The 98,691-nt window shown below is 63.4% G+C and carries 99 protein-coding genes (1 of these 99 only partly in view); 75 read left to right on the forward strand and 24 right to left on the reverse strand.

Annotated elements, in window-relative coordinates:
• Positions 1-1,976, forward strand: partial view of a hypothetical protein gene (locus tag RYM47_RS11970; RefSeq protein ID WP_315388144.1) — the 3' portion only. It extends 325 nt beyond the left edge of the window; 1,976 of the gene's 2,301 nt are visible here — the last part of the coding sequence; its start codon lies beyond the left edge, outside the window; its stop codon occupies positions 1,974-1,976.
• 19 nt (positions 1,977-1,995) lie between these two features.
• Here RYM47_RS11970 and ccsA read toward each other — a convergent pair whose 3' ends face one another.
• Entirely contained in the window at positions 1,996-2,790 is a 795-nt protein-coding gene (gene ccsA / locus RYM47_RS11975) for a cytochrome c biogenesis protein CcsA (RefSeq protein WP_315388146.1), read from the reverse strand.
• A 122-nt stretch (positions 2,791-2,912) separates the two neighbouring features.
• Between ccsA and ffh the strand changes: the two genes are divergently transcribed.
• From ffh to rplS, 7 genes are all read left to right on the forward strand, one after another.
• Positions 2,913-4,292 carry a signal recognition particle protein gene (gene ffh, locus RYM47_RS11980; protein WP_315388148.1) on the forward strand — a complete coding sequence of 460 codons (1,380 nt, stop codon included), beginning with the start codon at positions 2,913-2,915 and terminating at the stop codon, positions 4,290-4,292.
• Positions 4,293-4,342: 50 nt separating this feature from the next.
• A complete protein-coding gene (locus RYM47_RS11985) occupies positions 4,343-5,419 on the forward strand; it encodes a nitronate monooxygenase (RefSeq protein WP_315388150.1) in 1,077 nt (358 codons plus the stop codon).
• Positions 5,416-6,198 (forward strand): aminotransferase class IV, encoded by a 783-nt coding sequence (locus RYM47_RS11990; protein WP_315388152.1) that lies wholly within the window; start codon positions 5,416-5,418, stop codon positions 6,196-6,198. Before RYM47_RS11985 ends, RYM47_RS11990 begins: the two co-directional genes overlap by 4 nt.
• A 137-nt stretch (positions 6,199-6,335) precedes the next feature.
• Positions 6,336-6,596 (forward strand): 30S ribosomal protein S16, encoded by a 261-nt coding sequence (rpsP, locus tag RYM47_RS11995; protein ID WP_315388154.1) that lies wholly within the window; start codon positions 6,336-6,338, stop codon positions 6,594-6,596.
• 42 nt (positions 6,597-6,638) lie between these two features.
• Positions 6,639-7,151, forward strand: coding sequence for a ribosome maturation factor RimM (rimM, locus tag RYM47_RS12000; RefSeq protein WP_315388156.1), 513 nt, complete (start codon positions 6,639-6,641; stop codon positions 7,149-7,151).
• Positions 7,152-7,154: 3 nt separating this feature from the next.
• Complete coding sequence (trmD, locus tag RYM47_RS12005; RefSeq protein ID WP_315388158.1) at positions 7,155-7,904, forward strand: tRNA (guanosine(37)-N1)-methyltransferase TrmD; 750 nt, start codon at positions 7,155-7,157, stop codon at positions 7,902-7,904.
• Positions 7,905-8,062: 158 nt separating this feature from the next.
• Positions 8,063-8,467, forward strand: coding sequence for a 50S ribosomal protein L19 (gene rplS / locus RYM47_RS12010; protein WP_315388160.1), 405 nt, complete (start codon positions 8,063-8,065; stop codon positions 8,465-8,467).
• A 65-nt stretch (positions 8,468-8,532) separates the two neighbouring features.
• Here the strand turns inward: rplS and RYM47_RS12015 are convergent, their stop codons facing one another.
• A complete protein-coding gene (locus RYM47_RS12015; protein ID WP_315388162.1) occupies positions 8,533-9,978 on the reverse strand; it encodes an MATE family efflux transporter in 1,446 nt (481 codons plus the stop codon).
• A gap of 124 nt (positions 9,979-10,102) precedes the next feature.
• Between RYM47_RS12015 and RYM47_RS12020 the strand changes: the two genes are divergently transcribed.
• Positions 10,103-10,321: a hypothetical protein gene (locus RYM47_RS12020; protein WP_315388284.1), complete on the forward strand. Its 219-nt coding sequence runs from the start codon at positions 10,103-10,105 to the stop codon at positions 10,319-10,321.
• A gap of 10 nt (positions 10,322-10,331) precedes the next feature.
• Positions 10,332-10,739 carry a S4 domain-containing protein gene (locus RYM47_RS12025; protein WP_315388164.1) on the forward strand — a complete coding sequence of 136 codons (408 nt, stop codon included), beginning with the start codon at positions 10,332-10,334 and terminating at the stop codon, positions 10,737-10,739.
• 68 nt (positions 10,740-10,807) lie between these two features.
• Here RYM47_RS12025 and katG read toward each other — a convergent pair whose 3' ends face one another.
• From katG to mutS, 3 genes are all read right to left on the reverse strand, one after another.
• A complete protein-coding gene (gene katG / locus RYM47_RS12030; RefSeq protein ID WP_315388166.1) occupies positions 10,808-13,045 on the reverse strand; it encodes a catalase/peroxidase HPI in 2,238 nt (745 codons plus the stop codon).
• Between the two features lie 170 nt (positions 13,046-13,215).
• Positions 13,216-13,854 (reverse strand): DUF937 domain-containing protein, encoded by a 639-nt coding sequence (locus RYM47_RS12035; RefSeq protein WP_315388286.1) that lies wholly within the window; start codon positions 13,852-13,854, stop codon positions 13,216-13,218.
• A 94-nt stretch (positions 13,855-13,948) separates the two neighbouring features.
• On the reverse strand, positions 13,949-16,504 hold the full coding sequence (mutS, locus tag RYM47_RS12040) for a DNA mismatch repair protein MutS (protein ID WP_315388167.1): 2,556 nt from the start codon (positions 16,502-16,504) through the stop codon (positions 13,949-13,951).
• Between the two features lie 317 nt (positions 16,505-16,821).
• Here mutS and RYM47_RS12045 point away from each other — a divergent pair, with 317 nt between their 5' ends.
• The 24 genes from RYM47_RS12045 to RYM47_RS12160 all read left to right on the forward strand — a co-directional run bounded on the left by RYM47_RS12045 (position 16,822) and on the right by RYM47_RS12160 (position 38,382).
• Complete coding sequence (locus tag RYM47_RS12045) at positions 16,822-18,651, forward strand: integrase (RefSeq protein ID WP_229298516.1); 1,830 nt, start codon at positions 16,822-16,824, stop codon at positions 18,649-18,651.
• On the forward strand, positions 18,638-19,408 hold the full coding sequence (locus tag RYM47_RS12050) for a nucleotide-binding protein (protein ID WP_008266608.1): 771 nt from the start codon (positions 18,638-18,640) through the stop codon (positions 19,406-19,408). Before RYM47_RS12045 ends, RYM47_RS12050 begins: the two co-directional genes overlap by 14 nt.
• 168 nt (positions 19,409-19,576) lie before the next feature.
• Positions 19,577-20,122: a hypothetical protein gene (locus RYM47_RS12055; RefSeq protein ID WP_049446852.1), complete on the forward strand. Its 546-nt coding sequence runs from the start codon at positions 19,577-19,579 to the stop codon at positions 20,120-20,122.
• 383 nt (positions 20,123-20,505) lie between these two features.
• The gene (locus RYM47_RS12060) at positions 20,506-20,859 is read left to right on the forward strand and encodes a hypothetical protein (protein ID WP_040008476.1); all 354 of its coding nucleotides are present in this window, start codon (positions 20,506-20,508) and stop codon (positions 20,857-20,859) included.
• 59 nt (positions 20,860-20,918) lie between these two features.
• Positions 20,919-21,347 (forward strand): hypothetical protein, encoded by a 429-nt coding sequence (locus RYM47_RS12065; RefSeq protein WP_146256386.1) that lies wholly within the window; start codon positions 20,919-20,921, stop codon positions 21,345-21,347.
• A gap of 162 nt (positions 21,348-21,509) precedes the next feature.
• Positions 21,510-22,076: a hypothetical protein gene (locus RYM47_RS12070; RefSeq protein WP_008267292.1), complete on the forward strand. Its 567-nt coding sequence runs from the start codon at positions 21,510-21,512 to the stop codon at positions 22,074-22,076.
• Positions 22,077-22,162: 86 nt separating this feature from the next.
• On the forward strand, positions 22,163-22,852 hold the full coding sequence (locus RYM47_RS12075; protein WP_229298517.1) for a phage N-6-adenine-methyltransferase: 690 nt from the start codon (positions 22,163-22,165) through the stop codon (positions 22,850-22,852).
• The gene (locus RYM47_RS12080; protein WP_146256385.1) at positions 22,845-23,633 is read left to right on the forward strand and encodes a hypothetical protein; all 789 of its coding nucleotides are present in this window, start codon (positions 22,845-22,847) and stop codon (positions 23,631-23,633) included. The genes RYM47_RS12075 and RYM47_RS12080 overlap by 8 nt, the downstream gene beginning before the upstream one ends.
• Positions 23,626-24,288, forward strand: a complete 663-nt coding sequence (locus RYM47_RS12085; RefSeq protein WP_049451765.1) for an N-6 DNA methylase — start codon at positions 23,626-23,628, stop codon at positions 24,286-24,288. The genes RYM47_RS12080 and RYM47_RS12085 overlap by 8 nt, the downstream gene beginning before the upstream one ends.
• A gap of 499 nt (positions 24,289-24,787) precedes the next feature.
• Positions 24,788-24,958 (forward strand): ribbon-helix-helix protein, CopG family, encoded by a 171-nt coding sequence (locus tag RYM47_RS12090; RefSeq protein ID WP_140222693.1) that lies wholly within the window; start codon positions 24,788-24,790, stop codon positions 24,956-24,958.
• Positions 24,959-25,004: 46 nt separating this feature from the next.
• Positions 25,005-26,654 carry a phage/plasmid primase, P4 family gene (locus tag RYM47_RS12095; protein ID WP_008265409.1) on the forward strand — a complete coding sequence of 550 codons (1,650 nt, stop codon included), beginning with the start codon at positions 25,005-25,007 and terminating at the stop codon, positions 26,652-26,654.
• Positions 26,655-26,716: 62 nt separating this feature from the next.
• Positions 26,717-26,962: a hypothetical protein gene (locus tag RYM47_RS12100; protein ID WP_040008462.1), complete on the forward strand. Its 246-nt coding sequence runs from the start codon at positions 26,717-26,719 to the stop codon at positions 26,960-26,962.
• A gap of 66 nt (positions 26,963-27,028) precedes the next feature.
• Complete coding sequence (locus tag RYM47_RS12105) at positions 27,029-28,042, forward strand: zincin-like metallopeptidase domain-containing protein (RefSeq protein WP_008264731.1); 1,014 nt, start codon at positions 27,029-27,031, stop codon at positions 28,040-28,042.
• 361 nt (positions 28,043-28,403) lie between these two features.
• Positions 28,404-30,164, forward strand: a complete 1,761-nt coding sequence (locus RYM47_RS12110) for an ankyrin repeat domain-containing protein (RefSeq protein ID WP_315388181.1) — start codon at positions 28,404-28,406, stop codon at positions 30,162-30,164.
• 106 nt (positions 30,165-30,270) lie between these two features.
• A complete protein-coding gene (locus RYM47_RS12115; RefSeq protein ID WP_024957517.1) occupies positions 30,271-30,855 on the forward strand; it encodes a hypothetical protein in 585 nt (194 codons plus the stop codon).
• Entirely contained in the window at positions 30,855-31,064 is a 210-nt protein-coding gene (locus RYM47_RS12120) for a hypothetical protein (protein WP_008266166.1), read from the forward strand. Before RYM47_RS12115 ends, RYM47_RS12120 begins: the two co-directional genes overlap by 1 nt.
• Positions 31,065-31,254: 190 nt before the next feature.
• Positions 31,255-31,572, forward strand: a complete 318-nt coding sequence (locus tag RYM47_RS12125) for a hypothetical protein (protein ID WP_315388185.1) — start codon at positions 31,255-31,257, stop codon at positions 31,570-31,572.
• On the forward strand, positions 31,569-31,883 hold the full coding sequence (locus RYM47_RS12130) for a hypothetical protein (RefSeq protein WP_100437272.1): 315 nt from the start codon (positions 31,569-31,571) through the stop codon (positions 31,881-31,883). The genes RYM47_RS12125 and RYM47_RS12130 overlap by 4 nt, the downstream gene beginning before the upstream one ends.
• The gene (locus RYM47_RS12135; RefSeq protein ID WP_040008451.1) at positions 31,880-32,263 is read left to right on the forward strand and encodes a hypothetical protein; all 384 of its coding nucleotides are present in this window, start codon (positions 31,880-31,882) and stop codon (positions 32,261-32,263) included. The genes RYM47_RS12130 and RYM47_RS12135 overlap by 4 nt, the downstream gene beginning before the upstream one ends.
• 824 nt (positions 32,264-33,087) lie before the next feature.
• On the forward strand, positions 33,088-34,470 hold the full coding sequence (locus tag RYM47_RS12140) for an Eco57I restriction-modification methylase domain-containing protein (protein ID WP_315388189.1): 1,383 nt from the start codon (positions 33,088-33,090) through the stop codon (positions 34,468-34,470).
• Positions 34,467-35,408: a BsuBI/PstI family type II restriction endonuclease gene (locus RYM47_RS12145; protein WP_049429336.1), complete on the forward strand. Its 942-nt coding sequence runs from the start codon at positions 34,467-34,469 to the stop codon at positions 35,406-35,408. The genes RYM47_RS12140 and RYM47_RS12145 overlap by 4 nt, the downstream gene beginning before the upstream one ends.
• 69 nt (positions 35,409-35,477) lie before the next feature.
• On the forward strand, positions 35,478-36,563 hold the full coding sequence (locus tag RYM47_RS12150) for a DUF697 domain-containing protein (protein WP_049429335.1): 1,086 nt from the start codon (positions 35,478-35,480) through the stop codon (positions 36,561-36,563).
• Positions 36,564-36,837: 274 nt separating this feature from the next.
• Complete coding sequence (locus tag RYM47_RS12155) at positions 36,838-37,758, forward strand: PDZ domain-containing protein (protein WP_229298519.1); 921 nt, start codon at positions 36,838-36,840, stop codon at positions 37,756-37,758.
• 120 nt (positions 37,759-37,878) lie between these two features.
• A complete protein-coding gene (locus tag RYM47_RS12160; RefSeq protein WP_049429334.1) occupies positions 37,879-38,382 on the forward strand; it encodes an H-NS family nucleoid-associated regulatory protein in 504 nt (167 codons plus the stop codon).
• A gap of 538 nt (positions 38,383-38,920) precedes the next feature.
• On the opposite strand, the gene RYM47_RS12165 is transcribed toward RYM47_RS12160, so the two are convergent.
• Positions 38,921-39,742: a GIY-YIG nuclease family protein gene (locus RYM47_RS12165; RefSeq protein WP_049429332.1), complete on the reverse strand. Its 822-nt coding sequence runs from the start codon at positions 39,740-39,742 to the stop codon at positions 38,921-38,923.
• A 611-nt stretch (positions 39,743-40,353) separates the two neighbouring features.
• Between RYM47_RS12165 and RYM47_RS12170 the strand changes: the two genes are divergently transcribed.
• The 3 genes from RYM47_RS12170 to RYM47_RS12180 all read left to right on the forward strand — a co-directional run bounded on the left by RYM47_RS12170 (position 40,354) and on the right by RYM47_RS12180 (position 43,835).
• Positions 40,354-40,851, forward strand: a complete 498-nt coding sequence (locus RYM47_RS12170) for a spore coat U domain-containing protein (protein ID WP_008266871.1) — start codon at positions 40,354-40,356, stop codon at positions 40,849-40,851.
• A gap of 116 nt (positions 40,852-40,967) precedes the next feature.
• Entirely contained in the window at positions 40,968-41,624 is a 657-nt protein-coding gene (locus RYM47_RS12175; protein WP_315388199.1) for a fimbria/pilus periplasmic chaperone, read from the forward strand.
• Positions 41,625-41,651: 27 nt separating this feature from the next.
• A complete protein-coding gene (locus tag RYM47_RS12180) occupies positions 41,652-43,835 on the forward strand; it encodes a fimbria/pilus outer membrane usher protein (RefSeq protein WP_315388201.1) in 2,184 nt (727 codons plus the stop codon).
• 295 nt (positions 43,836-44,130) lie between these two features.
• Here RYM47_RS12180 and RYM47_RS12185 read toward each other — a convergent pair whose 3' ends face one another.
• The gene (locus RYM47_RS12185; protein WP_315388204.1) at positions 44,131-44,274 is read right to left on the reverse strand and encodes a hypothetical protein; all 144 of its coding nucleotides are present in this window, start codon (positions 44,272-44,274) and stop codon (positions 44,131-44,133) included.
• Positions 44,275-44,503: 229 nt separating this feature from the next.
• Positions 44,504-46,192: a PAS domain S-box protein gene (locus tag RYM47_RS12190; RefSeq protein WP_315388206.1), complete on the reverse strand. Its 1,689-nt coding sequence runs from the start codon at positions 46,190-46,192 to the stop codon at positions 44,504-44,506.
• 531 nt (positions 46,193-46,723) lie between these two features.
• Between RYM47_RS12190 and RYM47_RS12195 the strand changes: the two genes are divergently transcribed.
• From RYM47_RS12195 to RYM47_RS12230, 8 genes are all read left to right on the forward strand, one after another.
• On the forward strand, positions 46,724-47,623 hold the full coding sequence (locus RYM47_RS12195; RefSeq protein ID WP_315388208.1) for a hypothetical protein: 900 nt from the start codon (positions 46,724-46,726) through the stop codon (positions 47,621-47,623).
• Positions 47,624-47,984: 361 nt separating this feature from the next.
• Positions 47,985-48,371, forward strand: a complete 387-nt coding sequence (locus RYM47_RS12200; RefSeq protein WP_057502459.1) for an H-NS family nucleoid-associated regulatory protein — start codon at positions 47,985-47,987, stop codon at positions 48,369-48,371.
• A 383-nt stretch (positions 48,372-48,754) separates the two neighbouring features.
• On the forward strand, positions 48,755-48,940 hold the full coding sequence (locus RYM47_RS12205; protein ID WP_049451917.1) for a hypothetical protein: 186 nt from the start codon (positions 48,755-48,757) through the stop codon (positions 48,938-48,940).
• Positions 48,927-49,145: a hypothetical protein gene (locus RYM47_RS12210; RefSeq protein ID WP_315388213.1), complete on the forward strand. Its 219-nt coding sequence runs from the start codon at positions 48,927-48,929 to the stop codon at positions 49,143-49,145. The genes RYM47_RS12205 and RYM47_RS12210 overlap by 14 nt, the downstream gene beginning before the upstream one ends.
• 40 nt (positions 49,146-49,185) lie before the next feature.
• Entirely contained in the window at positions 49,186-49,425 is a 240-nt protein-coding gene (locus RYM47_RS12215) for a hypothetical protein (RefSeq protein WP_040008402.1), read from the forward strand.
• A complete protein-coding gene (locus RYM47_RS12220) occupies positions 49,422-49,796 on the forward strand; it encodes a hypothetical protein (protein WP_049419324.1) in 375 nt (124 codons plus the stop codon). Before RYM47_RS12215 ends, RYM47_RS12220 begins: the two co-directional genes overlap by 4 nt.
• A gap of 471 nt (positions 49,797-50,267) precedes the next feature.
• Positions 50,268-50,519, forward strand: a complete 252-nt coding sequence (locus tag RYM47_RS12225; protein ID WP_049419319.1) for a hypothetical protein — start codon at positions 50,268-50,270, stop codon at positions 50,517-50,519.
• Positions 50,520-50,555: 36 nt separating this feature from the next.
• Positions 50,556-50,741, forward strand: coding sequence for a hypothetical protein (locus tag RYM47_RS12230; protein ID WP_008268538.1), 186 nt, complete (start codon positions 50,556-50,558; stop codon positions 50,739-50,741).
• Positions 50,742-50,957: 216 nt separating this feature from the next.
• Here RYM47_RS12230 and RYM47_RS12235 read toward each other — a convergent pair whose 3' ends face one another.
• Positions 50,958-51,269 (reverse strand): hypothetical protein, encoded by a 312-nt coding sequence (locus tag RYM47_RS12235; protein ID WP_140222682.1) that lies wholly within the window; start codon positions 51,267-51,269, stop codon positions 50,958-50,960.
• Positions 51,270-51,296: 27 nt separating this feature from the next.
• Complete coding sequence (locus tag RYM47_RS12240) at positions 51,297-51,653, reverse strand: helix-turn-helix transcriptional regulator (RefSeq protein ID WP_049419313.1); 357 nt, start codon at positions 51,651-51,653, stop codon at positions 51,297-51,299.
• Between the two features lie 106 nt (positions 51,654-51,759).
• Here RYM47_RS12240 and RYM47_RS12245 point away from each other — a divergent pair, with 106 nt between their 5' ends.
• The 4 genes from RYM47_RS12245 to RYM47_RS12260 all read left to right on the forward strand — a co-directional run bounded on the left by RYM47_RS12245 (position 51,760) and on the right by RYM47_RS12260 (position 54,320).
• Entirely contained in the window at positions 51,760-52,578 is an 819-nt protein-coding gene (locus RYM47_RS12245; RefSeq protein WP_315388227.1) for a hypothetical protein, read from the forward strand.
• Position 52,579: 1 nt separating this feature from the next.
• A complete protein-coding gene (locus RYM47_RS12250; protein WP_266192618.1) occupies positions 52,580-52,963 on the forward strand; it encodes a hypothetical protein in 384 nt (127 codons plus the stop codon).
• A gap of 74 nt (positions 52,964-53,037) precedes the next feature.
• Positions 53,038-53,532, forward strand: a complete 495-nt coding sequence (locus RYM47_RS12255; RefSeq protein WP_224119381.1) for a hypothetical protein — start codon at positions 53,038-53,040, stop codon at positions 53,530-53,532.
• A gap of 170 nt (positions 53,533-53,702) precedes the next feature.
• Positions 53,703-54,320, forward strand: coding sequence for a hypothetical protein (locus RYM47_RS12260; protein WP_140222680.1), 618 nt, complete (start codon positions 53,703-53,705; stop codon positions 54,318-54,320).
• Between the two features lie 35 nt (positions 54,321-54,355).
• Here the strand turns inward: RYM47_RS12260 and RYM47_RS12265 are convergent, their stop codons facing one another.
• Complete coding sequence (locus RYM47_RS12265) at positions 54,356-56,269, reverse strand: type 4 pilus major pilin (RefSeq protein WP_315388233.1); 1,914 nt, start codon at positions 56,267-56,269, stop codon at positions 54,356-54,358.
• A 133-nt stretch (positions 56,270-56,402) separates the two neighbouring features.
• Here RYM47_RS12265 and RYM47_RS12270 point away from each other — a divergent pair, with 133 nt between their 5' ends.
• The 8 genes from RYM47_RS12270 (at position 56,403) to RYM47_RS12305 (ending at position 60,127) form a co-directional block, all read left to right on the forward strand.
• Complete coding sequence (locus RYM47_RS12270; protein WP_130519086.1) at positions 56,403-56,630, forward strand: hypothetical protein; 228 nt, start codon at positions 56,403-56,405, stop codon at positions 56,628-56,630.
• Positions 56,627-56,872, forward strand: a complete 246-nt coding sequence (locus RYM47_RS12275) for a hypothetical protein (RefSeq protein WP_046433511.1) — start codon at positions 56,627-56,629, stop codon at positions 56,870-56,872. The genes RYM47_RS12270 and RYM47_RS12275 overlap by 4 nt, the downstream gene beginning before the upstream one ends.
• Complete coding sequence (locus RYM47_RS12280; RefSeq protein ID WP_046433514.1) at positions 56,869-57,342, forward strand: hypothetical protein; 474 nt, start codon at positions 56,869-56,871, stop codon at positions 57,340-57,342. Before RYM47_RS12275 ends, RYM47_RS12280 begins: the two co-directional genes overlap by 4 nt.
• Before the next feature lie 197 nt (positions 57,343-57,539).
• Entirely contained in the window at positions 57,540-58,127 is a 588-nt protein-coding gene (locus RYM47_RS12285; protein WP_315388235.1) for a ParA family protein, read from the forward strand.
• Positions 58,128-58,138: 11 nt separating this feature from the next.
• Entirely contained in the window at positions 58,139-58,693 is a 555-nt protein-coding gene (locus RYM47_RS12290) for a hypothetical protein (RefSeq protein ID WP_024957700.1), read from the forward strand.
• 306 nt (positions 58,694-58,999) lie between these two features.
• On the forward strand, positions 59,000-59,224 hold the full coding sequence (locus RYM47_RS12295; RefSeq protein WP_046433416.1) for a hypothetical protein: 225 nt from the start codon (positions 59,000-59,002) through the stop codon (positions 59,222-59,224).
• A gap of 323 nt (positions 59,225-59,547) precedes the next feature.
• Positions 59,548-59,778, forward strand: coding sequence for a hypothetical protein (locus RYM47_RS12300; RefSeq protein WP_040234203.1), 231 nt, complete (start codon positions 59,548-59,550; stop codon positions 59,776-59,778).
• Positions 59,771-60,127 (forward strand): hypothetical protein, encoded by a 357-nt coding sequence (locus RYM47_RS12305; protein ID WP_242881221.1) that lies wholly within the window; start codon positions 59,771-59,773, stop codon positions 60,125-60,127. The genes RYM47_RS12300 and RYM47_RS12305 overlap by 8 nt, the downstream gene beginning before the upstream one ends.
• 33 nt (positions 60,128-60,160) lie before the next feature.
• Here the strand turns inward: RYM47_RS12305 and RYM47_RS12310 are convergent, their stop codons facing one another.
• Both RYM47_RS12310 and RYM47_RS12315 read right to left on the reverse strand, forming a co-directional pair.
• Positions 60,161-61,714 carry an AAA family ATPase gene (locus RYM47_RS12310; RefSeq protein ID WP_315388241.1) on the reverse strand — a complete coding sequence of 518 codons (1,554 nt, stop codon included), beginning with the start codon at positions 61,712-61,714 and terminating at the stop codon, positions 60,161-60,163.
• Between the two features lie 88 nt (positions 61,715-61,802).
• On the reverse strand, positions 61,803-62,840 hold the full coding sequence (locus RYM47_RS12315) for a hypothetical protein (protein WP_024957694.1): 1,038 nt from the start codon (positions 62,838-62,840) through the stop codon (positions 61,803-61,805).
• 1,085 nt (positions 62,841-63,925) lie between these two features.
• Here RYM47_RS12315 and RYM47_RS12320 point away from each other — a divergent pair.
• From RYM47_RS12320 to mobF, 10 genes are all read left to right on the forward strand, one after another.
• On the forward strand, positions 63,926-64,258 hold the full coding sequence (locus RYM47_RS12320; RefSeq protein WP_130519073.1) for a hypothetical protein: 333 nt from the start codon (positions 63,926-63,928) through the stop codon (positions 64,256-64,258).
• Positions 64,259-64,292: 34 nt separating this feature from the next.
• Positions 64,293-64,901 (forward strand): hypothetical protein, encoded by a 609-nt coding sequence (locus tag RYM47_RS12325; protein ID WP_049419283.1) that lies wholly within the window; start codon positions 64,293-64,295, stop codon positions 64,899-64,901.
• 66 nt (positions 64,902-64,967) lie between these two features.
• Complete coding sequence (locus tag RYM47_RS12330; protein ID WP_197570725.1) at positions 64,968-66,095, forward strand: hypothetical protein; 1,128 nt, start codon at positions 64,968-64,970, stop codon at positions 66,093-66,095.
• Between the two features lie 52 nt (positions 66,096-66,147).
• Positions 66,148-66,654, forward strand: a complete 507-nt coding sequence (locus RYM47_RS12335) for a hypothetical protein (protein ID WP_315388246.1) — start codon at positions 66,148-66,150, stop codon at positions 66,652-66,654.
• A gap of 2 nt (positions 66,655-66,656) precedes the next feature.
• On the forward strand, positions 66,657-69,671 hold the full coding sequence (locus tag RYM47_RS12340; protein WP_315388248.1) for a TraM recognition domain-containing protein: 3,015 nt from the start codon (positions 66,657-66,659) through the stop codon (positions 69,669-69,671).
• Between the two features lie 85 nt (positions 69,672-69,756).
• Positions 69,757-70,287 carry a hypothetical protein gene (locus RYM47_RS12345; RefSeq protein WP_315388249.1) on the forward strand — a complete coding sequence of 177 codons (531 nt, stop codon included), beginning with the start codon at positions 69,757-69,759 and terminating at the stop codon, positions 70,285-70,287.
• 260 nt (positions 70,288-70,547) lie between these two features.
• On the forward strand, positions 70,548-70,670 hold the full coding sequence (locus RYM47_RS12350) for a hypothetical protein (protein WP_255211731.1): 123 nt from the start codon (positions 70,548-70,550) through the stop codon (positions 70,668-70,670).
• A gap of 195 nt (positions 70,671-70,865) precedes the next feature.
• Positions 70,866-71,891 (forward strand): ankyrin repeat domain-containing protein, encoded by a 1,026-nt coding sequence (locus RYM47_RS12355; protein ID WP_315388251.1) that lies wholly within the window; start codon positions 70,866-70,868, stop codon positions 71,889-71,891.
• Entirely contained in the window at positions 71,869-73,770 is a 1,902-nt protein-coding gene (locus tag RYM47_RS12360; protein ID WP_315388253.1) for a type IV secretion system DNA-binding domain-containing protein, read from the forward strand. Before RYM47_RS12355 ends, RYM47_RS12360 begins: the two co-directional genes overlap by 23 nt.
• A gap of 62 nt (positions 73,771-73,832) precedes the next feature.
• The gene (gene mobF / locus RYM47_RS12365) at positions 73,833-76,760 is read left to right on the forward strand and encodes a MobF family relaxase (protein WP_315388255.1); all 2,928 of its coding nucleotides are present in this window, start codon (positions 73,833-73,835) and stop codon (positions 76,758-76,760) included.
• A 178-nt stretch (positions 76,761-76,938) separates the two neighbouring features.
• Here the strand turns inward: mobF and RYM47_RS12370 are convergent, their stop codons facing one another.
• The 5 genes from RYM47_RS12370 to RYM47_RS12390 all read right to left on the reverse strand — a co-directional run bounded on the left by RYM47_RS12370 (position 76,939) and on the right by RYM47_RS12390 (position 81,898).
• Entirely contained in the window at positions 76,939-77,418 is a 480-nt protein-coding gene (locus RYM47_RS12370) for a GIY-YIG nuclease family protein (protein ID WP_315388257.1), read from the reverse strand.
• A gap of 131 nt (positions 77,419-77,549) precedes the next feature.
• The gene (locus tag RYM47_RS12375) at positions 77,550-79,241 is read right to left on the reverse strand and encodes a YadA-like family protein (protein WP_315388258.1); all 1,692 of its coding nucleotides are present in this window, start codon (positions 79,239-79,241) and stop codon (positions 77,550-77,552) included.
• Positions 79,242-79,306: 65 nt separating this feature from the next.
• Positions 79,307-80,062, reverse strand: coding sequence for a M15 family metallopeptidase (locus RYM47_RS12380; RefSeq protein WP_053091888.1), 756 nt, complete (start codon positions 80,060-80,062; stop codon positions 79,307-79,309).
• Positions 80,063-80,607: 545 nt separating this feature from the next.
• Entirely contained in the window at positions 80,608-81,012 is a 405-nt protein-coding gene (locus RYM47_RS12385) for a barstar family protein (protein WP_315388260.1), read from the reverse strand.
• A 292-nt stretch (positions 81,013-81,304) separates the two neighbouring features.
• Positions 81,305-81,898: a DUF6338 family protein gene (locus RYM47_RS12390; RefSeq protein WP_315388261.1), complete on the reverse strand. Its 594-nt coding sequence runs from the start codon at positions 81,896-81,898 to the stop codon at positions 81,305-81,307.
• 313 nt (positions 81,899-82,211) lie between these two features.
• Here RYM47_RS12390 and RYM47_RS12395 point away from each other — a divergent pair, with 313 nt between their 5' ends.
• From RYM47_RS12395 to RYM47_RS12410, 4 genes are all read left to right on the forward strand, one after another.
• On the forward strand, positions 82,212-83,405 hold the full coding sequence (locus tag RYM47_RS12395; RefSeq protein ID WP_315388263.1) for an OsmC family protein: 1,194 nt from the start codon (positions 82,212-82,214) through the stop codon (positions 83,403-83,405).
• Complete coding sequence (locus RYM47_RS12400; RefSeq protein WP_315388264.1) at positions 83,386-86,400, forward strand: TonB-dependent receptor; 3,015 nt, start codon at positions 83,386-83,388, stop codon at positions 86,398-86,400. Before RYM47_RS12395 ends, RYM47_RS12400 begins: the two co-directional genes overlap by 20 nt.
• Positions 86,401-86,405: 5 nt before the next feature.
• Positions 86,406-87,374 (forward strand): DUF1684 domain-containing protein, encoded by a 969-nt coding sequence (locus RYM47_RS12405; RefSeq protein ID WP_315388266.1) that lies wholly within the window; start codon positions 86,406-86,408, stop codon positions 87,372-87,374.
• Positions 87,375-87,552: 178 nt separating this feature from the next.
• Positions 87,553-87,870, forward strand: a complete 318-nt coding sequence (locus RYM47_RS12410) for a glycine zipper 2TM domain-containing protein (protein ID WP_313343771.1) — start codon at positions 87,553-87,555, stop codon at positions 87,868-87,870.
• Between the two features lie 63 nt (positions 87,871-87,933).
• Here the strand turns inward: RYM47_RS12410 and fabR are convergent, their stop codons facing one another.
• Positions 87,934-88,599, reverse strand: a complete 666-nt coding sequence (gene fabR / locus RYM47_RS12415; protein WP_315388268.1) for an HTH-type transcriptional repressor FabR — start codon at positions 88,597-88,599, stop codon at positions 87,934-87,936.
• A 94-nt stretch (positions 88,600-88,693) separates the two neighbouring features.
• Between fabR and RYM47_RS12420 the strand changes: the two genes are divergently transcribed.
• Together RYM47_RS12420 and RYM47_RS12425 are read left to right on the forward strand one after the other, a co-directional pair.
• Positions 88,694-89,767: a ferredoxin reductase gene (locus tag RYM47_RS12420; protein ID WP_315388270.1), complete on the forward strand. Its 1,074-nt coding sequence runs from the start codon at positions 88,694-88,696 to the stop codon at positions 89,765-89,767.
• 2 nt (positions 89,768-89,769) lie between these two features.
• Positions 89,770-90,891, forward strand: a complete 1,122-nt coding sequence (locus RYM47_RS12425; RefSeq protein ID WP_315388271.1) for an acyl-CoA desaturase — start codon at positions 89,770-89,772, stop codon at positions 90,889-90,891.
• Between the two features lie 9 nt (positions 90,892-90,900).
• Here RYM47_RS12425 and RYM47_RS12430 read toward each other — a convergent pair whose 3' ends face one another.
• The 5 genes from RYM47_RS12430 to RYM47_RS12450 all read right to left on the reverse strand — a co-directional run bounded on the left by RYM47_RS12430 (position 90,901) and on the right by RYM47_RS12450 (position 96,617).
• Positions 90,901-91,971, reverse strand: a complete 1,071-nt coding sequence (locus RYM47_RS12430; protein ID WP_315388292.1) for a metallophosphoesterase — start codon at positions 91,969-91,971, stop codon at positions 90,901-90,903.
• 167 nt (positions 91,972-92,138) lie between these two features.
• Positions 92,139-94,376, reverse strand: a complete 2,238-nt coding sequence (locus RYM47_RS12435; RefSeq protein ID WP_315388272.1) for a TonB-dependent siderophore receptor — start codon at positions 94,374-94,376, stop codon at positions 92,139-92,141.
• A gap of 23 nt (positions 94,377-94,399) precedes the next feature.
• The gene (locus tag RYM47_RS12440; RefSeq protein ID WP_315388273.1) at positions 94,400-94,705 is read right to left on the reverse strand and encodes a DUF3325 domain-containing protein; all 306 of its coding nucleotides are present in this window, start codon (positions 94,703-94,705) and stop codon (positions 94,400-94,402) included.
• Entirely contained in the window at positions 94,702-96,279 is a 1,578-nt protein-coding gene (locus RYM47_RS12445; RefSeq protein ID WP_315388275.1) for a PepSY-associated TM helix domain-containing protein, read from the reverse strand. The genes RYM47_RS12440 and RYM47_RS12445 overlap by 4 nt, the downstream gene beginning before the upstream one ends.
• On the reverse strand, positions 96,276-96,617 hold the full coding sequence (locus RYM47_RS12450; RefSeq protein ID WP_315388277.1) for a DUF3649 domain-containing protein: 342 nt from the start codon (positions 96,615-96,617) through the stop codon (positions 96,276-96,278). Before RYM47_RS12450 ends, RYM47_RS12445 begins: the two co-directional genes overlap by 4 nt.
• Before the next feature lie 216 nt (positions 96,618-96,833).
• On the opposite strand from RYM47_RS12450, the gene RYM47_RS12455 reads away from it, so the two are divergent.
• Together RYM47_RS12455 and gpmA are read left to right on the forward strand one after the other, a co-directional pair.
• Positions 96,834-97,817 (forward strand): cation diffusion facilitator family transporter, encoded by a 984-nt coding sequence (locus RYM47_RS12455; protein ID WP_315388278.1) that lies wholly within the window; start codon positions 96,834-96,836, stop codon positions 97,815-97,817.
• 58 nt (positions 97,818-97,875) lie between these two features.
• Positions 97,876-98,625: a 2,3-diphosphoglycerate-dependent phosphoglycerate mutase gene (gene gpmA, locus RYM47_RS12460; protein ID WP_315388280.1), complete on the forward strand. Its 750-nt coding sequence runs from the start codon at positions 97,876-97,878 to the stop codon at positions 98,623-98,625.
• Positions 98,626-98,691 lie beyond the last annotated feature (66 nt).

Genomic DNA, 98,691 nt, shown 5'->3' on the forward strand with positions numbered 1-98,691 from the left:
AGGACCTGGCGGCCTGTTACGGCAACATCGACGGTCCGGGGTGGGTGTCTGAACGCATCGAAGTGTGCGATGAAACACTGGCGCGGATCGACCCGGGCTGGGCCTGTTACCAGTGCCTCAGCTGCGAGCGGGCGGATGCGATGATGGACGATGGCAACAGCCAGGCGGCCCTGGACTACCTGGATATGCAGGCCAGCGCGGTGCTTGCGCATGGCGGCACGGTCGACGACAGCTTTCCCGAGATGCGCGTCAAGATCCTGCTCGGAAGTGGTCGCGCCGCCGAAGCGCTGGCGTTGATCGACCAGCGCCAGGGCGAGGTGGACGCAGGCGACTACGACGAACCGGCGAACTGCAGCGTGCCACGCCGACAGTCGCGCGCGTGGGCGCTGGCGCAGCTGGGCCGCGACGACGAAGCAATGCAGGCGATGGTGCCCTGGGCGCAGCTGTCGCCCAACTACCGTCGCATGTGGGTGCACACGGTGGCGCTGCTGGTCCGCAACGCACCCGAGCGCAACAGCTGGGACCTGGGGCGCCGGCTCAGCGTGACCCTGGCGCATTTCGCGCAGGTCGGCGCGCACCGCATGGTGGTCGAAACAGCCGGTCTTTGCGTGGAGATGGCGCTGCAGCGTGGCGCGCTGTGGAGTGCACGACGCCATCTGGCGCTGGCCCGTGAGCACGTGACCCGGTTGCGACAGGATCGAGGTGCTGCGCAGGCGGTGGCAGCCATGGCGGCGGACATCGACGCCGCCCCGGCCGCAGCCCCCACGCCGGTGCCCGCCGAGCTGCTTCTGGAGTGGTTGGCAGGGCAGGACGAAAGCAACCGGGACCCGGAACGCGAGGTACAATGGCTTCTGCAGGCCATCCATGAACGGCCGGAGGATGCTGCGCTGCTGGACATGGCGGCCTCGGCGCTCGCTGCCTGTGGTGCCGGGGAGGAAGCACTCGCACTGCTCTGGGCGTTTGTCGACCGCCATCCCCACGAGGACGTCGCCCCGGCACATTCCCTGCTGCGAATGCTGGTGGAGAGGGGCGACCAGGTCGGGCTCGACCGGCTGGTGCGGCACTACCAGCCGCAGGTGCCGGTATTCGCGCTGTGGTGTCATGCACAGATGGCGCACAAGCTGTCTGACTGGCCGGCAGTGGAGCAGGCCTGCTCGGCGCTGCTTGCGCTGTCGCCCGACTCGCAGGAGGCGCGCAACCTGCTGGCCGGGGTGTTGATGTCGATGGGGCGTTTCCAGGACGCCGCTGCCCAATACCGCCTTCTGACAGAGGCGATGGATGCGCCGCGCAGTACTTACTGGGACCACATGACAGCCGCCAGTGCTGCCCGCGATTGGGACGCCGTACGCGCGTCGGCCGCTGCCATTGGCCTGGCGCTGGAGAGCACCGAAGGCGCGGTCGAGGAGGCCTGGGGTACCGTGATCATCCGCTCCATGGACGCGGACGACCCGATCGAATATTACGCACGGCGCACCGGCCCGGTCACGGCGCGGATTGTGGAAAACGCGCCGTCCAACCGCCGCCAGCGCGTCGACGATTGGGTCGTATTCGACGCAGCACTGGTGTACCCGGCGCCGGAAGATGAGGACGAGCGCAGGCATTTCATGCCGACCTATCCTGAAGTCCACCTGCTGGAGGAGGGGAACCACGCCACCAGCTGGCTGGTGGATGGCGTGCACCCCGGCCAAGAGGCGTGGGACGCATTCTCCGAGGCCGTCGCGGGCCAGGGCTGGAAGCTGTGGACCCATAACCGGGACGATTACGAGGTGGTCGACACGAATACCGACGACGTGACGCTGCCGGGCGTCCTGTTCACCGTCGCCCAGCAGCGCGGGGAACAACCGCTTGCGCTGCACTCTTTCCTGCTCGAAGCCACCGCAGGCTGGCCTCACCGCATGTGCTGGCTGCGCTTGGCGGAGTCGTGCGACCAGGACGAACAGCCGCACCTGGACGTCATTGAGCGTTACGGCCTGTAGGCCCGATGGGCGCAACCGGCTATCGGGAGTGCCCGAACACCAGCTCGATCGCAAACTGGCTGCCAAAGAACGCCAGCAACAGCAGCGCCATCGCCGTCAGCGTCCAGTGCACGGCTTTGGCGCCGCGCCACCCGTAACGGCGGCGGCCGATCAGCAGCACGCCGAACACGATCCACGACAGCACGCTCAGCACGGTCTTGTGCACCAGCTTCTGTGCCAGCAGGTCGTCGACGAACAGCACACCTGTGACCAGGGTCAGGGTCAGCAGCGCGAAGCCGACGGTGATGACCCGGAACAACAGCGATTCCAGGTCGGCCAGCGGCGGCAGCGCCCGCAGCCACGGGCGGAACTCGCGGCGGCGCAGTGCGCGCTCCTGCAGCCACAGCATGATCGCCAGCAGCGCGGCGATGCTCAGCGTGGCGTAGGCCAGCAGCGCCAGCCAGGCGTGGCTGGCCAGGCGCCAGCCCAGCACCTTGCTCGGTTCGTGGCCGTAGCCGTGGTAGGCCAGCAGCAGTACCGCGGCCAGCGGGAACACCACCACGCCCAGTGCCGACATCCGCCCGCGCGCGCCGACCAGCGAGGTCAGCCAGGCCATGCCCAGGCCGACCAGCGACAGCGCGGCGAAGAAGTGCATGTCCGGCCCACCGTTGGTACGCATCGCCACCATCACGTGGTAGCCGCCATGCAGCAGCATCGCCGGCAGGGCGGGCCACAGCCAGGTGGGGGAGCCGGTGCTTTCATCGCGGCCAAGCGCGCGCACCAGCAGGGCACTGGCTGCCAGGTAGAGCAGGACCGCGATGAGAACGATTGTCATCGTTGCAGTTTCGCATACCCCTGCGGCGGTGGCGACGGCCCCGTGGTCGCAGCCCGGGGAGACAGCCGGACCCGTTATACTCTCTGCCTTATTGTCCCCCGCTTTCAGACAGGTTGCGTCGCATGTTCGAGTCCCTGACCCAGCGCCTTTCCGGCACCATCGAGCGCCTGCGTGGCCGCGGTCGCCTGACCGAGGAGAACATCCGCGAGGCGACCCGCGAGGTCCGCATCGCGCTGCTTGAAGCTGACGTCGCATTGCCGGTGGTGCAGGCCCTGATCGAGCGCATCAAGGTGCGTGCGGTCGGCCAGGAAGTGCTGAAGTCGCTGACCCCGGGCCAGGCGCTGATCAAGGTCGTGCGCGACGAGCTGACCGCGGTGATGGGTGCTGAAGCCAGCGACCTGAACCTGAATGTTCCGGCCCCGGCCATCATCCTGATGGCGGGCCTGCAGGGCGCCGGCAAGACCACCACGGTGGGCAAGCTGGCCAAGCACCTGAAGGAAAAACGCAAGAAGAAGGTGATGGTGGTCTCGGCCGACGTCTACCGTCCGGCCGCGATTGAGCAGCTGAAGACCCTGGCCGAGCAGGTGGGCGTGCTGTTTTTCCCGTCCAGCGCCGACCAGAAGCCGGAAGCCATCGTGCGCGCCGCCATCGACGATGCACGCAAGTCGTTCGTCGACGTGCTGCTGGTCGATACCGCCGGCCGCCTGGCCATCGACGAAGCGATGATGGCCGAGATCAAGGCCCTGCACGCGGCGGTGAACCCGGCCGAGACCCTGTTCGTGGTCGACGCCATGACCGGCCAGGACGCGGCCAACACCGCCAAGGCCTTCGGCGACGCCCTGCCGCTGACCGGCGTGGTGCTGACCAAGACCGACGGCGACGCCCGCGGCGGTGCCGCGCTGAGCGTGCGCTACATCACCGGCAAGCCGATCAAGTTCGTCGGTGTCAGCGAAAAGCCGGAAGGCCTGGACGTGTTCCACCCGGACCGCATTGCCAGCCGCATCCTCGACATGGGCGACGTGCTGTCGCTGGTCGAGCAGGTCGAGCAGCAGGTCGACAAGGACAAGGCCGCCAAGCTGGCCGAGAAGGTCGCCAAGGGCAAGAAGTTCGACCTGAACGACATGCGTGACCAGCTGGAGCAGATGCAGAACATGGGCGGCATCGGCGGCCTGATGGACAAGCTGCCGGGCCTGGGCCAGATCCCGGAGCACCTCAAGCAGCAGGTCAGCCAGGGCAAGGAAGTGCCGCGCATGATCGCCATCATCAATTCGATGACCAAGAAGGAACGCCGCAACCCGGGCCTGCTCAACGGCTCGCGTCGCGCCCGCATCGCACGCGGTTCCGGCCTGACCCCGGCCGACGTCAACAAGCTGATGAAGCAGTATCAGCAGATGGAAAAGATGATGAGCAAGATGGCCGGCGGCGGCATGAAGGGCATGATGCGCAGCATGAAGGGCATGATGGGTGCCATGGGCGGCCGCGGCGGTTTGCCGTTCCGCTGATTGTCATCGGGCGTATGCTGTGGGGCCGTGACCCCACAGGTGCGCCGAGCGTGAGCAACCCGCGAATCCTCGAACGCGCCGACAGTTTCTGTCGGCGTTTTTCATTGCAGGCCCCGATCCTGCTGGCCCCGATGGCGGGCGCCTGCCCAGTCGCGCTTTCGGCCACGCTCGCCAATCACGGCAGCATGGGCGCGATGGGCGCGGTGCTCTCGCAGCCGCAGGACATCGTGGCCTGGATGGATGCCTTCCGTGCGCAATCCAGCGGCCCGGCCCAGGTCAATGTGTGGATTCCCGACGACGCGCCGCTGCGTGATGCCGCTGCCGAAGCGGCCAGCCGCGCGTTTCTCGCGCAGTGGGGGCCGGCGGTGCCGGCCGAGGCCGCCGACGCCGGCCCCGCCGATTTCGATGCGCAGTTCGACGCGCTGATCGCGGCGCGCCCGGCGGTGGCGTCGACCATCATGGGGGTGTTTTGCGATGCCCAGGTACAGCGCCTGAAGGACGCCGACATTGCCTGGTTCGCCTGCGCCACCACCCTGGCCGAAGCGCTGGCCGCGGAAGCGGCCGGTGCCGATGCGGTGGTCGCGCAAGGCTTCGAGGCCGGTGGCCATCGTGGCGCATTCGATCCGGCAGCGGCCGAGCGCCAGCTCGTCGGGCTGTTCGCACTGGTGCCGCGCCTGGCCGACCGTCTGCAGGTGCCGGTGATCGCCGCCGGTGGCATCGCCGATGGGCGCGGGGTGGCGTCGGCCTTGATGCTGGGGGCCAGCGCAGTCCAGGTGGGTACGGCGTTCCTGCGCACTCCCGAATGCGCGATCGACCCTGCCTGGTCGCAGGCGTTGGCCGCGGCCGAACCGGAAGACACCTGGCCGACGCGCGCCTTCAGTGGTCGGCTCGGGCGTGGCCTGGCCACCGCCTACGTGCGCGCAGCGGCCGATCCCGCCGCGCCACCGCCGCGTCCGTATCCTGTGCAGCGCGGGTTGACCGCGCCGATGCGCGCGCAGGCCAATCGTGAGCACCGCATCGATGCGATGCAGGCGTGGGCAGGGCAGTCGGCATGGTTGGCGCCGGAACGTCCGGCCGCCGAGGTGCTGCAGGCGATGTGGGCCGACGCGCGCGGGCTGCTCGGATGAGTGTGTACTGCAACGGGCAACGTGCCACGGCCGATGACCTTGCTGCGGCGCTGGTCAACTACGGCCACTTCACCTCGTTGCAGGTGCGCGGAGCTGCAGTGCAGGGGCTGGACCTGCATCTACGCCGGCTGAGGCAAGGGACCGAAGAACTGTTCGGTACCGCGCTGGATGGCACCCAGGTGCAGGCGTGGATCGCGGCGGCATTGCAGGCAGAAGGTGTATCCGATGCCTCGGTGCGGGTCACCGTGTTCTCGCGTGCGTTCGATTTCCGCCAGCCGTTGAAGGTGGTACCGGTGGATGTGCTGGTGTCGGTGGCCGCGCCCGCTTCCATGCCGGGTACGCCGAAGCGCGTGCGCAGCGTGGTGTTCCAGCGGGAGCTGCCGCACCTGAAACACGTGGGGACCTTCGCGCTGTTCCAGCACCGTCGGCAGGCGATGCAAAACGGTTTCGATGACGCCGTGTTCGTCGACGCGCAGGGTCGGATCAGCGAGGGCAGCACCTGGAACGCGGCGTTTGCGCGCGGGGGCGAGCTGGTGTGGCCGCAGGCGCCGGCGCTGCGGGGCACCCACGAACGGCTGCTGCAGGCGGGGTGGGGCGGGGAACCGCAACTGGCACCGGTGGGGTTGGCCGACCTGGGCGGATTCGATGCGGCGATAGGCCTCAACGCGACCGGCGTATGGCCGATCGCGAGCATCGACGGGTATCAGTTCCCCGAATCAGCGGCGCTGTCGCAGCGGGCGGCGGAAATCCTTGACGCTGAAGCGTGGGTAGCCCTGTAGAGACACGCCACGCGTGTCCCGCACGACCCCCATTCAGGTTCGCCATCCTCCCCGGGCTTGGAATGCCCCGCCCCCGCCGCTATAATCGCCGGCTTACCGCGCCATCCTGGCGACTGGGCAATAGAGGAATTACCACCATGGTCAAGATTCGACTGACCCGCGGCGGCGCCAAGAAGCGTCCGTTCTACCACATCATCGTGACCGACTCGCGCAGCGCGCGCGACGGCCGCAACATCGAGCGCGTTGGCTACTACAACCCGGTTGCCCAGGGTGCAGAGTCGCGCATCGTGCTGGACCTGGCGAAGGTCGACGCATGGGTCGCCAACGGCGCCCAGATGACCGACAAGGTCCGCAACCTGTACAAGGAAGCGACCAAGGCCCAGGCCGTCGCGGCCTGATCCTGAAGGGCCGCGCCTGGCGCGGCCCGTCGGCATACGCAGATGAAAGATACCGAGCGCCGCATCCTGCTGGGCAGGATTGTCGGCGCTTTTGGTGTGCGAGGCGAGATAAAGCTCGAGTCCTGGACCGAGCCGCGTACCGCCATCTTCAACTATCAGCCCTGGATCCTGCGTACACCCGCCGGCCAGGAGAGCACCCTCAAGGGCGCGCGTGGACGTCAGTCCGGCAAGCATCTTGTGGCGGTGTTTCCCGATGTCACCGACCGCGACGTGGTCGAGTCGATGTACGGAACCGAAGTTTATGTGGCACGCAGCGCGCTGCCGCCTCCGAAGGCCGACGAGTATTACTGGGTCGACCTCGAGGGCTTGCAGGTGCGTACCGTTGAAGGCGTCGAACTGGGCCGGGTCTCGCACCTGTTCTCGACCGGCTCCAACGACGTGCTGGTGGTGCAGGGAGACCGTGAGCGGATGATTCCGTTCGTGCAGCCGGACTTCGTGGTGTCGGTGGATTTCGAGGCCAACCTGGTCGTCGTCGATTGGGACCCGGAGTTCTGATCGATGCGCATCGACGTCATCACTCTGTTCCCGGAATTCATGGCGCAGTCGGCCGCGCTGGGCGTGGTCGGCCGTGCGGCCGAGCGCGGCCTGCTCGACCTGCATGGCTGGAATCCGCGTGACTACGCCGAGGGCAACTATCGCCGGGTGGACGACCGTCCGTTCGGCGGTGGCCCGGGCATGGTGATGCTGATCGAACCGCTTCGCGCCTGTCTGGCTGCGGCCAAGGCGGCCGACCCGGCGCCGGCCCCGGTGATCTACCTGAGCCCGCAGGGCAAGCCGCTCACCCAGGCCAAGGTCCGCGAACTGGCCGCGTTGCCGCGCATGATCCTGCTGTGCGGTCGCTATGAAGGCGTGGACGAGCGGTTCCTGGCGGCTGAAGTGACCGAGGAAATCTCGATCGGCGATTACGTACTGTCCGGCGGCGAGCTGGGCGCGGCGGTGATCGTGGACGCGGTGACCCGGCTGCAGGAAGGCGCCCTGAACGACGCCGAATCGGCCGCCCAGGACAGTTTCGAAGGCCCGCAGGGGCTGCTGGACTGCCCGCATTTCAGCCAGCCGGCACAACATGAATGGGGCAATGTCCCGGACGTGCTGCGCTCGGGCAACCATGCCGCCATCGCCAGCTGGCGCCGCCAGCAGTCGCTGCTGCGGACCTGGCTGCGCCGCCCGGACCTGCTGGACGAGTCCACCCTGTCCAAGGCCGACCGCAAGCTGCTGGAACAGGCCAAGGCCGAGCACGGGTCCCCGTAGCGCGGGGCTCCCAAATACGCTAGAATCGCGGATTCCCATCAGGCCTCAACCGGCCCGATGCCGGAAACCCAACAAAAAACGTGCAGCACAGTCCGGTGACTGCATGAGCCCACGTTGTCGAAACGACACGACCACCCGAACACACTATCGGTGCACCCATGAGCAAGCTGAACAAGACCATCCTTTCGGATTTCGAATCCGCCCAGATCACGCGCGAGCTGCCGAAGTTCAGCCAGGGTGACACCGTCGTCGTCAACGTGAAGGTGAAGGAAGGCAACCGCGAGCGCGTCCAGGCGTACGAAGGCGTTGTCATCGGCACCAAGAATGCCGGCCTGAACTCCGCGTTCACCGTCCGCAAGATCTCGCACGGCTACGGCGTCGAGCGCGTCTTCCAGACCCACAGCGCCATCATCGACTCGGTCGAAGTGAAGCGTCGCGGTAAGGTCCGCTCGGGCAAGCTGTACTACCTGCGCGCGCTGGAAGGCAAGGCTGCCCGCATCAAGGAAGATCTGGCTGCCGCTGCGCAGGCCAAGGCTGCCCGCCTTGCCGCCAAGGCCCAGTAATTCCGACCGACAACCTTGGTTGTCGCGTCAACGAAACGGCCACCGCAAGGTGGCCGTTTTCGTTTCTACCGCGGATCCGGATCCGCAACAGGCGACGGCGGCGCTGCCGGAATCTCCGCCGGCGCGGCCATCTCCTCCCGATGCGTCGGCAACATCGTCGCCTTGCGCCATCCGCCCCAGCGGTAATACGCCAGCGACATCAGCATCGCGCAGAACGAACTGATCGGGAAACTCCACCACACCGCATCGGCACCCCAGCGGTCCTGCAGCAGCTCGGCAAACGGCACGCGGATGCCCCACAGCGACGCGGCCAGGATCAGCAGGGGCGGAATCACCGCACCGGTGGAGCGCACCACGCCGGAAATCACGAAGTTCACGCCGAAGAACAGGAACGACCACACCGCGATGTGGTTGAGATGGCGCGCCACGTCCAGCGCCTCGCTGCCGCTGGGCAGGAACAGCGCCAACGTGTAACGGTCGAGCAGGATCAGCGGCAGGATCAGCACGCCGGTCAGCAGGAAGTTGTACATCACCCCGCTGCGCGCGGTACCACGCACGCGCGACCAGTTGCCCGCGCCCACGTTCTGCGCCGCCATCGACGAGCACGCCGCGCCGATCGCCATCGCCGGCATCTGCACGTAGGTCCACAGCTGCAGCGAAGCGCCATACGCCGCCGCAGTATCGGTGCCGTAGCTGTTGACCATGGTCATCATCATGATCATCGACAGCGAGATCAGCACCATCTGCAGTCCCATCGGCACGCCCTTGACCACCAGCGCGCGCAGGATTTCGGTATCGATCTTGAACAGGGCGATGTCCTTGCGCCCCAGCCACAGCACGTGGCGCTTGTTGCGCATGTACCAGAGCAGGCCAATCAGCGACAGCGTCTGCGCGATCAGCGTCGCCCACGCCGCACCGGCAATCCCGAGCTGCGGGAACGGGCCGATGCCGAAGATCAGCAGCGGGTTGAAGCCGATGTCCAGCACCACCGACAGCAGCAGGAAGCGGAACGGCGTGCGCGAATCGCCCACGCCACGCAGTGCCGAACTGAGGAAGGCGAAGGCATACAGCGTGGGCATGGCCAGGAAGATGATGCGCAGGTACGCCTCGGCCAGCGGCAGCGACGCTGCCGGCGTGCCCATCGCTGCCAGCAACGGGTGCGACAGCCACCAGCCCGCGATGGCGATCACCACCGACAGGCCAATGAAGAACGTCGCACTGGTGCCCATCACCCGACGCGCCTGGCCGATGTCGCGTGCGCCCATTGCCTGGCCGATCAGGATGGTGGCGGCCATGCCGATGCCGAACACCGAGCCGATCAGGAAGAACATGATGTTGTTGGCGTTCGCGGTCGCGGTCAGCGCCGCCTCGCCGAGGAAGCGGCCCACCCAGACCGCATTCACCGAGCCGTTCAGCGACTGGGCGATGTTGCCGGCCAGGATAGGCAGGGCGAACAGGAACAGGTTGCGCCCTATCGGGCCGGTGGTCAGGTCAAGCGGCGCTTTGGCCATGTGCTATGGAGATCAGGTCCGGACAGCGGCACACTAGCACCAAGCCCGTCAGTGGGACATCGCGATGTACAAGAGCCCGGTAGTGCCGGCCGCCGGCCGGCTCCTCGCAAAACCTGACCGATTCATGGCAGCGTCCCTTCTGCTCTTGATAGCCGCGGCGCTGCCCGCATGTTCCAGTACAGACCGCATGCGGGATACCCAGGTCCGGCCCACCGACCGGCCCGAATGCAACGTTGGCAGCCAGCGCCGTGACCTCAGCGCCGGGGTGCCCACCCTGATCGGTGGAACCGGCTGCCGCGCCGACCCGTCCCAGCCCACGCCCCTGAACATACGACCGGAGTAACGATTCACCGATGACCGACGTTTTCGTGCCCGAACCGAGTGTCCGCCTGGATGTGTGGCTGTGGGCGGCACGTTTCTTCAAGACCCGCAGCCTGGCCAAGCAGGCGGTGGAAACCGGCAAGGTCGACGTGGCCGGGCAACGCCCGAAATCCTCGCGTGCGGTGCGCGTAGGCGAGCAGCTGCAGATCAGCCGCGGCGATGAAGTCTATGAAGTGCAGGTACGCGGCCTGAGCGACCTGCGCGGTCCGGCGCCGGTGGCGCAGCAGTTGTATGCGGAAAGCGAAGCGTCGCTGGCACGCCGTGCCGAGCTGCGCGCCCAGCGTGCAGCTGCGCGGAATGGCTACCAGCCGCCGGAACATCGGCCGGATAAGCGCGCACGGCGATTGATCCGTGCGCTGGGCGATCTGGACGCGTTGTAGGCATCGCAAACGCGGGCTCACCGCAATCTTCCGGAGAGGCCCGCACCCTGCGGGCCCCTCCCGGTGCCTCACCGGTGCAGGTCGTACCGGTCCAGCTCCATCACCCGTGCCCAGGCGGCCACGAAGTCCTGCACGAACTTCTTCTCGCCATCCGCACTGGCATACACCTCGGCCACCGCGCGCAGCACCGAGTTGGAACCGAACACAAGATCAGCACGGCTGCCGGTCCAGCGCTTCGTGCCGCTGCTGCGCGTGCTGCCGACGTAACCATCGCCACTGGCCTTCCACTCGGTACCCATGTCCAGCAGGTTGACGAAGAAGTCATTGCTCAAGGTACCCGGGCGTTCGGTCAGCACGCCGTCGGTGTTGCCGTCGACGTTCGCACCCAGCACGCGCAGGCCACCCACCAGTGCGGTCAGCTCCGGCCCGGTCAGGGTCAGCAGCTGCGCACGATCGATCAACAGCGCCTCGGCAGGCACCGCGTAATGCCCCTTGGTGTAGTTGCGGAAGCCATCGGCGTACGGTTCCAGCACCGCGAACGATTCCACATCGGTCTGCTCCTGGCTCGCATCGGTGCGGCCCGGCGTGAACGGCACGCTGACCGTGTGGCCACCGGCCTTGGCCGCCTGCTCGACGCCCACCGCACCGGCCAGCACGATCAGGTCGGCCAGCGACACCTGCGCGCCACCGTCGCCCTTGAAGCCGCCCTGGATCTTCTCCAGCGCGGCCAGCACCTTGGCCAGCTGCTTCGGCTGGTTCACCGCCCAGTCCTTCTGCGGGGCAAGGCGGATACGCGCACCGTTGGCACCACCGCGCTTGTCCGAGCCACGGAAGGTGGAGGCCGACGCCCACGCGGTGGACACCAGCTCGGCCACGCTCAATCCCGCTGCCGCGATCTGCTGCTTCAACGCGGTCACGTCGGCGGCGCTGATCTGCGCCTTCGGCGCTTCCGGCACCGGGTCCTGCCAGATGAAGGTTTCGGCCGGCACTTCCGGGCCGAGGTAGCGCGCACGCGGTCCCATGTCGCGGTGGGTCAGCTTGAACCACGCGCGGGCGAAGGCGTCGGCAAACGCCTGCGGGTTTTCCAGGAAGTTGCGCGAGATCTTCTCGTACGCCGGATCCAGGCGCAGCGACAGGTCGGTGGTAAGCATGGTCGGGCGGTGCTTCTTCGACGGGTCATGCGCATCGGGAATCACCGCCTCGGCATTCTTCGCCACCCACTGGTGCGCACCGGCCGGGCTCTTGGTCAGTTCCCACTCGTTGCCGAACAGGATCTCGAAGAAGTCGTGGCTCCACTGCGCCGGGGTGCGCGTCCAGGTCACTTCCAGACCGCTGGTGATGGTGTCGCCGCCCTTGCCGCTGCGGAATTTGTTGCTCCAGCCCAGGCCCTGGTGTTCCAGCCCGGCTGCTTCCGGCTCCACGTCCACGTTATCGGCCGGGCCGGCGCCGTGGGTCTTGCCGAAGCTGTGCCCGCCGGCGATCAGCGCGACGGTTTCCTCGTCGTCCATCGCCATGCGGCCGAAGGTGTCGCGGATGTCGATGGCGGCCTTGATCGGGTCGGGGTTGCCGTCCGGGCCTTCCGGATTCACGTAGATCAGGCCCATCTGCACGGCGGCCAGCGGGTTTTCCAGATTGCGCGAATGGATGTCGCCGTCAGCGTCGTCATCGGAAACCAGCACGCCGTGGTCTTCGACCACGCCTTCGGAGCCATGCGCGTAGCGCACGTCGCCGCCCAGCCAGGTGGTTTCGCGACCCCAGTACACGTCCTGGTCCGGCTCCCAGGTATCCGGGCGGCCGCCGGCAAAGCCGAGCGTCTTGAAGCCCATCGATTCCAGTGCGACGTTGCCGGTGAGGATCAGCAGGTCGGACCAGGAAATGGCCTGGCCGTACTTCTGCTTGATCGGCCACAGCAGGCGGCGCGCCTTGTCCAGGCTGACGTTGTCCGGCCAGCTGTTGAGCGGGGCGAAGCGCTGCTGGCCACGGCCGCCGCCGCCGCGCCCGTCACCGATGCGGTAGGTACCGGCGCTGTGCCAGGCCATGCGCACGAACAGGCCGCCGTAATGGCCGAAGTCGGCCGGCCACCAGTCCTGCGAATCGGTCATCAGCGCGGTCAGGTCGGCCTTGAGCGCGGCGTAGTCGAGCTTGGCGAAGGCCTTGGCGTAGTCGAAGTCCGCATCCAGCGGATGCGAACGGGAGGAATGCTGGTTGAGCAGGTCAACGCGCAGCTGGTTGGGCCACCAGTCGCGGTTGGTGGTGGCGTCGCCGACGAGGGCATGGTTGAACGGGCACTTCGCTTCGCTTTTCATGGGTCGTTTTACCTGTGGACTGGCGAATGTGGGAGGGGCCCCGCGATGCGTGCAAGGGCAGCCCATCCACCCTATGCGCGGCGTTGCCATTGGTAAATTTGAATGAAACTAAGGAATCGATAGTCGTGATCTATCAAAAAGGGCGCCGGCCAAGGGAACCGGCGACCGGGTCAGCGCTTGGTGAGGATGCCGAGGACGTCGGTGACGCCGAATTTGCCATCGCCATCCTGGTCGAAGGCGTTGAGCAGCCCGCCGATGCCGCCACTGGCTGAAGCAGGTGTTTCGGCGCCAAGGGCCTGGCTGAGTTCCCCGGCGTTGCCCTGCTGGGCGAATCGCTGGGCCAGGAACGACATAACGATGGGTGCCAGCACGGCCAGCAGTTGGGTGGAGCGTCCGCTGTCCAGGCCGGTCTTCTGGCCAAGCAGTTGGGCCGCCTGGGAGGTCTGCCCGCCGAACATGTGACCCAGGATGCCGGCCCCGTTGGTGGCGCCGCTACCGCCGCCGCCCAGCACGGCGCTGAGGATGCCGCCTACATCCAGGCCGCCCCCACCTCCGCCGCTATGGTCCTTCTGCAGGGCGTTGAGCAGGGATTGGGCGCCCTGTGGCTGGCTGGCATTGGTGCCCAGCGCACCCAACAACAGTGGTACGGCGGCGCCGATGGCCGAAGAGGCCTGCTGCGGGTCCAGGCCCAGCTGCTGGGAAACCTGCTGCAAGCCTTGGCCTTGCTGCAATTGCGAGAAAAGAGCTTGAGTTAGCGAATTCGCATTCACGACCGACTCCTTTGCCCCGGAATGGGACGGCCGGAGCATAACGCCGCGTGCACGAAGGGCATGCGAAGGCTTCACGCCGAGGGGGCAGGGACCGCCTGGGCCGGGCATAGCCCGGCGCTACGGGGGGGCGCCGTCAGATCAGCGCCTTCAACCGGTACAGCGCTTCCAGCGCCTGCTTCGGGCTCAGCTCGTCCGGGTCGATCGCGGCCAGCGCCTCCTGGGCCTTGCTGGACGGGGCCGTGAACAACCCGAACTGCTGCGGCGCATCCAGCGCCTGCGGCGTCACGCTCGCGGTAATGGTCTCGCCGCCACGTTGTTCCAGCTCGGCCAGCCGGCGCCGGGCCTGGGCCACCGTGGCCCGGGGCAGGCCGGCGAGCGCCGCCACCTGCAGGCCGAAGCTGCGATTGGCCGGGCCGTCCTTCACCGCGTGCATGAACACCAGCGCCTCGCCGTGCTCGACCGCGTCCAGATGCACGTTGGCAATGCCGCTGGTGCCGCCCTGGTGCTGCTCGTCGGCCAGCGCGGTCAGCTCGAAATAGTGGGTGGCAAACAGCGTGTAGCAGCCGTTTTCGAAGGCCAGGTGGCGGGCCACCGCGTCGGCCAGGGCCAAGCCGTCATAGGTGGAGGTGCCGCGGCCGATCTCGTCCATCAGCACCAGCGACTGCGCGGTGGCGTGGTGCAGGATGTAGCTGGTCTCGCTCATTTCCACCATGAAGGTCGACTGCCCGCGCGCGAGGTCGTCGCCGGCGCCGATGCGGGTGAGGATGCGGTCGATCGGGCCGATCACCGCGCGGCTGGCCGGTACGAAGCTGCCGATATGGGCCAGCAGCACGATCAGCGCGTTCTGGCGCATGTAGGTCGATTTACCGCCCATGTTCGGGCCGGTGATGACCAGCATGCGGCGGTCCGGGTGCAGGTCCAGGTCGTTGGGCTCGAACGGCTGCTCGCGCACCGCTTCCACCACCGGGTGGCGGCCGCGCTCGATGCGCAGGCATGGCGCGCTGTCCAGTTCGGGGCGGGCCCAGTCCAGCGCCTGCGCGCGTTCGGCGAAACCGGCCAGCACGTCCAGCTCGCTGAGCGCGGCCGCGCATTGCTTGAGCGGCTCCAGTTCGCTGCCCAGCGTGTCCAGCAGCTGTTCGTACAGCAGTTTTTCGCGCGACAGCGAACGTTCGCGCGCCGAGAGCACCTTGTCTTCGAACGACTTCAGTTCTTCGGTGATGTAGCGCTCGGCATTGGTGAGGGTCTGGCGGCGGGTGTAGTGCACCGGCGCCTTGTCGCTCTGGCCTTTGCTGATTTCAATGTAGTAGCCATGCACGCGGTTGTAGCCGACCTTCAGCGTGGCGATGCCGCTACTGGCGCGCTCGCGCTGTTCCAGATCGATCAGGAACTGATCGGCATGGGTGGACAGACGACGCAGTTCGTCCAGCTCCGCGTCGTAACCTTCGGCAATCACACCGCCGTCGCTCAGTTTCATCGGCGGGGTAGGGGCAATGGCCGAGGCGAGCAGGTGTGCGCATTCGTCATGCGAGCCCAATGACTCGCGCAGCGCAATTAGGCGCGGCGAATCCAGCGGTGCCAGCACCGCGCGTACGTCCGGCAGCAGGCCCAGGCCGTCGCGCAGGGTGGAGAAATCACGCGGGCGTGCCGAGCGCAGTGCCACGCGGGTCAGGATGCGCTCCAGGTCGCCCAGGGCACGGAAAGCGTCGCGCACATCGGTGTCGGCACCGCGGTCGATCAGCGTCGCTACCGCATCGTGGCGCTGCTGCAGCACCTCGCGCAGGCGCAGCGGGCGGTGAAGCCAGCGTCGCAGCAGGCGCCCGCCCATCGGCGTCACCGTGGTGTCGAGCACGCCGAGCAGGGTGTTGCGGGTATCGCCATCAACGCGCGTATCCAGCTCCAGATGGCGGCGCGTGGCCGCGTTCATCGCGATGGCTTCGCTGGCCGATTCGGTGGCAATCGCGGTCAGGTGCGGCAGCCGCTGCTTCTGGGTTTCTTCCACGTAACCGAGCAGCGCACCGGCGGCCGCAGTGGCGCGCGGCTTGTCGTCGATACCGAACCCGCTCAGGTCGTGCAGTTTGAAGAAGGCCAGCAGCTGGCGGCGGCCACTGTCGGCGTCGAACAGCCACGGCGCACGGCGGCGGATGCCGCTGCGCTGTTTCAGGAACTCCGGCCAGTTCTCTTCGTCCGGCACCAGCAGTTCGGCCGGTTCCAGCCGGGCGAGTTCCGCCTCCAGTGCGTCGTCGGAATCGACCTCGTTGACCAGGAAGCGGCCGCCGGCCAGGTCGGCCCATGCCAGCCCGTAGCCATTCTTGCCACGCGACAGCGCCATCAGCAGGGTGTCGCGACGCTCGTCCAGCAGCGCCTCGTCGGTCACGGTGCCGGGGGTGACGATGCGCACCACCTTGCGCTCGACCAGCCCCTTGGCCAGCGCCGGGTCGCCAATCTGCTCGCAGATCGCCACCGACTCGCCCAGCGCCACCAGCCGCGCCAGGTAGCCCTCATACGCATGCACCGGCACGCCGGCCATCGGAATGGGCGCGCCGCCGGAGCTGCCGCGCTGGGTCAGGGTGATGTCCAGCAGCCGCGCCGCCTTGCGCGCGTCGTCGTAGAACAGCTCGTAGAAGTCGCCCATCCGGAAGAACAGCAGCAGGTCCGGATAATCGGACTTGGCGGCAAAGAACTGCTTCATCAGGGGGGTGTGCTCTTGACTCCCCTTGGATTCGTTCCGTTTTGTTTTTGAATCAGTGGCTTGCAATGGAGTCCGTCTCGGTGAGTGAAGGCGGGTTGCCGTCAGAAACGGCAAGTAACGGGGTTTTTTGTTGCGATGGTGTTGCGACGGCCGGTTGCTTGGGCAAAGATCGTGTTGCGACGCCAATCGGGACACGGACGATCATGCCAAAAAATGTTGCGACGGACCGCGCCACCCGGCGCCAGGCCACCAAGTTTAGTCTGACCCACCAACAGGTGATGGAGCTTTCAGTTCGGCGCATCCCTGCGTCGGGAGGCTTGGGCAAGCGCGCCAAGCTGGTGGAGCGGCCGGCGGAGCAGGGCGATAAGGCCTATCGCGTGCTGGATGGAAACCAAGGGGCGCCGGTAGGGTTTGGCTTCTACGTGGGCAAGACCCGGACGACCTATGAAGTGGTTCGGCGCGGAACGCAGGGGGTCCGCCGCTTTGCGTTGGGCAACGTCACGGACATGGGGCTGGAAGAGGCCTACTCCGTGGCCCGGGAGCTGATTCAGGAGCTCAAGGCGTCAGGCGAGAACCCGAAGACTCGGGCAGCGCGGGCTAGCCAGCAGCAGCAAGAGGACGGTCGACTGGCTCGGCTCACCGTGGCCGACTGTTTCGACGTCTACATCGCCGACATGAAGGACCGGGTGACCAAGCGACTGGTGAAGCAGTCCAGCCTGACGGCGTTGGAGGACAGCCTTGCTCGATTGTCACGTCCGGAAGTGGGGTTCGCTCAGCGGGCCGTGGCCGATGTGACCGACGACGACGTGGAAGCCGCGTTCGACGCGTTGCGCAAGAGCGCGATGGTCCGATCCAACCGCATTCCGACCCCGATGCGAGAAGCTTTGGCGGGCTACGAGGACTGGGCGGAGCTGGATACGCGGACACTGGAAAGCCTGGGGATCACGGGAAAGTATGTCCAGCGCGTCCGGGCCAGTGGCCTGGCCGCCACCGAACACAGCTTCACGGATGCCCATCGCGCGGTGGCCATGGTGCTGAAACGTGAGAGCGTCCTGGCGGGACGGGAAGGGCGAGAGTCTAGGCTGAGGCACAACCCCCTGCAGGCCATCTTTGATAGGCACTTGCTGAGAGGCGCCCGGAACCTCCGCAAGCATTATGAGAAGGCGGCGGTCCGCAATCCGCTGACCGACAACACGCTCCCAAAGGTGTTGCAGTCGATTGTGGGGCGCCGGGATGAGCAGGGTGGCCACAACGCCGGCGCGTCCGATTATCTGCTGCTGACCTTGCTTTGGGGCACGCGTCGAAGCGAAGCCGCGCAACTGCGCTGGATGGATCGCTGTTCCCACAGCGAGTTGATCCAAGAAGAAGTGTCATGGGTCTGGCTGGGCCAGCCCGGGGAGATCAACCGCTATACGAAGCGGGAGGGCCCGCAGGTCTTCATGTTCGACACCAAATCGGGCGAAGAGCGCTTCCTGCCGATCAGCTACTTCGCGGAGAGGGTGCTGCGACTGCGCTTTGAAACCCGGCTGGACGACGACGGTGCCCTGCGCGAACTGGCTGCAGCAGAGTCGTTGCTGAAGTCAGCCAAGGCCAAGGGGGCGGCACGAACGGTCCTTGCTGCACTGGAGGCAGGCGTCCAGGAAGCGTTGCGCAAGGTGGACCGGACACGCTTCGTGTTCCCCGCCCGCTCTAGCCGCAGCAAGTCGGGCCATTACCTCGATAGCAAATCGATCCTCGCCAATGTGCGTCGCGACGCGGGCTTGGTTGGGCAGCAGGGAGATACGGGGGACATTCGGGATGACGTCGACCAGGGCCTGACCACGCATGATTTGCGGCGGACCCTTGGGCGTTATGCGGCCCTGAAGTTTGGCGAGAGCCGCATTGTCTCGCAGATGCTCCACCACCACGTCCGCACGGCCGGTGGCGATGGCATGTCTCCGGTCTCCGAACGCTACACGCAGCAGGAGTGGGCACGCCTTCGCGAGGCATTTGGTGAGGTTGAGGAGATGATGGTGGCCCGCAGTCCCCGGGTCTGGAACCGGCTCAAGGGGCTGGACAAGCCCCGCCTCGACGAGGCCGGCGAGGAGCCGGTTAAACTGTTCGCTCCAAGGAACAGGAAGTTGGCGCTGAGCCATGCAGACGATTGAAACGGTTCGCAGTGACGAGGACTACCGCGCCAAGCTTCAACGCGCGCTGGACCAAGAGCTGTCGCGCGCTGCAGCCGGCCTGACGCCCACCGTTTCAACCAAGGCCGCAGCCCAGTTTCTCGGGGTGCATTTCGACACGCTGGGCGAGTGGCGCCGCCGGTCGCCCCCGCTGGGGCCGCCCTTTCAAAAAGGCGCGGGCAGCCTTCACGGCGGGGCCAATCAGCACGTCCGCTATCTGTACGAGGATCTCGTCGAGTGGCAGCGCGCTCGATTGGGTCGCTCAGCCAAGGAGCGCCGGCTGGTGGCAGAGGAAGACGCTCTGCGCCAGCAGATCCGCGAGCTCGAGCGGGAGCTCGCGGTAAAGACGGGCCGGACGGAGTTGGAGAAGCTCAAGAAGGCGGTCGGCAAGGGCGTGTCCTTCCTGTCGTTGCGAGACTGCGTGTCGATCAGCCATGGGTGGGTAATGAGCGACGGCTGTATCGCCGGTCACGTTCTCTCGGTCTCGGAAGATCTGCTGGACCGGGCCCTGGACGAAGGCAACGTGTGGGATGCATCGCTGTCCGAGGCTCTGCTGGAGGCTTGGGTCAGCGTCGACGCAAGAGAACCCTACGACGCCGCCATGAGCGCTGCGTTGGACGAGGTGGAAAAGGTCTTGCGGGTGGCGCGTTCTTCTGCCCGCCAAGACGCATTGGACGACTCTCTGCCTGAGCCTGCCCGACCCGCAAAAGATGTCGGTGGCGGTCGATTCCGCTTCTGAGGCCGCCCAGTGAGAGAACGCCAGCCAACAGCTAAAGGTCGAGACCCAGGGATTATGGGGGGCAAGCGTCGTGGCCGGCCTCGAAAAGATCCGACGTCACCGCTCGTTACATTGAGCGAGCAACATCAGGACGAGCTATCGCGAGCAAGAAAAGGCTTGGAGCCTGATGTGAGCGGCGCCGTCGCCGCTTACACGATGGGCATCAGCCTAGACTCATTGAACAGTCGACGCCGGGCGGGGAAGGGGCTCTTTCCTGATTTCACGAGGGCGAAGAGCAACAAAGGTGGCACCCGTTACAACTGGAGATCCGTCCTGGATTGCAGCGAGGCGGAGGTGAACGGGCGATGGATATCGGCCGGCCGCCAACGTATCGAAGAGGATGAGGCAAGTGCGCTGTCGGCAGCATTGGCTGTAGCCAAGATCAGGCGCGCTGAGGCCGATGCCGAGATTGAATCCCTGACAAAGGCACTCAAGCGGCTTGGCATTAAGGCGCTTGAACGCGTGCTGCCTTGGGCGGTGGATGATCGAGGGCGGGTGCTTGGCTCTGCCGCGGCCTACCCTGCCCACCTCGCAAAGCCTCACACGACCCTGGAGGCGCTCCAGATGCCCTGGGTCGAGCGGCGTCTGCACGACGTGCTGATGGACGCTGTCGACTCGATCCTGAGCGATGTCCGCCAAGCGCTGAACAGGGCGCGTGAGGCAAGCCTCGGCTGAGGCAAAGGCTTACCGCGAAATGGGATGCCCGAATGCCGGGTCCTCGCGCACTTTGTCGTGAAAATGATTGCTTGCAAGCCCTTGAAAAACGATCACTTTCAGTGATTTAGCCCTTCATGGGAGGTCGCCAGCGAGTGGGTAGGATGGGCGCACAAGAAACGGAGACGCCCTTGAACACTTCCCCCGCCTACCAGGCCCGCCCAGTGGCACTGCTCTCAGCACGCACTTTGGGTCGGTGCCTAAGGAAACCTGTAGTCCGGGCGTGACCGCTTCCGAGTAAGGGCGTAGGTCAGGCCAAGCGGCTCACTACTTCGATCACTTCTTCCGCGCGGCAGATCTGCCGCGACGGCGAAGCTTTACCCAAAAACCAAGGAGATGCTCCCGTGGGACTCGATATGTTTGCAGGAAAAACCCGTAAAGACGTGGTGGACAACACCGCCGTGCCGATCATGGAATGGCGCAAGCACCCGGATCTGCATGGCTACATGCAGGCGCTGTATGCCAGCCGGAGCGGCTGCAAAGACCCGATGAAGTTCAACAAGAAGCCCCTGTTTCTGTCTAGGCAGGACCTGGAGGACCTCCGGCAGGCCGTGCTTTCCGGACAGCTTCCGAAAACGGAGGGGCACTTCTTTGGCGAGTCTCTTCCCGAAGAACAGCACTTCGACCTGATCTTCATCGATGGAGCGTGCCGCCTCATCGATCAGGGTTGGAATGTCTTCTACGACTCGTGGTGGTGATCTCTGTCCTCTCGTACCGCTACCCAACCTTCCGCATCCATCAACCTTCGGAGTCCATCGTGAGCAAGAAGCCCAGCAGCAAATCCCGCCGTAATCGGAAGTCGAATCGTTCCTCTCGATCTCATGGAGCGATCGTTCCGCAGATCTATTTGACGACCAGTGCGGCTTCCCTCATTGAGGGGATGGATAGCATTGAAAGGGAACTCTTTGAAATGACGCTCCCGGACTTGCTGACGTCGGAGGAAGTCACGTCCTGCATTCAAGTTTACGGTTCTTACCGAGCAGTCGTGACCCATTTCGACACGCAGTTTGTGGTCGAGTCCGTGGGGTGCCGCGCCGCTACGAAAGGCCATTCATCCAAGCCCGGCTTTGTTCTGGATACATACGATCAGCATGCACCCGGCGATTTGCAGCCTCCCTCGTGGCTCGGCAGCTTCCAGCCCCTCCTGCGCACGGCGCCGCTGCCCGGCTTGCAGTCCGAGTCGTAACCCCAACCCGGGCAGCGATCGCCTTTCCGGGCTTGCCTAAGGCAGTGCGGGCATCGCTTGCCTCTCTGCTGGCGCGCAGTAACCCAACCCCATAAAGCAAACGTTCAACGCGGCCCTTTGGCCGTGAGGGCGGAGCTTTGCCAAATCATCAAGGAACAGCCAATGAAACAGCGATACACCATCAGCGTCACCGGCCCGGTGTGGGTCGACTACAGCGTCGCCATGGATGTCACGTGTGTGTCCGATGCGATCAACCATCTTGAATCGCTTGATCCTGAAATCGCCGCACAGTGGCTGATTGAGTCATCGGCCTACTCTCTGGAAAGAATCGAACACGAGGTATGCGGAGGCGTGGGGGACGCGGTGTACGAGGCGATCCCGGACTACGTGTTCAACCGAGCCGGTGAGATGGAGTTCGGATCGGACGAGGAGGACGACCACGATGGTGTCGCCGATCCCGTCGCGCCCGCGTTGCCGCAACGCCTCTTGCTGACGGCGACGGGGCTCGCCAGCCGCCGCTACACCTTCGAAGCCGAGTCATGGGAAGACGCATTGAGTCAGTTTCACGGGCTCAGCACCGAGGAGCTCAATGCGCCGACGTGGAGCATTTGGGGAATTGATCTGGACGTGGACGTCAGCCTTGTCGTGGGGGCATTGGTCGAGGGCGGTGAAGCCGACGAAGACGCGCTGGAAGACATTGCCATGCACCTGGACGTGCAGCTGCCGTAGATGCCCTTGCTGTACCTCGGACCCGCTACGCAGGTCTGAATCCCTCGAACTAACAACAACTCCCTATCAACCATAAGGTGTGCACATTGAACATCCTCTCCGCTTCGTCTGACCCGAACAACCTCTTCATGCCGAAGGAGCGCAAAACCACCTCCATCCCCCGGACTAAAAAGCTCGCCGCAGCCACAGTTGGTTTCGACCGCTTGCCGCAGTTCGAGACAACCACCACTTGGCTCACCCCTCCGGAGCATATTTGGGGCAGCCCGAGGGAAGGCTTCACGGGCCTGGGGCCCTTCGACCTGGATCCGGCAACGCCCGAGAACGGGATGCCGTGGCCCACCGCGGCTCGGATGCTCAAGCCCAGCGATGACGGCCTGGCGTCGGAATGGCCGGCGGATGCCTTCGTTTTCATGAACCCGCCGTTCGGCCGGGGGCAAGAGGCCTGGATGGAGAAGATGGCCAACCACCCGGGGGGCGGCATCGCCCTGGTGTTTGCGCGAACCGAGACCCGCTGGTTCCAAAGTTTCGTGCTGAACCACCCCGATGTCAGCGCGGTGGTCTTCCAGGAGGGCCGCTTGAAGTTCCACCGGGCCAACGGAGACGTAGGTGACGCGCCCCCTGCTGGCCCTGCGTGGATTGCCTACGGCGAGGAGGGCGCCCGTCGCTTGAAGCGGGCGGTCAGGGAGGGGCAGATCCGCGGATGTTTCCTGGAGCTGGACTTTGCCCGGGTGAGTTCTGGGGTGGGCGCTGACGTGGGGGCGGCCAACGATGAGTAAGGGCACTTCGAAGAAGGCAAAGCCGACCGATCCCCGCAACAATGCTTACCAGCGGTTGTTGAAGGCTATCCAAGCCATCCCCGGGGAATCGCCCAGGGAAAAGATGCGCAAGTTCACCGCGTTTGCGCTGAAGGTTTGCGTGATCAATCAGGCCGAGGAGTTGTTCACCCGGGGATTTGGGCCCTTGGTCGCCTGGTGTGACTTGACGCTGCTTGGGACTGACGTGCAAGGAAGCGAGGATTGGTGCCACGAAGCGGGCCAGGCCTACGGCGGCGCAGTGGAAACCTTCGAGCCGTTCGAATGCATCCTGGGCCGATTGTTTAATGAGTTGGTGTGGTCAGGGAAAAAGAACGACGCTCAACATTTCACCCCTTGGGGCTTGGCGAGGGCGATGAACGCCTTTGCTCAAGCGCCTCAAAAAGACGAGTGGCCCATGGGTGACCCCACCTGCGGAGCCGGCACGCTGTTGCTTGTGAAGCTTCACGAACTGGCCGGGAAGGATTCGAAGGCCCTTCGGGGGCTTACCGTGAAAGCGAACGACCGCGATCCGTTGTGTGCTGCGATGACCGCACTTCAGTTGCTGTCAAACCAGTTGATCTGGCGGATGCCCATCGGGCGCGTGGTGGTCGAGTGCAAAGACATCATCACTCAATACCTGGAAACGCGGGTGGTGTTTTGGTCTCTCACGCGAGATCGGTTCATCGCCATGGATGAGGAGATCCGGCTCGAGAAGGCCAACCGGGTGACGGGCGCTGACATGGGGGCGGCCAACGATGAATGAGGTCGCCAACCTTGTGAAGGCCATCCGCGCCATCCCTTCCACTCCTGGCAAGCCGTGGAATCCGCGGGTTGCATTCGAAACGTTCGTTCAGCACGCACTGATGTCAATGGCACATATCCACGCAGACACCAAGGGTCACCTCGACACCAAAGTCCTTGCTTTTGGACCCTTGAAAAAAAATGTCGAAGAAGCGCCTGAAGTGGTAGCAGCCATCAACGCTTACATCAAAGCGGTCTTCGCAAGCAGGCCGTTTGACGATGTCCTGGGACGGGTCCATGCCGAGCTGCTGGCCAGGAAGGGTGGGGAAGGGCTGGGTCAGTCTTTCACTCCCGGCGATCTTCTCGATCTGGTTCAAACCCTTGCCACCAGGCATCGGCCTGGTGGGAGCGGAGCCAAGGTCTACGACAGCTGTTGCGGCGCGGGTTCGCTTGCCCTTGCCGCGATCAGGAGTCAACAGAAACACCTTCCAAGCGAAAAAATCCTGGTGCTGGCGGGGGACATCGATCCGTTGTGCGCAGCGATGACGGCTTTGCAGATCCACGCGAATCAAACGTTTCATTTCTTGCCGCTTGGGGCGGTCAAAGTCACGGTGGGGAACGAACTGATCGGTCCCAGGCGCCCCGGGTTTTGGTCCCGCTTCCACCTCTACGAGTAGAGGCCGGAGGCCCGCCTTTCCCTCTTCAAGACTCGGCGGCGAGCAGCCGCCGGCTCTTGCTTCAAGCCGCTTTTGCTCTTGTTTTTCCTAACAGGTAACAAGCACCTGTTACCCCCTTGTTACCCGTGAAAGCCTTGTCCCATAAGGAGGTAACAAGGGGTAACAGGGTAACGGGTGGATCGCGAGCTCCCGATGGGTGTATGCATGGATGTTGTGAGCGGTGAGTGGATTTTTCTTGCGTGGATCTCTTAAACCACTTGTTACCTTGTTACCACCTGTTACCCCCAGTAAACATAAGGGTTTGAAGGGTAACAAGTGGGTAACAAGCACTTGCTACCTCCCAGGCTGATGCTTGAGGTATTTCACACTTTCAAGTGTTTCTGGAGCATCGAAAGCAGAAACGAACATCCGTTGGCGCGAGCCCTTGCCAGTTCCGTAAAGCCTGCTTAGATGGATTTGTGGCCACAACAGGACCACAAATCAAGAAACGGAGCAGGCAGTGAAGACGAAACGCGAAAAGACCGCACGGGATGAGTTGTTGAAGGCCCGGGTCAGCAAAAGTTTTAAGGCGTTGGTGGAGGAGACGGCGGTGGCCCGTGGGCAAACCCCTTCCGAGGCCATGCGTCAGGCGCTTCAAGAGTGGGTGCATCGCCCCAGTCAAGCGGCATAAAAAACCCCGGGTGCGAACCGGGGCGTTTACTACTAGGGATTACAACATGAAGAGTAAGTCGAAGACTGGCCCTGTCAAGGGCGGGGAGGCCAATGGCGACGCCGTTGATCAGGCTCCGAAGAAAAAGGGCAAGGCCTTTGGGGCCGATGCCAATCCCAACGACGCCACGGATGACCTGGGCGTTATTGGGGAAGACCTCTCGTTTGAGCTGGCTTATGCCGACGATATGCGCCGCGCCAACTGTTTCCGCATTGGCGGCAAGATGGACAACGGCGAGATCGATTTTTCGCTGTATCAGTGGAATGAGTCCGAAGGCATCTGGGCCCCGCAAGCCACCCGGGAAGTAGAAGCCCACGCGTTGGACTGGATGCGCAAGCACGCCCCGGAGGACGCCAAGCAGAGCAGCGCGACCAGCTGCGTCAAGACGGCCATTCTCGAAATGATCCGCTTGCCTGGCATGAAGTTGCCTGAAAGCCAGCATCGGGCCATCGTGCCGCTGAAGGGCGGTTACCTGGAGATCCTCAAGGACGCCAACAAGAAGGCCTACATCGAATACCTGCCGGCCGACCCCAAACACGGGATCACTTCCTTGGTCCCAGCGAAGCTCAACCTCGACCAGGTGAGGTCCGGCCGCTACACCCCCAAGCCGTTGGACCCCAAGTCGCGGTGGGCCAAATATCTGGATCGCTTCATGCCGGACATGGCCGTGCGAGGGTTGCTTCAAGAAGCCATGGCGTCGTCGGTCATGCCGATGTGCCTGGAAAAAGCCTTCCTGTTGCTGGGAAGCGGCAGCAACGGCAAGAGCACCTTGCTTCACGTCCTGCGAGCCATCCACCCCAAGAACACTGCGGTCCGCATCGACAAGCTGGATGGGCAGTTCGCCATGGCACCTCTCGCTTCCAAGACTCTTTATCTGGCGACAGAGGCGCCCAAGGTCCTCTCCGATCCCATCCAGCAGGTCTTGAAGGCGCTTATCTCGCGCGATCCCATGTCAGCGGAGAACAAGGGCAAAGATGCCTACACCACGGTGCCGCGCGGCACGCTCTTCCTGGCACTGAACGCCATGTTCTCGGTGACGAGTCACGAACACGGCTTCTGGCGAAAGATTTGCATGATCCCGTTCAATGTGCGCCTGGCCGAGAACGACAAGGACCGCGATCCGGACTTCCACAAGAAGCTGACCGAGGACCCGGCGGAAATGGCCGTGATCATCGACTGGCTGCTGGAGGGGGCCATGCGCCTCATTGAGCGTGGCGGCCTGCCCGAGGAAATGCCCGAGGCCGTCAAAGCGCTGGCCGAGCAGACCCGGCAAGAGACGGACACCACGGCATCTTATTTCGCCGAGCGCATGGTCATCGAAGAAGAAGGCACGTGGACCGACAAGAACGACATCTATGCAGACTACCGAAACTACGTTCTGGATGAGCTGGGCCGCAAGCCGGTGGGTGCTGAAGAGCTTTGGAAGCGGGTGCGCGAACGGATGCCGGGGCTCCAGCAGAAGCAGAAGAAGGCGACGAAGGGATCGAAGGCCGAGCGCTGGGTCAACCTGCGCGTGGGGGGATTGAAGCCGCGCCTGGAGGGCGGGGCTCCCCAGGCCATCCCGGACGAGGAGGTTCCGTTGGGTGACCCTCTGAGCAAAGAGGCCATGGAAGCCATCGCCCTCCTGTCGGGCGCACCGATGGCTGAAGCCGCGTAGGCCTTTACAACCGGCGATGGTGCGCTATTGCAAAGGGGTATCCAAACCAAGACGGAGCCCCCATGCCATCGCCCGACCACATTCCCGAAGACGCTTTCCACGAAGAAGCTATCACCGCTGCCGATCTAGAGAGCCCAGAGACACCGGAAGCGGACCCGCAATACTTGCTCGTGCAAAGCGGGTTTGGTCTCCACGTCCGTCTGGGAAAAGACGGCGACCAGGGATTGCGCAGCGAGGACGAAATCGCCGAGCTGGTGCGGCGAGCGTTGTATCACCGCAAGAGTCTGACCCTTCATATCGAGTTCTGACCCCATCTACCCACAACCACCTGTTGAGAGGCGCAGGAGGTTGAAAAAGATTTGAGGCAACCACCCATGTCCAAGTATTCCGATCTCATCCAAGCCACCGCCGAGCGAATGCTCGACCTCATGAAGCAGGGCACCATCCCCTGGCGCCGACCCTGGAACGACCCCGACGCCCCGAAGAACGGCTCGATCAACGGGCCGTGGAATCCAACCTCGGGCAAGTCCTATAGGGGCTCGAACACACTGATCCTTCTCGGGGCGCAGATGGCCCATGGCTACAACGACAATCGCTGGCTGACCTACCGGCAGGCAGAAAGCATTGGGGCCCAAGTCAAGCGCGGCGAAAAGGGCCAGCAGATCGCTTACTGGGATTTCAGCAAGGCCGGCAAAGCCAAAGACGGTGCCGAGCCGTTGACCGAAGGCGAAGAGAAGAGCGGATACCAGGGACCATCGGTGTTCGTCGCCACGGTGTTCAATGCCAGCCAGATCGACGGCATGCCGGAGCCCCCGCCGCCCTTCGTCATGCCCGAGTCGATCCGTAACTTGCGTGTGCGGGAGCTGCTGGACCGTCACCAGCCGAAGGTTCACCACGACGGTGGCAACCGGGCGTTCTATAGCGTCGCTGCCGATTCAATCCACCTGCCGAAGCACCACACTTTCAGAGATGACGTCAGCTATCAGGCCACGCTGCTCCACGAACTGGCCCATTGGACTGGAGCGAAGCACCGCCTCGACCGAGACCAGACCGGGCGATTCGGCAGCCAGGACTACGCCAAAGAGGAGCTGGTTGCAGAGCTGTCCAGTTTGTTCATTTCCGAGCGCCTGGGCATTGGCTTAGGCAGGCAACACGAAGAGCAGCATGCGGGCTACCTGCAGAGCTGGATGAGGGCGCTTGAAGACGACGCGAAATGCCTGTTCCGCGCGGCCAGCCAAGCCGAGAAGGTCATGACCTTCCTCGACATTCCCGCGTTCGAGCGCGAACCGCTGCCGCAGGTCAAGAAGGAGCAGGGCATGGACCAGAGGCGGAAGGCGGAAGCCGACCGAAGGTCCCCATCGCGACGCAAGGAGCGCCAGGTTGCTTAGCGCAGGTAGGGGGTTGACCTTTTGAGGTTTCGAGTTAGAAATGAATGTGCTGGGGGAAGTCCCGGCTGTGGTCCGATTCCTCTACTTCTAACTGAGAACTTTTCCAGGGTGAGCGGTTAGAAGGTGGTTGGGTGGTTATCCTTGCTGTTTTTGGTGGTTTCCGGTGGTTGCTGTCGCCGGGGTGGAAAGAATGCTTAGTTAACCGACCTGAGAAATCAATAACTAGGCGCCATGTTTTTTCTTGAGCTTCTTACGCTGGGTTGAGAGGGGTGGCGAAAGCCGCCCCTTTTCTCTTTGCAGCCCCTTGCGCATCCCCCTTTCTTTGTTAAGACATGAGTATCACTCACCAAGCGGAGGAACCATGGCTGGCAATGTCTTTTCAAATCTACTTCGACCCTTCATCCGTCAAAAGGACACGGAACTACCAGGCGTGGCTTCTTCTGAGCCGCTTGAACCCCCGGTCCGGGAGCGCTTGGATGATTCAAGCCAGCGGCCAGTGGCTTCAGCGGAGCCGGCAACCCTTTCGCCCGTTGAGGGCCCTCAAAGTGTGCCCCCATCGTTCAACGATGAGGCAACGGATCGGTTGGGGAACACTTTGGTCTTCGCTGGTCTGAAGACGAAGGGTCGCTTCGAGCACGAGGTAAGGCAGGCCATCGAAGACGGCGCCGATGTGAAAGGGTATCGCGACGCGCGCGGCGATTCCGCCTTGCATAAATGTCAGGAGCCGTGGCAGATGGAACTGCTTATCTCGGCTGGGGCGGATGTTCACGCGTTGGACAAACAAGGGCGTTCGCCTTTTGATCGCCTGTTGAGCACATACCAAAGGGAACCCGCTTGGTCCGAAAAACCTACTGCGGAAGGTTTGGCGCTGTTGGCGAAGGCCGGAGCGGATGTCAATGCCCTAAGCCAAGGGCAATCCGCTCTGCATGTTGCTGCGAAGCGAGGGCTTGAAGGCGATTGCCACATGCTTATCGATGCCGGCGCCGACGTGAATCTGCGGACGGACGGGGGAGACACCCCGCTCCACCTGGCCAGCGACCCAAGCGTTGTGCTGCGCTTGCTGGATGCCAAGGCCGATCCCTCCCTGCTGAACTCGAATGGCGAGCCAGCGCTAAAACATGATCCTATGCTTTATCGAGAAAGTATTCGGAACCACCGAGACGATTTTTCGCCGCGTGAGCGCGTCGATGCGGCGACCGACCCGATTTTCCTGGCCGAGACGCCCAGCGAGCTTGTCGCTGCGTTGGGGCAGGGCGGTAGTGTGAGGGACACCGATGCGCTGGGCCGAACCGCGCTTCATTACGTCAAAACGGGGGAGATGGTGCAGGCGTTGGTGTTGGCCGGGGCCCAGGTTGACGCAAAAGACATGGAGGGAAACATTCCTGCCCATACCGCGGACGAGCGCGCGATGGAAGAGTTGGTCGATGGGGTGGGGAGAGGCGTTTCGCAACACCATGTGGAGAACGACAGGGGGGAAACCCCTTATGCGACCCGGGATCACTACCACGAGGCTCGGTATTGGGATGCCGAAGCGAAAGAGCAGGCCGCGGAAAAGGCGGAGCAGACGAAGGAGGCGCAAGACCGCGTGTTCAACATTGTGGAACTCATTGAGGCCGGCGACGCCAAACGTCTGCTGGAGCAGGTGGATCCCAACGAAGAACTGGTCAGTCGGAACCGAACGTTCAACATCGACGGAGACGAGGGCTGGGCTTACAACGACTATGCCGGCTACAGCGTCCTTCACGAAGCGGCGAAGCAGGGGAACACGGAACTCTGCCGAGAACTGGTGTTCGCAGGGGCGGACTGGAACAAAGAGTGTAAGCTCGTCGGCGAGCAAGGCTTTGACAACTACGTCAACGGCTTTCGAAACGAGCCTGGCATGAAGCCCATCGATTTTGCGAGCAAACGAGAGACCAAGTCGTTCTTGAGCAACGCTGAGAACGAGCTGCGATGCCACAACCGATCCAAGCTCTTGGACGAGCTTCTTCCCGCTGCCAACGCTTGGAAACCACCGGAAGGCGGGTTTGGGGCCGACGCCCAACGGCAGGTCGGTGCGGCCATGAAGGCCCATGGGCAGGACGGCCAAACCCTGGAAGCCCCTCGCTTGCGAGCGCGCTTCTAAGGCCAAGGGAAAGGGCGGCGAAAGCCGCCTTTTCTTTTCCCGATCCCCTTGCGCAAACCAAACCGTTTGTTATGGGTAGTGCAACCCATTCAAAAAAGGAGGCCTCATGCGCGCGTTGATTCTTTCTCTGGCCCTTGCCAGCCTGCTCCCCCTTGCCGCCAGCGCCGCCGAGCCCCGTAGCGATTCGGTCGCCGTTGCCGTCGGGGTGAATGCCACCGTGATCACGCCGCACACCATCGCAGTAAGGGTCACACACGCCTGGGAGGCGTCCCCCACGGAAACCGCCACCGGGGTTCAGTCCTTCGAACCCATGGAAGCGCCGGGCCGTGGCCCATACGCGGCTTACAACTCAATCTTGAAGAAGAACCCCGCAACACGCGAAAGCGTCACGCTGTGGGTGATTGACGAGGCGCAGCGCTACTACACGCTCCGAGTGACGTATGAGCGCGTCCCATGCCGCGACACGCGAAACAACGGTGTGGATGACAGCGTATGTGCGCTGCGCATCGCTGGCCGCATTCTGCCGTTCTACATGCAGGGCGACGAGCAGGGGGCTTTTGAGGTGGGGGATCAAGTTTTTCTCCGCTCCGAAGGGACCGCGCAGCCAGTGATTACAGAGCTTGAGGCAGCTTCCGTATCCGTAGTCATCGGTGCGGGCAGAGAAAATGTAGCCGTTGGAGGGCAGCGCTGATGAAATGGCTCGCATTTTTCCGCAAGCGCCCCGATGCCGCGCTGAGCATCGAGGACTTCAAGCAATCTCCAGGCCACGTTTTGATGGACGAGAGCGGATACCTGGGCCTTTCTCACGAAGCAGCAGCCCAGATCGATCGGTTGCGCCAAGCCAAGGGCTGGGGCGTGCGCTCTGCCAACGCGGCAACGACCGGCAAAGGGCGGCGCTAATGGGAGCCACATTCAAAAGCATTGCCCACCATTACGGTCACCTCATTCTAGACGGCATGGATTGCTCCCCTGCGCAACCTCACGAGCTGCACCACCTGCCAATGGCGTGGAATCTCAAGCCCAGCCAGTGGGGCCAACCTCTCACCTTCCAAGCGCGCCCTCTCAGAAGTCACCCGGGGGGCCGCCCATGGTGAGCGCGATTCTTTTGCTGACCCTGCTCGGCCTCATGGTCCTGGTCCCTCTCTGGACGCTGAAGCGCTTTGCCGACGCCAAGGCAGCCTGGCAACGGGTGAGGGGCGGTGAGCGAGACGCTCGCACGCACGGCCGCGTCGTGATCCATGGCGGGCTGTTTGGAGTTGGGATGGTGGTCATCGCCGCGTTCTTGGCCCAAGCCACCTTCAGCGTCTGGCACCAGCTCGCCACCGGGGGAGGCCTGTTTGTCCTCGGCACGGTCGCGGTGCTCTGTCTGCTGGCCTTTTTCTGGGGCAAGGGGAGGTCGCGCGGATGAGTGCGTTGACGATGCTGGTCCTTTCCATGCTGGTCCTTGCTGTGTTTCTCTGCTCGGCGGCGTTTCTCTCTTTTATGATCGCGTTGACTTACCCGACCGTAAAGCAATCGCTGGCCCTATTCTGCGCCGGGAAGCGCGACGCATCGCGCTACGTGGATTTCGCGATTTTTGGGGGGATCTTCGCGGGTTGCGTCCTCACGCTCGCATTCGGGGCGGTGGTAATGGCCCTCAACATTTCCAGCGCTGAGGACGCCGCTCTATACGCGGCCACCTTGCTTAGCGCGGGACTGGGCTACTGGGTGGGCCGATGACACGCGAGCTTTCCACCCTTTTTGAGCCAGGCCCTCTCTCCGGCCCGGGCAGCTTCGAGCTGCTCCCCATGTCTCCGGACATCCAGGCCCTCTACGACGCAGCCCAACGCAACACGCCTTTCAGCAAGGACGTGGACGACGCCCTAGCCGCGCACCGCCAAACGTGTGGTGAGCGGGATCAAATCGAGCACGCCCGACGGGTAGACCCGTCCGATGCCATGCCCATCGACCCGGAGGCTCGTCGCCAAGCCTATGAACGTCAGCGGCGGTATGCGATTGGCGCCGGCATGACCGCAGGCCTGACGCTTGGGGCCATCGCCCAGGCGCTTGGTGTGTCACCCTCCGAGATTCAGGGCGACTTGGCGGCGATGGATCGATGAGTCCACGCAAAGGCTTCCTCGGCGGCCGATCCCCGGCCCAGGTTCAATCCTTGCTGGACGAAAGGGTGACTCAGCGCGCCTTGGCCCAACGCCTGGGCGTCACCCACCAAGCCGTGAACCGCTTTGTCCGGCGGCACCGCCTGGCGGGTTCCGGACGGCAGGCGTTCCGGGACCGCCAAGCCCGCGAGCTCGCTGAGCGTCGCCAGCAGGTGCAGCGGCTGGTCCGAGCCGGGCTGACCTCGGCCGAGGTGGCCCAGCGCTTGGGCTTGTCGCCGGCCACCATCGGCCTGGACCGCCGAGCCCTTCGCTTGGGGCGTGTCCTGAAAGGGCCGGAGCAGCGCAGCTTGCAGGGGCTGGGCCTGGACCAGGTTCGGGCTCGCTTAAAGGAGGTCAGCCGGGCTCAGTTGGCGCGGGAGCTTGGGGTGAGCACTTCGGCCGTCTATGGTTACTGCAGGAAGGCGGGCCTCGTTCCATCTTGCGACGGCGTCACCAAGCCAGCCCTTCACCCTTAGTGCCCTTAGCGGCTGCCTCAACAGGGTGCTTGACCTGCCAATCGTATGGGCTTTGGACTGCTTCGTTCTGGCTTGGAAATGGCTTAGATCCTTGGGGTTCGGCGGCGCTCCCCGGGCTCAAGCCTGCGATGCGGAGCTGTTCCAAGTGGTTGCATACCGAGGGGTTTGTATCAGCCCTTGAGACGCTCGGGTGCGATAAAATGGCCCCCAATGGTCCTAATGTGAACACCCATGCTCCAAAGAGCCGAACTGCAACGCCGGGAAGTCGCCGGCCTCACCCCCCGACTTCACAAGAGTGCCATGGGGCAGTTCATGACCAACGCCGACGTGGCCGCTTTCATGGCTGGTCTGCTGGAGCCCAAAGCGGGGCCGCACGTGCTGCTGGATCCTGGGGCGGGTTTGGGGGCCCTCAGCTGTGCGGTGCTGGATTCTTGGAAAAGCGGGAAGCTGGGCGACGGCTCGATGTCGGTTGAGGCACATGAGCTGGATGGCCGGCTGCGGGAACACCTCGAAGCGACGCTGGTGGGGTATGAATCAGACGGGGTGAGGGTGACGGTCCGAGAGGGCGATTACTTGGCCGCCGCAGCCGATGACTTGGAGAATAGCAGGGCACCTTTCACGCTTTGCGTGATGAACCCTCCCTACAAAAAGATTGCCGCCAGCTCGAATGCGCGCGTCCAAGCGAGGCGCATCGGACTGGAGACCGTGAACCTCTACTCGGCGTTTGTTGGGGCTGCGCTGGCGCAGATGGCCAATGGCGGGCAGCTGGTCGCGATTATCCCCCGCAGCTTCGCCAACGGGCCCTATTACAAGCCCTTCCGGCGCTTCATCCTGGATCGAGCCTCTCTCAAGCACATTCACCTGTTCGACAGCCGAACGAAGGCATTTCGCGACGACGAAGTATTGCAAGAGAACGTCATTCTTTTGCTGGAGCGCGGGGGGGAACAGGGGAACGTGACCATCACATCGTCAACCGACGATTCGTTCTCTGATCTGCGCACACAAGAGTTTCCGTTTTCGGCCATCGTGAAGCCTCAAGACAAGGAAAGCTTTATCCACGTCCCGACAGACGAGGCTGATCTCATTGAAGCCTCCCCTCTCGTGGGCGCATCGCTTGCAGACGTGGGGGTATCGGTCTCGACCGGCCCCATCGTGGACTTCCGGACGCGCGAGCATCTGCGTGCAATGCCGGAAGAGGGCACGGTGCCGTTGATTTACGCCTTCCACATCGATGGGACCAAGACGACCTGGCCCATTGAGGGGGCCAAAAAAGCGAACGCACTGGTTCGAGACGCGCGCACCGAACGCTCGATATGGCCGACCGGCTACTACGTTGTCGTGCGGCGGTTCTCGTCAAAGGAAGAAAAGCGCCGCGTGGTCGCCTACCTCGTGCAGCCGCAGGACCTCAAGGGGCAGGAGCGTCTAGCATTCGAAAACCACTCGAATGTTTTCCACTTCAACAAACAGGGTCTTGAAGAAGATGTGGCTTGGGGCCTATTTGTTTACCTCAATAGCACCGCCTTGGATGACCACCTGCGGCGGTTCTCTGGGCACACGCAGGTCAATGCAACTGACCTGCGGAACATGCCTTACCCCACGCGTGAAACCCTGGAAAAGATGGGGCGTTGGGCCAAGAAGGCCGCCGACCTCGGTCAGAAATCTATCGACAAGGAAATGGAGCAAGTGCTGGCATGACGCAGAAAAGGATTGATGCCGCCGAGGCAATCTTGGCCGCAGTGGGGATGCCCCGTGCGCAGTTGAACGAGCGCTCGGCGCTCTCGCTGCTGGCGCTTGCCGATCTGACGCCGGATAAGAAATGGGCGAGAGCTTCCGCGCCGTTGATTGGCATCACGCCGATCATGGATTGGGTGCGCGAGCAGTATGGCAAGTTGTATGCGCCCAACACCCGGGAAACGTTCCGGCGGCAGACGATGCACCAGTTCGTGGATGGCGGCATCGCGCTTTACAACCCGGACAATCCGGAACGACCGGTCAACAGCCCCAAGGCGGTCTATCAGCTCACCCCCGAGATGCTGGCGCTCATCAAAACCTACAACACGGCGGAGTGGGAAGCGTCTCTTGCTGTGTTCCGGGAGAGCAGGCAGTCACTTGCTGATCAATACGCGCGAGCCAGAGAGTTGAAGCAGGTGCCAGTCGTGATCCCGGGCGGCGGTGAAGTGATCTTGAGCCCAGGTGAGCATAGCCAGCTCATCAAGCAGATCATCGAGGTGTTCGCCCCGCATTTCGCCCCAGGCTCTGAACTCATCTACGCTGGCGACACCGGGCAGAAGGTTGGTGTCTTCGATAAAAAGGCACTCTCGCAGCTGGGTGTGACGGTGGACAGTCACGGGAAGATGCCTGACGTGGTGTTGTATGACCGCAAGCGGGAATGGCTGCTGCTCTGCGAAGCGGTCACCTCACATGGACCGGTAGATGGAAAGCGGCACCAAGAGCTTGAGAAACTCTTCAAGGACAGCAAAGCTGGCCTGGTCTATGTGTCGGCGTTCCCTGACCGCGCCACGATGCGCAAGTATCTGGCCGATATTGCTTGGGAAACCGAGGCTTGGGCCGCTGATGCCCCCACGCACCTGATGCACTTCAACGGTGAGCGGTTCCTCGGGCCTTACAAATAGAGCGACACGCGGTGGCTTAGCTGCGGGTTATTGTTGGTTGACTGGGTAAGAAAAAGGATACAGGGGAATATGGACGGAAACTTTGCTTCAACAATCGCAGACGCGGTCGCAGACGCGGCCAAGCAGATGGGGCATGTCAACATCCTGATCGCCGGTCGGTCTGGAGTCGGGAAGAGCACGCTGGTCAACGCCATCTTCCATGAAGATTTGGCTGAAACCGGGCAGGGACGGCCTGTTACAAAGGAGACCAAGGAGATCACCAAGGAAGGGATGCCGGTATCGATCTTCGATACCCGTGGCTTGGAGATGGCTGACTATAAGAGCACCATTGGTGCGCTCACGGATTTCATCCAAGCTCGTAAAAACGAGGTTGACCCCACGAAGCACATCCATGTTGCTTGGATTTGTGTGATGGAGGACGGCCGCCGCGTGGAACCCGCGGAAGTGGAACTGCATGCTGCTCTTTCCAAAGTTGTTCCTGTCATCGGCGTGATCACGAAGCATCGCTCCGACCAAGGCTTCAAGAAGGAAGTGGAGGGCCTTCTGCCAGAGTGCAGGAATGTGGTCCAGGTGCGCGCAATCAAAGAAGAGCTTGATGACGACGTTGTATTGCAGCCCAAGGGCCTTTCGACCCTGGTTGAGGTCACCATTGGTGCGATTCCCGAAGGTGCAAAGCGCGCTTTCGCGTCTGCTCAAAAGGCGGATCTGAACACAAAAAAGTCTGAGGCTCGGAAGATTATTATGGCCGCAGCCACGGCGTCTGGCGCCGCGGGGGTGAGCCCGATTCCTTTCTCGGACGCGATGATCATTGCCCCCGTGCAAATCGGCATGATCGCCAAGATCACATCGATCTTCGGCGTCAATCTCACTAACTCGATGCTCACATCGCTTGTCAGCTCTGCGGTGGGCGTGGCCGGTGCTAGCTTTCTCGGCCGCACCTTGGTGAGCAACCTGCTTAAGTTCGCTCCGGGCATAGGGACCGCCGCGGGAGCGGCCATCTCTGGAACCACGGCCGTCGCGCTGACGTCGGCGCTGGGCGAAGCTTACCTTGCCGCTATGGTCGCTATCTTTACGGACGACCCGGATGCGTCACCAACTGGCGAAGAGATAGGTGCCCGCTTTAAGAGCGCGATGAGAGACATGCTTAAGAAGTGATGCACATGCCCGGCCCATCATTTGATGAGCCGGGCTGCTTAGCGAGGTGTGTCGGACCAATGGCTAGCCAGTGTTTCTAGATCGGACGCCATTTCCCTTTATATGCAGGCGCTTCAAGCGCGAGTTCACGTGTTGCAGTCCTTGGCCTCTCGCGTCCGCAGTGCAGATCGCTGGCGACCCTGCGTCAATCTGTCCTGCAGCAGATAGCTGCCAGGTGCTTAATGTAATAGCATTGGCAGGAGGTCCAACGTCAGATGCTCTAGGGGGAGCGCACATGGCGATTCGAACGTTTGTGTTTCTTCTCGGTTTCATCGTCCTGCCGTTCACCGCGACTGGCTCTCAGCTGTTCGCCGTGACTCCCAGTGGCACACCCGAGGCCGTGTTCTCAGGCAAGGCATCGGTGGCGGTGTCCCGCTTGTCCAGCAAATGCATGGATGTGCAGTGGACAGTCGTGAGCAGCAGCGATACAGAACTCGTTTGCGAGTCGCCGTTGAGCACGGGCCAGTCCATCATGGGTCAGATGCTACTCGGGAACAGTTACTCCACGCCGCCTCGGCGCTTCTTCCGCTTCAACGTGAGTGAGCTGTCCGGAATCTCGCGTGTGCAGGTGTCGGGCTGGATGGAAACTCAGATGGCCTTCGGCCAAATGCAGCGCGCTCCCTTTTCAGGGGCGGACTTCCACAATAGCATCATGAACTTCCTGATCAGTGCGGGAGGTGCGTTCCCCGCAGGGACGACCTTCCCCAACCACGCCGTGCTCGGAGTTCTAGGGAAAGTCGCTCCGCGCGGCAGAGCTGCTGTCTACGAGGTGGCTGAGGTGACGCCTGGTGCAGCTGCTGACCGAGCGGGCCTCAAGGCGGGAGACGTCATCATCTCCGTGGCCGGAAAGAAGTTCAAGACGGATGTTGAGTTCCTAGACGGCTTAGCAAAGGCAGCCAAGGCACCGACCTACCAGCTCGATGTCACGCGCAACGACGCTGCAATGTCGCTCACCGTCGACCGGGAATACCGACCCACGGCCACGCAGGCCGCTAGCGTCGCCGAGGAGCCCGCGGCGGTGCCCACTCCCGTGGCACCAGCCCTTTCGGTTGCCGATGAGTTGGCCAAGCTTCTGAAGCTCAAGGAGCAGGGCATCCTGACGCAGGCCGAGTTCGACTCGCAAAAGAGCAAGCTGTTGGGTCAACCGTCCCCATAGAGAGCGCTCCGTCGAGGCGTGCGAACGAGCCATTGCTGGGGGCCGCGGAAGGAGGGATGTCTGTCTCCTGGGCGCTTTATCGGATATAACCAAGGCGTCCTTATCTAACCGAGTATGCCAATGGCCTTCACCACCCTTCAGTCGATCAACGCGGAAATCAAACAACTCGAAGCCCAAAAGCGGTTGGTGGAGAAACGCGACGGTGAAGTGCCCAAGGCCATCGCGGTGCTTCAGAAGTATGCGAAGGTTCTCAGTCCCGCCCAGCGTCGTCAGGTTGCCAAGCTCATTGGCGAGGCCATCGACGTCACGCCGGCGCGTTCCCCGAAACCTTCTGCTGGGCCGCTGAAGGGTCGAAAGCTCGGCAAAGTCGCTCCCAAGTATCGACTTCCGACGGGAGAGACCTGGGCAGGCCGAGGACTGGCACCCAAGGCGTTCACGGCATGGGCCAAGTCGGCCGAAGGCAAGGCGTGGGCGCAGGCGAACCCTGGGGCCAAGTTCCCGCCCGCCGCTGGCAAGGTGAAGAAGGCCGCGGCTAAGGGAGCTGCGAAGGTGGGCAAGGTCGCCAAGAAGGCAAAGCCGATTCGGAAACCTGCCAAGAAGGCCAAGCCGAAGCCGGCTGCTTAATCCCGTGGACAAAGGCCCTGCGAATGCCCGTGCCAAGGCGTTGGCCGCTGCACACGTGTTGCTCGACATGGCCGACGGAACGCTCTTGCAAGAGGAGGCGGGAACGCGATTGCGCACTGAGTTTGGGCTTCACTGGTCCGCCTTGACGTGCGTCCAATACTTGTCAGGGAAGGACGCGGTCGCTGCATTGGCCGCCCTTCCGGGCGAGTGGAGCGAGCAGGGGCGGACGAAATCGGATCTCCTCCAAGCCGTGGTCATGGCCCTGGCGATTGTCCGCGAGGCGCGCGGCAGTCGCGGAGGGAAGGTCTCTGCCAGCAAGCTGTCCCTGCGCCTTCAAGAGGTGCGAGCCGCGGCCGTGGGGCAGCCCCCGGGCGTGGAGCCTTGAGTGCCAATGCGACGGCTGCACAATCCGGATGGATGGATTGGATCGCCGAGCGCCTGCCTGTCTGAAAGAGCGTCCTGTGCCCAAAACGGCGTGCCTCGGGCATGCCGCTTACGATCACAACATGACGGTTCGCTGCGGCTCAGCTGAACATTGTTAGTTGCGGTTGTAGCCGTTGCGGGACATCAAGATTCGCTTCCAATGCGACTCCCTCTTGTCGATCTGGCTCTCTTGGGACCGCCGGTCCATGACTTCGAGGATCGAGAAGCGCAGATCGCGCTGGCGCTCGGTGGCCTTGATGCCGAACTCTTGGACCAAGGCCTTGTTCCAGCCGTGCCCGGTGCTCGAATACTGGCACCAGCGACCCCAGATGCCGGCGTCGCCGTCCGCTTTTCCGACGTAGAGCAGGCCGGTCTTGCTGTCCGTTAAAAGGTAGATGCCTTTGACACTGGAAAGAGCTGCACGCCAAGAGTTGTTGCCGCTGGCAACGATGCGGTCCAGGGTGCCTTTGTCGATGTCCACGTGACCGAACCCAGGGAACTCTCCGTCTCCCAGCTTTTCTGCCAGAAGTTCGTGCACCACCATGTCCCCCGAGAGGGTCTCGCCTCTGAGGTAGGAAGTGCGGCTGACGTATTTCCCCGTCACGAAGAGGCGTCCTTCTAACGCCAGTGTGCTGTCGATGCGTTCCAGGGTGTAGTCAACGTGGGGCGTTCCGTTGGCATCCACATCGGGCCTGCTTCCCACGGATCGGAAGAGGCCGGCGAACATCCAGCGGTAGGTGTGGGGGATCTGGACGAGGGACAAGACCAGGTCCCGGTCAAAGTTTCGCTGCCGCTGCCAGCATTGCCAATCGTCAAACCGGCCGTCCAGCCAGACGTCGATCGGATCGTCGATCTTGTTGTTTCGGGCCAAGTGAACCTTGGTGCGAGCCGGATCAAACGAAGGTTCGTATAGCTTGATGAGGTCATACAGGAGCACGCGCAATCCCTGGCGGCAGTCTGGACCACCATCTTCCCACTGCCAGCCGCTTCTGAACCAGCGCCCGGAACGTTTCAGGGGAAGGAGCTGGCCCGCTTCGCTTGTGCCTGCACTGGTTGCACCGGGCGTGTGCGGCCACCACGTTCCCGGATACGTCTCGGCCCCCGTCCTGCTGGGCGACCAGGTGCTCGGCGGTGCATTGAAAGGCTCGGGCCTTGCTGGGCTTCAGCCCAAGCTCTGAAGGAGCCGCGAGCCACATCGGCAGGCCGCAGTAGTAGCAGCGGCCGAACTGGGCATGGAAGGCAGACGTGCGGAGGGATTTGCGGCGCTTGGTCGTCATGGATGGCTCCGGAATCAAAAAAAGATTCCCGCGCCCCCATTGGGTGGACCTCGGGCACCCGGAGCCTATTGGCTATGCGGGCACAACACCGACGCTTCTGCGACCGGCGATTGCTTTTTAGCTTACTCGTGTCTTCGGTGCAAGCGCTTGGGTTGGCATCTGCAAAATCGTGTTGTCAGATCCTCTTGCGGAAATAGATTTATCGAGTATTGGTGAAGTAAGCCCAAGCCGGGCCATATCCCTTTTCCCCAATATCCGAGGAGGATTTTTCATGCGCAAGACCCTTTCTTTTTCTCTGGCCTTGATGGCCGCGTTTTCTGCCACTTCGGCGTCCGCCGCTGACGTCACCGAAGACCTGATGATTTCTGCGACCGTGAACAACGAGTGCAGCCTGCTCGTGACCCAGCTGGGCGGCGGTGAATACAACGGCTTGGCGTCCGGCACGCAGGGCTATTCCAATGGTGCGTTGATGGTTCGCTGCAACCAAGGCACCGCCTTCAGCATCGTGCCTGGCGATGGGTTGAACTACGGCGCCGCGATTGCTCGTCCCAATCACCGCGCCGTGTCCGATGGGGCCGGAAACTTCGTCGCCTACGGCCTCTTCAAAGATCCTGGTGCCAGTCAAGTGTGGGGCAGTGGGGCCGACGCTTGGGAGGGCGTGGGAACCGGTGAGCAGCAGATGATTGGCATCGGTTATGCCTTCTATGATTTGAACAAGGTGCCCGGCGGGACCTTCTCCGATACCATCGCCGTGACCCTGACTTACTGACCCTTAAAGGGTTTCTACCAAACCCCCGGATATCTCCGGGGGTTTTCTTTTGAGGGTGGGTTGACAACTTTAAATGTTTTGGTTGGATCAAAGGAGGTGATCGATTTGGAGGAATGATGTTGAAGCGTTTGTTGGTGGTTCCATTGTTTATGCTGTGCGCCGCTCCTGCGTGGGCGGGCAACGTGTCGTTGTTTCCCACAAGCATCGTGGCCCCGGCTGGAGAAAAGGCAGGGGCGTTGACCTTGGAAAACCATGGGGAAACCCCCGAGCGCTTTCAGGTGACGGTGCTGGACTGGTCCCAAGATCCCAGCGGGCAGGACGTGACCGGCCCCGCCAAGGCGGTGATCGCGGCACCGTCCATTGTCGAAATCCCACCTGGGTCCCGCCGGGCCGTGCGGTTGGTCCGCACCCAGGGCGTCGGCACGCCCGGCTACTACCGCGTGCTGCTGCGCCAGTTGCCCCAGCCGTCCACGGCGGGCCAGGTGCAGTTGTTGATCCACCAGAACCTGCCGGTGGGGTTTGAAGACGCCAAGGCCGGTCCTCCGGTGCTCACGGCCCGCTTCACCGCCGACGGCCTTCTGCTGACCAACACCGGTTCGACCGCCGCGCGCCTGACCGCCGTCGGTCCTCAAGGCATGCCGGCATGGCGCGAAGGGGCGCTGGGGTGGGTGCTCCCTGGTCAGAGCAAGCTGGTTGAGCTCAAGCCCGGCTTGAAAGCGTCCACGCTCTCAATCACGGCCAACGGGTCCCCCGCTACCGTCCCCGTGAACTGAGGGCGACACGTGCGGCGGGGAAGCGTCTTGGGCCTTGCGCTGGCCCTGTCCATCGGCAGCGCGCACGCGGCCATTCCAGACGGGGTGGAGCCCGTGCTTGCAGCGCCCATCCTGGCCAACGGCCAGCCCGCCAAGGACCCCGTGGTGCTCTGGCAGCAGAACGGGGCTTGGGTCGCGGAAGCCACGACTTGGCAGCAGTTCGGCGTGACCCTTCGCCCGGGCGAAGAGGGGCAGGACCTGACTGACCAAGCCTTGGGCGTCACGGTGGCTTACAACCCCCAGAACGCCACGGTCCAACTCACCATCCCCGCCGACCGCAAGCCAGCCCAGCAGCTCACCCGACGCGGCACCTCGGCTTCCCAGGTCTCGCCGGCCATCGGGGGCGTCTTGGTCAACTACAACCTCGCCACCCAGATTGCAGGCGGCCAACAAGCGACGTCCTTGGCACTGGACGCGCGCACCGGAGGGCGTTGGGGCGTGGTCTCCACCACCGGGCAGGTCAACCAATCCCCCAACGGGTTTGGCATGCGCCGCGGCATGACCGCCTGGCAGAAAGACGACCTGCAGCGCCAACTGGCTTGGCAAGCCGGCGATGTCTACGCCACGCCCCGCATCGGCCCGGTGGCGCTGGGCGGCATTCGCCTCGCGAAGGACCCGGCAGCGCTGGATCCGCTCACGCCGACGTGGCCCGTCCCGACCTTGGGGGGCATCGCGTTGGATCCGGGGCAGGTCAAGGTCCTGTCCAACCAGGCCGAAATCACACGCCAAGACGTCAACGCCGGCCCCTTCACCGTGGACGGGCGAAACGTGGCCTTGGGGGCCAGCCAAACGGCCGTGGTGGTGCGAGACGCCTACGGCCGCGAGACCGCCGTTTCCACTGCACGCCTCTACGTTGGCCCAACCCTGCTGCGTCCCGGCCTCTCCGCTTGGGAAATCGCGGCCGGACAAGTCCGCGAAGACGAAAACCGCTACGGCACGGCCGGCGTCAGCGCGTCGTGGGCCAAGGGCATCAACGACCGCTGGACCATCCGAGGTGGTGGTCAGGTGGACGAGAACGGCAAGGGCAACGTCACCGTGGGCTCCACCTGGGCCCCGCGCACTTGGGGCGTTTTCGATGGCGAGGTGGGCCGCTCAAGCGACGGCGGGACGCGCTGGGCTGCCGCCTACGACTACCGAGGGCCCAGTTTTGGCGTGCGATTGGAACACGAAGAAAACGACGGGTTCTGGCGATTGCAGGGCGAAACGGCGCTGCCCATCGCCTCGCGCACCCAAGCCAGCATTTCCTACCGCCCGGATCGCCGCTTCACCGTGCGCGGCACCTACAGCGCCATCGACACGGGGCGCTCTCGCCTGGCCTTCGCTTCGTTGGGCGTGAGCGCGAACATGGGTGCCGCGGGCCAGGTGTCTGCCAACGTGCTCCGAGACCTCCAAGGAGACGATCTCCAAGTGTCCGCCAGCTACACCTACCGCTTCGGCAGCAAGGCCAGCGTGGGCGTGCGCGCCCGCCAAGCTCCAGGCCAAGACTCGCTGACCACCCGAGCGACCTACCGCACCGAGGGCGGCGTTCGCTTGGCCGCGGAGCACACCGACGGCGACCTGCGCAGCACCCGGGCCACGGCGGATGCCATGACCCGTTACGGCGACGCCCGGATCATGCTGGACCGCTACGACGGGCAAACCCAGGTGGCGGCCAACTTCTCCGGCTCCGTGTTCCTGGACCACCGCGGCGTGGCTTTCGGGCGTCCGGCCTACGCCAGCTATGCGGTCGTGGACGTGCCGGGCCAGGCGGGCTTGCCGGTGCGGGTCAACGGAGCGCCGGTCGGCCAGACCAACAAGCAAGGCCGCGTCTTGGTGACCGACGTTCCCTCCTTGCTGCCCACCACGGTGAGCCTCAAAGACAAAGACCTGCCCGTGGGCGTGGAGATCGGGGAGACCGAAAAGCAATCCGTGGCCCCCCGCCAAGGCGGCGTGCGGGTGACCTTCCCCGTGCTGACCCAGAACGCCCGGGCCTTCACCCTGACAGGGGCCAGCATCGCGCCGGGCACCTTGGCATCTACGCCGAACGAACAAGCAATGGTGGGCTACGACGGAGCGCTCTACTTGGAGCACCCCGAGCCGGGGATGGCCGTCGAGGTGTTGGGCGTGTGCAAAGCGGTGCTGCCGTCGCCCCTACCGGGCGTGGACGAAGTGGCGAAGTTAAGGTGCAACTAGCCGCTCAGGTCTCCCTCGCGAGTGGGCGGCACCCCTAGCACCCTTGCCTTTGCAGCAATGACTGCGCAAACGGTCGACCCACAAGCTGGGCAAACCGCAGGCTTGAGAAGCCTCTCTGGCAAGATAGGAACGATGGCCTCGCATTCGCAGCGCAGCCCTAGGGCTTCGACCTTCTGCACCCGCCGCTCCGGGTCCCGCTTGATGGCCAAATAGCTCGAGTTGCACTTGGTATTCGGGCAGAAAACGGGCTTGTCCCCCGCTTGCTCGGCCGGGCCGAGAATGAGCACATGGCCGCTCACCCGTCCTTTGAGTCGTGGACAGTTGAACCGTCTTGGTCGTGCGCCGGGCGCTTATGAGGCTCCTCAATGATTTCCTTGTTGAGGATGCGAACCTCACCCACCATCAGCAGGCGCATGTCGCGCACGATGTAGTCGGCCAACGCCTCATTGGTGATGTCGTCACCGGCGATGTCCAGCCGGAAGCCTTGGCCCTGAATCCCGCCCCGTTGCTGAAATCAATCTCGAAATCAAAGCACACCCGCTTATCCATGTTGCCCTCTCCATCGGTGAGATTGGGCGGCACTGAAGGGCCGCTTGCTACGCTAAAGGCGATCATCGGCGTAAGGGGGCAGCCCACAACTGGCCCCATGCCCGGATCTGAGGGCAGGCTCACTGCCGTTCCCGCTTTCGGCGGTCGTAGAGTTTCATGTCTGCGCGATTGATGGTATCGGCCACCGATTCCGAGGGCCGACCAATGGCGCAACCGCCGGAAAAGCGGATCGGTGCCTCGCCGGCGCGCTCGTGGTAGGTGTCCTCCAACACGCTCAGCCGTTCCAACGTCGCATCGGGGACGAACACGAGGAACTCGTCGCCCCCGAGCCGAACCACCGCTTCCTCGCCTTGGAGCGGGGCGGACAGGAAAGCCACGAAGTCGACCAGCACCTTGTCGCCTTGGGCGTGGCCTTGGGTGTCGTTGACTTCTTTGAAGTGGTCCAAGTCAAACACCAGACAGCCCCACCCATCGAACTGCTGGTGGGCCAGATCGGCCAAGTAGCGACGGTTGAACGCTCGGGTGAGCGGGTCGCGGGTCGCCAAGTCGTGGAGCTGCTGCTCTTGGATGTGTTGAGTCGTGATGTCTTGCGCGTGGCCCAGCACGTAGGGCGGTTGGGCTTCTGTGTCCAGCACGTTGTGATACGCCCAGAAGCGGCGCGATCCGTCGCGGGCCACCACCTCCATCATGCCCGAGTCGCTCTCGTTTTCCCGGATGCGATCCAAGTAAGCCTTGAACGCGTCCTGCTTGCTCTGGGGAATGAGCTCGGCCAGCGATCGGCCGACGACGTCACCCTCCGAGAGACCCAGTGAGTGCGAGGCCGCAGGGTTGACCGACGTGACCGTCCCGTCCAAGGAATGCGTGCAGATGAGGCCGAGGCTGTGTTGGAACAGCCTGCGGTAGCGTGCCTCGCTATGCGCCAAGGCCTCGACCGCCGCCCGTTGTTCCGTCACGTCCTGGATCGCGCCGATCAATCGGGCACCGGTTTCGGTCTCTTCCCGCTGGCCCACCACGTGGACCCACGTGCGCTCCCCCGAAAGCTTGCTGGACGGAAGGGTCAAATCGATGGGCACACCCGATGAGATACAGTCTTCCAGGGCGGCCTCCAGCCGCTGCCGTGCGCCTTCCGGATACAGGGCAATCGCCGTGTCCAGGCCGGGCACCGCGTCGTCAGAGACGCCATGGATCCTCCGGGTCTCCTTGGTCCATTTGACTTCTCCAGTTCCAAGCACCAGCTCCCACCCGCCAACCTTGGCCAGTGCATTGGTGCGCTCCAGAAAGAACTGGCTTCTCTGAAAACGCCGTTGCAAGGCCTGGGACTCGGTGACCCGCTCAAGAAGGCGAGCGCGCTGCTGCATGCCGACTGCGGCGGCCTGGGCCAAGCATGACAGGGCTGCTCCCTGCTCCGCTGAGATCGTTCCCGGGTTTGGGCTGAGCAGGCAAAGCGTTCCCACGTTCTGACCATTGGCGCTGATGGGCGCGCCGACGTAGTGGCGGACGAAAGGAGGACCCAAGACCAACGGGTTGGTCGAAAAGCGGGCGTCCTGGGCGGCGTCTGCCACCTCAAACAGCTCATCGGACTGGATGGCCCAGGTGCAGAAGGAAATGTCGCGGGGCGTCTCGTCCACGCCGGGAAGGCCTACTTGGGCCTTGAACCATTGGCGGTCCCCGTCCACCAAGGAGATCAGGGCGATCGGCATGCCCGTCATGTTCCGCGCGGCGCGGGTCAGGGCGTCGAAAAAGGGCTCCGGGTCGGAATCCAATATACGCAATCCCCCTAGTGCAGCAAGGCGTTCGGACTCGGCCATCGGTCACCTTCATCATGTAGGGTTACCGCGATAGATTATTCAGATCCTGCGTCTGGGGCCGGTGAACGCCAGGCTGAGTGGCGGATCGGGCCGCCGCCCCACAAGGCAACGCTTAGACAGCGTTGCCCCCCTATGCCGGCTACGACGACGGCTTGGGGCCCTTGGCCATGAGGTAGCGACAGCCACCCGAATCATCCGTGAGTCGCTTGGGCAACCTCAAGGACGCTGAGAGAAGCCTCAAGCCTCCCATGGACCACTTGAGTGGCCCGGCACGCGGAGCCAGGGCGCGATGACATGGGCCCAGTTCGCGGTGCCTTGGGTTTTTGTGGACCGCTTCGCGGATTCGATATTTAGTCAAACGCCGACGGGTGGCTGCATCTTGCAAACGTCAGATTTCGATCAAGGATGAATGTATTGAACATTCTGACGGGAGGGTTTTATGCGGTTGATGTGGGAAGCCGAAAGGCGTCTTGGATGGTCGGCTGATTTGCGGCCGAATGCGGTGACGTCGGCAGAGAGGGGAGTGTTCTGATGCCGCGTCTTATCAAGCCTCAATCCCCGCAGCGCCTTCCCAAGGTCTTGCTTCCGGAGGCCATGCACCAAGCGCTCCAAGTGCAAGCCAGCAGTGCAGGCGTGACCATCGCCGAAGCCGTGCGCCAAGTGCTGACCGATGCGATCACCAAGCCTTTATCCCCGTCGCAAGGCCAGGTGCTTGGGCCTCGCATCGCGTTGGCTCCGGTGTCGGCCCCAGCAGAGTTGGTGGCGAGGTTGAAGTCTAGGGCATGGATGGAACAGGTCAGCGTGGCCGAAATAGTGCGGCGGGCGTTGAACGATTTCCTGACTGTGCCAGCACCCGTGGTGGTGCCCGTGTGCGACAAGGTCCTGGCTTGGGGACACTACATCCACGGTCGCCAGTGGAAGCACCCGAAAACCCTCCGGGCCTTGTTTGAAAGTCGGCTCATCCTGCACCCGGCTGATCCGTCTGACGACACCGCAAGCGCTTGGAACTGGGTCAAGGCATGCTTGCCAGCGCAAGTGTGGACGCGCATGGAGGCTCCAACCCCAGCAGAGCTTGAGCGGGTCATACAGACCAATACGAAGGCCCGGGAAGCTTTGCTTGCTCCACGCCTGGAGCTATCCGAGGGAGAGGCGGGGCGATGCTTTGACGTGCAGTTGATCGCCGGACTGGCCATGACCGTCGCCCGGAAGGGATGGCCAGAGGGGCCATTGATGCATGGCGCGTATGGCCGCCACTGGATCATCGAATCGACCGCGAGAAAGAGGGAAGATATCCTTTTGCAGGACATCGGATTGCGTGTCTGGGCCGAGACGATGGCCATGAAGGCCAATCGCGCCACCCAGCAGTCTGCATCCGATGAGACACGGGGCTCCGAAGGGTTCTTGGTGACGCACGAGGTGGGGAACTGCTGAAGCCGTTCCTGGGCGGGCGGTTTAAGAACGGCAACATCCACGTCATCTTCCACAAGCACGCCTTGCACCTGGTTGACCGCCTGAACGCCCGGATCGCGGGACCGCTGCCCAAGGCTTTGCCGGCGCCCGGTAGCCCCTGGACATTGCGGCATTGCATGGTGGAACGTGGAGGTGGGCACGGCCGGTCCCCTGAACCGCCAAGGGCTTGCTCCAGTGGCCGGCGGAAGGCATGCCCTCAGTGACTTTTGAGGGTGAAGCCCCGTGGCAGTCGCCACTGGAGAGCCGGGGTTGGGCCGTTGAGGGTTTACAGTAATCTCGCAAAACGGCAGGATCGGGGTTTGACCAACCCCAAGGGAAAGCCGTGGCACTTACGCTTGAACAAATCCGAAAGAAAAAGGCCGAGGCCGAGGCCTTGCTGGCCGAAATGGAAAAAGCCGAAAGCGAAGCGGTCGCCGCTGAAGCCGGGGCCAGCTTTGCAGGAGTCTATGAGACCTTGCAGCAGTTTGGGCAGCATTACACAACGAAGCAGAAGAACGATCTGAAGGCGCTGCTTGAGCCACGCAAGGCGGTTTCCGCGAGCGCCGGCATCAGTCGCGCCCCGAAGTTCCAGATCCCGGACGGCACCACCTGGGCTGGCACTGGCCGTCAGCCGAAGGCCTTCCTTGCGTGGGCCGAAACCGCTGAAGGCAAGGCGTGGAAAAAGAAGCACCCGGACCAGGAATGGCCGGCGCACCCGTTCAAGGCCTGATTGCCCTTGAGCGTTGCAGACAGAGCCCCGGGAAACCGGGGCTTTTTTTTGAGCGAGGGGTTGGAGGCAAAGAGCAAAAGCGGCTAAAGCAAGAGCCGGCGGCGCTGCCGCCGAGTCTGGGGAGTGAAAGGCGGCGAAAAGCGGCAACGGCTTCCGCCGTGCCATGGGCTTTACGGGAAGTGTGATGTGATGCAAAGGTTTCCTAAAACTGCTTTTGCCCCGTCAATCTTGAACTTTAGCTAAGAAATGATCGGATAAACCTATTGCGATTTGTTTCTGCTGCCCTAATCTGGATTTGTAAAGATGAGATAACTCCTTTCTATAAATCGGGATTTAGACATGGGTATTCAAGCTATTGCTTACGACAAGTCGGAGCGCTTCTGATGAGATGGAAGTTCGTAAGGCAGACCGTGGTTCCCGGGCGCATCTATGGCTTCAAAGAAGGGGTGTTTGTCGTGGTGAATGAAGATTTCACCGACTCTTGGAACATGGTTTTTTCAAAGGGCGGGGCAGAAGAGAAGGCCAAGCAATACGCTGCGGAGAGGAACGCGAATAATGGGCTTGCTTGAACGCCGCCGCCGCTACTTTGCCTACGAGCGCCGCTCGGGTGGTCAGTGCTACTTCGACAAGAACATGCACGCCCATCTCCAGCGGTATCCCCACACCATCGGCCATTACCAGCTCACGCGCTTCCTGGGCACCTCCGCGTTGCTGACCGCTGAAGAGGCGGCCGCCCAGGGCTGGATGGCCAAGCCCAGCCGGAGGACCGCATGAGAAGGCGCTACGTCCTCTGGCCCTCACAAGCAGGGTTCGAATGAAAGAGTTGATTGAAATCGAGAACGCCGGTTACCGCCACCGGGTCAAATACATGTGCGACTCAGAAGATGGCTTTGGCGTAGTGACTCGCCAGGAATACAGCTACCTCAAAGATGGGATTGTGGTCTGGAGTCAAGAGTTTCCGGCGGGCGTTTCGTTTCGCGAGATGGCCCTCGTTTTTATGGATTCGGGGTTGTATGTAAGAGCAGACCTGAAGGAGAAGAGGAGGAGCGGATGAGCCGCTACACGCTACAACCCAAGCGGAACAACATGCCACTTGTGGAGACCATCCACGAAACGTGGATTGACGCGCCTAGCAAAGCCGCGTTTCAAGCCCTGGCCGCCGCGCAAGGCCTGAGCATGCGCGCTGCACTGGCCCAGCTCATCGAGCAACACGCCCAGATTCGAGAACCGTTTTCCCCTCGACGCCCCACGCCTTGGACCGGAGAGGCGGCGAAGGGGCGAGAGCGCTACAAAACCGCGCTCCCCAGTGTGCAGGTGGCTCCCCAGGTCGCCATGGCCCTGCTCATCGACGCCAACCGAATCGGCATTCGTCAGCCAGAAGCCGTTCGCCAGTTGGTCTGGCGATGCATCCAATCCAGCGCCTGACGAATCGGACTGCCTTTTGCGGGCATGGGGCCAAGGACAGCCACGCGGACGCTGGGGCGGAAGCCCCGGCCCTGGGCCTTTCCTCCCCGAAGGGGGCTTTTCAGGCGCGGCCCCGGGCCGCGTTCTTTTGAGATCTAGGAGAGAGAAGGCAACGGCAAAAGTGGCTCAAAGCAAAAGCGCATTGGGGGAAGGGCGGGGGGCGGGGTTTCTGCCGGCCCCAGCGCTGGGCGGGAAATGTGAGGTGTTTCAGGGTTTTTGTGTTTTCTGCGGTTGCCCGTCAGTTTTGTGTTTTAGTCAGAAAAATGTAGGGTTAATCTATTGCGAAAAGTTGGTTTTCTTTTACCTTGAGATCAGAGAAGGGCGCCGATGCTCTTTAACCAAAGGAAACCCCATGTTGACGTTCTTTGCTTTTTGCCTCTTGGCTGGATTGGTCGCCGGACTGGCCATTGCTGACCGACTGGATGCGCTCTGATGAATACCCGCAGCCAAACCCAAGCGCCCGCCCGGTCCTCCGTCGCCACCACCTCAGCGCTCCTGCGATTCCTGTTCGACGCCATGTCGGGGATGGGGGCGGCCAAGCTGGGATGGGAGATGGTCACCGACCCCAAGGCCAAGCTGTCGGACATCGCCCTCGGCGTGCCGCTTTGCCTGGCTCCTCCAACGATTGCGGCCACCTGGGCGCTTTGCTTGTTCGGCATCGCCCAACACCACCAACTTTTTTGAAACCCGAACCCCTGACAACCACGGAGGACCCCGCTCGTGCGCAAACTTTTCAACAAACTGCTCAACATCGCCCTTTTTGGCATGGTTCTGTTCGCCCTGGACCAAGTCCCGGAACGCCTGGATCGCATGTCGCAAACCGCCCAGAACCTGGTTCAGCAGGTGGGCTACTCGGGCCCCATGCAGGGCATCCCCTCGGGCGTGCCAGACGGTTACGAGTTCTGATGACCCCCGCACCCTGGCCATCGTCGGAGCTCGTTCGCCTCGCATGGGCGGCACGCCGGGATCCTCTTGCCCGGCAGCACCTGCTTCAGGCGTTCCAAGAGGGGGCCGATTTCCATTCCCCTCTGTCCAGCAGCGATCTGAACAATGACCTGTTCACATTGGGAGGCAAGTCGGTGATCGTCGTAGGAAGGGGAGCGCTTCAGCGATAGGCTCGTCTCACGTCTCTGAAGGCGCAGCGACGTGCGCGGCAGCCAGGGCGGCCGCCAGATCACGGTTCAGTGCTCGCGCTTCTGCCCGCAGTTCGCTCCAGTTCGGTGTCCCGACCGGGCCTTGGCCACGGACCGACGCGAGCCAAGCATGGGATCGCAGCCTGGTCGCCTCCGCGGCTGGCGTCGAGGGCCTGAGGGCGTCCAACGCTGCCAACTGGATTTCCAGAAGGTTGATGTCCATCAGCGCCTGCAACTGCTCCGGTGCCATCGGGCTTGGCGCATCCCGCCGCAGCCACCAGCGTCGAAGTCGTTTCAGCATGTCTCCTCTTCCCTGAGATCGTTGACGTTACTCGGGAGGATCGATGTCCACGCCGCGGCTCTGGGCGTAATCCCTCACCTTCTTCAGCAGCTCTCGCTGCTGCTCTGGGTCAAGCCGCGACATCACCAACAACGTCTCCGCCATGAGATCGTTGGTGGCATGGAAATAGGCGACCGGCAAGCCCAGCGCTTGGGCCAGCTTTTCCATCGTGGCTGGATCCGGCACCCGATCTCCTCTCTCGTAACGAGAAATCCTGGGAGCGGCGGAGTTCTCCTCGTCCAACCCAAGCACGGCTCCCAACTCTGCTTGCGTCAGGCCCTTGGCCAGCCGGGCCTCGCGTAAGCGGCGGCCAAACGTGTGAGCTGGGGCGAGAGGGGCAGGCATGGGCGATCACGAACCGGGAACAATCCCTCAGTCTGCCGCTTCCCATGCTGCACCGCATTTGCCAAAATGGCAAACAAGGCCATGGTGGCCGGGATCAGGGGGATGCATGAAGCAAGCGATTGCAGCCGTGGCCGTGTGCCTAGCGTTGGCCAGCGGCACCGCCACCGCTCAGCACGGCATTCTGGGAAAGATTGGCAAGGGGTTGATGCAGGCGGGGAAAGATGCAGCCTCCGCGCCTGCGACCAAGCGTTACTTGGAACCCGACGGCACTTATTGGGACGACGGCGACCCTCCGATGCTCGACGGCTACACCCGGATCCGGTGGGGCTTGGCGGCCACCGCGTCGGGTGGTCACAAGATGTGCGAAGAAGACCTCTTTGCCCAAGCCAAGGCCGGCGCGGCGCTGACACCGGCCATGCGGGCCCACTGCATCGGCTCATGGGGGCACCAGTTCAAACGCATAGGCCTGCAGGGCGACCCGGCGTCTGCGTTTGAGGCCAAGGCGCGGCAGATCGCCTCGACCGACGCGTTCTACCTGCGCCCCTATATCGATGTGGAGCTCGACCCCAAGACCAACATTCTCCACGCCTACGTGTTGGTCCTGAACCATGAGTGGTATCCCCGTTCGCCTGACTTTCTTCCGACGGCTGTTGTCGGCCCTTCGCCGTTGGGCAAGGGCAGTGCGGTGGTCGGGGTCGAGCATGGCGGGCGCTACCACGCGGCGCTGCGATTGAAGCCGGAAGACGCAGCCGAACTTCGCCGCGTGGGGCGCGACGCCACGGGGGACCGAATCTTTTTCAAGGTCGTGGAGGGCAGGTTGAAGCCCAACGGCCTGCCCGACATCGTTCTGCAAATCGACCGGCTCGAGATCGGCTACAAGAACCAGGTCATCGGCATCACACCTTCCAAAGACAAGGACGCATGACATGAAGCACACAATGATCGTGGCCGCAGCAGCGGCACTCTTGACCCTGACGGCCTGCTCTGGCGACAAGGGCCCCACGAAGGAGGACGGGGTGAAGGTCGTGGAAGGCTTTTTCACCGAGCAGGGGAGGCAGGCAACCCTCCAGCGCTCTTGGCGGTTTGAAGTGACCGACGCGGGCGGCTTGGATCTCGACTGCGAGAAGAAGCCCAATGGGGATCAAGAATGCATGGTGGGCGGGTCGGTAAAAGCGCAGGGGTCCATCGGTGGCCAGCCCACCAAGCCCGAGCCAAGCACCCTCAAGCCGAAGCTGCGTGCACTGTTCCGCCCGCAGGGCGAGGGCTGGCAAGTGGTCGAAGTGACCGACGAAGGGACGTCTGCGGGCTAAACGGGCCGCAGTCCGCCGCTTGACTGCACGCCGGTCCCGATCAAGCGTGCAGCCATCCAACAGGGGAGGACCATATGAACCGCTATCCGCCGCAGCAAGTTGTGTATGCGCCGCCGGGCCCATCCGCGCTGATCCTCCCTAGCGTCATCTTGGGCCCGTTGGGCCTGGTTGGGCTGGCGGCCGGCCTGGAGGTGATGAAGCGCGACTTCTTCATTGGCCTGGTCTGTTGTGTGCCCGGTGCGCTCGTCTTCGCGTTCTTGGCGTTTTGCCTGGCGCTCCACATCCGGGCTCAGCAGCTCTGGGACTGGCACGTCCGCACGGGGCGGATGCCGTATTTTCGGAAGCACGGCTTCCTGAAAGGGGCGCTGCTCGGGGGCGGATTGGGCGTGGTGACGGTGGTGGCGGCCGCCGTTCTGGGGTTCAAGTATGCGGAGCATCCCCAGTTTGGGGAGATCGCTACCGCAGCGTTTTACTTGGTTTGGCTCTGGGGCGTGCTGTTGATCGGCGTGCTGGCCGTAGTGTTCGGGTGGGTCAAGCGGGCGTGGGATAGAACGGCCCTCCCCAGATGATGCTCTCTGCAACTGGCCGCCTAGTCTGAATGATATATTCGCCTACCTAAGCAGCACCACGCCGGACTTACGACCGCGCCGTTCATTGGGTCAGGAAGACCAGCTGGTGCCGCCTAATGTCATTTGCAACGCGCTTAGGTAAGCGTGCGGGAACTCAATCAGGGGGAGTCATGAAGGTTATCCGAATCGTAGTCTCAGCATTGGCTCTAGTGCCTATTGCATGTTTTGCCAAGGGGCCTATAGGTATTGGAAAGCTTGAGGTTGGAGTGTCGCGCAGCGCCGTTGAGGGCCTTTCGCCCACTGACGGGGTTTACCTTGCCGCTCCTCTGGAGCCTTACGAATACAAACATTCAAGTCCAGTGTCGGGCGAGGATAAGTTTAATACGAAGATCGTCAGTCCTTTGAGTGACCAGCCTCAAGAGGCGGTTCTTACGTTCGTCGCAGGGCAGTTGCAATCGATAAATATTGATCTGGGTGATTCCAATCGGATCGTGGATAGCGTCAAGTCGTTGATCACCAGGAAGTATGGTGAGCCCAAGGTGGACAACTCCATGAAAGAAGAGCAGTGCGTCTACAAGGGCGGGCAGAACTTCAAGGTTTCTTCGGGAGCGATTCGCTACGAGTGGAAGCAGGATCGCCCAAATGCAGAAGCGGTCACAGCTTCGCTGTCGGATGTGGTGATGGACATGTGTCCTTCCAACCTGCGCTATGCGATTGGTGCGATCAAGGTTAAGAGTTTGACGATTGGTATTGCCAAGCCCGAGAAACCAGTGGTGAATCCCTTCTAAGGGCAAATCACCTGTTCTCGGGCTCTAGCTCGATGTCAGGTTGGCCCCCGGCACGTCAACGTAATCTCTTGATAGTCCACCCGCACCGGGTTGTAGAACTGGCGATACCAGTTGAACGCCAAGGTCTGGCCCACGTTGTGCTCGTTGCACGCCGGCAGGCCTTGCTGGGTGCCAAACCCACCGTTGGGCGTGCATCCGGGCTGGCCCGTGCAGGTCGTGTAGGGCGTCGAAGCCACAACCGAGGATGCAGGCCACTCCCAACGATACGGATTGTTGGTCTTGCCCACCAAATCGGACGCGCACGCTTGCCGGCACACGGCCAAGGACGTGCCGCCGCTGGTCCAGTTGTAGTCGCAGTAATGCATGCCCATGTTGGAGACACATTCAAAATCGTAGGAGTAGGCATAACGGATGTTCCCCGCGTCCGAAAGCGTGTTGCATTGCTCTTCGTAAAAAGCCGACTCGCTCACGTTGGCGGGCCAGTTGCCGGGCATCGGTGCGGGCGTCTCCACCCGTTGGATGGGCACGTTGGCGATGGCCCAGTCCAGCTTTGCTTTCTCCGCTGGCGTCAGGCGCACCACCGCATCGGGATACCAGTAAGAAATGCCACTCGAACCCGAGGGGGGCGGCACGTCCTGCCCATCGGCCGTGTGCCACGCCACAACCTGCAAGCTCCCATCGCTGCAGCGAGCAGCCGTGGGCTTGCATGTGTTGACCTCGTTGCGACGCGCCCCTGTATCCACCCAGTTGGACCAGCCGCCATAAGTGGGGCCGGGCAGAGCGGTGGTGCCAAACGGGCAATGGGTAAACACGTCCCTCGACCGCACCTGCTGCCGTTCCCAGGTGTGCGTGCCGGTTTGACCCGACGGGCAGGCTTGCGACGTGGGGAGCCATTGATCGCGTTCCTCACGGGTGGTCCCCGGGCAGGCCTGGCAATCCCTCGTCGTCACGGCCGCCACCGTCTGGGCTTGAACCCACGCCTCGGGATGCTCCCGCGCGGCGTCTGAGTTTGGATCCACGTCGCCGGGAGCGCAGACCTGGCGCGTGCGCACCGTCTCTGTGCCCCACGTGCCCGCCGGACAGCTCGCCCGGGCCGCCGAGCTTTCCGATTGCCGGCACGGCACCAAGGCCGGCGGAGCCGGGGTGGGGACCGGCGTTGGGAGCGGCTGAGGCACCGGAACGCTGGGCGCAACAGGAAGTGGCGGAACCGCCGGGGAAGGAGCAACCCCAGGGCTTGGCGACACGCTCCCAGGAACGCCCGGCACTGCATCGGGCACGCTGGGAGCGGTGGATACGGGGCCAGCCGGTGTCGGCGTTGAAGGGCCAGGGACGGCGGGCGTGGAGGGCAGGGGAAGCGTGGGCACCACGGCGACCGACGACCCGGCGACCAGGCCTGAGTAATAGACGACGTCGACCACGGCCCCATCGGCCCCGCACGCCAATCCCAAGCCGGGGACGTCCAAGCTCCCTCGGTTGCTCAGCAGAACACTGGTGTTGCCCACGATCACGTCCCGCACGTTCACGTCGTCCGCGATGGCGGAGACGAACGGCACGCAGGCCCGCGCAGGAAGCCCAGACAGCCCCACGGTGAAGGCATCTCCTGCCAGGCGCACCGTGGCCGGGGACACGGTCACTGCGCCGCCCCACGCGTTGCTCATGGTCGCTGCGCTGGCCTGGCGGAAGTCGGTGGGGGCCAGCCCATCTTCAAGCACGTTCAACGTGCTGACGCCGCGGAACGAGCCGACGACGCCATGGGACCGATCAACGCGGCTGGCCAGGTCCCGAACGTTCTCGACGTCCGACGCAACCTTCACCCGGGTGGTAACGCGGGGGTAGACCCAAAACGCGGCGGCCCCCATGGCCGTGGCAACCCCCAATGCGAGCAGCAACTCGACCAGGCCAAAGCCTGGGGCGGGAGGACGACGGGAAGGGCGGGCTTGCGGTGTCATGCATTTCAGCATGCGACACAACCGCGTTTTGACAAGCCCTGACGGCAGTTCTTGATTTTAGTCAAAAATCCTTCAAATCAATGGGTTGACATCGGTTGGCGATGTGGTTGGATCGTGGTGTAGGAGCGGTTTAATGGGTAAGCCGACCTACCCACAAAAAGAGAGTGAAGACATGAAGATTCATCCCGTCGAGCCTGCCAGCACTGACCTGGCGCATTTCCAACTCCACACGGCCGCGCGGTTCCTGGACCGCACCAATGGCCTCAATCAGCTGGCCGACAAGCACCGCAGGATCCAGCGCTTGGCCACCCGCGCCCGCCATGAGCGGCGTTGGAAGAAGGAAGAGGAGCGCTTCGCATGAGCCTCTTGAACATGGCCCTGCTGTTTGTCGGTCTCCTGGGCATCGCGGTGTTCTACCAGGACCTGGTCGCCAACCCCATCACCGCTGGGCGCGCCCTGGTGCGCCTCTATCGCGTGTCAGCTCCTGTTCGACAGGGCAGCAAGGCCCAGGAGGCATCCCGGCAGTGGTGGAGCATCGTGCTGGTGCCGTTCTACGTGCTGGTGGCCCTGGTGCTCATCGGGGTTCTGGGAGGTGGGCAATGAGTGCCGGGACCGAAAGCCTCATCAGGGCCATCCAAACCAACGACCCGCTGGCGTTTTATGGGTGGCTCCACACACTCAAAGGGACGCCCGACCTGGACGCTGGCGTGGCCGGCGACCCTGGCATCACTGCGTTGGCCGTCGCCTCCCTCATGTATTCCAAGGCCGTCCAGTCGGACCCGGTCCTGGCGACGCGTTATGCGGCGATGATTGAGGCGCTTATGGACGCCGGGGCCAATCCGCTGGTTCAGATCGGGGAGCGGTTCGTGGTGCGACGGGGGCACACTGGGAAGCTGGAGCGGCGACGGGTGGACGAAGGCCGAACGCTGGCGGAGGTCTGCGGGGGCGTTTTTTGCCCGGCCATGCAGGCATGGTTTGGACGCCAACGGGCAGGCGAATGGTCCCACACCGCGCTTCATCGGCCTCACCCCGCCTACGCCCACCTCCGTCGCAACCATAAAGCCGTGGCCTGAAGCTCAGGCCGGCGGCTACTCGCCGCCGAAAGGCGGGGTGGAGACAACGGCAGGGTGGGCCACGGCTTCCGCCGGGCCCTGGGGTCGCTGAACCTCCGACGTCTGCACCGCTGAAACCCTCTAGCTGCACGGCCCTTGCGGGATTAGGTTTGCAACGTAGTGTGTTGCACGACCTACCCATAAAAGGAGCCTGTCTCATGCGTCTCGTTGTCTGTTGCTTCAAAGGGGGTGTGGGGCGCACCACGCTCTCGCTCAACCTCGCCGCCGCGTTTGCCGGCCAATCCCGCGTGCTCGTCAACGACCGCGACCCTCAATGTGGTTCGGTCGCTTGGTCTGCGATGAGCGACGGGGAAACGCCGTTCACCGTGAGCCGTGCCTCATCCCCAGGCTTCGACCTGGAGATTCAAGACCTGCCGCCCAGCGCCCCAGTGAAAGACCAGCTGCCGGACGCGGACCTCTATCTAGTTCCCACGTTGCTCGATGGTGGATCGTTTGTGGTCTATTTGCGGACGATTGAAACCCTGCGACGTCAGGGCAAGCCCTTCCTGCCGGTCGCCAATCGGGTCAACCTCAAGCGGGCGGAGCACCGCCGCCGGCTGGAAGATCCCAGCCTGGCAGGCGCCATCGTCATTCCCGAGCGGGCGGCGTTGGCGAGCTACTACGAGCTTGGCGAGACCGTGTTCTCCATGCGCGGCGCTGGCGTGGACAAGGCCCGAGAAGACATTTTGCGGGTAGGTCAGGCTATCCAAAAAAGGTTGGCCAACCCGGGCCGGGGGCAGGCATGATGGAGCTCCCAATGCTGCCCCTGCCGGACCTCATGGCTGCCAAGAAGACCCCCGCCAAGAACGCCGTTGCCAAAGCCCGCAAAGACCTGTCCAAGGCCGCGAAAGTGGTCCACGCCAAGCCGCAACGCACGTATGCGCCGCTCATTGATCTGGACCAGTTTTCCGAGGAGCAGCTGGCAGAGCTGATGGTGGCTGCAGGGGACGCGCCTGGGCGCAAGACCTATTTCGACTACAGCGAAGAGCAGCCCTTTATCCGGTCGGGGAAGAAGGTGTATCTCGAAGTGGGGCGTGGTAGCCAGATGTTTGACTATCGAGACGCCCAGGGCGTCAGGACCGAGAGAACGATGGTGACCGTGCCGCCCAAGCTCCGCGATCAGCTCCAGGATTTGACGGGAGAAGAGAGCCCGGTGATCACCACTGCGATCATCGCCTTGGCGTCCTGGGCCTGCCAGGAACTAAAAAGGAGCAAGCGGCGCTTGGTGGTGGCGACGGCGACCGACGACCTGGATCCGGTGCGGAAACAGGTCCGGAAGGCGATTGTGGGGCGGGCGAGGAAACAACGGTAGCCCTGGGTTGGTAGTGAACGACAGGCGGCCATCGGCCGCCTTTTTTATGGCTGGCGGCGGGTGGAAAGAGCAACGGCAAAAGCGGCATGGGGAAAAGGCGGGTGGGGCCTCGGCTTCCGCCGAGCCCGGTGCTTGGCTGGAAGTGTGAGGCGTTTCAGGGTTTTCGTGTCTTTTGCGGTTGCCCGTCACTTCTGCACTTTAGTCAAATAAATGTGTTGTTTTCGGGTTTACATTTTTACGCTCTGTCGTAGCCTGGATTTGTAGGGAGGCAATACCGCTGACCTGAAAACCAAACAAGGATTCATCATGAAAACCCCTCGCCGCCAAACCCTCGAAAACCGCGCCGCCCGTTTGGGACTGCGACTCTCCGAAGCTGGGCTCCACGTCAAAATGGAAGCCGCCAACAACTGCGAAGCCATGCCGCGGTGGGAGCTTTCGGACGGGAAATACCAAGACAGTCTTTGCGGGTATGCCACCCTGGCCGAGGTTTCCGAGGCGTTGGATCACAAGGAAATCATGGCAGAGCTATGAGCAGGTCCTACGCCATCCCTGGGGTGGTAGTGAAAGACAGGCGGCCATCGGCCGCCTTTTTTATGGCTGGCGGCGGGTGGAAAGAGCAACGGCAAAAGCGGCATGGGGAAAAGGCGGGTGGGGCCTCGGCTTCCGCCGAGCCCGGTGCTTGGCTGGAAGTGTGAGGCGTTTCAGGGTTTTCGTGTCTTTTGCGGTTGCCCGTCACTTCTGCACTTTAGTCAAATAAATGTGTTGTTTTCGGGTTTACATTTTTACGCTCTGTCGTAGCCTGGATTTGTAGGGAGGCAATACCGCTGACCGAAAAAGCCAAAAAGGTAATCATCATGGAACTCATCATCAATAGCCGTAAACTCAACCGCACCATCACTTTCTCTCGCCCTGGCCGTTCCTACATCTACGCTGATTTGAATGGTCAACCAGGCACCCTCGGTGAGCAGATCTGCGATAGCAATGGCTACACCCATTCCTACGAGGGCGAAGATCAAGAAGGGTTTGAGAAGGTCTGCCGCCGCTGGTATCGCGCCCACGTCCGGGATGAGCTCATCAATGGCTAAGGGATACGCCATCGCCCCCAAGCAGCCGGTTCCCCGCCGGCTGCCCACGGTTCGCATTGCCCCGGCCAAGGCGGCCGCATTCCGGGCTCTCGCTCGCCAGCAGGGGCTCACGGCCAGCAGTGCATTGGCTGCCCTGGTGGCCACCCATGCCGACATCCGGCAGCCGTTCGGGCCCCGAGTCCGTGCCAAGCATGGGCCGGATGGGAAGCGTTACGGCGCGATTTTGCCGGACCCGAAGGTGTCTGAAGAGGTGGCCGGGGGATTGGTCCAGGACGCACGAGCTGCTGGGATCTCGCTGGGCGAGGCGATGCGGCAACTGGTGGACCGGTGCCTGGAGCAGAGCAGGTGAAGAATGCTGCAAGGCCATCGCAGCCGCTTTTGCTTACTCCGCAGAGGGGGTGGGTATTACTGCTGGCAAGGGCTTGGTATCTGATTCGATAACACTGGCTTGCCTAAGCTCCAGCCATTCCCGTAGTTCCGACACATAGAGTTGCCAATGCGGCGACCTTGAAGCGACATCAACTATGCGCGATAGGCCGGCAGCCCTGTTGATGTTAAGTGTGCTAATGATCAGCTCGATGAAGGAGTGCGTATCATCGACTGCTTCTATACCTTGTGCGAGTTCAATGATCTCAGTTCCTTCAATGTCATCTTGTGGTGGCAGGCTACGGATCATCCAATGCAGCTGCGTCTCCGGCGCCGCAGCTGCATCGTTCGCCGGCATAAGTTTTCTGATGCCTTCGAGGCAACGCTCACGGCGCTCCGACGCGCTGGTTTCGGTTCCAGTTAGGACCGCGTTGACACGTTCCCGTTGTTGGTCTTCGCTTGCATAAACATCACCGTCCAGCAAGAACAGCTGAGATTCGACGCTGTGTGCTCCGGACAGCATCAATCCAGCAGCGAGGGTGAAGCAGTTTGTCGCCGCGCCATAGGATGTTATGTTTGCATAGCGCTTCATTCCCAGCGAAAAAAGCTCGTGTTCCACGATTGTCAAGGTCATTTCGTCTTCGACAAAAACCTCAAGCGGCCGATCCCGTTCCCCGGTCAGTCGGTGGAGTGCCTCAGGCTTCGTATTTGAGAAGCAATACGTCTTGTTCTGATTTTTGACCGTGTGTAGGTGTTTGATGCTGGCAATCTTCGTGAGGTCAAGAATCGCCTCTCTGTGGGTTGTGAAGATTATCTGGAGCGATTTTTCTTTAGCTCGATCATGTAGGAGCTGCATCAAGCGAGTCAACGCGGCGGTGTGTAGTAGGAGGTCAACCTCATCAATCAGGATGAGTGAATACTTCGGCGCTTTGAAGACGACGGATAGGATTTCCAGAACTCTCTGCTCGCCCGCTCCCATGGCAAGCGCAGAATACCTGTTGCCATCGAGTGCAAGGCCATTGTATTTTCGTCCGGCATGAGTCTTGTGAACATTGAGCTCGGTATAGGCACGGTTGAACACTACACCCATTTTTGCTTTTATGAGCGTGGCGTCAGCGTGCACCTCTGTTTGATAGTTGATGGCTGAGTTATAGGTCTCTTCCTCAATGCGAGGAACGCAGGACTTTATTCCGATGAAGTAAACGTCGCGCTCCGGGCGCCTCGAATAGCGAGGGGACCACCTGTCCGCCTTCTTTCTGTATTCGGTGCTGATGTCTTTATGCTCAGTCGAGCCGTCTCTAAATGAATGATGCATGATCAGCGAGCTGCCTGCCCACGTTGAATCGGATGTGGGAGTGAAGAACTCCCGAAACTGCCAGCTCTTGCCGTCCGATCCTTCGGGTGGCCTATAACAGCAAGCGAGCGCGTGCAATACCGTTGACTTGCCGCAACCATTCGGCCCGAGGATTGCAGTGAGCGGTTTCTCGTCGAATCGAATCTCATCCAAAGCCAAGATTCCCTTGAGCTTCGTGATGTTCAAGCCATGAATCACTTGCTGACTGATTGCCATTTCGTAGTCCCTTGACGATTCCTTTGTCGGGGCACTCAATCGATGCCCACCGTGCCGCTTCTGAGGCAATGATAGCGAGAGAGCGGCTTTAGTTCTTTAGCTTCACCCAGTCCACGCCCAGCTGCCTCACCTCATCGCTCCACGCCCGGTATTCGTCCAGCGGCATCGGGGCCTCCAAGCCGCGTCTGACACGCTCCAGGTATTTGCTCTTTCGGGCCATCGCCTCGCGATACAGCAGCTCCGCCTCCTCCACCCGGTCAGCACGGCGGGCGGCCCGCAGCTGGGCCAGCCGGCGAACGGAATCCGGGTTGGTGGACAGCACGCGGGGAGCATGAGGCAGCGCCTGGCTGCTGGTCATCGGAACCCGCTTGTGGTTGCTGACCGGGTCCATGACTCGGTGTCGCCAGCATTCCCGCCAGTCATCTGCATTGAGCGGCCCATCGCTTGGCACATCCAACGGCACGACGATCCCATGGGCCTCGATGAGCGCCCACACGGCCCGCAGGAACGCGTCCACCGGAAGCCGTAGAAGGGTCACCTGGCCCTCTGCCACCACCTCGCCCCCGTCCCTCATTCGTAACGCCAGCAGGGCCTCGCTCAGTGCCAAGGCATCGCCTGACCGCGTGCTCCAGCCCACCAGGCCAACGCGCTCCCCATCCACCTCACCCGACCAGGCGTAGACGCGGAAGCGGGGCTTGTCGAAACGGGCGGACAGGTTTGCCAGCAGCCGCTCACGCTTCGAGTGGCGGCTCAACGGGGTGAAGTGGTTCTCTGCATACAGCAACGCAGAGCGCCGACGTTCCAGCAGCAGCGCCACGCGGTCAGGGGTCGCCGACGCTTGCCACTCTTTCCAGCACACGATATCTCGCAGGCCCTTGGCAGCAACGCAGGGACGGCAGGCAGGCACCCAGTTCTCCACGACACTGACGGGGCCGCCCAGTTGCGCGGGCACCAGTGGCGTAGCCGTCCAAGACTTGGGAGAGGCCAGGTCGAGCGGAGCGGAGCAGAAGGCGCAGGCGTTGCCGAACTCGGCCAAAACAGCCTTGCGTTGCCACCCGTTGGCCTTGCCTTCCAGCGGGGCATCGGCTTGAGCAATGGCATCCAAGAAGGGGGTCAGCTCAAACACGGAACACCCCCCAGCCGTTCAACGCAGGCCCAGCAACCGGATCGCAGAACAGGGGCAGTGGGGCGTTGCAGGAGTTTGAAAAAGATTTGACTAAAACGCTTTGCCGAGCCTGTCGAACCTCCCCAGCGACCGCCGATCCAAAACCCAGAGCCCGCTTGCCCGAAACATTTCCAGACCAGCACTGGCCCCCCAACCGCTGATCGAATACCGGGGGGCAGTGAACTTCAACCGAGGCCACTCGCTTGACTAAAACGGATGGGGTCAACGCTTTCCAGGCACCCGAACCAAAACCAATAGCCCCTGCAGTCGTCCTCCAGAACCCCCGAGCAAAGTTGACTAAAACAGATGGAGGCAGGGCTTTCAGAACACCCGAGCAGCGTGACTGAACCCAACCACTCACGCGATCCCATGCTGGCCTCCGCTTGACTAAAACGAACTGGGACAGGGCTGGGGCGTGGGGGAAACGGCGGTCCCCGATTTCTGAGACAGGGGGTGCGGCGTCGGTGGAGAGGTGGGGAGCTGGATGGGTGGGGAGGCAGGCTACGGGGGCTGGCGAAAACTTTTTTGAGCGGCTGGGCGTGGCGGGAGTGAGGGGCATAGGGGGCTCCGGTTGGGTTGAGGATTGGGGCTTTCCTAAACTTCTACCGGGGAAAAGCGGAAGGGCAAGAGCGGGGGAGCAAAAACTTGGGGAGGACTGCGGGGGAAGAGGTTGGCTGCCCATTCACCGTTCAAGGTTTTCCGAAGGGTGAAGGGAGTAGGCCATACACAAGTCGCACTGAAGTGTTTTTCCGGCTTGGCTAGAAACGCTGCGCCTTTCCACCCGTCCAGGCCTTGCTGCGCCTTGTTTTCAGTCTTGGCTAACAACTTGGCCAACCGTTCGGCTGAAAAATGGCCGGAACCCCAGAAAAACAGAAGAAAAACGGCTTAGCCCACTTGCGCTTCTTAAATCCTTTGCTAATCCATGGGTGTGGATTTTCATTGCAGGGGGTTAAGTGGGTCGTCCGTCGCTTCTAACCAAATCTTTCAGCATCGCTCCCGATGAGTTGGAGAGCGCGCGGTATTGCGCGAAAGAACAAGGCGTTTCCTTGAACAAGTATTTGCGCCTGGCGGTCCTGGAGAAAAACCGGGGCGTGGTTCAGGGGCTTGAAGCGTCCGATGCGTTGGGCGACATCCGAGCCACGGTCCGCGAATCCGAAACGCGGAATGCCCTTGCCCTAGAAAGCGCGCTGGCGGACTTGCGAGCAGAGCAGAGCGCGGCGCTCCAGGCCAATGAAGAACTGGTGGTGAAAACCCTTCAAGCGTTTTCCCAGTTCCTGGCGCAGCAAGAACCCGACGCCGAAACCCTCTCCAAGCAACCGGCTGCCGAACCCAGTCGAGCTTCTGCTGCTACCTCGGCGTTCCTGCCTCCAAAACTCTAACCCTTTCCCCACTACCTCATAAGGAGGCATACCCATGAAGCGTTTCATCCTCACTCTCACCATCGCCGCGTTGCTGGCTCCGGGGCTTTCGTTTGCCCAGGACAGCACCCGGCCCGAACCCCAAAAGACCAACAAGCTGCGCCTGTTCAAGGCCGGCGGGATTGGCTGCGCTGCCGGTGCAGGCATCGCCCTGCTGACCGGCAAGAAAGACAAGGCCCTGACGGTGTGCGCTGCTGGGGCGATTGTCGGAGGCATTGCGTCCTATCAAGCCCAGCTCAAGGAGTTCCGCGAACTGGAAGCCGAAGCCAAGGCAGCTGGCCTGGATGCTCAGGTGCATACCAAGACCGTCGAAACCAAGGACGGCCAGGCCGAAGCCCTGGACAAGCTGGTCATCCGTTACCCGGCCGCTGACATGCAACCGGTGAGCGCCAAGACCGGCGCCACGCTGGACAAGCTGGCCGCGTTGCTCAAGGCGAGCAAAGAAAAGCTGACGGTTGGCTTCAGTGGTGCCGATGCCGCCGTGTGCCAGGTGCCGGTCGTTGAGCTGGCAAAGCGCGGTGCGCTTCAGAACGCCACGGTCGATGACCAGTGCGGCCGGGGCGATTACGCCATCACGGTCTCGCCGATCCCCGACGTTCGCTAAGCCAACCGAGAGCTGGGGGGCGAGAGCCCCCTGGCGCAAATCTTTTTCAAGCGCCTGGGAGGAACCATGACACCCGAAGAACTCATCAAACAACGCAAGCAGCGCGAGCTGCTCGCCAAAGCAGCACAAGCCAAGACCACCGCGCCCACGGACGCGGAGAAGCTCGTCAGCGATGCGACGAAAGAAAACTTGAAAACCGCAGGCCGACTGGCTGCAAGTTTTGGCAAAGCCTTGGCAGACAAAACCAAGCAAGCGGCCTCGGTCGCCGCTGAGAAGGGGCGAGAGGCGCAAGAAGCGTTGGCTCGGCGTGCGGAAGAGGCCAAAGCGCGCAAGGAAGCCGAAGCCGCAGAGAACGCGCGCCTGGAAGTCGAGCGCGCCCAGGCGTTGGCCGAGCAAGAAGCGACTGCCCAGCCCGAGCCGCGGGTGGTTGAGCCCGAGCCCGTTCAAACCGATTCCGCTCCCGAAGCGCCCGAGCCGGTTGTTGAGGAGGTGGTTCCCGAGCCGACAGCAGAACCAGAAGCAGGCCCCGCGCCTGTCATCAAAGAGCCGGTCAGCGCTCCTGCGCCTGCCGTCAGTGAAGCCGTGGACGCAACGCCTGCCGCTCCAGCACCTGTCGAGCTGGTGGTCCCGTCTGTTCCGGCCTCTGCTCCGAGCAAGCCGGCTCAAGCCCCGGTAGCGGCCCCCAAGGCGACGGCGACCCGGGCCCCGGTGAAACCGGAAGCCCCCAAGGCCAGCCCCGCCAAGCCGTCCGGTGAGGCGACTGCGAAGGACAGCAACAAGAAGGGTTGGCAACTTCTGGCTGGGTCGGGCGTGGCCGTCCTTGTGCTGGGTGGGGCGTTGGCGTGGTGGACCACTCACCGCTCCAGCGAAACCGTTCCGCTCCAAGACAAACCGGCTGCAGCAGTGACTGCCCCGGCCCCCGTCACCGTGCCAGTTGCTCCGGTTGTATCCGCGCCGCCCCAGGTCGAGGAGCCCGAGCCCGTGACTGCCCCGGTTGTGGAAGCCCCGGTGCAGGCAGAGCCACCTAAGGCCCAGACCCCGGCAACTGCCCCGGCGTCAAAGTCGGTGCCAGTTTCGAAACCGGCTGCAAAGCCCAAACCGGCCCCCAAGCCGGTTGCCAAACCCGAACCGAAAAACGATTGGCAGGACCAAGCCAACAGCGATATCGACGCGTGGGCAGAAAAGATCAGGTGAAGTGCTTGCGCTTATCGAAAGCCTTGCTAGAAAGAATGTGTATCCATGAAAGATGGGAGGAAAAATGTTTGGGTGGTTGTTTACGCAGTATCGAAAGCCCGGAAAGCTCCACTTCGGATCGAAGTGGCTCAACCTGCATGGGCGCTTCTTCATTGGTAACCCAGAAAGCTTTGGGCTCTCCGATTGCAGGGAAAACGTCCTGACCTCGTATTACTACCTGCGGGCGGACCGGAAGATGCCGGTGGCAAACGACGAGGACTTTGATGCCTGGAGGATGGACGCCCTGCGCGCCAGCCAGGTTCGGCACGCCAGCGAAAAACATGTGTCCAAAGCCGGCTTCCTTGTCACCTCCGCCGCGTGCGTGGCCTTTTGCTTTGGGGCATTGGTCGTCAACAAAGTGAAAGGAACACGCCCTTCGCCGGCGGCGATCCAACTTGCGCCCTCGTTGTCGTTGAACGAGTGCAAAAAGAAATGGACGAGCGGCACCATCACGCCTCAGGAAATCGTGGCGTGTCAGGCGCTATCTCAAACCAACAACAACAACAACGGGAGGCACTGAGCATGTTGCTATCGCTGATGGATTGGACGGTCGGTATTGGCCGCAAGCTGTTCAAGAAGGACGATCAAGCGTCGAGCACGCTGGAGCAAATCATTCTGGACGGCAATGACCGCTACGAAAACTTGGTCGGGCGCTTTGACGTGAGCGACCGCGTGAAGAGCCGCGTGCTGGACGTTCCCCCAGAGGATGTAGATATGGCGGTCCAAGCGGGCGCGGTTTTCGACGAGAAAGAGATGGCACTGGTTGTGCCCGAAGAACTGGATCTGGACCAGTTCCATCCGTGGTGGCCGAAGGTTCCGGAGGATCTGCGCAACACCCAGGCCCGCATGATCATCACCAAGGAAGGACGTCGTGCCGAAGGCTTCGTGCTGGGGGACGACATGGCGCTGGGCGGCGACAGCACTGCAACCTCGCTGATGTATCTGGCCTTCCCGCTGATTGGTGCGGTTCAATACTTCTTGGGCTCGCTCATTGGCGCTTTTAGTTACGTGGTGCTGCTGGCTGCCATTCCTTACTTTGTTGCGTTGAAGCAAGCGGAAGGGATGAAGGAAGCCTTCAAGGGCCTGGCCCTGATGGTGCTGCCCGTGCTGATTGCAACCGCTTCGGCGGCGTTGTCGTCCGCGCTCCACGTGGACGCGGCCAGCATGGGGCAAGCAGCGGTTGACCCGATGAACACGGGAGCGGGGATGATGGCGGTCGCTGCGGGCTTTGCCAAAATGGCGGGCATCGTTCTTCTGATCTTGACCATTCCTGGCCTGCTGTTGTTTGCGGCCTTCCTGAGTGCGGCCTCGCATCCCCACCGGGGCGTGCTGGGGGGGACCGCCGAGCGCTTCATTCAGATGATGAAGTGGATGGTGGTGATCTTGGCCCTTGTTGGGGTTGGCTCCCTTCTCCCGGACGGAATGGGCGTGGCCGTGGCGTTTGTGATTGCGGCCATGTATGCCTTGCAGTTCACGGAAGGCAACTTCGTTCAAACGGCCGCTCGCCTCTACCTGCAGAACATGGATAACAACCTGGCGACCCAGGGTGCCCTGTCCAAGTCCCACGTGAAGGCCCGCGAGCAGCAGGCTGCCGAAGCGTTGCGCGACAAGACCCCGCTTTTGAAGGTGGGTCGAGCGTCTGGTCACCTGAACGACCGCGGCCATGGCTTTGCGCCGGACAAGGGCACGGTGATGATGCTGTCCTGGCGCGACCTGACCCAAGGCCTGATCGTCTACGGGCGTATCGGTTCGGGCAAGTCCTTCAGCGTGCTGCGACCGTTGGCCCGTCGCTATCGCGAGTCCGCATTGGCCGTAGGACTGCGGAATGAACTGAAGGGGAGCGCCGCGGGCGAGACCGTTCTTGATGCGAAGCGCAGCGGGGGTGGAGCACTCATCCTCGACGCGAAGGACGGCGCGATCATCTCCGATCTGGGCAAGGACGCGTTTGATATCATCGTGCGCGCAGGCATGTCGGTGGCCCCCTACGAGGGCCTGGAGCCCGACCAAATCACCAAGGCCCTTCGCGGCGCGACCGGTGGCAAGGTCGATGAGAAGTCCAAGCTCTGGAGCGACGGCGGCGACGCGTTCCTCTTCCACACCGGCATCATCCTGAAGGCCGCATGCGAGCACGAGCAGGCCTACCGAGACTTCTGCATCGCCAAGCTGGAAGGGTTGGAGCACGCCCGGTTGATGATGCTGCTGGAGCGGGAGGAGTTGGAGAAGCGTGGCTTGGGGTTGGAAGACCTGGAAGCGGCGCTGGCTCGCGTGGAAGAGCAAATGGGCACTTACGCGATTGTGGCGGAGGCTTCCCGGAACTGGTTCTACACCCCATTCCACCATGCCAAGCTGTTGGCGATGGTCGAGCAGGTGGTGCCGACGCCGCGTGGCGGGGAGATCGCCAGCGCTCGCGTGCTGGAGTTGGTGAACTGGTTGGGGTTGGAGCGTCCGGACACGTCTAGCACGGACGAAGAGCGGGAGGCCTATGCCGCCTACTCCCGGGACTACCAAAACCGCTTGGCCACCCGGTCCGAGACCGTCCATCCCGACTTGCTGCGTCCCATGTCTCAGCTGCAAAGCTCGCTGGAATGGGCATTGCTGGGCGTTCCCGCAATGCACAAGGAGCAGCGCCAGTCCTTCACGTTGAACTCGCGGGGGCTCATCGAAAAACTGCTTCGGGGTGAAAAGCTCCGGACGGCGGATGACATCCCGTGGCATTCCGTCGAACGTGGCGACGTTGACGTCTCTCAAGCGCTTTACGGAAAGTTCGTGGGCTTGTTCCTGCCCCCCACCCAGTTCGGCGAAGCGGGCGACATGATGCAGCGGTTGCTCAAGCAGCGTGTCATGAACGGCATTCGGGCACGTGGGGCGCACGGCGACAAGTGGCGCGAAATGCTGCCGGGCCAAACCGACGTGCTGCTGATGATGGACGAGGCGCATTTGCTGCTGACTTCGGACGACGTGCTGCTCTTCAGCACCTCCCGAAGCCTGGGGTTGATGCCGGTGATCGCGGTGCAGGGCCACGACAGCCTTATCAACACCTACGGGTCGGAGAACGAAGCCGATTTGCTGGCCAACACCATGCAATCGGTCGTCGCGCTCAACCACTCGTTTGTCACACGCAACTACTTGATGAAGCGGCTGGGCAAGGCTCAGTTGACCACCTTCAAGGAGCCGACGCGTGGCATCGATTTCTCGGGCGGCTTGACCAACTTCCGCCACAGCGTTCTCAACGATCCGAACCACCCCTACGCAGCGGCCTACGAGCAAATGCTGATGCAGGGCGCAGGCCGCTTGAGCGCGCTTCGCGTGGATCCGGCGACGGGGCGCAAATGGCGCGTCGGGGCTGAAGACACGGTGGGCCAAGAGGAGCTGGCACGGGACATCGACATGCCCACAGGGGGCAAGCGGGAGGTCCTGCCGCTCTTCCTGGAAGAGGAATACCCGGCCCTGACCGCTGCACGCGGCAATGCGATTGTCTCGCTCTGCCGGGCAGGCGTGAGCCGCACGGACTTGGCCGAGATGATGCCCAACGATTGAGCCCAAAAAGGGCAAGGCAACCCTTGCCCTTTCCCAAAATCGATCAATGCTGACCTAACCATCCATTTCCTTGAAGGAGGACTTTATGAGCAATGCCCACTTCGACGTCTTCAACGACCTGCTGGGCGCTCGCGATAAACGGCGAGCCAAGCTGGCCGGAGAGCGTCCAAACGACCACCAACCGCAGAAGAAAGCAGTCTTCGACCAGTCGCTGGCGAAGGACCAGGCCGATATCCAGGAGAAGCAACAAGCCGTGTTGGACTGGGCCAAGCAAGCCAAGCCCGACGAGATCACCGACGCACGAGAGCGCTTGCACGCACAGGTGCAGCAGCGCGCTGAAGACGCTCCCAAAGACAAGCACGCCCAAGTGGTGTTCAGCACCGTGGACGAATGGCGACAGAAGCGCCAGCAGGAGGACGGGGGGCAATCCTTGGGGGAAAACATCCCCATGCTGACTGCGGCCCAGCGGCAGCAAACCATGGGGCCTGGTAAGTTGGGCTACGCGCACTACGCCGCCAGCGCGAAGAAGGAAGCGGAGTTCATGAGGAACTACGAGGCCAACTTCGACTGGGACAAACACGAGGCCCAGGTGCAGAAGAACATCTACCGTCAATGACGGTCCATTCCCCGTGTCGCATCCAGGGCCCTTCGGGGCCCTTTTTGTTGGGCACGTTCCCTTGTTTGTGAGTGGATCGATCTACCCATAAAAGCAAACGTCAAACGCGGCTCAAAGCAAGAGGCGGGATGGGGGTTGGAAAAGAGAAGAAAGGTTTTGACTAAACATCAAAAGTGTCGATCAATCGAGATTTTTAGGGTTGCCAGTTTTGTGAGATGTGGTTGACTGTAATCAGTCAAACACAACCGGGGGAGGCCCCTATGTATATTTTTGCCGATGCTTACGAGTTCGCCGTGGACAACGTGGGGAACCTGCTGTTGACGTTGGGTGCGTTTTCGGTGGTGAGCTACGTGGCCGCCAACGTGGCAGGGTTGCTGGCATGATGGCCTGGTTGAGGGAGGATTTAGAGCAGATGGATCTGCACACCGTCTCACTTTTCCTACAAACCGGGGTTTTGGTCGGCGCGGCTTTCATCCTCAAGATCGCTTGCTGATTGCCAAAACCGAAAAAGACGGTATGCAAAGGGGATGGAACCCCAACACGACAACCCAGCAGGCAACCCCGGTGGGGGCGATTTCTTGAATCGTCCCCACGAGCCGTTGCTTCATCCCATTCTCCACCCCCTGACGCTGGCCCAGTTCTACGGGAAGCATCACGAGGCCGCCGCTGCCGCCGATGCGCGGGAAGTGTTGGACCTGGCCACGCGGTTTTGCCGAGAGGCCCAGGTTTTCGGGTTGGACACCCAGACCGACGCGGGTTTCGACTGGGTGATGACCCCCAGCCGTTTCTCCAGCCGCATTTCCCTGGAGCTGGGGCAGGGCGGCCACGCCGCGTTGCTTCAGGTCGATCCAGACCTGTCCGCTCACCCGCTCGACGCAGCCATCCATACCGGCGTGCTGGGCCACAAACCCCTGGCTTCCGCTTACGCCGTGCTCCCGGCCGAGCAGCGGGATGGGCTGTTGAGAGAACTGAGGGAATCCATCGACCAGGTCCAGTCGAACCGTTCCGCAGCGAAGCAGCTCCAGGCCCTCCGAGCCCTGCCTGAACTGCCGGTGCCGTCTCAGCCGCCTCTGGACATCGCCCAACTGCTCCGGCGGTTTGAGGTCCCCGATGCCCAAGCCCGGTTGGCGGCGGACCACGTCAAGGCAACCTATGGAGGAGCGCTGACCACGATGCATGGTAGCCAGGTTCTGGCAGCAGCCCATGCGCATGCCCCGCACTTGGGGCTATACGGAGCCCCTTGGCAGACCTGGCTTTGCGAGAACGCCACGACCGGGAACCTGAAGGGGGTGGAGGCCTGTTTGCGCATGCAGGCCGAGCCCAATGTGCCCGACGCCAACGGCGAGACGCCGCTACACCTCGCCGCGCGCCACGGCCACCCCGGCATCGTTCGTCGGTTGATTGAGGCCGGCGCGGACCCCGCCTTGGGGAACCCCCGCGGGGAGACTCCCCTGCATGTGGCGGCCCAGCACAAACGCGCGCAATGCTGCCTGGAGCTCATGGCTGCAGGCGCGGACCCTGGGCGGCTCGACAACGCCGGCCGCAAGCCGGGGGACCTGCATCGAGTGAGGGAGAGGGGGCATGGGCAAGCCCTCGGTCTATGACTGCTGGAGCTGGACGGTCCGGTCGAACATTGAGCCGAGCCGCCCAGTTCGATATTGGCCCCAGGCGTTGCTCTCCGGTTCGGTCATCGCAGCCCTGACGTATCCGGCCGCGCTCTGGCTGGGTTGGAAAATCCCATCCTCACACTCGCTGATGAACTTCGGTCAGGCACTGACTGGCAGCCTGGCAGCGCTGGGCAACCTTGCCACCGGCACGATCTCATTCCGAGAGCCTGCCGCCGCGTTCTGGGAGGTGGCCAAGGAGCAGGCCACGTTTGGCACGTTGGCACGGGTCGGCGTTGCGGCGGGCTTGGCTGGAGGGGCGTCGGTTTGGGTGACGCGTCGGGGGCTCATCCCTCGAGCCAACCAGTGGCACGTTTCGGGAGCTCAACTGCTTGAAGGCAAGGAAGCGGTTGCCGAAGCCCGTCGCCGTTCTCTCAGTCCAAAGGAGTCTCGCTCAGAGACGCACGCAGTCTCCATCCACCCGGAATGGATGCGATCAAAGAAGGACTGGGCCCAGCACATGTTCATTTGGGGCGGAACAGGCCAAGGCAAGTCCGTCATTCTCAAGCACATCCTCGCTCAGGTCGTCGGTAAGAACAAAAAGGCGTTCATCTACGACATCAAGGGGGATTTCACGGCCATATTCCGGCGCCCGGTGATCGTCTGCCCGTTTGATAGGCGGAGCTACGTCTGGGACGTGGGGCAAGATGTCGCAACGCAGACACAAGCCTCAGCATTTGCACAGTCGATCATCCCGCCGGAAAGCGGAGCCGGTGCGTTCTGGGCCACTGCCGCTCAGACCCTGTTAGAGGGGTGTGTCCGCGAACTGCAGGCCACCCGGCGACGGGATTGGGGCTGGGCGGACCTGGCTGCGTTGCTCGCCAGGCCGGCCAAGTCCATGTTCGAGGCCATGTCCGTTTACTTCCCTCGCGCAGCGATGCTGATCGCGTCTGAGGACTCCAACACGACCGGCAGTGTCCTCGCCTGCCTGGCCAACGGCACCGCCGTGATTGATCGCTTGGCGACTGCGTGGCCAAGGCGAGACCCGAAGCGGAGCTTCTCAATGGTGGCGTGGATCCAAGACGGATACAAAGGACGCAAACAGCTGATAGTGCAATCAGGGCCGGATCCATTGCTCGCACGCGCGTATATCAGCGCGATGGTCAACATCGCTGTTCCGGAAATCCTGGCATTGAAAGACGATGAGCGAGGTCGTCACCTGGGCTTCTACTTCGACGAACTGACCACGGCCGGAAAACTGAACATTGAACCGCTGATCGCCGTGGGCAGAAGCAAGGGCGTCTCGCTGGTCGCCTGCGTGCAGGACTTGAGTCAGATCCAAGACGTCTACGGAGACAAGGCCGCCCAAGCGTTCGAGTCGATGATCGGCACCGTGGTCTGCTGCAAGACCGCCGGGGCAACAGCGATCGAGCTGGCCGGCAAGATGGGCAAACGAACCGTGGCTTGGCGCACGCATGACAAGAACGCCACGCTCCACGAGGAGTCGAGGGCCGTAGTTTCCCCCGGCCGGCTGATCGATGATCTAGGGCCCAGGAAGGGAAAGCAATACGGCCCTGAAGGGTGGGGCATCCGGGCCATCGTCCAGACCACCGGTGACTTGCTCCTGCTGGACTGGCCTGGCGTGAGTTATCCGAAGGTTCGAGAGGGGCAGAAGCGGGCGAGGTGGACGAAGCAGGGGGCGCGCCCGGTGGAGCAAAAGCCCATGCCACCGAGCGACGCGCAGAGCGCTGCAGAGGTCCAGCGGGTGCTGAAGATGACCGCCGACCAGGCCGCCGCGGAGCTGCAAAAACGCGGTGCCACGCCGCCGAAGCTCCGCGCCGTTTCAGACGACGAGCTGGAAGCCATCTTCCGCAAGTAGTGGGGTTGTGGAGTCGCTGGGTTTTGGTAGATCTGAAGGGATACCCATTCCTGGAGGACTCCATGTTCAACGTCACCGCATTGACCGCTCAAGGCACGGACAGCAAGTCCGGCGCGGCCGTGGTCGAGTATCTGATGCTCACCGAGTATTACCTCGATAAAGACGGAAACGCGCAGGACACCATGGCCTGGGGCGGCAAGATGGCCGCGCACCTCAATCTCTTGTCCACGGCGGTAACACGGGAGAGCATGAGCAAGCTGGCCGAAGGATTCGACCCCCAGACAGGGAGGGCGCTTTGCCAGAACGCAGGCCAGAAAGGCAAGGTGCGGCCAAAGGTGGACAAGAACGGGGATCCCGTCCTGGACGCCCAAGGCAAGCCCGAGGTCGTGGTGGTCGGCGGCCACCGGGTCGGCTACGACGTCACGGTGTCGGCGCCCAAGGACGTTGGGATTCTCTTTGCAATGGAGTCGCCAGAACGGCGCGATGCCGTGCTCAAGGCGCACCAAGCCGCCTCTGCAGAAGCGATGAACCGGCTGGAACAGATGGTTGAGACTCGACGGGGAAAGGGCGGCAAGGACGTGATCGGCGTGAAGGGCCTGGTGTGGTCAAGCCACCAGCACTTCGCCGGGCGTGACCTCGACATGGATCTGCACACCCACCATCTCGTTTATGGGGTGGCGCTGGGAGCCGATGGCAAGGAATCGACCTTCGATGCCGTCGAAATCTATCGCCATGCCCGGGCCATGGATGAAATCTACAAGCTGGAGCTCTACAAGAACCTTCAAGGGTTGGGCTATCAGGTCGAGCACGTCCGAGAACTGGACGACGACGGCAAGGAGACCAACCGATCCTACGCACGCCTTGCGGGCATCGACCAGGACGTCATCGACCACTTCAGCAAGCGCCGGAAGGCCCTGCTCGAATACGCGGAGCAGCATGGGGTCAGCACCCAACAGGCGAACAAGGCCACGCGGAAGCACAAGAACGAGCCCACTTACACGGAGTTGGTCGAGCACTGGCAGGAGGCTTTGAAGGACTTCGAGCTGACGCCGGAGACGTTGAAAGCAGCGCGGGGGAACCTGGACAAGGTGGAACACAAGAGCGACGCCGAGCTGCTGGAACTGCTCCACGAGAACGAAGCCGTGTTCAACGACATTGATTTGGTGCGGGTGCTGGGAATGGAATACGCCGGCAAGTTGGACGCGGCCGGACTCCATGCCCGCATAGAGCAGTTCAAGCAAGACAATGGGCTGGTGCTGGTCAACGCCGAGCGCTTGGCAGACGAAGACCGGGGGCAGACACTGGCCCGCAAGCACACGGAAGACCGGTTCTGCGCGCCATGGATGTTGCAAGCGGAGCAAGCGGTGGTGGACATCGCCAACCGCCGGGCCAACGAGACCCAGCACCATGCTTCGCAGGCCACGGTGGATCGCGTCATTGAGGACTACCAGAAAGCCAAGGGCTTCCAGCTCTCGCAAGAGCAGTTGGTGGCCGTGAACCACATCTGTCGCGGCAGTGGCGGGGTGGCAAACTTGAGCGGCTTAGCAGGCACCGGCAAGACCACGATTTCCGAGCTCTACAAGGAAGCGCTGGAATCTGAGGGGATGGTGCTGCTGGGGGTGTGCGTGTCGAACAAAGCCGCCCAGAAGTTGGAAGTGGAATCAGGGATGCCCTCAACCTCCATGGCACAGATGCTTCACGATTTGGCCGAAGGCAAGCGCGAACTCCAGCCCAACGACGTGCTGGTCATTGACGAAGCCGGCATGGTGGACACGCGGGACACCCGAGCCTTGTTGGCCTACGCAGAGAAGGCGAAATCCAAGGTCATCCTTCAAGGCGACGCCGAGCAACTGCAGCCCATCGGGGCCGGGTCCGGTTTTCAGCTCACCAAGCAAGCGGTGGGCGATGTGAAGTTGACCGAGATTCGCCGACAGGCGCGGCAGGAGGACCGCGAGACGGCGATGGGGTTCTACGCCAAAAACGAGAACGGTGAAGTGGTCGATCTGAAAAAGGGCACCCGCAGCCGGCGCGAAACCTTGGAGCTGGGCGATGAGCAGAAGGAGCGCCTGATGGACTCCATCGTGGAAGCCCACTCGCAGGAGAAATGCATCGAGCGCCTGGTGAACGACTACTTCAAGAATCCAGCGGCGCTGGACGACAAGCTGGTGCTGGCCCACAGCCGGGCCGAGGTCGGCGCTCTCAACGCAGGGATTCGAAAAGGCCTAAAAGAACGCGGCGAGATCGGCACGGATGAGGTGGTGGTGGAGGGACGCGTCAATGGACGAAAGTTCGATCTGGCCTTGGTAGAGGGAGATCGGGTGATGTTCACAGCCAAAAGCAAGGACTTGGGTGTGGTCAATGGCACCCAGGCCACCATCGAATCCATCAAAGCGTCACGCTCGGGCGGCTACGATATCGTCGGCACCTTGCGTTCGGAGAACCCAAAGGAGAATGGGCGCAAGGTGGTGTGGAACACGCACGAGCACAAGGCGGTGGTCCACGACTACGCGGTGACCGTCCACAAGAGCCAGGGGCAGGGCAAGCGGGAAGTGTTCCACCTTATGAACCTGGGGATGATGGACAGCGCCAGTTCTCTGGTGGCCTTTACTCGCCTCACGAAAGGCCACTACAGGCTTTACGGCACTTACGATGACGTCGAGCAGCTCAACACCCGCTTGGGCTTGGAGCGACTGAAAGCGACCGTGCTCGACGCGGGACTGAAAGACGATCCGCAACGGCCGGTTGTCCAGCCCCCTGGGGCAGCTGCACGCCCCACCGCTCAACGCCCAGCCGCTCAGCGAACGCGCATCCAAGGCAAGCTCGACGCGCTGCTGAAGGAGCACGCGGAACGCCCAAAACCGCAGAGGAGCGAGAGCGAACACAAGGCCCGTTGGCTGCCGGAAGTGCTGGAGCCGTTGCGGCGGGCGCGCCAAGCCTCTCCCAAGCTGCCGGCGCAGTCCCCGAAACACACGCAGGGCTTCTCGTTGTGAGCAGCAGGCTGGGCGGCCATGCCGCCCATGTGCTTTTCTCTCCACACTGCTTTTGCTTTGAGGCGCGGCCACTGGCCGCGTTCTTTTTGACACCAAAGCAACGTCAAAAGCGGCATGGAGCAAAAGCGCATAGAGGGTGGGGCAGGGGCGGCCCGCGGCTTCCGCCGGGGCCCTTGCTTTACTGGGCCATGACCAAGGCCTGCAGCACCATCACCGCCACGCCGAAAAGGAAGGGGTAGAGGAACAGCCATTTGAAGAACCCCCAAGCCAGGGACGATGGAGCCCCCGCCGAGCGGCGCGGAACCGCCTCGGGCCACGCATACCCTGCCGCCAAGGACTTCACGTAACCCGTGGTGCGGCGACGTGGGTCGCGGATAAGAATGCCCGGCGGCTTGCTATAGATTCGCCAGCCATGCTGAAAGGCCTTGTAGCGCCACGCGTATTCGTGAGCCTCGGCATCGGCCTGGGTGCCCGTCATGCTCGACAGCGGGACGAACGAGAATCGGCGTCCCTGCCAGCCCCCACGAGCACTGCGGTGCTGCTGCTCGCGTTGCTTTAAATCGACGGTCTGCCCCACGTAGCAGCACCCGTTGTCAAAGAACAACCCGTAGAGATGGCGTGGGCGGGGCAGGTATTTCTGATTGCGTTTCCAGTTCAAGGGTCCTCCATCGATGGGTATACCTACATACCCATAAAAGAAAGAACCGATTCGTCAAGCCATGGCACGAACAAGGGCCCCGAAGGGCCCTTGCCGAGATGCAATCACCTCCTTTTCCACCACGCAATCGTTTAGCGCCCCAAGTTGATGCTCAACCCGAAGCCGGCTACCGGCTTGTTGCCAGAGCCGAAGGACAGGCCCGCCGAGACGCTGACCTTTTCAGACACCCGAGCACCCCAGCCCACGGCCATTGCAGCACTGCCACCCGAGAATCCCACGCCCACGTTCAGGTTCACCTGGCCAACGGCGGTGCCCCCGTTCTGGGCCGCAGCGGTGGCCATCTGGCTCATCGCGCCGAGTTGCGCGCCCAAGCCGTTGATGCGGCGATCCTGGTGCCGCAGGCGGCGGTCCGTATCGACCCAGCGGTCATCCCACACCTGCTGCATTTCGTAGACCTGACCACCGTTCACAGCATCCGTGGACCCGCGTTCGATGCGCCCCGGAGCCACGCCGGTCACGCGCTGGTTGCCCGCGTTGACGCCCGCGGTCGTCACCGAAGCGCCGCCCTCGATGCTCACGCCCTGGGCGTTGACCGTGGTCTGGCCGACCTGGACCGAGCCCGCGTCAGACAGTTGAACGTTGTCGCTGACCGCCACGGTTTGGGTGCCGTCCGTGTTGTCGGTCACCTCGACGTTCTTGCCCGCCCTTACAGTCCAGCCCGCGCCGGTCCCGGCGGTTCCATCCACCCCATCGGTGCCGGCAGGCCCTTGGACCCCTGGCTCCCCTTTCAGGCTTGCCAGCCAATCTTGTTCATTCCCTTGGAAGCCGTTGGCCAAGGCCACCTCGTAAGCGCTCAACCCATCCGCGCCGCGCGGGCCTGGCGTGCCAGAGCCGCTGCCTGGGTTTTGCTCGAGCGAAGTCACGCGTCCGTCCAGATCGTCCAATGCGGCTCCCACGGTTTGATGCGTGGCACCGCTGCGGAACTGATAGATGGGCGCGATAAAGTTGCCGTTGACGAACGTGGCACCGCCGCCCAGCGCTTGGGCCGCCTGACGGACCTGTCCGAGGTTTGCGACGTCGGTGTCTGAGGTGCCGGCTCGAACGTTCGTGATTCGGCGGGTGCTCTGGCCCCCGTCCTCATACGTGGATCCCACGCTGACTTCGTCACTGGCCCAGCAGCGGCTATGTGAGCCCAGGGCAACGCAGTCTTGCCCGCGTGCTTCAGCCCCAACGCCTAACGCAAGTGACTGAAATGCATCGGCAACGGCAGAGGTGCCTATGGCGACGGCATGGTCAGCGTTTGCCTCTGCCAAGTGGCCTTGAGCAATCGATGCATTGCCCCGCGAACGGCTGGAATAGCCAAAGGACATGGAAAGATCCCCACTGGCTTGCGCCTGCACCCCTTGAGCCAACGATTTAACACCGGTCGCGACGGCTTGTTGTCCAACGGCTACCGCATCTTCGCCACCAGCAAAACTCAAAGTGCCGATGGCAACAGTCCTCGCTGCCGCGGCATTCGCGGCTTGGCCCGTCGCAATGGAGTTCGCACCGGACGCTTGGGCATTCGTGCCCGACGCCACCGCGTTGTCTGCGGAGGCGTTGGCTTGAACGCCCGTGGCGATGGCCCCGTTCCCGGAGGCATTGGCATAGGCCCCCGTTGCAGTGGCATTCGGGGCTGAGGCTTGGGCGTATTCCCCGGTCGCCGTCGAGTTGGGTTCCGAAGCCGTGGCCCCGGTTCCCGTGGCGGTTTGAGCAAACGATGGGGAGGCAAACAACGAGGCCCCCATCAAAGCCGTTAAGATGGATGCGCGAAGCGAAGACATGAAAACCCTCCCGAGTATGGATTGATACTTCATCCATAGCAGGCGATTTCATTTCCGCAAGGTGATCATCCGATCTTTTTCAAGGTGTTAGGAAAGGTCGCAAAGCAAACCCGTGCCGGCGCGAACCAGTTCCAGGCCATCCGGTTTTCATTGCCCCAGGCCAAGCACGCCGTTTCCATCCCCGCAGGGCACCAAGCCGGTGCCAGCGCACGGGCCAGCACTTCCGAAGAGGGCTCCCCGGTCACCGAAGGAAACGCGCCCGGCTTGCGCCCCTGCCGGTAGGCCCACTTGGCTTGGCCGCACTCGGCTTTCAGCTCGACGTGCGGATAGTCTTTCGGGCTGGTCCATCGGCCGCCCCAGTTCAGCCCCACGATCTCCGCCAGCTCCCCAAAGCGTTGATAGCCGGCCATCACATGGGCATCGTCCAAGTTCCAGCTGGGCTCCCCATTGATGAACACGGCGGCATCCAAGGCCAGTCCGAAGTTGTGGCAGCTGGAGAATGCCCCAACGCTGGTCACGCCAGACCCGGAGGCAAGCAGGGCCGCCTGGCGCTCGGGGCTTCGATACCCTTCCACGGGCCGCACATCAAACCCTTCCGCGGCCAGCTGGGCCTGGACGGCTTCCACCTTTTCCCGCAGCGCTGGGGAAACCCCCTTCCACATCCGTTCGTTTTTCGGATGGAAGAATCGGTAAATGGCGCCGTGCGGCTTCGGGGTTTGGAAAACCCAGGGGCTGCTGGGCTTGGGTTTGGGTTGAACGGTCGAACACCCAGCCAGTGTCAGGCAAGCCAGAACGACGGCGATGGTAAAGCGCGGTTGCATGCTTTCCTCCCAGAAAGGTAGATAGATGCTTTCAGGGGTAGTGGATTTTCAGGAAAGCGCAAGCGAGCTAAAAAAAGCCCCCGAACGACCGGGGGAGGAGGCCTGCAGCTCGGGGGCTTAATGAGGCAGGGAAAAAGAGTAAGAAACCCTGCCCCGTTGCAAGCCATAGCACACACAAGGGCAAGAAGTCAAACCGATTGCCGATCGCGTGACAGGGGCAGAAGGCGCGTGGCATTGGGCGGTCAAGGCGGATGCCGGTGACTGGGCCTGGGGATGACGGGTGGCCGCACAGCGCGTAAGTAAGAGGGAAGAGTTGTTGCGATAGTGTTGCGGCGGTCAGGTCAGAGTATTGGCCTGGCTGTCCGGGCCTTGCCCAGCAAGGCTTTCGCGCTCGAAAATGAACAGACGCTAATGATGCTTCATCAGCGGGGTGTGTTCGGCGGGCTTCTGGGTCACGCGGGGTCCATCGGGGGTCGGGCTGGTCCCCCTATTGTAGAGCCACGCCCTGCGTGGCTGGGCCCGGAGCTGATCCACCGCGTCGCGAGTCAGCCAGCCAAGACGGTGATGCGGGGATGGGCGGCGAAGATGTCCATGACGATCCGGAAGTAGGTCTCTCCCTCGCCGGCGTCGAGCGCCTCCAACTGGCGAGCGATGAGGGTTCTGTTGAACCCGTCGTTTCCATCGAGCTTGGCCTGAAGCCAGGCACGGGTGGTCTCCACACCGAGCGCATTGCGGCTTTGCTCGATGTCTTTCCAGATCAACGTCGCGCCTGCGTGTCCGGCCAACACCCCGTAGCCGCCGTAGAGCATGTCATCCAGCGCATCCAGGCTGTGCCCGAGCTGCCAGTCCTCGTCGGCCATGAAGAGTCGGTTGATCTCCGCGTAGAAGCTGGGGATGTCGTGTACGGCGCCGCCCTCGAGAACCAGCACCTTTGGATCCGGGTTTGTCATTCGGTCCTGTCCATCGGAGTGGGGACAACGAAGTGCTTCCTGAGGCTTCCAATCCAGACCACCGCAGGCCGGGCACGACTCGGTGTCGGTTAGCTGCAAAATACAAGGATACGAAAAAGCCCCTGCGTGGGGGCTTTAATCGGTGCCGCGCTAAGGCTTCTTCGGCGGTGGCGGCGGGTTCGGCGGCGGAGCAGGACGACCACCCCGGGCAGGGGAGTTGGCATTGTCAAAAACATGCTGTCTCCCAGGGGGAGGCGGGTTAGACCCCTTTCGCAGATTTGTCATCTTCGGTTCACTCCTTGGGGAATACCTCGACCCAACGTACGTCGGTCGCATGGATGATTATGCCATCAAGCTTGGCGAGGTCTACAACGTCTCCTGCGTCGTCGATCCAGGCGGGCTGCTGTATGTAAAACTGACCAGTGGCGGGACTCGTAGGCCATTCTTTTGGCCAGCCAGTAAGGCGTCTGCCGTCTTGCAGCTGCAGGACTATGTACGCGGGATTTGAATCTAAGACACAGAACCACTCGCTTGGGTGTGAGGTGCGAGAAGTAAACCCGCGGCTCCTTAACCATGAATGGAACGTGTCTTTGTTGACGGCGGCTGCGACCGTAATTCCCAGAGCAGCGGCGACCGCGATTGACCATGCCGTTTGGCTCTCGTTGGTCCAAAGGCCCGTGCTCCAAACTCTTCCGCAAGCGAGAAGTGCCACTTTGACTAGAACCGTGATGCCTTGGACTACGAAGGTAAACACGAGCGCTTCAACCGTGCGTTCAAACTGGCTGGGCTTGGGGTGAGAGGTAAGTCCGTAGAAGATCCAGGCTGAGAGAAATCCTGGCAATAGAAACATGAGGAGCGGCGTTGCCTGTGAAAACAAGTTGTCCATGGTTCGTTCGATAGTCCTTGATAGTCGGCCCGATCATTTCAGAGGCGCGAGCGCTGCCGGCAGCAGCGCGCGGAGGACGTTCCATTGGCAACTAGTCTGCTGCACGACGTAGCAGGGGGCGATACCCGATTGCGACATCTGCTCTCGGTTGCTGCGCATGGTTGGCGCTGTGCCGAAGGATGTTGGCAACTATGGGGCGGCTGCCCGGGCCGCTACAAACATATATGGGAATCGCCAACGGTTATTTAACTGCGGCGATGCGGCATGGAAGAGTGGGCTTCCGTTCACGATCCGCCTCGGAGGCCGTTCGCCCATGTCCATCGCCCGCTCCATGTCGCCGCTCAAGGTCATCGGTGCCACCGCACTGACTGCAATGCTGTTGTTGGCTGCCCCGCAGGTGGTTTCCGCTGAAGATGCCGCCTCGCCACTGCGGGCCTACCTGGCCGCCAAGCACGATGCCATCCAGGCACAGTCGTCCAAGCCGGCCACGCCCACCGCCATCCACGCAAAGGTCACCGCCGAAAGCCGTTCGGGCGTGCGCCGCCTGCGTATCGGGCCGACCGGGGAATTCCAGTACATCAGCGACAGCGGCCGCGACTACGCCGGCTACAACCTCGGCGCCGGTTCCTGGGACTCGCTGGTGGGCACGCTGGCCAGCGCCGTGGCCGACGAGTACATCGTGCAGGCGGCGGCGCAGAGCGTGCCGCTGGATGGGCTGGACGTGGTGTTCACCAGCATTCCAGAACGCAAGAGCGAGACCCTGGCGTACCCCAACAACCTGTCTTACGTGGCCTACATCGATTCGCCGGCGACCGACGCACAGCTGCAGGCGCTCAAGCGTGCCGTCCATGAGAAGTCCTCGGCCATCGACCTGGTCACCCGCCCACAACAGGTCAGCCATGCCGAGGTGGAGTACATCCACAGTGCCGCCACCCGCGACCCGAAACTGCCGCCGGGCCTGCGCGATTTCATCACCGAGGAAAAGCGTCCGGCGGTGCTTGCCCGTCAGGTGAAGCCGACCCCAGGGAAGGCCAAGCCCGCCGGCCCGGAGCCACTGGTGGCGCGCGCCCACGTCGAGCCGCACACCGGCCTGCGCCAGGTGTTCCTGGGCAAGGACGGCTACCACCAGCAGCTGCACGACAGCGCGCCCGAGCTGCTGGGCTATGGACTGGCCCCGACGGTTGAGGAACACCTGCTTGGCGTGACCGGTACCTGCCTGACCCACATATTCGAGGTGCAGGCCGCGTCGCGGAACGTGCTGCTGGATTCGCTCGAACTCACCGTCGATGGCCAGGTGAGTCCGCGCTTTGGCAGCAACGTAACTTTGCCGGCCCGCTACAGCGGCATCCGTTACAAAGTGCGGATCGAATCGCCGGCCTCGGAGCAGGAGATCGACGCGCTGCGCCAGTCGGTCGAAGCCACCTGCCCGCTGTACAACCTGGTCAAGGACGAGCAGAAGCTGGAAGGCAGCATCGTGCGAGGCGCGTATGCAGAAGCCGCGCGCTGAGAGTGCATTCGGCCGCCGCGCCGCCCGTGGCCTGCCTTGGCGTCGCAGCCACCTGGCGCTGGCCCTGTGCACGCTGCTGGCGCCGGTAGGGGAGGCCGCCGAGCCTGCCGAGGAAAGCACTGCGGCGGCCTCGCAGGCGCAGAGTGGAAACGCCCGGTTGCTGGACAAGGTCTCGGTGCTTGGCTCGCAGATCGCCGGGGGCGGCGCGCAGGCGGCGCTGCCGGTGGTCGCGGTGGACCGTGAGCAGATCGACGCCACGGCAGCGACCAACGGCAACGAGCTGTTCCGCAGCCTGCCGCAGTTCGGCGATGTGGCCATCACCGAGAAGGGCACCACCAACGCAGGTCGCAATTCCAATGTGGCGCGCGGCGATGTCGGCTCGGTGAATCTGCGCAACCTGGGCTCCAAGTACACGCTGTTGCTGGTCAACGGGCGCCGCACCGTGCAGCACCCGATCAGCAACAGCGGCGACGACACTACCTACAACGCGAATGCGATCCCGGTGTTCGGCTTGGAACGGGTCAACCTGCTGCTGGACGGCGCGTCCTCCATCTACGGGTCCGACGCCATCGCAGGCGTGGTCGACCTGGTGATGCCGAGCAACCTGGCCGACGGCGGTGGGATCAAACTCAACTACGGCAAGGTGACCGACGGCCACCGCGAAGACGTGTCGCTGGAAGGGTACTTCGGCAGCGACTTTGCCGGAGGGCGCGGCAACCTGTCGGTGCTGTACGGCTTCTCCAAGCGCACCGCCCAGCTGAACTCCGACGCCTGGTTCACCGCTACCGACGGCCGCCGTCCGCTGGGCGACGGCACCAGCGTGCCGGACCCGAACGGCACCACCGGATTCAGCACCCGAACCCCATGGGGCCATTTCGAAACCTATTCGGGCGGGCGCCGTACCGGCAGCTGGTACGTCAACCCGACCACCGGCGCCTTGACCAGCGGCTCGGTGCCGACGCGTTACCACTACGATTCGGCGGCCGAGCCGGGCATCACCTCGGCACCGGCGATCCGCAAGGGCAACGTGTTTGCCACCGGTCGCTACGACCTGACGGACAGCGTGCAGCTGTTCGGCGAGCTGGCCTATTACCGCGCCAGCTCCGAGTCCTGGGTAAGCAGCGAGTCGGGGTTTGGCGGGGATGGCTTCCTCCTGCACATCCGCCCGGATGCCTATTGGGTGCCGCAGTCGCTGCGCGGCGCCGATGCGATCCGGCTGCTCAACTATCAGTTTGCAGACTCCGGCATCCGCCGCGTCAAGGTGGACAACGACCAGTCGCGGCTGCTGCTCGGCGTCCGCGGCTGGACCGAGGGCGGCTGGAACTGGGAAAGCGCGTTGTTGTACTCGCGTGCGCGCAGCACCGATACCCAACTGGGCGGACTGACCGACGCCTTCATCGAAGCGGTGAACCGCACCGATGCCAGTGCCTACAATCCGTTCAGCGGCGGCGACCCGGCCAGCATCCGGGTAGGGGACGCCACGCCTTACGACACCTCATTGTTCATCGGCGAGGCCACCCGTGAAGGCACGGCCGAACTGGCGCTGTGGGATTTCAAGATCAACCGCTCCGACCTGTTGAGCTGGTATGCCGGCGACATCGGCATGGCGGCGGGGGTGGAGTACCGGTATGAAAGCCGCACCGATGACCGTGACGACAACATCGACGGCAGCAATCCCTATACGGACTGGTACACCGGCACGGTCGCGCGCAGCAACTTCTTCACCCACAGCCCGCGCCCGGATGTCCACGGCAGCCGCAACGTCAAATCGGCGCTGATCGAGTTCGCGGTACCGCTGGTTTCGCCTGCGCAGAACGTGCCGTTCGTGCAGTCGCTGGACCTGCAGCTGGCCGGGCGCTGGGAGGACTACAGCGATGCCGGCCAGGTCGCCAAGCCGAAACTGGCAGCCGCCTGGAAGGTGAACGACAGCGTGCTGTTGCGCGGCTCGGTGAGTGGTGGATTCCGCGCACCGGGGCTGGAGCTGGTGAATTCGCCACCGACCTACGGATTCGGGTTCAACAACGATGCCATCCGCTGCCACGCACTGATCGCCAAGGGCGCGCAGCCCGACTACAGCGCGTGCTTGAACGCCTTCAGCAGCGGCTCGGTGGTGAAGCCGTCGGTGAGCGCGGTGACCTCGTATGGTGAGGACGTCAAACCGGAAACCACGAAGCAGTCGTCGTGGGGCGCGGTGTTCGAACCCCGGTTCCTGCCGGAGCGCTTCGGCACGTTCAGCCTGAGCGTGGACGCGTGGCGGGTCGAGGTTGAAAATCCGATCAGCACCCTTGGTGATGAGCTGCTCTACGACGCGTACCTGCGCGTAGTGGAAGGCAGCAGGAATCCGAACGTGGTGCGTGCCGCGGTGACAGCGGAAGATGAAGCGCAGTTCGCAGGATCGGGCCTTGCACCGGCCGGCGTGGTGACGCATGTCTACAACCGCTACCAGAATCGCAACCCGCTGACGGCCTCGGGCGTGGACTACAACTTCACCTGGCGCCTGGCCGGGACCGCGTGGGGCAACTTCGCGTTCCTGCTCAGTGCCAGCCAGCTCAAGGAGTACACGCAGGAGAAGCCTGCCGAGGTGCAGCAGGTGGCGGCGGCGATCGCGAGCGGGCAGCTGAACATCATCGCACCGGACCTGGGTGCGGCCAACGAAGTCGGCATCAATGGCGCCAAACCGGAATGGCGGGCCAGCGCGACGCTGATCTGGAACCTGCAGGACTGGACCGTGCGGCTGCGTGACGACTACATCGACAGCGTGACCGCCGGCGCCTATGCGGACCGCACACCGTTCGTGGTGGGTTCCACCCAGCGCTGGACGCTCTCGGTGAAGAAGGAGTTCACCCAGGGCGCGCTCGCGGGCGCGGCAGTGGAAGTGGGCGCAAGAAACCTGTTCGACAAGGAACCACCGCTCAATGCTTCCGGCAACTACCTGAGCGCGCTGCACGAAACCTATGGGCGTTACCTCTACCTCGGCATTTCCAAAAACTGGTGAACGACATGAAGACGCACGCACGTGCCTGTTTGTTCGTGGTGAGCCTGTTCGCAACGGCCTGCAGCCAGCAGGAGACGGTGGCAGTCGATAAGCCCGCTGTTGCGCCGGTGGCGCAGGCGTTCCAGCGCGAGCACGCCGCGTGGGTACGGGAGCGTGCCGCCGATCTGGGCAAGCCCGATGGCTGGATCAGCCTGATCGGGCTGCATTGGATCGAACCCGGCACGCACAGCGTGGGCGGCGGCGCGGAGAATGCCATCCACCTGGCGATCGCGCCGGATCGGCTGGGCCAGGTGGAACAGCGCGCCGATGGACTGTACTTCGCACCGGCCGATGGCGTGCCGATCACGGCCGATGGCAAGCCGTTGCACAGCGAGGTGAAGGTGAACCCGGAAGGCGCGGGGGGAGGAACCAAGCTGGCCTATGACGGGGGCAAGGGCCAGATCACCGCGATCAAGCGCGGCCAGCGGCTGGCGCTGCGGGTGCGCCATGCGGACGCGCCGGCACGATTGGCGTTCCATGACCTGGACTTCTTCCCGGCGGACCCGGACTGGCGGGTACAGGCGCAGTTCGTGCCGCACCCGGCCGGGAGGACGCTGCCCATCGCGAGCGTGATCGGCACGGTGACCGATACGCCCAATCCGGGCTATGTGACATTCGAGAAGGACGGACGCGAGTGGCGGCTGGAAGCGCTGGGGGATCCGGCAAAGGGCTTGAACCTGATGTTCCAGGACCAGACCACCGGCCGACTGACGTACGGAGTAGGGCGCTACCTGCATACCGATCCGGTTGCGGCGGATGGCACGGTCTCCGTGGACTTCAATCGCGCCTACAACCCGCCCTGCGCCTACACCGATTACGCGACGTGCCCGCTGCCGCCGCCGGAGAATCGACTCGCGTGGCAGGACGGCAATGGTCAGCGCGAACGGCTGGCGGTGCTTGCCGGCGAGAAGAAGTACACGTTGGCAAAACACTGAGCGGCATGCCGCGCATGCTCCACCGGCTGTTGCCTGAACGGGTCGAATGGCCTTGACGCGGCATCGACGGGTTTTCACGGGGGATTCCCAGCCGCACGCCGACACTGGCCATACGTCATGAAGCGAGGAGACACCCATGAATCTCTCAACCCGGAACGTGCTGTGTGCAGCCGCCCTGATGGCCTCGGTATTCAGTGCCAGCGCCCAGACCTACGGGCCGAAGGACGAAGGGCGCCGCTTCAACGACGGCACCAAGGTGGTCTGCAAGAATGTCGAAGTGCAGCGCAACAGCAAGGATCCGAACCGCATTGCCGGGACCGCGACCGGCGCGGTGGTAGGTGGTCTGCTCGGCAACCAAGTTGGTGGCGGTAGCGGCAAGAAGATCGCCACCGTTGCAGGTGCCGTCGCTGGCGGCGCGGCCGGTCGTCAGATCCAGGGCAACCACCAGAACAAGAGCGGCGACCGCGTGGTGGAGCGCCAGTGCTATCGCCGTTGATGCCAGCGCGATTACTGGGCATCCTATGAAAAGAGAGGGCTGACCATGTGTCGGCCCTTTTCTTTATCGGGTCGGCGGGAAACCTGCAATCGTACGTGCGCCGGTAATGATCATGCGCAGCATCTGCGCGGTCTGTTCGATCATCTCCGGGTCACGCTCGGGCGGCTGGTCCAGCGCGGTGCCGCCCATCGCGAACACCAGACGGGTGATGGCCTTGGCCACCAGATGCGGTTGATACAGCAGTGCACCGTTGTCTGCATGCGCGAGGCGGATCAGGTCCACGCACAGCTCTTCTTCGAAGTAGTTCAGTTCGCGCTCCACCGCCTGCTTGAACGCGTCCGAGCCGGCGCTGCCTTCTCGCAGCAGTACGTGCAGCAGGCGGTCGTCGGCGCGCAGCTGTTCGAAGAAGGTTTCCACCGAAAGGCGGATCACGCTGCGGTCCGACGATGCCGCGCGCTGCCGCGACTCGCCGATGATGGTGCGCAGCGAACGGCCGGCCAGGTCGATCAGCGCCACCGTCAGCTCGTCCATGTCGCGGAACTGGCGGTAGAACGAGTTCGGCGCGATCCCGGCTTCGCGGGCTACCTCGCGCAGGCTCAACGTCGACACGCTGCGATGCGGGCCGATCAGCGCGAGCGCGGCAGCCAGCAGATCCTCGCGTGAAATCGAGGCTTTGCGGCCCGGCAGGGCGTCGTCTTGGACGTTCAGGTGCGAATCGGGCGGGGTCATCCAAGGGCCAGACGGTCAAGTCCCTGAATCATAGCCGGTCTGGGCAATATACAACTGTATACACACCTGTATGCTCGCCCGTATAGTGTGCTCCATGAGCGCACTCCCTCGTCCTGCTGCCCGCCGTTCGTCCTTCTCGCCCCGTCACTGGGTGTCCGAGGAGCTGTTCGATTTCTGGGCGGGCCGGGTGAACCCGCTCTGGACCCAGCGCCGTGCGCGCGCCCGGCTGGTGGCCCGCCACCCGGCCAGCGCCGATGCGGTCACCCTGGTGCTGCGCCCGAACCGGCACTTCCGTGGCGTGGCCGCCGGGCAGCACGTCACCCTTGGCGTGGAGGTGGACGGCCGTCGGCTGAGCCGCAGCTACAGCCCGACCGTGCTGGAAGACGGCACCCTGGCGATCACGGTCAAGACCGTGGCGGGCGGCAAGGTCAGCCGGCACCTGGCGCAGTCAGCGCAGGTGGGAGAGGTGTTCGAGCTCGGCGAGGCCTTTGGCGAGATGATTCTGCCGGCCCGTCCCGCCGCGCGCATGCTGCTGCTGGCTGCCGGCAGCGGCATCACCCCGATGCGCGCGCTGCTGCGCCAGCTTGACGCTGCAGGCATGCCGGTGCAGGTCGACCTGGTGTACTGGGCGCAGCAACGCGATGCGCTGTGCTTCGGCGAGGAGTTGGCCGCCATCGCCGCGCGCCACCCGGGGTTGCGCCTGCACCTGGCGCTGACCCGCGACCCTGCGGCCCCGGCCGCGCGGGTGGGCGACTACGATTTCAGCGCGCTGGGCGATCTGTCCACTGCGAACGTGATGACCTGCGGCCCGGGTGGATTCGTCGAAGCGGCGCAGGCGCGTTTGCGCGGCCAGGTGGCCACGCTGCAGTCCGAAGCCTTCACCCCGCCGGTGCTGCCGGATGTGGAAACCGGGACGGTGCAGGTGGAACTGCGCCGCAGCGGCCGCACCCTGGAACTTCCGCGTGGCACCTCCCTGCTGCAGGCACTGGAAGCCGAAGGGCTGCGCCCGGCCAGCGGCTGCCGCATGGGTATCTGCAATACCTGCGTGTGCGGCAAGGCCAGTGGCGTGACCCGCCACACCCTGACCGGTGAATACGCGGCCGAACCGGCCACGCAAGTGAAGCTGTGCGTGAACAGCGCCAGCACCAACCTGATCCTGGAGCTCTGAGCATGTCTGCCGTGCAGAACCGTGTGTTGTCCGCTGCCGAACTCGATGCCTTCGGCTCTGAACTCGACGCCCTGCGTGCGCGCCACCTGGAGACGCTGGGTGCGGCCGACGCGCGCTACATCCGCCGCGTGGTGGCCGGTGTCCGCTGGACCGGCGTGGCCGGCCGTGCGCTGCTGTTCCTCGGTGCGTTCGTCCACAGCGTGCTGATCCCGGCCTGGATTGCCGGCGTGGTGCTGCTTGCGCTGTCCAAGATCCTGGAGAACATGGAGCTGGCGCACAACGTCATCCATGGACAGTACGACTGGATGGGGGACCCGCAGCTGCAGGGCAGCACCTACGAATGGGACATCGTCGGCACTGCCGACAACTGGCGCAAGACCCACAACTTCCGCCATCACACCTATACCAACGTGCGCGGGCTGGACGACGACATCGGCTACGGCCTGCTGCGGATCTTCCCCGAGCAGCGCTGGCGCCCGTTCTACCTGACCCAGCCGGTGGTGGCGGTAGTCTTCGCGCTGCTGTTCGAATGGGGCATTGCCATACAGGATCTGCGTCTGGGCCGCTGGTTCGCCGGCAAGATCACCTTCCGCCAGCTGCTGGCGCAGGCGCGCCCGGTCGGCCGCAAGATGGGCCGGCAGATGTTCAAGGACTACCTGCTGTTCCCGGCACTGGCCGGCCCGTTCTTCCTGCCGGTACTGCTGGGGAACGTGGTGGCCAACATGATCCGCAACGTGTGGACCTACGTGGTGATCTTCTGCGGGCATTTCACTGCCGACGCGGAAACCTTCCCGAAGGAATGCGTGCGCGATGAGCGCCGTGGCCACTGGTACCTGCGCCAGCTGCGCGGTTCGTCGAACATCGCCGGCGGCAAGGTGATGAACCTGATGACCGGCAACCTCAGCCACCAGATCGAGCATCATTTCTTCCCGGACGTGCCGGCCAACCGCTATGCGGCCATTGCCGTTGAAGTGCGCGAGATCTGCACGCGCTACGGCCAGCACTACAACACCGGTTCGCTGCCGAAGCAGTTCGGCCAGGTGATGTGGCGCATCCTGCGCCATGCGTTCCCGAGCCGTCCGGCACGGGTGCGCCCGCTGGTAGCGGCGGAGCAGGGGGCGTAACGCCCCGCTTCAATCGCTTTCGCCCATCCGTCCTTCCGCCAGCGGCACCCGCGAGCCATCGAGCAGGCCACGCGTCACCTTGCCCGCTTCGATGAACAGCAGTTCGCCGTTCTCACCGTTCTTGATGCTGCTGTCGATGGCGATGATGCGCCCGTCGTGGAAGCTGCTGACGTGCGGCATCGACGTGTGCCCGACCACGATGCGCTTGAGGTCCAGCTGCTTGAGCAGCGCGTCGACCTGGGCGGTATCCATGCGGCCGTCGAAGTAGCCGCGGTACCAGATCGGGCTGGTCTTGCCGTCGAACAGGCGGGCGGTATCCGGTGCTGCTTTCACCTGTTCCTTGGGCAGGCCGACCGAGGCCTGGTACAGCGTGTTGGTGGCGTCGAGGTTGCGCACCAGGTCCAGGTTGTCCGGCGCGATGCCGCCGTGCAGGAACAGGGTGTCGCCGATCTGCAGCAGCACCGGGCGGGTGCGCAGCCACTGGCCGATCACCGAATCGGCACCGTACAGGGCCGGGTAGCTGCGACCCAGCAGCTGCGCGCTCCTGAGGTACTTCGGGTTGACGTAGCGCAGGTCGTCGTAGAGCACCATGGTTTCGTGGTTGCCCAGCACGAAGTGCACCGCGCCGCCTGCAGCCGCGGCCTGCTGCTGCAGGCTGTACAGCAGCCAGAATGCTTCGGTGACCTGCGGGCCACGGTCGAACACGTCGCCGGCCACCACCAGGGTGGCGTTGCCCAGCGACCAGCGGTCGTCGCTGTCGATCACATGGTGGGCGCGCAGCAATTTGACCAGCAGGCCGTACTGGCCGTGGATGTCCGACAGGGCGACGATGCGCGGCGTGGCCGGGTAGCGGGCGCTGGTTGCGTGTTTCGGCCCTGACACGGTCAGCGGATGCGGATACCCGCATTCGGGCAGCACCACGGTGCTGTCGCCGCGCGCTGGCAGGTCGCGCTGGACCACATGGTCACTGCAGACCCACTGCGCCTGGTGGCCCTTGGCAGTGGTGAACACGTAGGGGCCGTCGGCGTCCACGTGCTCTGCGGGGGCGGCGACCTCGCGGGCGGCACCCAGCAGCGGCATCAGGAGCAGGCCCGCCAGCAGAAGGCGGGCGGCGTTGGAACTGGGGCGTTGCGGCATCGGGGCGTTCCAGCAGGGCGGGCGGCCATCTGCCGCCTGCCCGATGCTACCCGCCGGCGGTGCCGGCGGGTATGCCAGATGGGTCAGAATGGGATGCGCGATGCGGTCGATCAGAAGTTCGCGCGCAGGTTGAACAGCACCCGGCGCGGCTCGCCCCAGTAGCCGGAGTTGAAGAAGCCGACGTTGCGGTAGTAGACCTTGTCGAACAGGTTGGTCACGGTGACGCCGACGCTCACGTTGTCGTTGATCCGGTAACGGCCCATCAGGTCGAACAGCATGTAACCGCCCTGGGTCATCTTGCCGGTGGCCGTGATCGGCGCACCGGTGGCGGTGTAGCGGCCGGTGGGGATCGGCTGCAGCTGGTAGATCTCGCTCTGCACCGTGAATCCGCCACCAACCATCCAGCGGCCATGGCGGTAGGTGGTGTTGAAGCGCGCCAGGTGCATCGGGCTGGTGCTGGCGAAGCGGCTGCCATCCGGGTTGGTGCTGTAGGCATAGGTATAGCCTCCGGTCACGCTCCAGTTGTCGGTGATCGAGCCGGAGAGCTCGAACTCGCCACCGTTGGTCTCGATGCCCTTGCTGGCGATGTACGGCACACTGCCGTCGGGCAGGATGATGTCGGCGCCGGCCGGATCGCGCGTGGCCACGTTGTCCTGCTTCATGTAGAAGCCGTTGAGCGAGCCGTACAGCCGGCCACCGAAGAACTCACCCTTGAAGCCGTATTCGTAGTTGTCGCCGGTCACCGGGTCGAGGAGCTGATTGTTGATGTCGCGCAGCGCGGTGGCCTGGAAGACGTCCGAGTAGCTCGCAAACGCCGAGATGTTGGCGTTGATGTCGTAGATCGCGCCCAGGTAGGGCGTGGGTTCGTGCGCGGTGGTACGTGCGCTGCGGCCGGTGAAGTTGCCGTTGACGTCGAAGTTGTCAGTGGTGGTGCGGTAGTCGGAGTAACGCGCGCCGGCGATCACCTTCAGGTCGTCCATCGGGTTCAGGCGCACGGCGGCGTAGTAGCCGGTTTCGGTGGTATTGACCGTGCTCGACGGGATGCCGTAGTTGAGCGTGGTCGGTTTGCCGATGTTGCCGTCCCAGCTGAAGATGCTGGGGAAGGCGGCCACGTTGTAAGGGCGCGACGTGATGCTGGCGCGGATGGTGTCCAGGTCGCGGTCGTAGTGGTTGATGCCGGCGACCAGCTCATGCGAACGGCCGAACAGCTGGAACGGGCCGGAGGCGTACAGGTCGAACGCGTCCTCGCGGGTTTCCGACACCGAGTACGTGTCGGCAATGCGCAGGCCCAGGCCGGTGACCGGGTCGGCCCAGTTGCCGGTGTTGGAACCGGCCAGCAACAGGCTGTCGGTGTCGGTGTTGCGGCGGTTGTACGCCAGTCGCCCACTCCAGCCCGCGCCGAACTGCTGTTCCAGGGTGAGGAAGTAATTAGTGCTTTCGCGGTTCCATTGGTTCCAGCGCGCCGCCGCGCTGTACGAGCGCGGCATCTTCGCCGTGCTGCCGTCGCGGAAGAACAGCGGCGAAGCGCTCCACGCACCGCCGTCGGACTGCGTCTCGAGATGGTCGATACCGGCGCGCAGGCGGGTGCTGTCGGTCAGGTCGGCCTCGACCACGCCGTACAGGCTGGGCGAGGTGTCGTGCTGGAAGCGCACCCAGCTTTCCTTGTCGGTGTAGGCGCCGACGAAGCGGCCGCGCACGCGCCCACCGGAGGTCAGCGGACCGGATACATCTACTTCGGCGCGCCGATAGTCCCACGAGCCGGCGCTGAGGCTGGTGCTGGCCTGGAAGGTGTCGGTGGGGCGCTTGCGCACCATGTTGACCGTGGCCGACGGATTGCCCGAGCCGGTCACCAGGCCGCTGGCGCCGCGCACGATCTCGATGCGCTCATAGATCGAGGTGTCGCTGAGGATCGAGTTGCCGCCGGCACCGGTGGTGTAGTTGGTCGGCACGCCGTCGAACATGAAGTTGTTGATCGCAAAGCCGCGCGCGGTGAACAGGGTGCGATTGCTGTCGTAGGACTGCACGGTCACGCCCGGGGTCTGCTGCAGTACTTCGGCAATGGTGATGAGGTTGAAGTCCTCGATGCGCTGGCGGGTGAACACGGTCAGCGATTGCGGGGTTTCACGCAGGGTCAGCGGCAACTTGGTGGCGGTGTTGGTGCCGTACACCTGGTAGCCCTCGGTGCGCTGGGTGACCATCACCTTGTCCAGCTCGGTGGTGCGCGGGGTGTCGCCATCGGGCGTGACGGGGGCTTGTGCGAACGCCTGCGGCGAGGTTGCGGCGGCCAGCGCCAGGCACAGCGCAAGCGTGTTCCGGCGCGGCGCGCCAGCGGTGGGGTATCGGGACATGGAGGCCTCGGTGGGAGCGGGTATCAGGACTTGGAAGGGGCGCGTGGCGTGGGTCGCGCCGTGGGCGCGGTCCGGTAGCTGAGCCAAAGCAGGGGCAGCGCGGCCCCCACGGCGAAGATGCCGCAGCCGGCAATCACGCCATAGGCCACGCCCCACCCGACGATGCAGCAGGCCACGGCGGCCAGCAGGGCCATCCAGCCGCCCAGGCGGAACAGCTGGCGGCGTCGCGCCATGGGCAGGGCGCCGAACACGTCGCGATGGTGGCGGTCCATCGCCAGCGACAGGCAGGCGAAGCCGGCCAGCGCCAGCAGCAGGGCGAGCACGGTCATGCGTGGGTCTCCGTTGCCACGGTCGCGGTCGCGCGCGGGACGCGCACGCGGCGCTGCGCCGGCACGTGGCGGTGCACGCGGCGCGCGGTCCAGAGCAGGCCCGCACCGATCAGCAGCAGGCCCACGTCCAGCCCACCCTTTGCGAGGTCGCCTGCGGCGAAGGCACTGAACAGGCCGCCGTGCCAGGCGACCATGTTGAACACCGGCAGCAGCGCGGCCAGCACGCCGGCCGCGATGAGCTGCTCGACCCAGGCGCGGCGCGGCTGGCGCAGCGTGGCATGCACCAGGCACAGCACCCAGGCAGCGAAGAACACGCTGATTTCCGCCTTGGAGCGCTGCTCGAGCGCGACCGGCAGCAGCCGGTTGCCCCACAGGAACGCCAGCATCGCCACTGGAAGCCCCGCCACGAACGCGATGTTCATGCGTTCGACGAAGCGGAACGCGCGCGGTGGCCGGGTAGGGTCGGGCAGCTGTTCGCGGCGTTTCACCGTCCACAGCACCAGCCCGCTGGCCACCATCAAGGTGCCCGCTACGCCGGACAGGAAGAACAACCAGCGCATCGCAATCGGCGCGAAGCGTCCGGCGTGCATTCCGATCATGCCGTCGCGCGTGTACACCGTGGCCGAGCGCTGCGGCGCTTCACCCAGCAGCATGCCCTGTGCATCGAAGCGCAGCGGTTCGCCGCTGTCGGCGATGCGATCGCCACTGTCGCGGCGCAGGGTGATGCGCATCGCCGCGTCGCCGGGCTGCTCGACCACGACCGTAGCGGTATGGCCGTCGCCCCACTGGCGCGCCGCGACGGGCAGCAGTGCCGCCAGCGCCGGCGGCACTACGGCCTGGCCGCTCGGTTCGACCTTCGCGTCGCGCGGGAACAGCTCGGCGAAGAATGCATCGCGCCCGCCGAAGTTGGCGTCCACCGCCCACGGTATGTACACCGTCATCAAGGTGATCAGGCCGGTGTAGGTGATCATCAGGTGGAACGGCAGCGACAGCACGGCCAGCGCGTTGTGTCCGTCCAGCCAGCTGCGCTGTCCCTTGCCGCGGCGCAGGGTGAAGAAGTCGGCGAAGATCTTCTTGTGCGTGATCACGCCGCTGACGATGGCCACCAGCATGAACATCGTGCAGAAGCACACGAACCAGCGTGCCCAGATCACCGGCACGTAGTGCAGGTCGAAATGCAGCCGGTAGAAGAAGTCGCCGCCACGCGTGTCGCGCGCCTGTGCCGGCTGGCCGCTGGCGTCGAGCGTGGCCTGCCAGGGATTGGGCTGGCCGCGTCTGGGCTCCGGCGCATCCTTGGGCTGCCAGCGCACGGCTGTGGCGTTGCTGCGGCTGCCGGGCAGCTCGATGGACCAGCGGCTGGCATCCGGTGCGGTGTGCGCCAGGAACGCCTGGGCCTGGTCGAGGGCGACCTCGGCGCTGGCCGGCAGGGTCAGTTCCGGCTGCATCCAGCGGGTCAGCTCCACCCGCCAGTAACTGGCCGTGCCGGCGATGAAGATCAGGTACAGGACCCAGCCCACGACCAGCCCGGACCAGGTGTGCAGCACCGCCTGCGACTGGCGGAAGCCCTGGCTCATGCCGCGCCCCTTGCCAACAGCAGCGACAGGCCCAGGCCCAGGGCCGCCGCCACGGCCAGCCCCACCGTGGCGCGCGTGGTGCTGCGCGCGGCATAGGCCCAGATCGCGGCCAGGGTGTAGATCACGAACGACGCCATGGTCGCGGCCAGCGCGGCGTCGGCCAGGCTGCCGGGCAGCAGCCGGGCCAGTGCTGCCGCCCAGGTCGCGGCCACCGCATAGCCGCCGAGCAGGGCCAACAGCCCGCGCGCCCACAGCACGCGATTGCCGCCGCCCTTGCGGGTGGCGCTGCGGCGGGCAGGGGGAACGGCAGGCGGTGCGGGCGGCGGTGCGTGGGACATCGGGAAAATCGAGATGACGGCAGGTAATTGAGAATCAATATTATTTGACGCTGGCGGCCCTGTCGAATCACCCGATGGAGGGATGCGCCCCGCAAGCCCTTGTGCTGCGGTGGTTTCGACCGCGCAGAGGATCCCCACTGCAATGTTATAAACACCGTAATAGTCTCCTTCGCACCGGTCGCAGTAGGCTTTGCCCATTGCACAGGAGCTGTTCCGATGGGCCACGACCACGATCACCTGCCAAGCGAGATCCGCCACGAGAAACCGCTGTGGTGGGCGCTGGGCCTCACCACCACCTTCCTCGTCGTGGAGGTGGTGGGCGCGTTCTGGACCAACAGCCTGGCGCTGCTGTCCGACGCCGCACACATGGCCACCGATACGCTGGCGCTGATGATCGCGCTGGTCGCGGTGCGGCTGAGCCGGCGTCCGCCGGATGCGCGCCGCACCTATGGCTATGCGCGACTGGAAGCGCTGGGCGCGATGATCAACGGCGGCATGCTGTTCGTGGTGGCCGCCTACATCCTGTGGGAGGCGGTGGCGCGGTTCCGCCAGCCGCAGGAGATCGCGTCCACCGGCATGCTGGTGATCGCTGCGATCGGGCTGCTGATCAACCTGATCTCGATGCGACTGCTGCGCGCCGGCAGCCGCGAGAGCCTCAACGTGAAGGGCGCCTACCTCGAAGTGTGGGCCGACATGCTTGGCTCGGTGGCGGTCATCATCGGTGCGCTGCTGATCCGCTGGACCGGCTGGAAGCCGATCGATCCGATCCTGGCGGTGCTGATCGGCCTGTGGGTGCTGCCGCGCACCTGGGTGCTGATGCGCGAAGCGATCAACGTGCTGCTGGAAGGCGTGCCCAAGGGCATTAAGGTCGACGCGGTGCGCGCGCGGCTGTGCGCGCACGAGGGGGTGCTGGACGTGCACGACCTGCACGTGTGGGCGCTGGCCTCCAGCACCCCGGCGCTGACCGCGCACGTGGTGATGGCAGAGGGCGTGGATGCAGACGCACTGCGCCGCCGGCTCGGCAGCGCGTTGCACGAGGACTTCGGGATCGACCACGTGACCCTGCAGATCGAAGCGGACCACTGCGGCGATGACTGCGGCGGCGGCACACCGGCGGCGAACGCCGGGCATGCGGGCCATGACCACGACCACGACCATGGCGCCGATGCGCAGGGCCACCACGGTCATCCGCACGCCTGAGCCGGGGGAACGCCGCTACAATGAGCGCCTGCCTTGCCATCCCCTCGGAGAAACCGCAGTGACCCGGAAACTCGTACTGTTGCGCCACGGCCAGAGCCAGTGGAACCTGGACAACCGCTTCACCGGTTGGGTGGACGTGGAACTCACCGAGCGGGGCCGCCGCGAAGCCGCCGCCGCCGGTCGCCTGATGCGCGAAGAAGGCCTGCAGTTCGACGTGGCGCACACCTCGGTGCTCAAGCGCGCGATCCACACGCTGCAGGGCGCGCTGGCCGAGCTGGACCAGGACTGGCTGCCGGTGAGCAAGAGCTGGCGCCTGAACGAGCGTCACTACGGCGGCCTGCAGGGCTTGGACAAGGCTGAAACCGCAGCCAAGCACGGCGAGGACCAGGTCAAGATCTGGCGCCGTTCGTACGACATTCCGCCGCCGGCGATGGACCGCGAAGATCCGGGCCACCCGATCCACGACCGCCGCTACGCCGGCCTGGACCGCAACGCGCTGCCGGGCACCGAATCCCTGGCGACTACGCTGGAACGCGTGTTGCCGTACTGGTTCGACGCGATCGCCCCGCAGCTGAAGGACGGCAAGACGGTGCTGGTCACCGCGCACGGCAATTCGCTGCGCGCGCTGTACAAGTACCTCAACAACGTCTCGCAGGAAGCCATCCTGGAATTGAACATTCCCACCGGCATCCCGCTGCTGTTCGAACTCAACGACGACCTTACCGTGCAGTCGTTCCGCTACCTGGGTGACCCGGAAGCAGCGCGCAAGGCGGCTGAAGCCGTGGCGAATCAAGGCAAAGCGCGCTGACGGCGCTTCGGTTCATACGTGCTGGGGCGGCCGCCGGGCAGCCCCGCTCCGAGACACGCCGTGAAC

The sequence above is a fragment of the uncultured Stenotrophomonas sp. genome (assembly GCF_963519125.1).
GTDB lineage: Bacteria > Pseudomonadota > Gammaproteobacteria > Xanthomonadales > Xanthomonadaceae > Stenotrophomonas.

Bases quoted from the DNA above. Each gene is read 5' to 3' on its own strand.
- ccsA (WP_315388146.1), bottom strand. From the start codon at position 2,790: ATGACAATCGTTCTCATCGCGGTCCTGCTCTACCTGGCAGCCAGTGCC.
- ffh (WP_315388148.1), top strand. From the start codon at position 2,913: ATGTTCGAGTCCCTGACCCAGCGCCTTTCCGGCACCATCGAGCGCCTG.
- RYM47_RS11990 (WP_315388152.1), top strand. From the start codon at position 5,416: ATGAGTGTGTACTGCAACGGGCAACGTGCCACGGCCGATGACCTTGCT.
- rpsP (WP_315388154.1), top strand. From the start codon at position 6,336: ATGGTCAAGATTCGACTGACCCGCGGCGGCGCCAAGAAGCGTCCGTTC.
- rimM (WP_315388156.1), top strand. From the start codon at position 6,639: ATGAAAGATACCGAGCGCCGCATCCTGCTGGGCAGGATTGTCGGCGCT.
- trmD (WP_315388158.1), top strand. From the start codon at position 7,155: ATGCGCATCGACGTCATCACTCTGTTCCCGGAATTCATGGCGCAGTCG.
- rplS (WP_315388160.1), top strand. From the start codon at position 8,063: ATGAGCAAGCTGAACAAGACCATCCTTTCGGATTTCGAATCCGCCCAG.
- RYM47_RS12015 (WP_315388162.1), bottom strand. From the start codon at position 9,978: ATGGCCAAAGCGCCGCTTGACCTGACCACCGGCCCGATAGGGCGCAAC.
- RYM47_RS12020 (WP_315388284.1), top strand. From the start codon at position 10,103: ATGGCAGCGTCCCTTCTGCTCTTGATAGCCGCGGCGCTGCCCGCATGT.
- RYM47_RS12025 (WP_315388164.1), top strand. From the start codon at position 10,332: ATGACCGACGTTTTCGTGCCCGAACCGAGTGTCCGCCTGGATGTGTGG.
- katG (WP_315388166.1), bottom strand. From the start codon at position 13,045: ATGAAAAGCGAAGCGAAGTGCCCGTTCAACCATGCCCTCGTCGGCGAC.
- RYM47_RS12035 (WP_315388286.1), bottom strand. From the start codon at position 13,854: ATGCTCCGGCCGTCCCATTCCGGGGCAAAGGAGTCGGTCGTGAATGCG.
- mutS (WP_315388167.1), bottom strand. From the start codon at position 16,504: ATGAAGCAGTTCTTTGCCGCCAAGTCCGATTATCCGGACCTGCTGCTG.
- RYM47_RS12050 (WP_008266608.1), top strand. From the start codon at position 18,638: ATGCAGACGATTGAAACGGTTCGCAGTGACGAGGACTACCGCGCCAAG.
- RYM47_RS12070 (WP_008267292.1), top strand. From the start codon at position 21,510: ATGAAACAGCGATACACCATCAGCGTCACCGGCCCGGTGTGGGTCGAC.
- RYM47_RS12080 (WP_146256385.1), top strand. From the start codon at position 22,845: ATGAGTAAGGGCACTTCGAAGAAGGCAAAGCCGACCGATCCCCGCAAC.
- RYM47_RS12085 (WP_049451765.1), top strand. From the start codon at position 23,626: ATGAATGAGGTCGCCAACCTTGTGAAGGCCATCCGCGCCATCCCTTCC.
- RYM47_RS12095 (WP_008265409.1), top strand. From the start codon at position 25,005: ATGAAGAGTAAGTCGAAGACTGGCCCTGTCAAGGGCGGGGAGGCCAAT.
- RYM47_RS12100 (WP_040008462.1), top strand. From the start codon at position 26,717: ATGCCATCGCCCGACCACATTCCCGAAGACGCTTTCCACGAAGAAGCT.
- RYM47_RS12105 (WP_008264731.1), top strand. From the start codon at position 27,029: ATGTCCAAGTATTCCGATCTCATCCAAGCCACCGCCGAGCGAATGCTC.
- RYM47_RS12110 (WP_315388181.1), top strand. From the start codon at position 28,404: ATGGCTGGCAATGTCTTTTCAAATCTACTTCGACCCTTCATCCGTCAA.
- RYM47_RS12115 (WP_024957517.1), top strand. From the start codon at position 30,271: ATGCGCGCGTTGATTCTTTCTCTGGCCCTTGCCAGCCTGCTCCCCCTT.
- RYM47_RS12120 (WP_008266166.1), top strand. From the start codon at position 30,855: ATGAAATGGCTCGCATTTTTCCGCAAGCGCCCCGATGCCGCGCTGAGC.
- RYM47_RS12130 (WP_100437272.1), top strand. From the start codon at position 31,569: ATGAGTGCGTTGACGATGCTGGTCCTTTCCATGCTGGTCCTTGCTGTG.
- RYM47_RS12135 (WP_040008451.1), top strand. From the start codon at position 31,880: ATGACACGCGAGCTTTCCACCCTTTTTGAGCCAGGCCCTCTCTCCGGC.
- RYM47_RS12140 (WP_315388189.1), top strand. From the start codon at position 33,088: ATGACCAACGCCGACGTGGCCGCTTTCATGGCTGGTCTGCTGGAGCCC.
- RYM47_RS12145 (WP_049429336.1), top strand. From the start codon at position 34,467: ATGACGCAGAAAAGGATTGATGCCGCCGAGGCAATCTTGGCCGCAGTG.
- RYM47_RS12150 (WP_049429335.1), top strand. From the start codon at position 35,478: ATGGACGGAAACTTTGCTTCAACAATCGCAGACGCGGTCGCAGACGCG.
- RYM47_RS12155 (WP_229298519.1), top strand. From the start codon at position 36,838: ATGGCGATTCGAACGTTTGTGTTTCTTCTCGGTTTCATCGTCCTGCCG.
- RYM47_RS12160 (WP_049429334.1), top strand. From the start codon at position 37,879: ATGGCCTTCACCACCCTTCAGTCGATCAACGCGGAAATCAAACAACTC.
- RYM47_RS12170 (WP_008266871.1), top strand. From the start codon at position 40,354: ATGCGCAAGACCCTTTCTTTTTCTCTGGCCTTGATGGCCGCGTTTTCT.
- RYM47_RS12175 (WP_315388199.1), top strand. From the start codon at position 40,968: ATGTTGAAGCGTTTGTTGGTGGTTCCATTGTTTATGCTGTGCGCCGCT.
- RYM47_RS12190 (WP_315388206.1), bottom strand. From the start codon at position 46,192: ATGGCCGAGTCCGAACGCCTTGCTGCACTAGGGGGATTGCGTATATTG.
- RYM47_RS12195 (WP_315388208.1), top strand. From the start codon at position 46,724: ATGCCGCGTCTTATCAAGCCTCAATCCCCGCAGCGCCTTCCCAAGGTC.
- RYM47_RS12205 (WP_049451917.1), top strand. From the start codon at position 48,755: ATGAGATGGAAGTTCGTAAGGCAGACCGTGGTTCCCGGGCGCATCTAT.
- RYM47_RS12210 (WP_315388213.1), top strand. From the start codon at position 48,927: ATGGGCTTGCTTGAACGCCGCCGCCGCTACTTTGCCTACGAGCGCCGC.
- RYM47_RS12215 (WP_040008402.1), top strand. From the start codon at position 49,186: ATGAAAGAGTTGATTGAAATCGAGAACGCCGGTTACCGCCACCGGGTC.
- RYM47_RS12220 (WP_049419324.1), top strand. From the start codon at position 49,422: ATGAGCCGCTACACGCTACAACCCAAGCGGAACAACATGCCACTTGTG.
- RYM47_RS12225 (WP_049419319.1), top strand. From the start codon at position 50,268: ATGAATACCCGCAGCCAAACCCAAGCGCCCGCCCGGTCCTCCGTCGCC.
- RYM47_RS12235 (WP_140222682.1), bottom strand. From the start codon at position 51,269: ATGCTGAAACGACTTCGACGCTGGTGGCTGCGGCGGGATGCGCCAAGC.
- RYM47_RS12240 (WP_049419313.1), bottom strand. From the start codon at position 51,653: ATGCCTGCCCCTCTCGCCCCAGCTCACACGTTTGGCCGCCGCTTACGC.
- RYM47_RS12245 (WP_315388227.1), top strand. From the start codon at position 51,760: ATGAAGCAAGCGATTGCAGCCGTGGCCGTGTGCCTAGCGTTGGCCAGC.
- RYM47_RS12250 (WP_266192618.1), top strand. From the start codon at position 52,580: ATGAAGCACACAATGATCGTGGCCGCAGCAGCGGCACTCTTGACCCTG.
- RYM47_RS12255 (WP_224119381.1), top strand. From the start codon at position 53,038: ATGAACCGCTATCCGCCGCAGCAAGTTGTGTATGCGCCGCCGGGCCCA.
- RYM47_RS12260 (WP_140222680.1), top strand. From the start codon at position 53,703: ATGAAGGTTATCCGAATCGTAGTCTCAGCATTGGCTCTAGTGCCTATT.
- RYM47_RS12265 (WP_315388233.1), bottom strand. From the start codon at position 56,269: ATGACACCGCAAGCCCGCCCTTCCCGTCGTCCTCCCGCCCCAGGCTTT.
- RYM47_RS12270 (WP_130519086.1), top strand. From the start codon at position 56,403: ATGGGTAAGCCGACCTACCCACAAAAAGAGAGTGAAGACATGAAGATT.
- RYM47_RS12275 (WP_046433511.1), top strand. From the start codon at position 56,627: ATGAGCCTCTTGAACATGGCCCTGCTGTTTGTCGGTCTCCTGGGCATC.
- RYM47_RS12280 (WP_046433514.1), top strand. From the start codon at position 56,869: ATGAGTGCCGGGACCGAAAGCCTCATCAGGGCCATCCAAACCAACGAC.
- RYM47_RS12285 (WP_315388235.1), top strand. From the start codon at position 57,540: ATGCGTCTCGTTGTCTGTTGCTTCAAAGGGGGTGTGGGGCGCACCACG.
- RYM47_RS12290 (WP_024957700.1), top strand. From the start codon at position 58,139: ATGCTGCCCCTGCCGGACCTCATGGCTGCCAAGAAGACCCCCGCCAAG.
- RYM47_RS12295 (WP_046433416.1), top strand. From the start codon at position 59,000: ATGAAAACCCCTCGCCGCCAAACCCTCGAAAACCGCGCCGCCCGTTTG.
- RYM47_RS12300 (WP_040234203.1), top strand. From the start codon at position 59,548: ATGGAACTCATCATCAATAGCCGTAAACTCAACCGCACCATCACTTTC.
- RYM47_RS12305 (WP_242881221.1), top strand. From the start codon at position 59,771: ATGGCTAAGGGATACGCCATCGCCCCCAAGCAGCCGGTTCCCCGCCGG.
- RYM47_RS12310 (WP_315388241.1), bottom strand. From the start codon at position 61,714: ATGGCAATCAGTCAGCAAGTGATTCATGGCTTGAACATCACGAAGCTC.
- RYM47_RS12325 (WP_049419283.1), top strand. From the start codon at position 64,293: ATGAAGCGTTTCATCCTCACTCTCACCATCGCCGCGTTGCTGGCTCCG.
- RYM47_RS12330 (WP_197570725.1), top strand. From the start codon at position 64,968: ATGACACCCGAAGAACTCATCAAACAACGCAAGCAGCGCGAGCTGCTC.
- RYM47_RS12335 (WP_315388246.1), top strand. From the start codon at position 66,148: ATGGGAGGAAAAATGTTTGGGTGGTTGTTTACGCAGTATCGAAAGCCC.
- RYM47_RS12340 (WP_315388248.1), top strand. From the start codon at position 66,657: ATGTTGCTATCGCTGATGGATTGGACGGTCGGTATTGGCCGCAAGCTG.
- RYM47_RS12345 (WP_315388249.1), top strand. From the start codon at position 69,757: ATGAGCAATGCCCACTTCGACGTCTTCAACGACCTGCTGGGCGCTCGC.
- RYM47_RS12350 (WP_255211731.1), top strand. From the start codon at position 70,548: ATGTATATTTTTGCCGATGCTTACGAGTTCGCCGTGGACAACGTGGGG.
- RYM47_RS12360 (WP_315388253.1), top strand. From the start codon at position 71,869: ATGGGCAAGCCCTCGGTCTATGACTGCTGGAGCTGGACGGTCCGGTCG.
- mobF (WP_315388255.1), top strand. From the start codon at position 73,833: ATGTTCAACGTCACCGCATTGACCGCTCAAGGCACGGACAGCAAGTCC.
- RYM47_RS12375 (WP_315388258.1), bottom strand. From the start codon at position 79,241: ATGTCTTCGCTTCGCGCATCCATCTTAACGGCTTTGATGGGGGCCTCG.
- RYM47_RS12380 (WP_053091888.1), bottom strand. From the start codon at position 80,062: ATGCAACCGCGCTTTACCATCGCCGTCGTTCTGGCTTGCCTGACACTG.
- RYM47_RS12385 (WP_315388260.1), bottom strand. From the start codon at position 81,012: ATGACAAACCCGGATCCAAAGGTGCTGGTTCTCGAGGGCGGCGCCGTA.
- RYM47_RS12390 (WP_315388261.1), bottom strand. From the start codon at position 81,898: ATGGACAACTTGTTTTCACAGGCAACGCCGCTCCTCATGTTTCTATTG.
- RYM47_RS12395 (WP_315388263.1), top strand. From the start codon at position 82,212: ATGTCCATCGCCCGCTCCATGTCGCCGCTCAAGGTCATCGGTGCCACC.
- RYM47_RS12400 (WP_315388264.1), top strand. From the start codon at position 83,386: ATGCAGAAGCCGCGCGCTGAGAGTGCATTCGGCCGCCGCGCCGCCCGT.
- RYM47_RS12405 (WP_315388266.1), top strand. From the start codon at position 86,406: ATGAAGACGCACGCACGTGCCTGTTTGTTCGTGGTGAGCCTGTTCGCA.
- RYM47_RS12410 (WP_313343771.1), top strand. From the start codon at position 87,553: ATGGCCTCGGTATTCAGTGCCAGCGCCCAGACCTACGGGCCGAAGGAC.
- fabR (WP_315388268.1), bottom strand. From the start codon at position 88,599: ATGACCCCGCCCGATTCGCACCTGAACGTCCAAGACGACGCCCTGCCG.
- RYM47_RS12420 (WP_315388270.1), top strand. From the start codon at position 88,694: ATGAGCGCACTCCCTCGTCCTGCTGCCCGCCGTTCGTCCTTCTCGCCC.
- RYM47_RS12425 (WP_315388271.1), top strand. From the start codon at position 89,770: ATGTCTGCCGTGCAGAACCGTGTGTTGTCCGCTGCCGAACTCGATGCC.
- RYM47_RS12430 (WP_315388292.1), bottom strand. From the start codon at position 91,971: ATGCCGCTGCTGGGTGCCGCCCGCGAGGTCGCCGCCCCCGCAGAGCAC.
- RYM47_RS12435 (WP_315388272.1), bottom strand. From the start codon at position 94,376: ATGTCCCGATACCCCACCGCTGGCGCGCCGCGCCGGAACACGCTTGCG.
- RYM47_RS12440 (WP_315388273.1), bottom strand. From the start codon at position 94,705: ATGACCGTGCTCGCCCTGCTGCTGGCGCTGGCCGGCTTCGCCTGCCTG.
- RYM47_RS12445 (WP_315388275.1), bottom strand. From the start codon at position 96,279: ATGAGCCAGGGCTTCCGCCAGTCGCAGGCGGTGCTGCACACCTGGTCC.
- RYM47_RS12450 (WP_315388277.1), bottom strand. From the start codon at position 96,617: ATGTCCCACGCACCGCCGCCCGCACCGCCTGCCGTTCCCCCTGCCCGC.
- RYM47_RS12455 (WP_315388278.1), top strand. From the start codon at position 96,834: ATGGGCCACGACCACGATCACCTGCCAAGCGAGATCCGCCACGAGAAA.